This is a genomic window from Bombella pluederhausensis, assembly GCF_026385525.1.
GTDB lineage: Bacteria > Pseudomonadota > Alphaproteobacteria > Acetobacterales > Acetobacteraceae > Bombella > Bombella pluederhausensis.
On sequence record NZ_JANIDY010000001.1, the window covers coordinates 1 to 112,100 of the forward strand.

The following is a 112,100-nucleotide window of genomic DNA, read 5'->3' on the forward strand; positions in this document are numbered from 1 at the left end:
ACCCCATTACTGATATTGGTTGCACCAGTGTTGCTGTTATTGCCAGTGAGCGTTAGCGTACCCGTGCCAGTTTTGGTCAGGGAGCCTCCCTGACCGTTAGCCTGTCCACCATCTTTGATGGATGCAGAAAGGGTATCGTCTTTATTCAGGGCACCCAATGTCAGTTGTTTGCTGCCGAGGTCAACTTCACCGGAACCGGAGAGAGAACCGATGTTGATTCCATCCGCCTGTAGACCGGAAATATCGACCTTTGAACCATCTTTATTTGTGATGGTCGCATCTTTTGCGTCTGAATTGCCAGTGAACAGGATACTGCCAGCGTTGGTGGTTGATGACGTACCAGCAGAACTTGAATCATTGAAGGTGATTACGCCACGGGTCGTATTTTCGATACTTGCCTGGCCAGCTGTACTCTTTCCATTAAAGTTAATGGTCGCTGGTTTGGGGTCGTCAGGGTTTGCGTTTTTGATTGTTGCGCTGCCAGCCGAGCTGGTGCCATTGAAGTTGATAACAGAGTTATCATTGTTTGTAATGGCTGCGTGATCTGCTGAGCTGTTGTTGTTAAAGTTCAGGACAGAGAAGTTATAGATATCTGTCTGATGGTAGCCAAGTGTTGCACCTGCGTTTGGATCATTATTAGTGCTACCATTCATATTAACGGTAGCACCTTTGTCTAAAACGATCCTACCGCCATGTGCTTCAGAGCTTGAGTTACCAAAAGGCGTGGTACTATTGGCATTTACAATAAAGCTATCGGTACCTGTTGTAGGGTTGCCAGAAATACCTTTGATAACTGTATTGCCCGTATATGTATTGTCTTTGTTCAGGTTGAGAACAGATGTTGTACCAACGCCGGCACCAACACTGTTCATGGCTTTGGTCTGCTTCTGAATCAGGTCTTGAATTAAAGGATTCGGATTTTCGTCTGTGTAGCTTTTCTGAGAACTACTGACTACGAGTTGGCCGGGTCCTATAATGGAGCCGTTCAAAGTCCATGTATTACCGAACAGATCAATATTCTGATCGTTGTTGGTGTCTGTATAATTTGTGTTTTTTCCAAGAATAATAGAGCGATTTGATGTAGTGTCCTTGCCAATTTGCAGGGTGCCACCATCAATATTTAAGGCTGTTCCAGATGCTCCAAGACTTTTGTCGGAAACAATTTCAAGCGTACCGCTATTTATGACAGTACCGCCATTATAGTTATTGTCGCCTGAAAGGAGAAGTTTGCCTAAATCTGTCTTGACAAGTGTTGTAGGATTATTCGGATCATCCTTGATGTTGGTGCTGATGATGGCAAAAGTGCCAACACCCCACCCTGTGCCATTCCCAACACGGATGGTTGATATTTTGTTTGTCTTGTTGAAAATGTTGCCGGTTGATTGTTCATCAGTATTTTTGTTCGTAACAGACAGAAAAGACTCAGCTGAATCGTAATGATCATTACCATTCAGTGTAATGGAGCTGTTATTGTCACTTGGTTTTAGGATGAAAGGCTCACCGACATCGCCTCCTTCCAGCGTGCGGCTGAACTGCATCCCACCGACCTCAACATTGCCTTTTACGGTGATGTCGTTGACATAGCCTGTCTCGGAAGCGGAGCCATGCCATGGCTGTTCAAAAATGGCGAAGTCGCCGTGGTGCCATGCTGCATTATCTGTACCACTGGCTGTTGTCCAGTTTGTGGAACTACCATCTCCCTGTTGCCAGGTGCCGGTGCCACCATGAACCTGCCCATCGGACTTAGTATTACTGCCATCCCAGAAAGATAAGTGATCCCCATTATTAGCGGTTGCCAAAGCAACCATGTGGTTACTGGTCTGGAGATTGTCTAGATTACTCTGTGTTTTCCCATCAATAATCAGAGAGAGATCGTGGGAATCATATTTCCCTGCGTATATGTACAGAGACTGGACACCAGATCCCTGCTGTCCTGCAAGAGATGCTGTATTCAGTGTGCCGTTAAGGTTTAGATCGCCTTTAACAAGAATGATACCGTTGGCTTGTTTCCCAGAACCATTGATATCTGTTCCAGCAAAATCTGATACACCGTTAACGGTTAGGTTGCCAGAAATACCCAGTGTTGATGCATTATGATTAGGTAATCCAGGTGAAATAATCGCACCATCATCGATGGTTATGTTGGAGGTATGGTCATTGTTACCTATTGTTCCAACACCAGAAATTCTACCGCCTTTTTCAACGGTAACGTTATTTGTTCCAAGTACGTTTGTGTTGACATGAACGGTACTTCCATCCTTTACAGTCGTATTTCCTGTATAAGAGAAGTTTCCATCGTAGAGCTCAACTAGCCCGTTTGAAGTGGTTAGATTGGTATTACCTGTAATGGAACCGTTCAGAATTTCATGTGGACCTGCGATGCTGAGGGTGCCGCCATTGCCACTGACATTACCGCTGAATGTATCGTTGGCATTGGTTACGCTCAGGGTCTGCTTACCGAGGTTGATGGTGGCTGCACCATTGCCTCCGCCAAGCCTGTCAACAGCGATGATGTTGTTGGTATTGGAGATATCAAGTGCAGGAGTATTCCCATCGGTATTGTTGTTAAAGTTAAGATAGGTCGAGGGAGACAGGTTTGCATTACCCGTCAGAATGAGATGACCATTTTGATTGATATTTGTATCGCCGGTGTAACCCTGTGCCTGTGTCAGAGTTTCTGTACCGCCAGAGACAGTAAGGCCGCCCTTGCCGGAAAGGACGCCATTATAGGTATCTTTGGCGTTGTTCAGATTTAACGTGCCATCCAGTCCACCAGCGGCATTGCCAGAGAGAGAGCCAACTATGGAGCCTGCACTGGTTACATTGAAGCTGCCACCATTGGCAGCCAATGTACCCTTTATGGTGTTACCATCAAGTGTCAGGGTGCCATCATTTTGTGTAATATTGCCGGATACGGTATTTCCGCTTCCCAGTGTCATGGTGCTGCTGTTGGTGGCGGAGCTGATGGAGCCGCCTGTAGCGGTCAGGGTAGCGCCATTGGCATTCTTAACATCGCCAACATCGCTGTTCGTCAGAGAAGACTTGCCAGCATTATTATTTAGGCTATTTAATTTTCCACCCGTTGTATTGAGTGTGGCGTTATTTGTAACATCGCCTGTATTTGTGTTCTGTAATGTTGCTGTTCCAGAATTATTATCGAGCGCACCTAATGTGCTGTTGCTAGCATTAAGCGTGTTAGTGTTTGTTGTCTTCTGGGTAACGCTACCACCATTCTCAATGGTGGTGGTCCCTTGGTTGTTGAGTGCACTGGCAAGAGAGCCGCCGCTGAGATCAAGGGTTGCACCCTGGCTGACTGTGGTGTCGCCAGTGTAACTATTATTGCCGGTGAGTTTTTGCGAACCACTGGTAATATTCAGACCGCCTGTGCCTGAGATAGAACCAGCGTAATCGGAATAAGAACTATTTTGTAGGTTAAGTGTGTTGTTACCAAGTTTGATAAGTGCTCCTGATCCGTATGGTGCGGTATATCCCAGCCCAGCAATTGTAATGGAATGTGTAACACCAGAGAGGTCTAGAATAGGTGCTCCATTGAGCAGGTTAACAACGGTCTTATCAGATAGGTTGGCATCACCTGTAAGGGCCAGAGTAGCCCCGTTCTTGACTTCTGTATTACCTGTATAAGTTTGTGCCTTGGTGAGGGTTTCTGTGCCACCAGTAACTGTCAGTCCACCAGTGCCGGATAGTACACCGTCATAGGTAGTGTTCTGCGCGTTGGTCAGGTCTAATGTGCCGTTTAAAGTACCATCGAGGCCGCCCGTGAGGGAGCCAACCTTGGAACCAGAGCTGGTTACATTAAAGGAACCATTATTGGCGGCTAATGTGCCGTTGATTGTATTTCCATCTAATGTCAGCGTACCAGCCTGTTGGGTGACATCACCGGATACAGTGCTGCCGTTACCCAATGTCATGGTACCATTATTGGTAACAGAGGAGAGTGTGCCGCCTGTGGCAGTCATGGTACCATTATTGGTAACAGAGGAGAGCGTGCCGCCTGTGGCAGTCAGGGTACCTGTGTTTGTAGTCGTGCCCGCAATGGTAGCCTTGTCAGTGATGGTAGAAGTACCATGATTGATTAAGGCCCCAGCGAGAGAACCGCTGAGATTCAGGCCAGCATTCTGGCTGACTGTGGTATCGCCTGTATAGCTGTTAGTGCCAGAGAGAGCCTGTGATCCGCTGGTGATATTCAGGCCACCCGTGCCAGAGATAGCGCCAGAGTAGCTGTTATCATTGCCATCGTTCTGGATAGTGAGGGTATTGCTACCGAGTTTGACCAGGCCACCAGAACCCCAGCTTAGACCAGCAAGGGTGATAGAACGTGTTGCTCCAGAAATATCCAGTGTGGACGGGCTGTCAGGGCGACCATCAAGGAGGTTAACATGGGTCTTTTCAGAAAGACCTGCGTTATTGCCTGTGAGGGCCAACGTCCCTCCGCCAGTGACACCTGTGTATCCTGTGTAGGCCTGTTGATTGGTCAGTGTTTCCTTGCCGCCGCTGATGAGCAGCTGTCCTGTACCAGATAAAACACCATCATACTGGCCATTGGCATGATTCAGAGTGAGTATACCCTGCAAGCCGTCCTGCGCACTGTTGGCAGAACCGGTCAGGGAGCCGATGGTGGAGCCATTGCCGGTAACGGTGAACTGACCACCATTGGCAGCCAGCGTACCGCCGATGCTGTTGCCATCCAGTGTCAGGCTACCAGCACTCTGTGTAACATCGCCGGATACAGCGTTTCCGCCTTTCAGCGTCATGGTGCCGCTGTTGGTGGCGGAGCCGATGGAGCCACCTGTAGCGGTCAGGGTACCTGTGTTGGTAGCGGTACCGCTGACTTTGCCGCCATTGATGTTGGTTGTGCCATCGTTTGTAAGGTTGCCAGCAACTGCACCGCTGAGATTCAGGCCTGCATTCTGCTTGACGGTGGTGTCACCCGTGTAGCTGTTGGCGCCAGAAAGAGCCTGTGTACCACCAGAGACAGTCAGGCCACCTGTGCCGGAGATGGTGCCAGAATAGTCGTTGCTGGGGTCAGCATTGGTCAGTTCAAGTGTCTTGCCTGCGAGGACGACATCCCCGGCACCTGCAAGTGCTTTGATCGAAGGATCATTATTTGTTTGACTTACATCGAACTTTGAGTTTTTATTGACACTGACCACGCTGGAAGACGCAATGCTCCCAGCACCGGAGAGGGCAAGGGTACCCTGCTGGATGTCAGTCGAGCCCGTATATGTGTTCTGGGCTGAGAAAATAGTCGTGCCGGGGCCATCCTGAAGGACGGAGAGAGGGGTCGTCCCATCCTGCAGGGGGGTGGATACAGTTAGAGTCTGGTCGGCGGCTGGGGCATATGTCTGCTGGTTGTTGTTCTGCTGCTCAGTGGTCGTATCTTCAGCTCGTGCGGATGTAGACGTGATGGAGAGCGAGGAAACGCCTGCCAGCAGCATAGCGAGACTTGCTGAGAACTTAAGATACTTAGAGCGGCTCTGCTTTTTTCTTAGCTCGGTAATGTGGCTGAGGTCGTGGAAGGCAGCGGACAGGCCGGAATTAACCTGCATGGAAGATAAAACCGCATCATGAGATGTGCGTTTCTTTTTCACGGTTCGCGCCTTTCAGAGAGGAACTCTTGTTGAATGAATACGAAGATGTCAGGAGGCAGGCAGAGCGGTCGCAGACCATGGCCGCACAGCTACCTCAGTTTTTCAGCAAGTAAAAAAATATTAAGATAAGGTCAATGCATATTTAACAGGTGGTAAACGTATTGTGAGGCAGCTCTTTTTCCCCTGAAGACAGGGAGTTGCCTAATGACGTTTCATGACATTCTGGGAGCGTAGTGTGACAGTAACAGCATGGCCTGAAGGCTGTGCCCTCAGGTAAAGACCCGTCTCTATTGCAAATAGAGCAGTATTTGGTAAGAAGATCACATCATCTATAAATGACGTTTACCAATAAAGAAGCTGTTTTTTCTGTAATCTGCCTTTTAAATGCCGAAGGCGTTGGCGTCCCGTACGGGATTCGAACCCGTGTTGCCGCCGTGAGAGGGCGGTGTCCTAGGCCTCTAGACGAACGGGACTAAAGGCGTGAGCTCTCTCTAGAGGGATCAGCAGGAGAGCGCAAGGGGGGATAAAGCATATTTTTACAAAAAAGCCCCCATATGAAGGGGGCTTTCTCATAATGATGGATTGTTCCGTTTTAGGCTATGTCAGCCTTTCTGGGAGGAAAGGACTGGACCAAGGGGACGTCCACCGAGAAGATGAACGTGGAAATGGGGCACTTCCTGCCCGCTATCAGGGCCGGAATTGCTGACCATGCGGAAGCCGCTTGGGATAAGTGACTGCTCGGCAGAAATCTTGTCGACCAGCTTCCAGAAATCCAGAATCTCCTCATTGCTCGCACGGGAGATGAAGTCATGCAGGTCCGTGTACGCCCCACGGGGAATGACCAACACATGAATCGGTGCAAGAGGGGAAATATCGTAGAAGGCGAAAGCGTGCTTGCTGTCGCAGACACGTTCGGCAGGAATCTCCCCTCGCAGAATCTTGGCGAAGACGTTGTTGGGGTCGTAAGCGGGATTGGATGTCGGCATAAGATGGGCTCCTCCTCTTGCTTCCATGATTGGGGGGTGGGGTAGGGGGAAGTCAAGGGGAGGGACGGCAACCCATCCATGAGCTCCAAGATCAGACGGACGGCTTGGGGCGGGAGGCTTTTTCTTCAATGCCACTGGTGCCTTCACGGCGTTCCAGTTCTGCCCAGACATCTGCCGGGTCAATCCCGGCATCAACCCACATGACAATCAGATGATACAGAACGTCCGCACTCTCACTGATGAGCGCTTTGCGGTCTCCGTGAATGGCTTCAATGACACATTCAACCGCTTCCTCGCCGAATTTCTGGGCGATCTTGCTTCTGCCCCGTGCCATAAGGCGGGCTGAATGGCTGACGGAAGGGGATGCCCCCTTGCGGGCCGTGACGGTATGGTAGAGCCGTTCCAGAACAGGCTGGCAGCGTTCACGGGCTTTTGTGTTATCCTGTGGCATATCGTTCTTATCCTTGTTCATGCCGGTCATGAGGGGGCAACTAGCGTCCGAGCCGGACAGGTAGCTGGGCATCATGCAGGGCCTGTTTGACCTCGCTGATCTTGAACTGGCCAAAATGGAACACGCTAGCGGCCAGAAGCCCGCTGGCCCCGGCCTGTGCGCCTTCTACAAAGTGCTCCAGCTCACCAACGCCACCAGAGGCGATGACGGGAACAGGAACACGTTTGCAGACCGTCTTCAGTAGATCAAGGTCAAAACCTGACCGGGTGCCGTCACGGTCCATGCTGGTGAGCAGGATTTCTCCGGCGCCACGACTAGCCATCTGTTCAGCCCAGGCAACAGCATCCAGCCCGGTGGGTTCACGCCCTCCCTTGGCATAGACTTCCCATCCGCCACGGCCATTAGAGCGGGCATCTATGGCGACCACGATGCACTGGCTGCCGAAGCGCTCTGCGGCCTCGTTGATGAGCTCTGGCGTGCGGATGGCGGCGGAGTTGATAGCGCATTTGTCAGCACCGCTCAGCAGCAGCTTGCGGATGTCCGCACAGCTGCGCACACCACCACCTACGGTCAGGGGAAGGCAGATTTCTGCGGCTGTGCGTTCCACAACGTCAAAAATGGTTTCCCGATTGTCGGAGCTGGCCGTGATGTCCAGAAAGGTCAGCTCATCGGCACCGGCGGCGTCATAGAGGCGGGCCTGTTCCACCGGATCACCAGCATCCCGCAGCGAGACGAAATTGACGCCTTTGACGACCCGGCCGTCACAGACATCAAGGCACGGAATGACCCGTAATTTCAGCATGAGCCCCCCAGTACGTCCAGTGCTTCCGGCAGGCTGACCCGCCCGTCATACAGGGCACGGCCTACGATGACGCCCGTGATGCCGGGAGCTTCTTTTGCCGCTTCCCGCAGGGCACGGAGGTGATCCAGCGTACCAACGCCACCGCTGGCGATGATGGGTACGGAAACATGCTGGGCCAGAGCGACCGTCTGCTCAATATCCAGCCCTTCCAGCATACCGTCACGGGTGATTTCGGTGAAGATGATGCCTGCGACCCCGGCATCCTCCATGCGGCGGGCAAGGTCTGTCGTGGTGAGCTCGGACACTTCGGCCCAGCCTTCCGTGGCGACACGGCCCTGTCGGGCATCAATGCCAGCGATCACCTTGCCCGGCCATGCACGAGCGGCCTGACGGACAAGGTCCGGGTCCTTCACGGCGGCAGAGCCTAGAATGACACGGCTGACACCGGCTTCCAGCCAGCGCTCGATGGTTTTCATGTCCCGCAGGCCACCGCCAAGCTGCACGGGCAGGGACGTGTTGGCGATGATGCCTTCTACGGCTTTCACATTGGCGGAACGGCCTGCAAAGGCGCCATCAAGGTCCACGATGTGGAGGTGGCGGCACCCAGCTTCTTCAAACAGCTTTGCCTGAGCTGGCGGATTGTCGGAATAATGAGTGGCGTCATTCATTTCACCCTGACGTAGCCGTACACAGGCTCCGCCTTTGAGGTCGATGGCTGGATAAAGTGTCAGGGAGGGATGTGTGGTCATGGTCTGCTCAGGTTCGTGGTGGGACATGGTGACGGGCATATCGGCCGGTTGCCACTGCATGGCTCTGTCAGCCGGGACGAGAAGCTTGGAAAAGAACAGCCCGCGGACTGTTCTATCTCCGATTCGGGCGAAATAAGGGTGCGTACCCCAATGGGTGAAGCCAAAATTATGGAGAAGGGCAATGGCGTCATGCAGTGTTTCACGGACACGACAGTCCAACGCCTTGGCACCACGGGCCTGAGCACGCTCAATGAGGGCGCTTAGGAGCAGGTTCCCCACACCTTTTCCCTGTTCGTATGGTACAATGAAAAAGGCGGTGATGGAGGCGCTGGTACCGTAGATTTCGGAGCCATGTGCGGCGTGGGCTAGAATGGCGGCCCCGCATATGCTGCCATCTGGTGAGCGGGCAATGAACACGTCACGGTCGGGAACGAGTAGGAGTCCCTCAAAAAAACGCCGTAAAACGCCACTTTCTGGCGGTGTGTGCCAGTCAAACACGCCTTCTGAAAGAATGGCGGCGGTGGTGCTTTCTATGAGGCTCTCCAGGTCATCCTCGCTGATGGTATGACCTAGACGCTCTGTACGGTATCCTTCAGCAATCTGTGTCATGGCCGTGCCTGCATCAGTAGGGGCGCCATGTCAGGAAGTTGCCGAGAATTGTCAGTCCCACATCCTGGCTCTTTTCCACGTGAAACTGTGTGCCGCAGCGGTTGCCTTTGGCCACGATGGCCGGAACCTTCATGCCGTAATCGGCCGTGGCGATGGTTTCCTCCGGGCTGGCATCTTTCAGGGCATAGGAATGGACAAAATAGCCATGATTGCCCGGCTCCAGCCCTTCGGTCAGCGGGTGGGCGCCGGGGGTAAAGGCAAGCGTGTTCCAGCCCATATGGGGGAGGGGTAGCCCTTGTTGGGCGCTTTCTTCCATGGGGGCGATATGGCCTTCTATCCAGCCCATGCCTTCTGTGCGGCCATGCTCCAGCCCATAGTGCGCCATGAGCTGCATCCCGACACAGATGCCCAGAAAAGGCGTGCCTTCAAGGGTTGCTTTCTCCAGCAGGGGGCGGAGATTATCCGCATCAAGCCCTTTGGCGCAGTCGGCAAAGGCGCCCTGACCGGGAAGAATAAGGCGGTCCGCCGTCAGGATGTCATGTTCGTTACGGGAAATGACGATGTCGGCGTCCAGACCACGCAGGGCCGCTGCCCGCCGGGCTGCCTGTGCAGCAGAAGCCAGGTTGCCGCCATTGTAGTCGATTACGACAACACGCATAAACTCTCTCCATACTGCAAGGTGTCCGGTCCTGTTTCAGGCAGGAGTGGGAGATAAATCAAGGGAAAACCGTAAAAGGGGGCTTAAAGCACCCCTTTTGTGGAAGGAATCTGGCCTGCGCTGCGTGGGTCACGAGACAGAGCCATGCGCAGGGCACGGGCGAAGGACTTGAAGGCACTTTCAGCAATATGGTGGGCGTTGGTGCCGGCACGGTTATTCATGTGCACGGTGATGCGGGCGGACATGCAGAGCGCCCGGAAGAATTCTTCCACCATTTCCGTAGCCATGCTGCCGATCATCTCACGAGGGAATTCGATGTTCCATGCGAGAAAGGGGCGTCCTGAAATATCAACCACAGCTTCGCAGAGGGCTTCATCCAGTGGGACAAGGGCGAAGCCGAAGCGCTCGATGCCACGCTTGTCGCCAATGGCCCGGTAAAGAGCCTCACCGAGCGTGATTCCCACGTCTTCAATGGTATGGTGATCGTCAATATGCAGGTCGCCTTTCACCTGCACATCAAGGTCCAGTCCTCCATGACGGGCCAGAGCATCCAGCATATGGTCGAAGAAGCCGATGCCGGTCTTGATGTTGTTCTTGCCCTGTCCGTCCAGAGAGAGGGAGAGGGTGATGTCAGTCTCGCCTGTCTGGCGATTCAGGGTAGCGGTGCGGGGTGTCTGTGTTGTCATATCTTTCTGCTATACTAATCTGCGTCAGTTTCCAAACTTGCGCCTCAGGGGTGTGTAGGGAAGACTGGTTTTCATTCAGATTCACCACATGGTTGTGAGGAGATCCGCTATCATGACGCAGGCTTCATCTGTCCCGCCGCTTGACCTGCTGCTGGAGCGGTCATCAACGGGTGATCTTGTGGCGCCAGCCCCACAGGGGGACGTGCTGGTCCGTATCCTTTCGGCTGGCCTGAGAGCCCCGGATCACGGTCATCTCTGCCCGTGGCGGTATGTTGTGATTGCCGGGGATGCCCGTCCTGCCTTTGCCGAGCATGTAGTGGCCGCCATGGGGCGGCAGGAACCGGATGCGCCGGAGAAAAAACGTGAGAAACGGCGTAGACGTTTCTCTGAGACTCCCATGATTATCGCTTTGGGTATGCATTTGCGGCCGGAGCATAAGGTACCTGTTATGGAACAGGAAATGGCGGTGGCAGCCGGGGCCATGAACGTGCTCAATGCCTTGCATATGGAAGGTTTCGGTGGTGTGTGGGTCAGCGGCGGATTCTGTGAGGATCGGGCACTGCTCAGCCAGCTTGGGCTGGATGCGCCGCACCGTCTTGCAGGCTTCCTGCTGGTTGGTACGGCCGAAAAGCCGGAGCGTGCCCGTGAACGGCCTGAGACGGGCGATTACATGGCGTTCTGGACGGGCAGTGAGCCTGTCACATTCAGAGCGGATGAACGGCAGCGCTGAGGGGCGCTTCAGCTCGCTCCGGTATGGTCTGGTTGTCGGGGGGCGCTGGTTGGGTTAAAGCCATGGCCATGTGAGTGAGGGATGCGGAGTCAGCATGACGCAGCACGGTGATAGTCATCAGGCGGAACAGCCGCAGAACGATCTTCTGGGCAGTGATGTGGTGATTGCTGGTGGAGGGCCTGCCGGTCTGGCCGCTGCATTGTCCTTCGCACGAGAAGGCTGGCATGTGCATGTGGTGGAAAAAGCACCGTTGGATGTGCTTAAGGCACCATCTTTCGATGGGCGTGAAATTGCGCTGACGCATCATACTGTTCATTGGTTGAAACAGCATGGCGTGTGGGATGAGATTCCAGCCGAGGCGATTTGCCCTTTGGAAACAGCCAGAGTGGAAAGTGGCCGTCTGGGTGGCCCCCCGCTGATCTTTCATGCACCGGGTCAGTCAGCAGAGGCTGGCGAGGGAGCCGCTGGAGAGCCGCTGGGCTATTTGGTGGCAAACCATCTCATTCGCCGGGCTCTTTATCAGGTCGTCAGTCGGACAGAGGGTATTACCCTGTCTTGTCAGATAGGGGTAACGGGATATCGGGCAGGCCGTGATGATGTGCGTGTCCAGCTCTCTGATGGTAGGGCGGTGCAGGCCCGTTTGCTTGTAGGAGCAGATGGGCGCTTCTCCCAGATACGGGATATGGCCGGGATCGGGGCCATCGTGCATGATTTTGGTATGAGCATTCTTGTCTGCCGGATGCGTCATTTGACCCCTCATGACAACACGGCCCTGCAATGGTTTGATGAGAAGCAGACAATTGCCCTGCTTCCTGTCGCACCGGATGGGGGCATGGGCGATATTTCCTCTCTCGTGCTGACATTGCCACCCGATGAGATCGCCCGTTTGCGGGTTGCTGAAGCTGATGACTTCAATGCGGAAATTACCCGCCGTACGGATGAGCGGCTTGGTTTGCTGCGTGTTATGGGCAACCGCATCACATACCCGCTTAAGGCTGTGTACGCGCATCGTTTCCATGCTTCACGTGTAGCGCTGATTGGGGATGCGGCTGTCGGTATGCATCCGATTACAGCACATGGCTTCAATTTTGGGATACGGGGTCAGGAAACTCTGGTGCGGGAATTGAGTGCTGGTCCGGGTGATCCGGGAGATGCTGCATCCTTGTCCCGGTTCGAGTGGCGGCATAGACGGGCAACATTCCCGCTTTTCACGGCTACTAATGCCATTGCCGTGGCCTATACCCGTGACGATGGACCTTTTCCTCTTGCCCGCCGTGCTGGACTGATGCTGGCGGACCGTCTGGCTCCTTTCAAGAAGGCCGTTACACGGATGTTGATGGACCCTGTGTAACGGGGAAGGTTTATTTTTTATTACGTAAATTGCTTGCCTCTCATGGGGCTTCACGGTGATACTGCCCGTGAGAGTGCTTTCGACATGAGGGATGCATTTTCACGGGCTGGATGAGCAGGCCCAGATCTTACTGAGATGGTTTGTCATATCGTATTGTCAGGTCCTGGAGGCTGACCTTTACGGTGTGAGCTGAGCATAGGGTGCATTATGACGTATGATGTCGTTATCATTGGCGCAGGCTTTGCCGGGTTAACGCTGGCCTATCAGTTAAAGAAAAAGAATAAAGACCTTCATGTCGCCCTTGTTCATGATTCAGCCTTCCCGAATGACGATATATCAGAGAAGGTGGGTGAGTCTTTTAATGAAATAGCCGCAATTTATTTTGAGCAGATGTTGGGGCTCAGGGAGTTCATGGAGGCCCGTCATCCTCGTAAAATGGGGATGCGGTTTTTCCATGTTGGTGAGGACTCCTATAAGGAAATGGGGTTCAACAGTTATCCCCCTAATGCTGCGTTCCATTTTGAACGTGGAAAACTGGAAAATGACCTTTTTGAACTCGTCAGACATGACGTGGATGTTTATCTGAACCATAAGTTCATCGATTTTGAAGAAAAAGATGATGTAAAAGAGATTCAGGTTCTGAACCGGAATGATAATAGCAGGATCGTTCTAAAGGCGGCTTGGCTTGTTGATGCGGCCGGGATGAAGAAGCTGCTGGCCCGTAAGTTTGATATTACATACAAGCTGCCCATCAAGCACTCATCGGTCTGGTTCCGAGTGGGTGGTGGTGTCGATGTGGATGAGTTTCTGCCACGGACGGAAGATAACCCTTTTACGTCAGAGAGACGTTCATGGAGCTCCATCCATCTGGAGGGGGTAGGATATTGGATATGGATCCTGCGTCTTTCCGATAGGGCAACAAGTGTCGGCATCATCTTTGATGAGGATATGTACGACTTTCAGGATTTCGCCACATGGGAGAAAACCACGCTCTGGCTGAAACAGAATGTCAGACGGCTGATTGGCTATATTGAAGAAAAACAGTTCCCTATTCTGGACTTCAGGATATTAAGGCGCTTTGCAAGTCAGTGTGATTACTGGGTGAGTCATGAGCGCTGGGCTCTTGTGGGGGATTCCTACGGTATATGGGACCCGTATTATTCCAACGGGTTTGACGTGATCGGGATACAGAATACGATCCTGACAGAACTTATCCATGCAGAGCGTAGTGGGGAGAGCCTCAAGGAGCGTGTTCCTGCGGCAAACAAGTTTGTTGATGAATTGATGTATGGCTTTGGTCATACTTTTAAGGATTTCTATTCTCGAAAGGGAAGATGGTACTATATCTGTGCAAAATATAATCTGGATATAGCCATGTATTTGCCCATTATTGCAGCCGTCATGCACAATGCCCTCCAGTCCATGTTTATGGAGGAAAACAGGACGTTCCGGGATAAGGTATTTGGTCTTTTTAGTGATGCTGGTCAGGTCTATTTTGATACGGTTAAATTCTTGGCATCAGATGAGTTCAAGAACAATGGTATAGAGGGGTATGATTACATGCTTCTCAATTCAGAAGCCTATCATGCCTTTATCCCTGAAAAGAATATTCCTTTCGAGGAGAAGGAAAAGAGCCTGTTAATTCTCAGGAAGAATTATAACCTTCTTCGTTGTGTCCAGTATTATATCCAGTCAGGGCGTAACTATATGGATTTCATAAAGAGGGGAGCTTATTTCTCTATTACGGAACAGACTGATCCTGAACGGTACAAGGGTGATCCGGATCAGTTGGAGGCTGATCTGTTCCGTCCTGTGTAAAGTCTCAGGGGGAAGACGGCAGGGCGTGGGATTGGAGAAAAGCCTCCAGTTCTGCATGTTTTGCCGTAGCCTGTATGTGAAACAGATCGTTTTTCTGCTGTGATGGTTTTCCCGGCTCGTTCAGGCTGTATTGGATGGGGACATCCAGAGACCGAGCCAGTAAGTGGAGCCCATTCTTGTCCTGACGACCCCCGTAAAGTGTATCGCCAATGATAGGTGTTCCTAACACGGCACAATGGACACGGGCCTGATGCGTGCGCCCTGTATGAAGGGTTAGTTCCAGTAAGCTGGTGATTTCATTGGCAGCCAGCACACGCCATGAGGTCCGGGCGGGACGACTCTCTCGTGCGGATCGGCTGGATGATGCTGTGTCGTTCACGGAGGAGGATGTCATTTTCCATCCTTGCTGGGCAGAAGACACACGCCGTAATTCTGTTGTGAGGGTACCTGACATTTGTTTGGGGCGACCGGAGACCAGAGCCCAGTACTGTTTGATAGTCTTATGTTCTGAAAAGGCCCGTTGAGCGGCGATGAGTGCGGATTTACGGCGGGCGAGGAGCAGGCAGCCTGCTGTATCGGCATCCAGCCGGTGAACCAGCCATGGCCCGCCTCGCTTTTGCGGGACAAGACGGGTTTCGACACTGTCTTTTGTCTGAGGGCCGGGATGGGCGGCCAGTCCTGCCGGTTTGTTGATGACGACAAAATGCCGGTCTTCCCACAGGATGGGGAGGGCCAGCCCCGGCTGAAAGAATGGCGGCGGGGCCATGGGTCAGTCCTCGTCCTCGTTGCGGTCCAGCCCCAGAGAGGCTTTGGTAGCTAGAACATCCCGCTTGCCAACATGGTTGGCGGCACTGATGATGCCTTCACGTTCCATCTGGTCGATGATGTTGGCTGCCCGGTTATAGCCGATGCGGAGATGCCGCTGCACGAAGCTGGTGGAAGCTCTCTGTGCCCGGACGACCAGTTCCGTTGCCTGTTCATACAGGGCATTGTCCTGATCCTCATCCGTGCCACGGCCGCTGCTTTTGCCGCTATTGGAGGATGTGTCTTCTTCCTCCTGTTCATCAGCGAGTACTTCGGTGTTGTAAACTGGTGCCCCTTTGGAGCGCAGGTCGGCCACCACGGCTTCCACTTCTTCATCGCTGATGAAGGGACCATGCACACGGGTGATGCGGGCACCACCTTGCATGAAAAGCATGTCACCTCGGCCTAGAAGCTGCTCGGCACCCTGTTCGCCCAGAATGGTGCGGCTGTCATATTTATTAGTGACCTGAAAGGAAATGCGGGTCGGGAAGTTGGCCTTGATTGTCCCGGTAATCACATCAACGGATGGGCGCTGTGTTGCCATGATGACATGAACACCAGCGGCACGGGCTTTCTGAGCCAGACGAAGCACGGAGGCTTCAATTTCCTTGCCTGCTACCATCATCAGGTCAGCCATTTCGTCAATGACGATGACGATATAGGGCAGGTGCTCCAATGGCAGGCGATGCTCGTCAAAGACAGGGCGGCCTGTTTCTGGGTCATAGCCGGTCTGGATACGGCGTGTTGGTGTTTCACCAGAGGCCTTCAGATGGCGTATCCGGTCATTATAGCTGCTGATGTTCCGCACGCCATGATCGGCCATCAGGCGGTAGCGGCGGTCCATCTCCTGCACGGCCCATTTCAGGGCGCTGACAGCCTTGGGTGGTTCTGTCACCACCGGGGTCATCAGATGGGGGATACCATCATAGATGGAGAGTTCCAGAATCTTCGGGTCGATCATGATGAGTCGGCAGTCTTCCGGGCTGAGCCGGTAGAGCAGCGAAAGGATCATCGCATTGATTCCCACCGACTTACCGGACCCGGTCGTACCGGCCACGAGCAGGTGAGGCATTCTGGCAAGGTCGGCCATGATCGGCTCACCTGCAATATCCTTACCGAGAGCCAGCGGCAGCTTGCTGCGGTTTTCCTTCCATGCCGGTGAGAGCAGAAGCTCAGGGAAATAGACAGTTTCCCGTGTGCTGTTGGGGACTTCAATACCGATGACATTACGGCCCGGCACGGTGGCGATACGGACGCTCAGCACGGCGAGGGTGCGGGCGATATCGTCCGCAAGGCCGATGACACGGGAGGAACGAACACCGGGGGCAGGTTCCAGCTCATAGAGCGTGACAACCGGGCCTGCCCGGTAATCGGTGATGGTGCCCTGCACGCCATAATCATCCAGCACTTTTTCCAGCATCTGGGCATTGGCCTGAAGGGCTTCTTCAGAGGGGCCGGTCTCGTTCTGGTCCGGGAGAGGATTCAGAAGACTGATGGCAGGTGGCAGCCAGCTGGAGGCCGTGGCCATGCCGGGGAGAGGGGCATGAACCATGGAAGGCTGCGGTGGCATAGGCGGCGGTGGCACCGGAACATGCCCTCCATGTCCTGCATCAGCTCCTGCGGCGGGCGGGACTGCGTGGGGTGTTGCTGTCATGGGGGGCGAAACAGGTCCGCTGCCATCGGCCATAATAGTGGCATGCTGTGCGGGGACCGTATTAACGGCAGGGCTTTCAGCAGGCAGGAAACGTCTGAGGAAACCGGGCTGTTGGGCCGGGCCTGTAAGGGGCTGTGGCTGAACTGTCAGAGGGGTGCCAGCGACATGCTCGTAATCTTCTTCGGCATGGCGGCGTTGGACCGTGCTCGTCCGACCCGGATCGTGACGGATATGGGCGAGCATACGGGCATAAGGATTATCAGCCTCCTCCTCATGTGGGGGGATGGCGGGTTCTTCTTCTGGCTGAGGAGCGGGGTCTGTGGCCGGTGGCTGCGGGGGTTGGGCTGAGGGGGGCTTCTGCCATGGGGCGGCTCCCTGTGGCAGGGCAGACCACGGTGCCTGACCCGCCGGGCTTGCGGCGGCTCGTTCTGCCTGCCGGTTAAGATTCCGCATGATGAAGCCGGATGGAAGCGGGCCGTTTCCCTGTGCAGGGCGGCCATGCCGTATGGGCCCGCCTGCACCGGAGGGGTAGGCGGTATGGCGCTCCATTGCGGGCGTTGTGCCACGCTGGCGGCGCAGGGCACGGGCAGGCAGCCAGATAAGGGCGCTGAGCCCCCGGCCTACAGACATCCATTCCCGCCACTGAAGGCCCATGGCGAGAGGACAGAACAGCATCAGCAGGGCAATGCCGATCACGATGGCAAAGATGCCCCCCATGCTGCCCGCTTCCCCGGAAACGAGGTTCAGCAGCTTCCGGGCGAAGAATACGCCCGTTTCCCCACCGAGCCCGCTGCTTGTGGGCCATGCGACATCCAGACCGGGCAGGGTGAGCTGTAGCAGGCCGATCATCGTGGCAGCTGCCGGGAAAAAGCAGGCCGCTGCTATCAGACGGACGAAAGGCAGGCTCAGATAGTGATAGCGCAGGAGCTGCCATGTCCATGCCAGCAGGACAAGAACAGGCGTAACACAGGCCAGACCGAGCAGCTGGGTCAGCCCATCAGCAATGGTGGCTCCAAAGCGACCAAGCAGGTTGGTCGGTTCCGTGCCCGTAGCGGTGTTGAAGGAGGGGTCATGCGGATTGAAGCTGAACAGGGAGGCGGCAATAGCCACGGCCATGATGAGCAGGATGACACCCAGTACTTCCATCATGCGGGCAGAGAGAATGCGGGACAGGGCAGAATCATGCCATACGGGAATCTCTGTCTCGTCTGGCATGGCGTGTCCGTGTAAAGGCTCTGCCGTACCGTTGTGGCTGCGCTGTGAGGCGGGCAGAAGGGAGCGCAGCTTGGCGGGAATGCGGAAGCGGGAGAGCACAGGGCAGTCCTCTGGCTGGATCAGGAAAGCGTGGGTCGAGCGCAATATAGCCTGTTCCGGCTGATTCTGGAAAGCAGAACCACCCCGCTGGTTCGATCAGAGCGTGGGACGGCTCCCTTTGATGCTGTTATCCTGTCGCCAGACATGCAGTGTTGCGGCCCCAAAACTGCGCTGTGCCAGTAGGGGCGGCGGTGGTGCGGAGAGGCTGGGCAGCAGATGGGCGTGAAAAGGTTGGAAGGGTTCTTCCGGTTCTTGCCCTTCTGTTGGCAGGGGGGCGCTTTCCGTTTCTGCAACAATCAGGGCACCATCGGCGACCCAGCCGAGCCGCCACAGGGCACGGAGTCCCTTCTGCACCAGCCCCTTGTGATAGGGAGGGTCAAGAAAGATGAGCGTATGCGGCTGCGGTGCTTTGGGAGGGCGTGTTACGTCACAGTGGCGCAGGCGGGCCTTCTCTGTCATGCCACAGCTTCGCAGATTGGTCTGAAGGGCGGCAATCCCCGGGCGGCTGCCCTCCATGAAGGTGGCGAACTGCGCCCCACGAGACAGGGCTTCCAGCCCCAGAGCCCCCGTACCGGCGAAGGCATCCAGCACGATGGCCTGTTCCAGCTCCTCCCGCCCAAACCACGGGGCATGCATGAGCATGTCGAACAGGGTCTGACGGGCACGTTGGGCAGTCGGGCGGGTTGTCAGCCCCGCTGGAGCCTGAAGGCGGCGGTTGCGGGCGGTACCGGCAATGATTCTCATGAGATCAGGACCGTGCTTTGCCGGGTTTGCCGGATTTCAGGCCCGGAATCTGGTCCAGCAGGGTCTTGTGAGACACTTCCTCCAGCTCATGGGGCTTGAGATTGCCGAGGCTGAAGGGGCCATAGGACAAGCGGATGAGACGGCTGACATGCAGGTTCATACCCATCATCACCTTACGGATTTCCCGGTTCTTGCCTTCCCGCAGGCTGACAGTCAGCCATGAATTGTCACCCTTAGATGAGTCCAGAGTGGCCTCAATGGGGCCGTACTGCACGCCATCCAGAACGCAGCCCTTGGCGAGGGCCTTCAGTCGCTGTTCATCCACAAGGCCGAAGACACGCACACGGTAGCGGCGGATCCACTGGCGTGAAGGCAGTTCCAGCTCACGGGCCAGACTGCCATCATTGGTCAGGAGCAGAAGCCCTTCCGAATTGAGGTCCAGCCGCCCCACGCTGACAACACGAGGCATTGCTTTGGGAAGGGATTCAAAAACTGTGCGGCGTTCTTCCGGGTCATGATGGGTCGTGACCAGCCCGGCGGGTTTGTGATACCGCCAGAGGCGTGTCCTCTGCGGTGGGTCCACAGGCTTGCCATCCACGCAGACAACATCACCCGGCTGGATGAATGTGGCCGGATGGGTAACCGGGCTGCCGCCGAGGGTGATGCGGCCTTCCTCAATCATCCGTTCAATATCACGGCGGCTGGCGACCCCACGGCGGGCCAGAGCCTTGGCAATGCGTTCACCACGCTGTGTATCGGGAGAGGAGGAGGTAACATCTTTCATAACCTGCACGCATACAGTGTCCTGCCTTTCCTTGGCAATCCATTTACGGCTCTATAAGGCAGTCCGGGGCGGATTATGGTCCGTTTTTCTTTTCAGGGGGATGTGTGCATGTCTTTTCCCATGGTCATGACATCAGGGCAGGCCATGCAGCAGGCTCTTGCACTGGCGGATGAAGCTGCCTGTGCAGGGGAAGTGCCTGTTGGGGCTGTGGTGCTGGATGAGCAGGGTCATGTTCTGGCTATGGCCCGCAATCATGTGGAAGAACAGCATGATGCCAGCGCTCATGCAGAGCTTCTGGCCATGCGGCAGGCTGCCCGGCAGCGTGGGTCATCCCGGCTGGAGAGCTGCACGCTGGTCGTGACGCTGGAGCCGTGCCCGATGTGTGCAGCGGCCATCACGCATTTCCGCATTCGGCGTCTGATCTATGGGGCCTATGATCCCAAGGGGGGAGCGGTGGATCATGGTCCCCGGCTATTCCATCGTCCCACCTGCCTGCATCGACCAGAGGAAGTCATCAGCGGGGTGAGGGAGAGGGAGGCGAGTGAGCAGCTTCGGGTATTTTTCCGTGCGCTGAGACAGCGGGGCTGATTAGCCCAGAACGGCCCGCAGGATTCCTGTTGCAATGACCCCGCAGAGCATGGTGGGCAGGAGAGCAAAGCGTGTGGCTGCCAGAACAGTGACGGCCAGACCGAGCAGGTCTGCCGGACGGCCTGTTGCGAAGTCCGGGGCGATGACGGCCACCAGCACACAGCCGGGCACGAGGTCCATGATGGCCTGCATCCGGGGTGAGAGGTGGCGGCCAGCGAGCAGGAGATAGCCCCCGATGCGGGTCAGGTAGGTGACCAGAGCCATGGCGAGGATGGCCAGAAGGGCCGGGATATGAAGCATCATGCGCCCCTCACAGTCAGGAAGGCCGTGATGATGCCTGCCAGAGTGCCAGCAGGGACGTACCATGCGCCGGGGATGAAGTGATAAACCAGCACGGCCACACCGAGGCTGACACACCATGGTATGGCATTGCGGGCCCCTTTCCACATCCCTTTGAGCAGCATGATGAAAACGGCGGGGAAGGCCATGTCCACACCATAGCGGGTCAGGTCGCCCAGGAGGTTGCCCGTATAGCCTCCCATGAAGGTGAACAGAACCCACGACACATACAGGCAGACCGTGATCCCGGCATAGAAGCCAATGCTGAGGCGGCGGCCCGGTCTGTCATGTAGGTCTGTCAGCGTCAGAGCCCAGATTTCATCACACATGAAGAAAAGCAGCAGGAAGATTTTCCAGCGGGGCAGATGCCTCAGATGCGGGGCCAGCGTGGCGCTCATGAGGATATGGCGACTGTTGATGAGGAAAGTCACGCCTGCCAGCAGCATGATAGCCGGTGGAATGGACCATAATCCCACCGCTGCGAATTCAGACCCGCCAGCAAAGTTCAGGCCCGTCAGCAGGGGGACTTCCACGATGGAAAAGCCTTTCTGCACGGCCTGACTGCCTAGCAGCAGCCCAAAGGGGATGAAGGCGATGAGCAGAGGCAGGGATGTTTTCATGCCACGGAGGAACTCCGCCCAGAAACGCACCTGCCCGCATGGTGAGGATGTGGTCTGCATGGTGTTGTTGTAAAAGCCTGCCGTTCTGTCAGCAAGAGTCTGGGGGAAAGCAGCGGGAAAGACGGAGGCTGCCTTACATTTCTTTTAGGTGGTGGTTGCTTGCAGAGCAGACCATCCCACCCCTATCTTTAGGGCAGTTCTTATTGACAGGTTTTTAACAGATAACGTCAGGAAAAATCTGCGATGATGTCGCCTTCCCGTCTGTCTCTTGCATGTCTGGCCGTGCTGGGTCTGGCCAGTGCCCCTCTGCCTGCCATGGCTCAGACTGCTCCTATCCGTCCGCAGATGTCGGGTGGTCAGGGTATTCCTGATTTTGTGCAGATCGTGAAGCAGGTTAAGCCTGCCGTTGTGTCCATCACAGCCCGCATCCGTGAAGGAGCTGATGATGGCGGTGATGGGCCACCCGGTAGCAATGGTGGGCCGCAGGGTTTCCCGTTCCCATTCCCTTTTCCGTTTCAGATGATGCCGGGGATGCCGTCCAATCGTCTGGTGGAGGCCAGAGGGTCCGGCTTCATTATCTCGGCAGATGGTTACATTGTGACCAACAACCACGTCATCAATGGCGCTACGAAAGTCAGCGTGAAGCTTGATGATGGTACGACCATGCCTACCAAGGTCATTGGTCATGATGCCAAGACCGATATCGCCCTGCTGCGTGTGAAGGCCGATCATCTGCCTTATGTCGAGCTGGGTAATTCTGATGATGTCCAGCCGGGCCAGTGGGTCGTGGCTGTGGGTAACCCCTATGGTCTTGGTGGTACGGTGACAGCGGGCATCATTTCCGCTCTGGGGCGTGACCTTCATTCCGGTGCCTATAACGACTTCATTCAGGTGGATGCGCCCATCAATCATGGTAATTCCGGCGGCCCTCTGATTACGCTGGATGGCAAGGTGATTGGCGTCAACTCCATGATCATGTCGCCGAATGGTGGCGGGTCCATCGGGATCGGCTTTGCTATTCCATCTGCTACGGTGCGCTCGGTGGTGGATCAGTTGCGGACAACCGGCCATGTTGTGCGTGGCTTCATTGGTGTGGAAACGCAGGACATCACGCCGACAATGGCCCGTGCCCTTGGGCTGGTCAGTAATGACCATCCGGGGGCGCCGTCTCATGGGGCTCTGGTGGCCAATCTCATCAAGGGTGGCCCGGCAGACAAGGCAGGACTGAAAAGCGGGGATGTAGTCCTGTCTCTTGATGGACATGACGTGCGTAGTGCTCATGATCTCGCCGTGAAAGTCGTGTCCATGGCACCGGGGTCTAAGGGAACCTTTACGGTGCTGCGTGATGGCAAGACTCTTTCATTGCCTGTGACAATCGGCAATCAGGCCCGGAATGGGCAGGATGGCGGTACGGATGGCAGCACAGTCGATGCACCGTCTGGCAAGGTAGGGCTGGCTCTTGGCGTGCTGACGCCACGCACCCGGCAGGAGCTGGGGCTGGATGACAGCGTGCAGGGCTGTGTGGTGGCCGATGTGGCGCAGGGCAGTCCGGCGGAACATGCTGGCATCCGCCCCGGTGACATCATCGTGGCTGTGGGTAACCAGCTGACAGCGAATCCTCACGCCGTGGTGGCTCTGGTACAGAAGGCCCTCAAGCAGCATCAGCCGCCTTTGCTGCGTATCCTGCGGGATGGTCAGCAGCTTTTTGTTGCGGTCTCTCCTGACGGGTCGAATGATGGTGATGAGGATAGTGGTGAAGACGGCCAGTAAGTCACTGGCCCTGCTTCAGTGAGTTCCTAAAAGAAACCCCTGCCTCTCTGTTGCTGGAGAGGCAGGGGTTTTTTATGTGGGGTCATCTAGGTTGCCACGTTACAACCTGTCAGCTGCTGAGGCTCTCCAAAAGGGCATCCACATCTTCAGGGCGTGTGTAGAAGCTGGTGACAAACCGGGCCAGTCTGCCGGGTACACCCTGAGGCGTGGGATAGGTGTAGAATTGATAGCCTTCGCTGCGGAGCTGCTCCAGCTGTGCTTCTGGCAGAACAGCAAAAATCTCGTTGCTTTCCGTAGCGAAGGGCAGATTGACAGCAGGATGTTTGTACAACCCATGTCGTAGACGCTGGCACATGGCGTTAGCGTGGCGGCAATTTTCCAGCCAGAGATCATCTTTCAGCAGGGCAAGAAGCTGTGCTGTCATGAAGCGCTGCTTGGACCAGAGGTGCCCACCCCGCTTGATGCGGCGTGTCATGGTGTCCACCATCGGGCGGGTCCGGTCATTGAGGAAGAAGATGATGGCTTCTGCGGCCATGGCCCCGGCTTTCGTACCGCCAAAGCTGAGTACGTCAATGCCCGCCTTCCATGTGGTGTCAGCAGCGCTGCATTCCAGATGCGCAATGGCGTTGCCAAGGCGAGAGCCATCCATATGGACGGTCAGCCCATGTTCATGAGCAATGGCGGAGAGTTCAGCCACTGTCTCGCAGGGATAGGTCGTGCCCCATTCCGTAGCCTGCGTGATGGAGAGTGCTGTGAAGGGAGGTGCGAGGACACCTTTGCAGCGGTTCTGCTGAAGGGTGGGTGGCAGGCTTGCCGGGTCCATTCGTCCTTCCGGAGAAGGAATGCCGACCAGCTTGGCTCCCTGTGTAAAGAACTCCGGTGCCCCGCCTTCTTCATTATTGATATGGGCGCTCTGGTCGCACAGTACGCTCCCATAGGGCGGCACCATGGCGGAGAGGGCCAGAGAGTTAGCTGCCGTGCCCGTTGCAACCGGGAAGACGGCAACCTCCGTGCCGAAGACATTGCCAAAATGCTGGTTCAGGGACAGGGAGAGGTCATCATGACCATATGAAGGAACATTGCCGTTATTGGCGTCAGCGATGGCCTGCATGACAGCCGGGCAGGCAGGGGTCACGTTATCGCTGGCAAAATTCTTGCGTAGATCATCACGCACGGGGTGAGTTCCTTCGTCCTTGTCTGGAGGCTGTCCATTCATATGTTCCAGTCTCTAGCGGAAAGATCAGGTCTTGTCATGTCTTGTCCAATGGGCATAGAGAGGCGGGAAAACGGGTTTAGCGGAGAGTACATTCATGACAGCATCATCCACCGTACATGCAGGCGGTAAGGCAGAACTGATTGATGGCAAGGCCATGGCAGCCCAGATGACGGCTGACATTCGTGGTCAGGTGGAACAGCTGGTCGAGCAGGGGCATGAGCTGCCCGGTCTGGCTGTGGTGCTGGTCGGCAATGACCCCGCCTCGGAAGTGTATGTGAAGAACAAGGCGATCCAGACCCATCGTGCAGGGATGAAGTCCTTCATGCAGATGATGCCGGAGAGCACGTCACAGGATGAGCTGCTGGCCCTGATTGCGGAGCTGAATGCCAATCCCAAGGTGGATGGTATTCTGGTGCAGTTGCCTCTGCCGCCGCAGATTGATGCTGCCACTGTGACCAATGCCATCCATCCGGATAAGGATGTGGATGGGCTGGGCGAGGCCAATACGGGTCGTCTGGCGCTGGGTATGGAAAATGGCATCGTACCCTGCACGCCGCTGGGCTGCCTCAAGCTGTTGCAGTCCGTCCATGCGGACATGACGGGTATGAATGCCGTTGTCATCGGGGCGTCCAATCTGGTGGGCAAGCCGATGGCGCAGCTTCTGCTCAAGGCGAATTGCACCGTGACTGTGGCGCATATTCATACCCGCAATATTGAGGAACTGGCCCGTTCAGCCGATATTCTAGTCGTGGCCACGGGCAAGGCCGGACTGGTGAAGGGAAGCTGGATCAAGCCCGGTGCTACGGTCATTGATGTTGGCATCACCCGTGTGCAGACCCCGGAAGGCAAGAGCCGTCTGGTCGGGGATGTGGTGTTTGAGGAAGCCAGTCAGGTGGCAGGGCACATAACGCCAGTGCCGGGTGGTGTCGGGCCGATGACCATTGCGTGCCTTCTGCACAATACCTTCCAGGCAGCGAGTCGCCGCCGGGCCTCCAGCGAAGGCTGATACGAGGGGTTTTTCTGACCGGGCCGTTATGACCCTGCCATCGTGCAGGGGAGTGCGGCCCTGTTTCTTCATGGGCATGGCCATTCTGGAACAAGAGCTTGATTGTTCCATATGAATAGGATATCGCCTGTTTATACACAAAATGACCGACTGGTCATTTTTCTTTCCAGATCATTGTTGGTCCAGTCACAGCCATGCGGGCAGTAGCCGTCCTGACGGGGTGAAGGCCAGATAATTTCATGTTTTGAGGTGACCATGGCGCAGTCCGATACACAGTCTGACACTCATTCCATTGCACAGGATGGGCAGAAGCCAGCATCGGATGGGGCGGGAAGCAATACGGCAGGAAAGCCCTTCAAGGACCGTGGTGCACGCAAGCTTGTCCTGATCCTCATTCTGGTCATGGTTGTGCTGGGTGTTGGGCTATATCTTTTCTTCAATCGTAACAATGTTGAAACGGATGACGCCTATGTGACGGGGCGTAAGATCGCCATTGCCCCGCATGTCAGCGGTTATGTGGCCCGCCTTCTGGTGGATGATAACCAGTTTGTCCATAAAGGTGATCTTCTGGTGCAGATTGACGGGCGGGACTATCTGGCCCAGTTGCACCGGGCTGAGGCTGCCGTGGCGCAAGCCGAGGCTGACATGGTCTCCTATGACCTGTCCTATGCCGTAGCGCAGAAGAACTATCCCGGTCAGCTCATGGCAGCCCGTGGGGCACTGGCCGAGGCCAAGGCTCGTCTGTTCCGGGCTCAGACGGATTATGTCCGTCAGCATCGTGTGGAACGTGCCGCCACGACCCAGCAGAATATCGACTATGCCCGTGCGGCACTGGATGAAGCCACGGCGTCCGTTCTTCAGGCGCAGGGTCAGTTGACGCAGGCTGAGCCGGTGCAGGCCAATATTGGCAATGCCTATGCGCATTATACGCAGGCACAGGCCACACTGAAATCAGCACAGGCCGAGCTGGAACTGGCCCGCCAGAATGTGGACTGGATGGATATCCGGGCCCCGCGGGATGGCTGGGTCTCTCAGCGTACGGTGGAGCAGGGCAATTTTGTGCAGACCGGGCAGGAAATGTTTTCCATCGTGGCCAAGGAGGTCTGGATCGTAGCCAATTATAAGGAGACCCAGCTTTCCGACATGCGCCCGGGCCAGAAAGCCGAGATTGAGGTGGATGCCTATCCCCAGCTTCATCTGAAGGGTCATGTGGATACTATCCAGAAAGGGTCTGGTGAATCCTTCAGTGCTTTCCCGCCAGAGAATGCCACGGGGAACTTCGTGAAGACCGTGCAGCGTATTCCTGTGAAGATTCTGATTGATAGCGGGCTGGATGACAAGCTGCCCCTTTCGCTGGGCATGTCTGTCGAGCCAACCGTTCATGTGGGTGAGTGAGGCCGGGCATGGCTGACGCATCGACAGAGGATCATCATAACTGGAAGCCCCGTCATAATCCGTGGCTTGTGGCGGTTGTCGTGACGCTGGCTGCCTTTATGGAGGTGCTGGATACGACCATCGTCAACGTGGCCCTGCCGCATATCGCCGGGTCGCTTGGCAGCTCCTATGATGATGCGACATGGGCCCTGACGTCCTATCTCGTGGCCAACGGGATCGTTCTGACGATTTCCAGCTGGCTGGCCAAACGGTTTGGGCGGAAACGCTATTTCCTCATCTGCGTGGCGATGTTCACCCTGTCATCTTTCCTGTGCGGGCTGTCCACCTCGCTGCCGATGCTGGTGATCTTCCGCCTCATGCAGGGCTTCTTTGGCGGGGGGCTGCAACCTGTGCAGCAGGCCATCATTCTGGATATTTTCCCACCGGAAAAGCGTGGTGCTGCCTTCGGGCTGACGGCTCTGGCCATTGTGGTGGGGCCGGTTCTGGGGCCGCTTGTGGGTGGGTGGCTGACGGATACTTATTCGTGGCGCTGGATTTTCTACGTCAATGTGCCGTTCGGTATTTTGACGGTTATGGCTGTGATTGCTCTGGTGGAGGACCCGCCGTGGATCAAGGCTGTGAAGGAACGGGTGGATGTTGTCGGCATCAGCCTGATCTCGCTGGGGCTTGGCTGCCTTGAGATCATGGCCGATCGTGGTGAGGATGATGACTGGTTTGGTTCACCCTTCATCACGACCATGGCCATTATTGGCGGGCTCTGCACGTTGGGGGCCATCATCTGGTTGCTTAAGGCCAAGAATCCCCTTCTGCGGCTGAGTGTTTTGAAAGACCGCAATTTCGCCATTGGTACCTTCATGATCGGTGCTGTGGGGGTCCTGCTTTATGCGTCTGCTGTGATTGTGCCGCAGTTCGCCCAGCAGGTGCAGGGTTATACGGCGACCATTGCGGGGCAGCTCATGGCGCCGGGGGGTATGGCTGTGATGGTCCTGATTCCCTTTGTGGGAATGCTGATGAAATATGTGCAGGTTCGCTATCTCATCGGGTTGGGCTTCTTTTTTATGGCGATGTCCTGCTTCTTTGCGGCAACGCTCTATTCTGGTGTGGATTTCTGGTATCTGGTGCTCTGTCGTATGAGACAGACGGCCCCTCTGGCGTTCCTGTTCGTGCCTATCTCCACCATTGCCTATGCAACCCTGCCAAGAGAGCTGAATGGTGATGCATCAGCCCTGTTCAGCATGGTGCGGAACTACTTTGGGTCTCAGGCGATTTCACTGTCCACAGCAGCCCTGACGGAAATGCGGCAGGTGCAGCAGACGGATGTGTCTGCCCATGCCATTGCCTCAAGGCCGGAGTTTCGGGACTATATCTTTCGTGTCCAGCAGCTGGCGGAGGCGCATGGTCTGGCTCCGCTGCGTGCTCATGCCTTTGCCATTGCCCATATGTATCAGGAGTTCCTGCGGCAGGTGGCCATGCTGGCCTATAACCAGCTTTTCAATGTGCTGGGGATTATGGCGCTCTGTATCGTGCCGTTCTGTTTCCTGATGTCCCCGATGAAGGGTGGCGGCCATGGGGGAGGCGGGCATTGAGCGTAGAGAATGCCCGTCAGAGGGTTCCCTCAGGGGGCGTACATCCTGAGGAAGCTATCCGCCACCATGTCGGCAACGTCGTTTATGCTGGCGGGGCTGGTATCGACTGGCAGAGACAAGCGGGTCCGGTGGATGATGCGGGTCTGGCTCATCGTGAGGAATTGCTCGGCAGCGAGTTCAGTATCCTTGATGATAAGTTGACCTGCTGCATGTTTCTCGGCGAACCAGTCGGCAAGGCCGGTCAGTGTCCGGGAGACGCCATAATGCCAGAGCGTATCTGCCAGATTGGGGAACTCATTGGCCTCGGCTACAACGATGCGATAGAGGCCGATGGCTTCCGGGTCGATCATCAATCTGATGATGGTAGCGGCTGCCTGTTGAAGGGCCGTGCGCAGGTCTGGCTGCGGTGCTTGCGAAACAGATCTCAGCGTGTTGAGCCGCGTGCGGCTGCGTTCTTCAAAGAAGGCTGTGAACAGGTCCGCCTTGTTTTCGAAATGGTTATAGAGCGAGCCTTTGGAGACACCAGCCATGCGGGCGATCTGCGACATGGATGTCCGTTCATAGCCTTGCTGAAGGAAAAGCTGCCCCGCACTCTGGAGTATCTGCTCGCATTTACTGGATGTCCCTTTGCCGCTGCGGGGAGGGCGTTGGGCCGGTTGTTCGGTCTGGGTCATCGTTCTGTAAAGGGGTTGCTCCTGCGTAAGAGGGGGCATGATAGGCTGCCGGGGCGACAGGGTCCATATGGGTGCTCTGTTTCTTACCCGCTTTATGTTGATTATCACGCAGGAGCTTCACTGTGAAAGACGCTCATTTGTTCCGTTCTGTCCGTCATGGGGGTGGGGCCCTGTCTGTACGCCGTTTCAGCCGGCAGCTTCTGTGTGGGGTGGCCATGCTGGGGCTGGGGGGCTGCCTTATGGTTGGCCCGAAATATCATCAGCCGAAGGATTGGGCACCACCGCATTATGACCTTCATAATGGCAGCAACCAGCTTTCCGGGAAGGCGAAGAAGGGGCGTGGCCCTCACGGTGCCAACGCCGCCCCGGAGGATAAGACGGATGAAAAGGCCTCGCCTGCATCTGTCGTAACAGAGCTGCCTATGGCGGATGCGTGGTGGAAGACGTTCCATGACCCAGAGCTGACGTCTCTGGAAGACCGTGTAGCCACGCAGAACTTGTCCTTCCTGCTGGCTACGCAGAATCTGGCACAGAGCCGTGCCCAGATGATTATTGCCGGGGCTGAACGGTTCCCCAGCCTCTCGGCCTATGGCACTTATGTGCGGTCGCAGCATAGCTCCAAGCAGTTGCAGGAAATCTTCAAGCGGGTGGGCAAGGGTTTCCCGGACCTGCCGGAGCGGGAAGCCAATTTCATCCAGAGTTCCCAGCAGGCGCAGGTGCCGCTGCTGAACCAGTGGCAGGATAAGATCGATGCGACCTATGAGATCGATCTTTGGGGGCGTGTGGCGTATCAGTATCAGGCCGCCAAATATCTGATGAAAATGAGCGAGGAGGAACGGCGCAGCATTCTCATTGCCCGTCAGGCTGATATGGCCCGTGATTATCTCCAGCTGCGTGGTGACCAGAAGCGCCAGCGCATTTTGGCAGACAGTCATGCTACCGTGCAGAATCTGCTGTCTCTGGCGCAGAGCCGCTATAAGAGTGGTCTGGTGACAGAGCTGGATGTGGACAGCATGAAGGCCCGCCTGCATGGGATTGAGGCCCAGCAGGCCAATCTTGATGAAACCGTGGCCCGGGAGAAGAATGCCATTGCGCTGCTTCTGGGGATGCCGCCGCAGAGCATGAATGAAGAACTGGGGCGCACGGCCAATGTGCCGACCGTACCCCCGTTTGTTCCCGCCGGTCTGCCATCTGAATTGGCGCATCGCCGTCCGGATATTCGGGAGGCTGAGGAGCATTTACGGGAGACGGTGGCGGAAGTGGGAGAGGCTACGGCGGATTTCTATCCCAAGGTGACTGTGACGGCGGATTTCGGATTCCAGACCCTGTCCTTCCGTGACCTTGGATTCTGGAATGCCCGTGCATGGAATGTCGGCCCCAGCATTTCCCTGCCGATCTTTCAGGGGGGACGGCTTTATGGGCAGCTCCGGCTGAAGAAGGCGGCACAGCGTGCAGCGGCTGTGGAATACCGTCAGACGGTTCTTCAGGCGTGGAATGAGGTGGATAATGCCTTGCAGGCTTATCATGATGAACAGATTCATCATGAAGGGCTGGCCAAGACTGTGGATGACCAGAAGCGAGCTCTGACACTGGCGACAAGTCAGTACCGGGCCGGACTGGCGACCTATCTGTCTGTTCTTGAAGCACAGGAGAAATTGCAGGAGGCTGAGCTGGAGCTGGCAGCGAGTGACAGCACGTTTGCGACCGACCTTGCACGCCTTTACAACGCACTGGGTGGCGGCTGGTCCGATATTCTGCCTGATAATGACCAGACAGCGCAGGCGTCACAGGGGCAGTCCATCATTCGGAGGGCTGGCCAGTAAAAGGGAGGGTGTGAACAGTTCTCATCCGGTTTGATGGCGACTCCCCGGCATGGCTTGCGGGAATCGCTGTCAAGAGACCATCTTCATTACCCACAAACTTTTCCACAGGCATGAGAGCGCAGAAAACAGCCAGCTTCACGTTGTTCCAGAAGTGATTATCCACATAGTATCTGCAAGCTGAATTGTGGTGATTACTTGAGGAAGTGGGGCCTTCAGGCACAAAAAAACCGGCACGGAGGGTATTCCGTGCCGGTTTTCTGTTCACCTTTCTTCCCAAGAGGGAAGAAAGGTGCCGGAGCTTAGTGCTTCTTGGCAGCGGAGCTGTTGGTGGCTTCTGTCACGACATTCTCGGATACGAAAACGAGCGTGTTCAGGCCATCTGTCAGAGCCTGGTTGGCGGCATCCGTCTGGTTGTCCTGAGCAAAGGTCATGGCACGGTTCACGAAACCCTGAAGCTGAGCCAGTGGTGCCAGAGCGATGACGAAGTCGATGTCTTCACCAACAATCTTCAGTGTCTGGGCTGCCTGCTCGGTCTGGCCTGCCTTCAGCTGAGCATTGGCTGTTGCCACGGCGCTTTTCTTGCTGGGCTCCAGCACATCCGTAGCGATGACTTCACCACCAACCGGAATCCAGTCTGTCGGGCCGTTCTGTGCCGTGTGAGCGCTGGAGACAGGATGCTGGGGAGCGGGGTGGAGGTCAGCCTCGGCAGCGGTGAACTGTTCGCGGGCCTTGGCAGCAGCATCCAGATGAGAGCTGGCAGAGCGCAGAGCGTTGACGGCCTTGTTGTTCTGACCATTAGCGAGGAACTGCTGGGCATCCAGAATGTTTGCCATGGCCTTCTGACCATTTTCGGACAGATGATGGAACGCACGGTGTTCCTTCTTTGTCTCGTACTTCTCGTGCTTGGTGAGCGGTGCGCCATTCTGGTCGGTTGCAGCCGTGTCATCAGCCAGAGCCGGAACAGCGAGGGCACTCAGACCGAAAACGGAAAGGGCCAGACCTTTGTGCAGTGCGGTGAAGCGCATTGGGAATATCCTTCTCACTAGATGGGCTGATGACCCACCACATAGGCAGGACATCATACTCACCATAACAACCCAGAAATATTAAACACGCAATTGTTATGACCGGGGAGCTGATATGCTGAAAAAGATAATTCTTCTGTAAAAGAGGAGTTGACGGCCCTGTATTTACGCCAAAGAGACAGGGCCATCACCTTTATGAGGATGGTATATCTTAGAAGATTTCAATATGGCTCTTGAAGCCAAGCAGTGCAGCATCACGCAGATTGCCCTGACCATTGGGACGGAAGTAATATTCCATCAACGGTTGGAAGATGACACCTCGATAGACGTGGATGGCATAGTTAACTTCCAGCACGGCAGCGTGTCGCTGCACGCCTGTCGCATGGTCGGGCAGGCGGCGGAACTGCTGGGTGTCCAGCATCAGGCTTTCGGTGGCCTGCACGCCGGGAGCAATCTTCTCGTATGTGAAGGCAACACCGAATGTATCGAAGGGCCGGGAGCGGAAAATGCCGCGGTCGATGAGGGCCGCATAGGTCTGCCATTCTCGCAGGGCGATGCGCTTGTCGTTATAGAGAAACCCGCTGAGCAGGGTGATGCCCCGTTTGCTGCTGTGGTAATGGCTGAGAATGTGCTGGTCTGCCATGAACCATGCGCCATAGCCATCGTGGTGCGTGCGGGGTCTGCCATTTGTCAGCGCGTAGGGGCGTCCTGCTTCATCAAGATAGTTATCCGGGCTTGGGGCGGTCATCATGACGCCACCGATTTTATAGTGTCCCTGATGGCCTCTGCCGAAGATTGGTTCCCAGCCGGTTTCAAACGGCAGGCGGAAGCCGTTGATGTTCCCGCCATTGAATTTGAAGCCAGTACGGTGCTGCTCGTTTTTGTAGATGCCGTTTTCCCCGGCATAAAGGCCGGTCTGCACATAGAGGAAACGGATTGGACGGACACGGATACGTCCCCCCCATACGGCAGCGGGATAACCACTGACGAAACTGCTGTCTGTCGCCGCTTTGGGACGGCCGCAGATGCTGCCATTCTGGAAGTTGCAGAAAAGCGGGCTGTTCTGGAAGTCAGACATTTCGGCCATGCGACCGGCAGCGATGGAGAGACGCCCGCCATACAGGGTCTCCTCACCATAAGCCATGACAAGGTGGACAGCCACGTTACCGCCCCCGCCATAATCTTCCGAGGCATGGTTCAGCCAGTCGCCGAACATGCGGTTGGCTGTCGTACCATAACGGCCCACGACAATGGTGTGCGTGGAGAAGCCACGCAGCCCCGCCAGCTGTTCCCAGTTGATGTTAACGGAGGCCGCATACTGACCCGCATTACTGGCGCCCTGTTTGTAAGGGGCGAAGTGCTGGGAGTTCGGGTAGGACTTCGTGGGGGAGGTGATGGCCCCTGCAAATTCATTTGTGTTGTCGAGGAGGAAGGCAATGCCCCGTTTGCGCAGCCAGTCGGTCATACCGAACCCATGGGGGAATAGCGCTTCTGGCCTGTCGAATGGGGGAACGGAGGTTGTATAGCCCCCATGGGCGGGGAGAGGGGTATCCACCCTGTGTAGGGGCTCATTCCCAACGATTTCATCAAGTACCTGTGCCTGTGCGGCGGGTGCGAACAGGCAGAAAAAGACCAGCAAGAAAGCCGCTGCTGGCCATTTTGCAACTATAGCGGAAATATGGGAAAAATGACGGGATAATAGTGAGGAGAACAGGGGCGCTTTTTCTGGTATGGGGTGAAAAGAACGGACTGGCATGGTTTCCCCATTATCCTTAAAAAGAACTCTCTAGGTACGAATTGCTTTCGAGCAATTATGTTAAGATACCTAGCTGTTAAAGAAATTTAATGAAAATTTCAAAGCATATTTGCCTCTTACGAAGGCATTTTCGGTGTGGTCAGATTTTGTTCAAAAAGGTTGCGATAAAGTAACCTCTTTTCACATTCTGGGGAGTGTGGGAAAAGCGGGGCATGAGCACCCCTATGGAAACCCACACCATTCATCCCATTCCTCACACGCATCGCCACGGGCGTGTGGCAGACCTGTTTTCGGTCTGGTTCAGCGCCAATATGACCTTGCTGACGGTTGTTACGGGGGCTTTGGGGCCCGCTGTATTTGGGCTGTCGCTGTTCTGGTCTGTTCTGGCCGTGATTCTGGGGAATGTCATTGGTGCCGTGTTCATGGCCCTTCATGCCGCACAGGGTCCTCGGCTGGGTGTGCCGCAGATGGTGCAGAGCCGGGGCCAGTTCGGTATTTACGGTTCGGTGCCGATCATCATTCTGGTTGTGCTCATGTATATCGGGTTTGCGGCATCAAACTGTGTGGTGGGTGGGGAAGCGTTGGCTCATGTCCTGCCATTCTTTGAGGGAAGTCGGGGTGTGTGGCTGATTGCCATCTTGACGCTCCTCCCTTGCATGATGGGCTACAGGGCCATTCATGTCTGTTCCCGTGTGGCGAGCTGGGTGTCTATCGTGGCTGTCATCTATGCCATTGGCTGCGGTCTGGGCGGTTTCTCCCGCACGTTGCTGTCAGATATGCACGGTACGGTAGCTGGTTTTTTCGGAGCTCTCTCCGTTTCGGCACTCTGGCAGATCGCTTATGCGCCCTATGTGTCGGATTCATCCCGCTATCTGCCGGATGAGGCCGGTGCAGGTCGTCAGGCTTTCTGGGCAACCTATGGGGGGACGGTCATCGGGGCAGTGCTGCCTATGGTGCTGGGTAGTCTCTTGTCGCTTAGTTACCCCACGCTGCCACTGGCAGGCGCCCTGTCCCATACAGGCGGCCATATAGGGAATATTGTATTGCTCGTGCTGGCTCTGGCCATTCCGCTGGCTAATGCCATGAGTGTCTATTGTGGTGCCTTGTGCAGCCTGACGTTAGTGCAGACATTCCGCCCCGCATGGCGTGCCGGCCTAGGCGGCAGGCTTTTCATGACCGTTCTGCTGCTGGGGGCGGCCCTTGTGATGAGCCTTGGCATGGTCGGGGATTTTCTGAAAGCCTACACGTCCTTTTTGGATATTCTCATGGCTGTGCTCGTACCATGGACGGCGATCAATCTGTGCGACTATTACCTGCTCCGTCACGGTAATTATGATGTCATGGCCTTTTTTGAGGCGGATGGCGGGCCGTATGGGCGCTTTAACGCCCCGGTTGTGCTGATTTATGTCATCGGTGTTCTGGTGGAACTGCCCTTCATGAAGACTGGTCCTTATACAGGCCCGCTTGTTCCTGCTCTGCATGGTGTGGATATTTCATGGGTTGTCAGTCTTCTGGTGACGGGCGTGGTTTATTGTTTTTGGGCACGCCGTGATGCAGGGGCGAAGCAGTAAACAGATTATTGATGCCTGATGGCAGGATATTAATGACTATGGAAGAAGTACTCATAGAGTACACTTATATTTGTCATTAATGTGATCTGTTAATTAGAAACATCTCCCCCTATAGAGGAAAGAGCCGTCATTAAGTGGCTGCTCTATATGGGCAGTGACGTCATGTGACGCAGAACCTCTGACGGCGGGGTCTGCATCACGTCTGGCTCTGTGGGGAAGGTGCACTGCATGCTGTGCCTGAGGAGATTGAGAGTACGGGGCGTTTCTGTTCTGGGATTGCTGGTCTGCCTGCTGGCAACCTCCCCTGTACGGGCTTCGGACATCACCTTTGCGGTGATCGGACCGCACGAATATGACCTGCCGGTGGATTATAAGCCCTTCAATGTGTTTGTTCAGTATGGGGCTGGTAATGCGGCAGGGAATTATTATGACGGGCAGGGATCGCGCAGGCCGGAGAAAGGTAGCCATACATGGTCAGGGCTCAGCAAGTACGTTCATTTTTGGACATTTGATTCACTCCCTCATGTTGGTTTTGCCTATGAGGTCATCCAGTCGGAGAGCTACCGTCTGGCGAATGGGACGAATTATGGTGGGCTGGGGCCGACCATTACGGGGCCTGCCGTGTGGTTTAAACCTAACGATCACAGCACGTTCGGTATTCAAACCTTCATGCAGACACCGAGCGCTACCCGCAGGGCGTTGAACCCGCAATATTGGTCCAACCTCTCCAGTATCATGTTTGATTATGAGTGGAAGCACTTCAGCTTTGGCGGTGACCTTGGGGCTGTGGTGGCATCGACCATGCATAATAAAGGGGAGCATTCCTACCATCCGGGCACGGCCTTTCACAGCAATCTGCGTTTCAGCTGGAAGGCCAGCCGCATGTGGGAACCATTTTTCTCGATGGACTGGCAGAACAATGCAGGATGGCGTGATAACACGCTGGGCCGCTCCGTAGCAGACAGCAGCAGCCGTGAGGTGACGCTGGGTGTGGGGTTAATGTGGAAGATCAATCCCGTGCTGGACATCACGACCCGCTATGCCCATTCGGTAGATGGGCGCTATGTGCCAGAGACCAACGCTTATTACTTCAAGCTGGTCTATCGCTTTGATGGTGCGTTGTTCTCGCATTATTAGGGTACTCTTTTTCCTTTATGGCTATGGAAAGCCCTGTATGAGGGGTGGATCATAACGGTAGAGGAAAAAGCGGTAGATGATGGCAAGGCGCAAGCACTGGGTGTTCGTACCAGAGACGGGTGGACCGTGTCTGCTTCTTGTCATGGCGATTTTGGGGCTGATTGTGGCGAATTCGCCATTTCGTTCCTTCTATGCATGTCTGCATCAGCCTTTGCGGTCTATGTATCTGCCGAGCATAGCCGAGCTTGTGACCATTGGTCCGATGACGCTGTTCTTTCTCGTCATCACGCTGGAGCTGAAGAAGGAACTCGTCACAGGGCATCTTTCCAGCATTCGGCAGTGTCTGTTGCCCTGCATCTCTGCCCTGGGGGGTGTGGTGGTGCCAGCAGGTCTTTATGCGCTGATTGCTGCTCCTGATGCAGCATTAAAGCCGGGATGGGCGATTCCCGTTGCGACAGATGCTGCTTTTACCCTGCCTATTTTGCTCGCTCTGGGACGGCATGTTTCTGAAGGGGGCCGTGTCTGGCTGATGGCACTGGCTATTTTTGATGATGTGTTGGGGATTCTCATCATTGCTTTTTTCTATGGTGGAACCCTGCATCTTCTGCCTTTGATAGGGGGCGCTGCGCTGATGGTCCTGATGGCCTGTGCAGGATGGCAGAAGGTGAGATGCCTGTGGCTCTACGGAGTAGCAGGATGCCTGCTGTGGCTCTGTTTTCTGCAAGGGGGGCTTCACCCGACATTGGCGGGAGTTGTAGCTGGTCTTTGTTTGCCTACAGCCCGGCAGAACGGCGTGTCCCCCTTGGAGCAGGTAGAACAGAGCGTTTCATCATGGGTTACATGGCTGGTATTGCCTTTATTTGGCTTTGTGACAGTGGGCATCCCGCTATTGGATGTCCCAGTGTCATCTCTGAACATGCGTTTGATACTTGCCGTTGCTGTGGGGCTGGTGCTCGGTAAAACGAGTGGGATTTTCAGTGCGACATGGCTTGCTACAAAGCTGCATGTGGCGGCACTACCCACGGGCACATCATGGCAGATGCTGTTTGGTTTATGCCTGCTTTGTGGGCTGGGATTTACGGTCAGCCTTTTTATGGCATCGCTTGCTTTCTCTGCCTTTGGCCTTCTGGTCTCCAGCAAGATCGGTATTTTTGTTGGGTCTTTCATTGCTGCTGTGAGTGGCTGGCTCTGGCTGAGATATGTCGCAAAGGCAGTATGAAGATTGTATTATACGGTGAATGATACGCTGCTACTTGAGTAGTTGCTCGACAGGGTCGTGCTGCCTCTGTATGGCGGACGGACTGTCTGGCCTACTGGCCGGACCTGCTTTGATGATTGGACAGAGGAAAGCCTCATGAACCACGAGGGGACAGGCCCGCAGGGGGCCGTTCATGATCCAGCCTGTGAGGATGCACGGTGCGGGCAGCCTGAGCCGCAACATGGTCGGGAGCGGGGTTATGCCGCCCGGAAGAAACGTCGCCAAGCCACTCCTCTGACACCATCAGGTCGTCCTTTTCTGGAGCCACCGGGGGGAGAGAAGAAGGTGCTGCTTCATTCCTGCTGTGCCCCTTGCTCCGGTGAGGTGATGGAGGCGATGACGGAATCAGGCATCGACTACACCATCTTCTTCTACAACCCGAACATTCACCCGGAACGGGAATATCTTCTGCGTAAGGAAGAAAATGTCCGTTTTGCAGAGGCAAACAACATTCCGTTCGTGGATGCAGATTACGACAAGGATAACTGGTTCGAACGGGCCAAGGGTATGGAATGGGAGCCGGAGCGGGGCATACGGTGCACGATGTGCTTTGACATGCGTTTTGAGCGCACGGCCCTGTATGCTCATGAACATGGCTTCCCGGTTATGACGAGTTCTCTGGGTATTTCCCGGTGGAAGAATATGGCCCAGATCAATGATTGTGGTGCCCGTGCCGTAGCCCCTTATGAAGGGCTTGCCTATTGGGATTTCAACTGGCGCAAGGGTGGTGGCTCTGCCCGTATGATCGAGATCAGCAAGCGGGAGAGGTTCTACAAGCAGGAATATTGCGGCTGCGCTTACTCCCTGCGGGATACGAATAATTTCCGCCGCTCTAAAGGGCGTCCGGCCATTGTGCTGGGTGAGGAGTTCTACGGCGAGGAGGACTAGACGGTTCTGTCCTCTCCGGCCCATCATGTGGTGAATAGAGGCGGGAGGGTGGCATGAAAATTGCGATTGTATGTGATTCCTTCAAGGAAAGTCTGGCCCCGTTGGAGGTCGCAGCGGAAATAAAGGCGGGTTTTTCCCGTGTATTTCCTCATGCTGATTATCTCTGTCTGCCTATGGCGGATGGCGGGGAAGGCACGGTCGAGGCGCTCGTGCAGGGTACGGGCGGTGAGCTGGCGCATTGTTCTGTCACGGGGCCGCTGGGAACACCAGTTCAGGCATTTTTCGGTATTAATGGGGATGGAAGGACGGCCATCATCGAGATGGCTGCTGCTGCGGGGCTTCCTCTCCTGAATGTGGAGGAAAGAGACCCGTTGCGGACGACAACGTACGGGGTCGGCCAGCTCGTGCTGGCGGCTCTGGAAAGAGGCTGTCGTCATGTCATTCTGGGGCTGGGAGGAAGTGCCACTAATGACGGCGGGGCCGGGTTTGCGCAGGCTCTGGGGGCTCGTTTTCTGGATAGGGCTGGGCAGGAGCTGCCTCCCGGTGGTGCGGCTCTGGCACGGCTGGAACGGATTGATCTTTCAGGCATGGATGAACGTCTTTCCAGTCTTACACTGGAAGGTGCCTGCGATGTGACCAGCCCGCTGACAGGGCCACAGGGTGCTTCCTATGTCTTTGGCCCTCAGAAGGGGGCCAGTCAGGAAGATGTGGTTCGTCTTGATGAGGCTCTGACCCATTATGCGCATATTCTGTCGGAGCAGTGTGGGAAGGATATTGCCACTGTTCCCGGCGCTGGTGCGGCCGGTGGGCTGGGGGCGGGGCTATTGGCTTTCACAGGGGCGAGACTGCGGCCGGGCGTGGAGATTGTCTCAGACCAGCTCAGGCTGGCAGAGTGTTTTGCGGATGTGGACCTTGTCATTACGGGGGAAGGTCGGATGGACGGGCAGAGTGCGCAGGGCAAGGCCCCGATGGGCGTGGCTCAGATTGCCAAGGCTCAGGGGAAACCGGTCATTGCCATAGTGGGCTCTACGGGTGACGGGGTGGACCAGATGCATCAGGTGGGTATTGATGCGTTTTTTGACACGGTCCCCCGGCCAGAGGCACTTTCAGACGTACTGGCGCAGGCACGGGAGAATGTCCGCCGGACAGCCGCCAATGTCGCCGCCACGCTGAAGATGGGCATGACCATGGTGTGAGGGGCCCTCCAAAGGGCTAACCCAGCAAGCGTAGGAAAGCGGGGTGAGCAACCTTGAAAATAGGCATAAGCTTACCATATTCCTATGTCTTTATGACTCCGTAGGTAGTTCTCAGCCATCAGAATCAGGCAGGCTTTATGAAGCGTTATTCCGTTCGTCAGATCATGGGTGGCATGGGGGCCGGCCTGGGGCTGGTAGCCATGCTGGCCGGTCCGGTGCAGGCAGCCACCTCTGCGTCTTCGGAGGCTAAGGCCCCGGTGGCTGCTGCCGGTAGTGGGCAGGTTACCTCGCCGTCTCTGGTGATCGGGCAGCCAGAGGGTGATTTTGGCTGGGGTAATGTGGCCACCACGCTGAAAGCTCAGCTTGGGCAGGATCAGAATACATTACGGAGTGTCGGGGCAGCGCTGGGGAGCACCAAGGTTCTGCCTGCTGGTCGGGTTCTGGATGGGTATAACCAGCAGGTTCGCACGGTTCGTCAGCATGTGACGGATGGGCTGGCACAGATTCAGTCTTACGAGAGCTCTATCAATTCCCTTTTGCAGGTTCTGGGCAACAAGGCTGAGGATGGAGAAGATGCCTCCATCACGCGTCAGCGTGTCATTGCCCGCAAGACCTCCCTTGGCATTGCCGCTCTGCTGGTACGGATGCGTGTCTGTGATCTTCAGACACGTCAGCTGGAGAATCAGCTGGATGATTTGCGGCGTAAGGTGCAGCAGGGGGCGCTTGTTCGGCGTGTGAAGTCCCCTCTGAGTGTTGGTTTCTGGCAGAATGCTCTGACAGACGGTTATGCGACTTTCCGGGATATGGGGCGTGCAGAGCTGAATGTTCTGATTGGCGTTCTGGGCGTGGGCTGTCTCGTCTTCCTGTTCAGCTATCTGATGCGGCGTCTGGCGGTTTTTGCGCTTGATTCAGTACGGGCGCAAGCGAGCTGGGGCGCGGTGATTCGGACTCAAAGGGCACTGGGTAGTGTTCTGGCGGGTGTCCTTTGTGGTCTTCTGGCTGAACTGTTCTGGCAGGGATGGCAGATGATCGCTTTTGGTGGGGAGGGCGTCCCTGTCATGCAGGGGCTGTATCTGACGCAGGCATTGCCAGTATGCGGCTTTATTGTCGGGGCGGGCGTTTCGCTACGGCGCTGGTTTCTTGGAACAACCTGTCTTTCATGCAGTCTGACGCTGGGTGGAGCGATCCTGTTCTATGGGGCATTGAGGACGGCAGAGGTGAGCCGTGATATCGGCCCCGGGCTGGATGCTGTGCTGGAAGGTGTGTTCGCTCTGGCCTCGTCCATTTTCCTGTATTTGACATGCCGTGCCAATAGGCGGCATCAGGCGGCAGGCACGCCACTTCTCAGTGATATGGGGAGTGGTAGTAGTGGGCAGGATTTGGGGGCATTGCTGATCCAGCACCTACCGCTTCATGGTGCGTCTGCCCTATTGCTGGGGGTAACGGGCGGTGCCGTGCTGAGCGGCTATATTTCCTTCGCCTTCTTGCTGAATGACTGGGTGCTGACACTTCTGTACTCATTCGGCGTGGTCATGCTGCTCATGCAGGCATGGCGGGATTTTTCTCAGTTCTTCTTTTCTGCACAGAGCCGTCTGGGGCGCCTCTGGAACGAGCTGGAGTTGAGTGCCCGCCGTCTTGCCCAGCTGGAGGTCATCAGTACGGCTCTTGTTGGTATCTGTCTGGTCATGATGTTTGTGGCTATGCTTCAGGGCAGGAACGGGGTTTCCTTCATTGGGACATGGCAGCAGTTGCAGCATATCTTCAGTGGCGGGATCTTCTTTGGCGTGACCTTCTCGCCCAGAGCGGTGCTGGATTCTGCTCTGCTTCTTGTTGGGGTCTATTACGTCATTCGGTTCCTGCAGCAGTGGTTGCAGACCCGGCTGTTCCCCGTCACATCGCTGGATAATGGAGCGCAGACCTCCATCATCAGTATCATGACCTATACGTTGTGGATCGTTGCCGGGTTGAAGCTGCTGGCGATGATCGGCATTTCTGTCCAGAACCTGACATGGGTTGTCAGTGCTCTGTCGGTCGGTGTTGGTTTTGGCCTGCAATCCATTGTGAAGGATTTCATTTCTGGTCTGATCCTGCTGGCGGAACGCCCTGCACAGGCAGGGGATAAGATTACCATTAGCGGCAATACGGGGGTGATCCAGCGTGTGAATGTGCGGGCAACGGATATCCGCTTGCGTGATGGTACGATGTTGATCGTTCCCAACTCTCTGTTCATCACAGCCAATGTGCAGAATTACAGCGCCGGGCATAATCCGCTGAAGATCAATCTGGTTGTCTCTGTGCCGACAACTGTGAATTTGGATAAGGTTCAGGCGCTTCTCATGCTGGCGGTGGCAGATCAGCCTGACGTGCTGAAAGACCCTGCTCCTCAGAGTATGCTGGGAGATAAGGCGGGTGATACTGTGGATGCCACACTGTCGCTGTATATCGCCCGTGGTACGAATAGTGATGCGGTGCGGACGGCCGTCATGGGGGCCATTCTTCAGCGCTTCAGCAATGAGGGGATCTACCTCATCGTGCCTGAAATGTCTGCTGATACAAGCAGTGATTCTGACGCATCATGAAGGATGCAGTAACAGGATAAGAATACAGAAAAGGCCGGAGCAGATGATCTGCCCCGGCCTTTTCTAAAAGTTCCAGTTTAAAAGAAACCGGAGCCTGCTCTTACTTGCCGTCTACGGAACGTGCGATTTCGGCAACGAGCTTCAGCAGGTAAGCGCGGTCGATCTTTGTGTTCGGACCTTCGATGCGGACAACATCCTGCACCAGAGCGAAGATCAGGTCTTCACGGGACATATTGCGAGCGATAACATTTTCTTTCTGAGACATGAAAGCGGTCCTTTCAGAAGGGGTGATTACCTAGACATAGGCGGTAACTTATGAGCACTGCCTTGGCAAGATTCTAGCAGCTTTTTAAACGTCTGGTCACGTTTTCCTGATGAAAAAGATGCGTCTCCTGATGCGTGATGAGGGAGGCTCTTATTTTGGTTTTACTTCATAGGCTGTTTGTGGAAGGCTCCCCGTTCAGTCATCATATCTAATCAGCCTTTTCCTGTATCTTCGGACAGGCAGGGGCCAGTCTGTTTCAGGGCAGGTTTATGTTAACGCATCTGAAGTCTTTCTTCACTTCGGCAGAGGCGGCAGGTCGGGCGTCTGCCAGCCCGGTCCGCCCCTTGCTGACAGCTTTTGCTGTGGCGCTGCTTCTGGCAGCAGCCATATGGATCATTCATCCTTTTCTGCCGCCTATCCTGTGGGGCGCCACCATATCCGTCACGCTCTGGCCGTTGGTGTTGAAATTGCAGGATGTGCTGTTTGGGAGCCGCTCCGCCGCCGTGTTCTTCACTGTGCTGGCAGCAGTGGTCATCTTCTTCATGCCTGCGGCGTTAATTATCATCATCTTTGCCAGACATGTTGATGATGTCTCCCACTTCGTGACGGCCCTGCCTTCATGGCAGTTGCCTGCGGCTCCAGCATGGGTTGGGCGTCTCCCTTATGTGGGAGGGGAGGTCATACCGTTCTGGGATCATTTGCGTGAGAACAGCCTGCCTGCTCTTTTGAAGCATGTCGTCCCGTCTCCTGAGAGTCTCCTGCATGTATTTTTGTCCTCGGCGGGCAGTCTTGGGTCGCTTTTGCTGGAGTTTGCTCTAACGCTGATCGCCATGGTGCTGATTCTGACACAGGCGGAAAGCATCAGTAGCCTGTTGAAAAGAATTGCCACTATGCTGGGCGGGGAGATGGGCAGCTCCCTGTTGAAACAGGCAGAAATCACGACACGGGGTGTTGCTCTGGGTGTTACCCTGACGGCAATTCTGGAATCTCTGTTCGGCTGGGTTGGCCTGATGTTGGCAGGTATGCCAATGGGCAGCGTTGTGGCCGCCGTGATGTTCATTTCATGCGTTCTTCAGTTTGGTGGGGCATGGGTGCTGTTGGTCAGCACGGTGTGGCTGTATTTCACCAGTTCCCTTTTTCACGCCATCATCATGCTGGTCTTTGCGCTTGTTGTAGCGGCGGGGGATAATTTCCTTCAGCCCCTCATCATCCGTCGTTATGTGCGGATTTCAGTCATTGTTATCATGGTTGGTGCGTTTGGCGGGCTGTCCACTCTTGGTTTCGCCGGTGTCTTCATCGGGCCAACCCTGCTTTACCTGACGGAAAAGATGATCCGTTGCTGGACAGGTATGCCATCAGATGATGACAAGGAAGAACAGGACAGCACCAAGGTTGTGAAGACAGAGACATAAGTATCCACCCACCCCGCCAGTGTATCATTTTCTGGCGGGGTATTAAGGTCTAGGCTCTGGTGCAGGCGTTGCGGAAGGCGCCTCTCCAGAGGCAGAGAGCGGCGATGCTAAAAACTGCTGTCAGTATGAGAGATGAGGTATCTTGAGTGGCGCTGTGTCGTAGCGTCACTACGATGACGGCGGTAGACAGGGCAGCCGCCGAAAGGCCCGTCATCATGCTTCGGCAGAGGCGGCGGGAGAGTAGGCAGTACGCCACCATGCTGAAGGCAAGGCAGCCATAATAGGTCAGCCTGACCTGCTGGCAGCTCTGTGTCATGGCGGGCATGGAAGATGATGGCATGCCGGTTCCGTTCATCATGTCCTTGTTGACAGAATGCAGATGGCTCATCAGGGGGCTCAGGGCGATGATGCTGCATAGGCCCAGCAGGCAGCCAAGCAGGCTTCCTTCACTCAGGCGGCCAAGCCACAGAGTAGCTGGTGTGTCGGCTGGTCTGGCCTGTCCCGTTATCTTGAGACGGTGGGTATTGAGCCAGAGTTTGTTGGCTGTATGGAAGAAACCGACCCCACATAAACCCAATGCCGCATAGAGCCAGTGAACGAACTCTCCGCCGAAACTGCCAAAATGCAGGGCAAGGCACCATGTCAGGAAATGGCGTGCGGGACTTTGCTGGCCGGGCAGATTCTGGCTGTCCAGTATGGTTCCTGTCTGCGGGTCCATCAGGACGGAGCCTCGGTCACGGCCAATGAGTGCATTAAACGGGTCTGTCCCTACAGCCAGAAGGTAAGGTTGTTCCGACATTGGCAGGCTACACGACCCGTTTGCATTATAGAGCGGGGCCTGTAGGGAGATGCGTTCTGCCAGATTGTCTCCACCATGAGGGCCTGAAACATATTCAAGCGTAAGAGGATGAAAAGAGGGGGAGAGATTCCGCAGTTGCAACAGGGCAGCGGCTGGAGACAGAAGGGCCGTAGGGTACTGTTCCATAGCCATCATGCCAGCGGCTGGCTTCATGCTGGCCGGTGCGCCGAAAAAGACGGATAACAGCGGGAAGAAAGCGAAAAGCGCTGTTGTCAGGGCGATGACAAGCTGAAAGGGTAAGGTGCAGAGGCCCAGCAGGCTGTGTAGGTCGAGCCAGAGGCGGCGGGCATGGCCTTGCAACCGCACGGTCATGAGGCTGCGCCATATGCCGGGGAGCAGCAGGATAACGCCCGACAGCAGGGCCAGCCCATAAAAGAGGCATAATGTACCGACAAAGGGCATGACCCATCGTTCAGGCAGGGGAAGTCCCAGACGGCGATGTAGCCCACCAATGAAGTTGGGTACCGGTGATGGTGTCAGCCGATAGAAATGCAGTGTGTGCGGTGCAGGCTGGCTGATGATGATGGAGGGCGAGGGCACACCCAGCGGAATTTCCGGCTCAGTCGGGATGCTGATGCGTGCCGTGGAAGGGGAGGTGAGGGTCAACCTGTAATGCGTGCTGGCGGTGGCCGGCAATTGACCTATGAGAGCAGGAATCTCTGTGAGGGAAATGGCACTGAAGCGGGCATCCTGCGGCGGCAGGGGGGGTGTACTCCATTGCTGGAGAGGGGCGGCGAACAGAGTGAAAGTACCCGCCAGAAAGCCCATGGCAAGCAGGCTACCCGTCGTGATGCCGACCCAGCCGTGAATATTGCGGTATCGGGCTGCCAGTTGATGGATTTTCTGCCAGCGCCCTAGACCAATGCAGGCTGTCAGTCCTGTCATGGCGAGCAGGCAGGCACCGAGGGTCAACAGGGATGTGCCCGTTGCGCCATAGGTGCGGGCTACGCCGAATGTTCTATCTATCAGACAAGCCCCGGCAAGGCAGAGCAGCGCCACCACGCTTCCAGCAAAGAGGCGCCCTCGGAGCCGGGGCGGTGGTGGTGGTGCGGCACGTCTGCCCCGGTCTGATGATGTATCCATCAGGAGGTGTGAGGGGTTTGGGAGGAAGACAGGACAGCCCATATGACAGGCATGAAGCACAGCAGGGCCATGCCCCAGCCTCCCAAACAGAAGAAGGCTCCAACGGGTCCGAAAACAGGGGCCCATAACATCCATGCCAGCCCACCGGACAGGAACAGGCCAGCTATCCCGACTTGACGGCTCAGCCGTTCAGGGCGTGGAGTCTGGCCGGGTAACTGGAGCCACAGCAGAACCGCCCAGATGGCGCCCATCATCAGGCCACCCCAGAAGAATACAGGTTCCGTTCCCATTCCCAGCATGACGCTTTCTCCTGCATGTCTCCTTTTTCTGCATGGCCTGTCTCAAGAAACCGAGACAGGAATGCGGAAAAAAGACCTTTACCATGAAGGAAACTTTATGTGAGGCAGGTTGAGAGCGTCAAACATGTATTATTTATACAGGATATAAATACCCCTGATTGTTCCGTGGGTTAGAGGCGTGGAGAAGGTGCGCCTCATTGCATGCGGAAAGGCCGCCGCCAGCGAATGGCGCTGAGACGCCCTGCGGTTGCAAAGCCGAGAAGCAGCGATGCCGTAACGGTTAGTTGGAAAATGAAATGATAGGAGGACGACATGATTCTGTTCTCCATGGCGGATGGTGGGGGAAGCAGTCTGTGATACAGATAATTAATTTTCCGTAATAGAGGAACAACTTTTTCAGCGGAAATCAAAAATTTCCCGCTGAAATAGGATCACCTTAGTGGTGATGTGGTGTTTCTGGTGGGGAGTGTATGGGGCTGGTCTGGCAGGATGAAGTCTGGCAGGTCAGTTATGTCATATAAGGAAGGATTGGTTATGGATATTCGGCTGGCGCAGGATAGGGATATTGTCGCTATTACTGATATTTATAATCACGCTGTCAGTGAGACGACCGCCATATGGAACGAGCGTGTCGTGGATTGTGCCAATCGGGCAGAGTGGCTGAAGGCGCGTGAGGAGGCAGACCTGCCTGTTCTCGTTGCGGTAGATGAAAATGGGCAGGTTTCTGGCTATGCCACATTCGGGCCATGGCGTGCATGGGACGGCTATCGCCATACAGTGGAACATTCTGTCTATGTCCATAAGGACAGGCAGCGTGCTGGTATTGGACGCAAGCTGATGATGGTGCTTCTGGAAGAAGCGCGGAAACGTGGATATCACGTTATGATCGCCGGTATTGAATCAGGCAATCATGCGTCTATTCACCTGCATGAGAGACTGGGTTTTGAGATTGTAGGGCAGTGCCGTCAGGTTGGATGCAAGTTTGGCCGCTGGCTGGACCTGACATTCATGCAGATCATGCTGGATAATCGGCCTGATGTGGGGTGATGTCACCTTCCTGTGGGTCTGGGTATGGTAATATACGAGCGTGCCTTATATATTACGATAAGGAAATGAGTCTGGTCGCTATGGCTTCATGTCTGTTACGGATCATGAAGTGATATGCTGGGGGAGTTCAGGATGATGATGGGACGTTGTGGAGTTTCCGGCCTGCTGGGTGGCATGATGTCGCTGGCTGTGGGTGTGCTGGCCAGCACGACATTGGCGCAGGCCGAGGGGCTGGATCGTGTTTATGAGGTTCAGGCGCAGCTTTCTCCTACGCCCATGGTGGCAGGCAGTGCCAGCGCCGTGACGACCGACACGCTCAAAACGCAGCTTGGCCCGAATATCCGGCTCAAGCAGGAGCAGAAGGACGTGTCCATCGGGCAGCAGGCCTACCGGCTGGGGCAGTACCGGATGCGGGTGCGTCTTCATGCGGCACCCGGTGGCGGGTATGACAATGGGGTCATGAGCTACGTCATTTCCGCCAGCCTGAGCCGGAAAAGCAGCGATCATACAGCGTCTATCTTCACGAGAGTGAAGGGTGTGCTCAAGATGCATGACGGTCAGGCATCAGGTAAGTTGCCGGCCAACCGTTACTTTACGGGTATGATCCAGATCAATGCCATTGCAGCGCATCTGTTCTGATGACGATGCGGCGGGGATTATGGTGTCTGATGGTGGGGTTGTGCATGGCAGTGCCTGCTATAGGGGAAGCAGAGGAACCTGTTTTTCCGGCTTCGGGCGTCAAGGCTCCCTATAGTCCGCTGGCGATCCCGACCCGTCTCGCACCATTAAGCGAGTCTTTGGAAACACTCTTGAACCGGCAATATCGTATTGTCGCTGCTCATACAGCCAGTGGTGAGGAGATCGTGATTCTGGAGCGGGCCGGGAAAGGGGTCATGGCCGGCAGTACGGTTCTGTGCGCCCTGACACTGCCTGACCCGGCAAAGGATCAGAACGTCACGACATCTCGCTGTTGGGCCCTTAACCGCCCCGGCCGTGGGTGATATGCCCGTGGGGCAGAAAGCCGTTCTGAACTCTGCGGGGGCGTGCTACGTGTTGCGGGAAGATGTTTGTCTGCCATGGTCCGTCCTGCTTCTGCTGTGAGGATGGCCGTTAAAAGGGGAAGGTACCTGTATGGTTGATTCAGTTTACAGTCTGCTGGGGTATGAGGCAGAGGTGCGCCAGCTTGGCAAGAAGATCGGTCGTCTCTCCAAGCATGAGCTTTTTTCGCAGGACCTGACACCCTTTCCTAAGGATCATCCGAAGGTCCAGCCGAAGCATGATATTTTCTATCGTGAGATTGAGGCATCCCATCAGTTCTACAGGCAGATGGTCAGCTCCATGGAGCGGGAGTTTCATGAGCTGTGCGAGCGGTTTTCATCCGAGCGTTATTACGCTGTTGATGGTGATTTCAACCGTCTGATGGTGAACTTCAATGGTGATGCCGCCAATGATACGCTGGCTTCCATGCGTTTCATGAATCGCTTCATTATGTGCCTGAAGAAAGGCGCTCCTTTTGGTGAAGATGATGCGCATGTCCTGTTCGCCAATTATGGCCGCCTGATTACGAGCTGAACTGGAAGATATGGAAGGCTCCCAGTGGGGCAGCAGGGTGGCTCGGCATGACGTTTGATCTTTACACCACGCTATACATCATCGCCATTATCGCTGAGGCCATGACCGCAGCCCTGCTGGCGGGCAAGCTGGAGATGGATCTTGTGGGCGTGTTCCTGCTGGGGTGGATCACGGCTCTCGGCGGGGGATCCATCCGGGACGTGTTGCTGAATCACTATCCGCTCTCATGGGTGCGCCATCCCAGCTATCCGCTGATTACCGGCTTTGCGGCTCTGGCGACCATCATGGTGGCCCAGCACATGCATAGGCTGCGCAAGCTGTTCCTGTTGCTGGATGCGATCGGCTTGGTCGTCTTCACCGTGATGGGCTGTCAGGTGGCGATGACAGAACATCTTTCTGTGGTCTGTGTCATCATTTCAGGCATGATTACGGGCTGCATGGGGGGTGTGTTGAGGGATATTCTCTGCAACGATATTCCGCTGCTTTTTCGTTCGGAACTTTACGGGACGGTCTCCGTCAGTACGGGGATCGTGTTCCTGCTCTGTTCCCATCTGGTGGAGAACCGGAACATTGAGCTTATCATCGCTATGGTGTTCGGGATCAGTTTCCGCCTGCTGTCTATCCGTTATAACTGGACATTGCCCCGTTTCAGCTACAGGTCCTGAAATAGTCAGGTCTTCCCGTGTGGGCCAAGCAGGATGAGCATGGCCCCGGCCAGACATAGGGCTGCCCCGGCCATGTCCCATCTGTCGGGTGCCATGCCCTCTACAGCCCAGCCCCATATGAGGCTGATGACGATATAAATCCCCCCATAGAGGGCATAGGCCCGGCCTGCATGGTCTGAGGGGCTGAATGTCAGCAGGACGGCGAACAGGCCAAGACACAGGCTGCCGGGAATCAGCCAGAGGGGTGTTTTGCCCAGCCGGAGCCACGCCCATACCGAAAAACAGCCGGCAATTTCTGCGCAGGCTGCGAGGCTATAGAGCAGGCCGGATGTCAGAATGACGGGCATGGTGGTGGCTCCTCATGGTTTTACGGCGTGGAATGACCCGGTTTTAAATGATTTTTGGCCCATCCGATGTTGAGCGCAAGGGTGGAGATCAGCCGATAGGGCAGCACCCAGCGAGACCCTGCAGCGGGTGGCTTGATGCAGACTGTCACCAGATTACAGGCGATGATGACGAGGGCAGCATAGCCCTGCACGCTGTCAGGCAGGGCTGTGAGTAGAGTGGAGACATCCATGATTGATCCTACAGATATAAAAAAACCGCCCGAAGGCGGCAGGTAAAATCAGTCTTCGATGCGGGACGGCATCTGAGGCCATCGGCCATAGACAAGTCGGCTGTTGGCAAGCTGGTGCAGGGCTGTCAGATAGGCTTGCATGTGTGGGCCGCCCCGGTTCCGGTAATCCAGCAGTACGAGTTCCGGATAAAGGGCCAGTTCCCGCCGGGCATCTTCGCTGATTGAGACTAGGCCGCTGCGATATTTATCATCACAGTTTGCGGGATCGCCGATGTTGGTCTGGTCGCCTGGTGGTCCTACGAGGATGTCCGCCATCAGTTTGGTATCCCTTCCACGTTATAGATGATCCATTCCTGTCCGTTACCGGGCCACGGCCCGACATGCTGGAAGGTGAAGCCCGAACGGGATACGGACTGGATGACCAGATCGGATACTGTGGTGGTGGCGCCGTTGCCCCAGTCGTCAAACAGGATGATGTAGGTTTTCCCGGTGATAATCGGGGGATATTTGAAGGTCACGCCACCCGGATAGGCAACCGTGCTGCTGTTATAGGCGCCACCGTCATCCTGAATGGTCCCGAACAGACGCACGGGAGCTTTGTTGCTCCCATGCCATGTTGGCAGGCTGGTGATGGTCACCGGCCCTGATGATCCAGTTCCGGATGATGTGCCACTGGTGGGCAGTGCATCAATCCTTTGTCCCAGTCCGTCAATGCGTTGACCAAGAATCGTATCTGCCTGCTGTCGGGCTGTTGTCTCGGCCGCCAGATCGGCTTGTTGGGCCAGACCATCCGTAGAAGGGATATGTAGCCCGTTGATAGCGGCTTCAAGCTGCGCCCCCGAGACGAAAGAGGAGGCATCTGCCTTCTTCATGTAGCCTGAAAGGTCGGGCGTGCCGGGGATGGCGGCGCGTATGCCATCCAGTTTCTGGTTCAGGGTATCATCTGCTTTCTGGCGGATTTGTGCCTCATTCGAGAGGGCCGTGGTTGTGGCATAGCCTGATACGGGGCCTGTCCCGCCGCCAAGAGAGGAGAGAGGGAACAGCCCTGCCTTGCCGTTCTGGAGCCCTAGTACCGTATCGCCGGATTGAGGTGTGTTCAGGGATGGCAGGCTGCCAATGCTGATGCGGCTGCCTGTTGTTGCGACTGTCTGGCTGCTCATAGTGTGAGTATTCTCCCATCAGGCAGGGTGAGGGCGTCCGGCTGGACCTCAGCCCCATCAGGTGGTGTCAGGCTGGCCTGCACACCATCCACGGAACCGCTGTCAGCTAGCACAGCAATCTGCACGGTACGGACGTAGCGGCGCCCTAAGCTGGTCTCCAGCGTCAGGGTGATGGCCTGCTGGCCCACCGTGCCGCCTTGTAGCCCGATCGTGGCCCTGTCCGGGGTAAGGGCGGACCATAGAAGGGTCAGGCCAGTGCTGTCCGGTACGTCCACTGTCAGGCGGGTGACGGTTTCGCCCTGATCGCAACAGAAGGGTGCCAGATAGAGCGAGTAATCCAGCGCATCGCCCTGGTTCTTGGCAGGCCAGTTCTGGATGGTTGCCGTCTGTGCCGGATAGAGCGACCGGCTGGCGCAGGGCGTCATGCTGCGGCCCCACTGGTCGGAAGATCAGCTGCTACCTGAGCGATCAGCGAGCCGTAAGGGTTCTGGCCGTTTTCATATTCAATGATGGCCGCCATCATGTTCCCTATCAAGGTCGGGGTAGCAGGGCCCAGATCGACAGAGGCTTCCACACCAATTTTGCGGGCCACAAACTGGGCGTAGGCAGATGTGTTGTTTTCGTTGGGAGGTGCCCATTTCGCAATGATGGCATTCACGGTTTTGAGCCTGTCACGCCCCATGAACAGGCAGAGCTGGTTACGCAGCGCTTTCAGCCCCGCTTCTGGTGTGGGGAAAACGGCGAAGCGGCCATCTGGCCCCGGCTCTTTATGGGCTCCGGCCTGCCCGACATAATTCAGGTTACCCGGATTGTTGTTGCGGATGCCACGGGGGCGGCGATCGGGTGCCTGTGGCATGGTTAGCCTCCGAATAGATGGGGATAGATGAAGTGGATGAGCTGATAAAGGCCCACCGCTACGGCGCCCCCAACCGCACCGCCGCCTGTGATGGCAGCGGTGACAGTGCGGGCACGGGCGGAATTGGCGTCTGAAATCTGCTGCTGGATGGCATGGAGGCCCTCTCTCTGTTCACGAGCGAGGGCGGCGATCTGGTCATAAAGGCGCTGGATGGCCCCGCCCTGCTGGTCCTGTACCGCCTCGCTGGCGGCGACACGTTCACGGGTCTGGGCGTGGCGTTCATCAAGCTGCTCATGACGGGTGCGGAGTTGTTCAAACTCCTCACGGGTGATGTCAGACATTGACTGTTCTCAACATAAAAAAGCCCCGGCAGGATGGAGGCCGGGGCGGTGGGTTATAGGGGGTTTAGTGACCGCAGAGAGCGTGCAGTTCACGGCGTTCATTGGCGTAATCCAGAATGAAATGCTCTGTTGTTTTCATGTCAGGATGTGCGGCGAGTTCGGTCGCAAGGTCATGCTGTTCCTGTAGGCTATATGTAACAGCTGTGGGGCAGAGAGAGGCTGATGAAGGGGTGGTACAGCCGGCCAGGCAGGTCGCAAGACTGAAGGGCAGAAGAAGGCGTATGGCAGATGTCAAAAGCGCCCCCGTTTCAGGATGTCCATAAGCTGCGGTCTGGTGCGGATGGCGTTGGTGCGGGTATCCAGCATGGCCTGTGCGGTTCTGAGTGTGGCTTTCAGACTGTTGATAATCTGTTGGCTGGAACGGACGTTGGCGCTGTTCCGTCCGGCACGGTTACCAAAGGCCATCAGGCCCGTTAGAAAGGCCAGCAGGGTCAGAATGAACCCACCGGCGAAATAGGGATTCATGTCGTATCATCCTTTACTGTAACGGACTGGATGGCTGGGGCGGGAGGGCCGTGCTGGTGGTGTCCGTGCCGTCCAGAATGGCCTGAAGTTTCCGCACATGATTCTGCATTTCCGGCCCGAAGGTCTGGCCCATGGCGGTGCTCAGGGCTGCCTGATGATGGACCTGCTGTATGGCGGATGCTGCCTGTTCTTTCAGGGGAAGGGCAGGGCGCTCCCTCTGAATGACGGTGCCATTGCAGAGGGCCGGATTGACCGTAGGGCGGGCAGTCCATTCTTCATCCGTTATGGTGAGACGTATGGCCCTGCTGCCTGCTGGAAGATGGGGCTGGACCTTCAGGAGAAGTTCATCTTCGGTCAGGGGCAGTGACGTGGCCGGGTCTTCCGGTGTCTGGCTGTTCCGTACCAGAGGAATGGCGGACCAGCCCAGAATGGGGAGCGGCTCATCCTGCGTCTGGCCGTCAATAATGGCAAAATAGGCCATATTCTGCGTCATAGGGACAGTTCTCCAATAGCGATGACGGTGATCGTGTCAGCGGGGTCGATATTGGCACCGCCAAGCCCCACCCAGAACTTGCCCAGCGTGAAGCCGCTACGGTCCGGGGGTGTGGTGGATGAGGCCCCGCCGACAATCATGTTTGTTCCATTGTAAAAGGCCGGGACCATCACGGAGACGGTGTCACTGGTGAAGGACTGCGGAAACGTCACTCTGTCGCCATGTGCTGCCTTCACAGTGAAGACCTGCATCATGAGCGGTGTTCTGGCGGGGTTGAGGGTGTTCAGGAGTGTTCCGCCCATCGGGGGAGAAATGGCCCCGTTGGGAAGGAAGGAAAATTCCCGAAAAACTGTTCCGCTATTCAGCACGATATTGCCAGAGAGGGCGCCTGTGGACTGGTTCCGGGCTGTCTGAAGATAGATGCCAAGATCACTGGCAGCCGTACCAATCTGGCGGCTCAGGTCACGCCCGTCATAACTGTACTGGCCAGAGGCCACGATGTTGCTGTTGCGGGGCAGGTTATCAATCAGCCCGCCTTTTCCATCAGGCTGGCTGAGGAAGATGGTGTCTGTCTGCCACCCCATGTCCAGCAGGGAGCCCGCCAGTGCGCTGGTGGCCGTGTTGCCCCCTATGAGGGCATTGGGGCCAGCCGTGCCACCCAGCCCTGTCCGCATCGGTCCAGTCGCTCCAGTTGTGTTGGCGAAGGTGTTGTTGCGGATGATGGTGCCGTGGGGATTGTTGAGATAGATGGCGGTACCCGGATTGGTCGGGGAGCCGATATCTTCAAACAGGTTGCCGTCAATTTCGACCGTCTGGCAGCTGTCGGAAACATAGGCAGCATAGACGGGCTGGCCCGATGTGGTTCCAGACCCGTCCCGTGTAATCAGGTTGTTGCGGACCTGTACCCCATGTGCGGCTACCAGCCCGATTGATCCCCCACCATCACGGCCCCGCGTGTTGTTGTTGGAAAGAAGATTCCCTGTAATGAGAATATTCCGCTGGATCAGCCCGTCCGTACTTTTCTGATCGGCAGTTGTCACGCCGATGCCGCTATCGGCATTGTCATGAACGTGGTTGTTGGCGATCAGGATGGTGTCATTGGCAGGCTGATCGGAGCTGTCGCAATAGACGCCAATGCCGTCATGATTGCCGGAAACAGTATTGCCCGTGGCTCCGCAGCGGCGGCAGCCCATATAGAAGACGAAGCCGCCATCTGTATGGCCGGTCGAGATGCTGTCTTTGAACCAGCAGTTATCGGCTGACCAGATGAACTGGGGGCTGTTGCCACCATCCTTCAGCGTGACACCAGAGACCAGACTGTTGCTGATGAAACCCAGCGAGAGCGGCCAGTTGAAGGTGTTGCGGATCGTGATGCCGGAAATCAGCAGATTGTCGATCAGCGTGGGGGTGGAGGGTCTGTCTGGCGTGTTGCCGGTGTGGCTCAGCGTATTGGCGCATATCCCACCACTGACAGCACTCTGCCCACCTTGTTGACCCGCCCCGTTGCCATCAATGACACCCCGCCCGGTGATTGACAGACGTTCCAGCGTCTGGCCGGGGGCATAAATGTCCAGACAGTTCGTATTGCTGTCCGATGCGAGGGTGATGGTGCCATCCAGCACCAGATGCGTGTCCGGCTGTGTGATGCGGAGTGTCCCGAGCACAACGGAGAGTCCCGCAGGGTGGACAAGGCGGAAGGCTCCGGCGCAGTCATCAAGGGCAGCCTGATAGGCGGCGCTGTTGGCGGCGACATTCTGGCCAGACGGGTCATGGACAACGCCGTAGCTTGTGACCAGTTTTGCCGGAAAGCGGGCAAGAACATCCCGGACCTTTTCCCCAGCCAGCGTGCTGTCGCCATCTATGGCGAGGCTGGCGGCCTGCCCGTCCTGTGCATCAATCTTGCTGCCCAGTTCTCTGGCGACTTCGGGGGAGGAAACGATGTCTGTCGGATTGCCCGTGGCCGTGTAGGACCGCCATGCGGGGGTTCGGTTTAAAGGCTGAGTCATAGGGAGTCCTTACGCTGGGCCAATGGCCATAACGGATACATGCTGTGGGCGGTTGGCCGTATTGCTGGACCATGTGCTCATGGTGAAGCCGCTGGCTGTCCATGTGCCTTGGGCGGCAGCGCAGTCCCAGTCGGCTTCCAGAGCGTTGATGATGATGCTGACGGGCGGCCCGGAAAAACTGTTCGGGAAGGTGACGGGTTGGCCTTTGTCTGTCACGGTCGTGAAGGCTTCCATCCGCATGGGGCGGCCATTCTGTGAACCGATTTCCAGAAAGCTGTTGCCCCGTGCAGAGAGCAGATTGCCGCTCATGCTGTCGCCAGAACGGTTGATCTTGCCATCCAGATTTCCAGTAAGACTGTCCATCTTTCTGGTAAGATCGTTCAGCGTGTTTGTGAGCTCCCCGTTATTGCCGATGGCTCGCCAGAAGGTGCTGTTATGATCCGTTGAGGGGTCGGTCATGTTGTTATCCTGCTGACTGATGAGCAGGATTGTCGGGTCCGTGGCGGAACGCAGCACGGCCCCTAGCGGATAGCCGCCGACATCATGGGCGAAGGAGGGGTCGAATGTCAGCGTAATGCCTGCACACCATGACCGTGCCACGGCAGAAAGAGCGTACAGGATGCCATTCATGTCCCGTCCATCTGGTGGGGTACCGCCAGCACTGGTCGGCTGGAATGTCAGGGCTGGAAAACCCAGCATGAAGGAAGCGGCTCCGGTATCGCTGCTTTGCAGGGGAATATCACGCCGATAGGCCAGCCCTGCATTCTGAGCAAAAGGAACGGTGATTTTTGTGGGGAGGTCGGAGGCCTTCATAGAATGTCATTCCCGAAGTCATTTTTTGTAGGGGGTACGAACATGTAGCGGTACCGCACGCCAGAGGGGCGGGGCAGGACGCCGGAGGCGATGATGCCTACGTCAATAGGTGTGGGGCGGAAGGAAAAGACGAGCATCATGGTATGATCGTCCGTGTTGGCCAGATAACAGTGTCCCCGGTTTCCAAAGAGGATCATGAGAATACGGTTGATGTCGGCGATGGAGGCGGAGGAAATGTTTGCCGCCGCCTTGGCAAAAATCAGCTGCCGGTAGTCATTGTCTGGCAGGCGGTAATTGGACGTGGCCCCCTGACCTGAATACCAGATGCCTTCCCCGAAGGTTCTGGATGAAGGATAGCCCTGTGAAAAGCCCCAATATCCGGCGGTATCAATCTTCAGGATACGCCCGATGCCAACAATGCGCCCCCATACATCCAGCCCCCATCCTGTAGCGGTAGCGGGATTCCAGACCTCATGAAGGAATAGCTCAATCAGCCGTCTTGGATCTGCTGCTGCATTGAAGTGCTCAATAATGCTGGTGAGGGCCGGAGAGTTGGCATACTGGGCAAGGATGGTCTCCCGTATGTCGATCATGCCACCACCTGCACGCTGATCGTATCAGCCGTCACGGTGGGAAGCTGATTGATCGGCAATGTGAGGCGGTTCTGGCCTGCATTCCGGTCGGTGCCGATGGTCAGGGTTAGAACCTCCGCCCAGTCACCCAGCCCATCCACCACGGCAGAAAGGCGGGAGGCATAGACGGTTTTGCCAAGACGAATACGGTTTGCCCCGGTCGTCAGATAAGAGACGATGGCCTGCTGGATGAGCTGTGCCGCATTGGAAGGTACAGCATCCGAAGCTGCAATCTCCATCACCACATAGACGGCCACTGGTGTCGGCCTGTCATAATGGAAGCTGTAGGAAGGCTGGTTCCCCGCATAGACGGGGTTGGTGTCCTGAACCGTGACAATCTGTGTCCCCACGGTTGGGATGCCGGGTGGCTTCTTGTGCAGAATGGCCTGTCCGATGTCTTCCGGACTGCCGCCTTCCACCAGAATATATTGTGCCCCGGCGGGGATAGTTACGCCCTGCTGCACGTTGTCCGTCTGAGAGGGATTGTCTGTCACGAAAGCGTCCGTCACGCCGGGAAGTCCCAACAATGCCCCCATGAGGGACGCATTCTGCCCGATGCTGTTGGCGGCAACACTGGCCTGACGCCGGGCCTCAAAATCCGCGCGGTCTTCTGCATCGGCTCCCGTGGCTCCGGGGGCGGTATTGGAGAGTGAAGCCAGCCCCAGCCCCGCCTGATAGAGCGTCAGGCTGTTGGCAGGGCAGGTAATGGCCCCGGCTGCCTGACAGGCGAGGTCAAAGCTGGCCGTGCTGGACTGGGGAAGCGTGATGGCCTGCGGAGCCACATACAGGCTGCCATCACTGCCCTGCGCCACGACTGTCCCCGCCGTGATGGTCTGTCCGGGAGCGTTCACGCTGGCCTGCACCGTGACGGTTGTTGCCGTGGCCGGGCGCCGCTCAATGAAGTAGATGCGCCCGATGGCTTCCTGCATCCGGCCAGATGAAGAAGCCGGGTCCACGCCATTGAAGACGGAAATCATGGCCCCCAGAAAGTCGCCCAGAATGGCGGTTTCGGAGAGGGCGATCTGCCCCTGTGGTGTGGACAAGGCCGTGTTGGCACCACCACCAAGGGCAGCGTTCATGTCGGCCAGCACCCCGGCCAGAATGTCCTGCTCGGAAGGGGCGATGAAGCCTGCATCAGTCAGGGAAGGGGCCGGGACGTTGGTTGTGGCGTCAGAACTGGGCATAGTCCGTGCTCCCATCGCTGAAGGTTACGAGAATGATGCCGGTAAGCTGGCGGTCTTTGGTGGGGTTGGCGAGGTGGCAGGTTGCTGCTGCCACGCCGGGCACGGACATGGCCGCATCCTCGATCTCCGAGGCATAGAAGGAGAGGTCCACATCCGAGCGGAGAATGTCCGTGTCGTAGGGGATTCCCTGCCCGGTATCGTAAATGACCTCGCCCAGCCATGTACGGGCCGCAGAACATATGTCCTGAAGCATGGCGGCTTTGTCTGCCAGCACGACAAGGTTGCCCGTGCTGTCGAGAGAGAGGTCCCAGTCGTTTGTGAGAGCGAGGGTTTTCATGCGTCATCCTCTGGGGTAGCGTTCTGCGGAGTGGGGAGGGATGTGAGATGAAGAAACTGTTACTCATCACCGCCGCCGTTCTGGGGCTGGCGGGGACGGCTTGGGCGGATGATGCTTTGGAAGATATGGCCAAGCATGACTCGTCCATTGCGAAAATTATTAATGAAGAAAAAGCGGCCGGAACATATGGGCGTCCCAATCTTGTCCCGCAGGAAGATTTGGACCGGGCTGCTGAATACAATATGCGGCAGGATGAATTGCATTTAAGGAAGATGGGAATGTCGCCCGCAACAGCCAGAAAGGCTATTTGGGCGGCGTCTCATAAGCCAAATAGCGCATGTGCCTACTATGTCCGGCAGCTGACAGCTGATTATGATGGCGCAGATGATCGCAGAGATTATGATGATAATCTCATAATCTCCATCGAACACTCCGGCACCTGCGAGCGCAAGAACCTCCATTAAAGAAGACGCAGAGGTATTGCCGTCACGTTAGCCGCTTCGATTGAGAGCGCATGAAACCGGAAGGAGTCCGTTGAGCAAAAACGGGGTATTCGGCATGATGGTGAGAACGGTTTGTAACGAATGGACGGGGAACAACGTCATGAAATATCCGGTATTATGCGCTCTCATGGTGCTGGCGCTGCCTGGGGCGGCGCAGGCAGGGGCAAATTATGTGCGGAACGATCAGGGGTCTTTTGCCATCGATCCGCAGAAAGCAAACGAATTTCTTCATCATGCTTATTCGGATAAAAGAGTTGCTGATAATGCTTACGATGTTCTGATTAATAAAAGACGGGGCAACTGTTATGATGCCGTTGTGCATCTTTTCAGATATTACGATGATGGTGCTGGTAATGTAGAAAAATATTGCTACAAGCCGGACCTCGATAGTGATAACGCTGTTGCGCCGCCCCCTGCTGTAAACCATCCCTAAAGCGGGGCCATAAACAGGCACCGGACTGGTTGTCAGCCGGTATCAAACAAAATTGGAAGACGGGCAGCTATGCGCTATTCTTGCCCCGGAAACCAAACGCAGGAATCTCGTTCATGAAACACGCTTTTTTCGCTGTTATCGCGGTTGCTGCACTGGCCGGGGTGGCCCGTGCTGATATTTTGAGCCATCAGCCAGAACCCACGGGAACGCTGTCTCAGGCCCTTCGGAGTGAGAAGATACAGGAGCACCGTGGGCAGACCCATCGGGACCCGCAGCGTGATGAGGAAAATCTGCGGCGTCTGGGTCTTGCAGACGGGACAGCAAAAGCAGGAATGTGGGCGTTGGCACATCGACCACACTCGCAATGCGCCCAGTATATCCGTCAGTTGACGGCGGATGCTGATGGCAATTCCGCTGCCCTGTTGCAGAGTGATCAGAGGCTTGTCGTTTATCTGAATAATTCCGGGATCTGCGAACGCTGAAGCACATGCAGGCACTGGTCTTTCTGCAACGCTGTTGTGCAGTGCAGGAAGGGGCCATGGCTTGATCGACAGGCTCTCATGGTTCAGGGGTGGGGGTGGCCTTTCTTCTGAGGAAGGCGCCGGGATTTTGTGACGGAATGGGACGTATCGTGATGATGAGGAAGACAGGGAACAGGCTGGGGCTGTGCTTGTTGATGATGGTAGGCGGCCTTGTTGGTGGAACAGTCATGACACCGGCGGCATGGGCACAAGCCCCGCTGGAGGTAAAACCTGACGGGCAGGTGACGACCAGCGGTATGGCGGCACTGGATGTCTCTCCCAAAGGGGGGCAGCGTGTGGGGCAGACAGACAAATGGCAGATGCTGGAACTGGACCATACCTTGACAGCCCTGCTCGCCGAGGATGATGTCATGTTCTCCATCTCACCACGTCGTGGTGGGGATGTGTTCCTGATGTTCGTTCTGAAAAATCATGAGATCAATGCACCGGAACTGACTATCCATTTTTCCAACGGATATGAGGTTAAGAGCTTCCATTATACGGGGATCATCAACCGGGGCACGCAGTGGGGGTGCTATGTTGATGACGCCGCAGGTCGTGCTCTGTTTGATGCGTTGGCGTCCAGTGATTCAGTGACCATGGAATGGGCAGGCGGCAAGGCTCACATTGATTTCCAGCACGGTGATGATTTCGTGCGTGAATTGACGGAAACGGCTCAGCGTGGGGATATGCCTTTCCCGAAATGACCTGCATCAGGCGGGGAGGTCAGGGGGGACTGCTTCGCCCGGTACCCGCCTGAACCCCGCCGTGGGTATGCTGTTTCAGGGAGATTCCTCCGGCCCTGACGTCACCTGATGTCACGATGTCGCAATTAGCTGTGATTTCGGATGCTTCGATAGATACGGTGCCGGGTGTGACAATGCGCCAGCCTGCATCCGTAGCCTGTATGAACTGGTCCGGCCCGTTATTGAGAAATCCACCGACATAAACACAATCCTGCATGGAAAACTGTCGGAACGAGGCCGGAGGAGACGGCTTGCGGGTGGTGACGGCATGTGTGTGGTCTCGCCCAGATATGATGATGAAGCCAATATCGCCGGGCTTAGGGTCGATGATCAGGGCGGATGTGCCCCCCTGTAGGCGTAGATAGGGCACATTATGGATGAGATCATGCGGCCGGGCACGAGACAGTGCATCCTGCTGCTGGACCATGGGGCGAACGGTGACTTTGCCTGTAATGGAAGCGCCACCTGCTTCTACAGTTTCAACCTGCACCAGCATGGAAGGGCCAATCTGGTTGATATGGGTGGCAATGAGGGAATCAAAGGCTCCCTTCAGGCTGTTTTCTCCCGTATTGGGGCGCAGGTAGGGTGTCGCTGTCATGAGGGGTGTTTCCTGTAAGCCGTTATCGTCTGCCGAGTGTGGTGCGGATGCAGGTCATATGAGTGTGCCATGCTCCTTTCCCACTTTCGCTGCTGATCTCGTGCCAGACGAAGGTGGGCAGCCATAAACCGCTCCATGGTGCGTTTTCTGCCCGCTGGGAAGTGGCACTGTCATTATCTTCTGGAATCTGGGTGTCGTGCAGCATGAAGGGCCGCCAGAATGTGATGTCCGGGCGTAGCAGGCTCGTCAGGGAGAGACCAGCGCTGCTATATTCAGGGTATCCTGTCATTCCTGTTTCGAAAGAAATGATAGGCACATCCTGTGCCTCTCCCGTGGATGGTACGCCGGTGAAAGTTGGTCCCCATATTTCAAGAAGGCCTTTATAAGGTATGGCCTTTCCTGAGAGAGATGTATTTTCACCTTCTGAAGGAAGATAAGGTGAAAAACTGAAAACACCTTTTACAGCATGTAAAATCGCCTGTATCTGGTCAAGGGATGTTCCCCATCTGTAATGATTTGTCAGGGTCAGGTGACGATCCCACCCTCCATGATCCAATAACTGGAAACCGGCATCAGCACAGATGTCGGCCAGTAAGGCAGAGATGTCCTGTGGTCCGGCATACCCCCGTGCTTCTGTCAGGATGGCGGCAGGAACCGTGCTGGTCATGGCGTGGACATGAAAGGGCGTTTCCAGATCATTATAATCCGTATGAGCCCTGCTGACTGTCCCAATGAAAAGACTGGTCAGGGGGGTGTCTCTGTCGCCGGCCTGTATACTGACAAAGGTCTGCCCCGGCATGGTGGTATTGAGGTTATCCGGGCTGGGATGCTCAGGAACGATCATCAGGCTGTTCCTGTCCGTATGGGTCAGGCCGGTGATGGTGATGTTGGCTTCTGATCCGCTGGTCTGCCCTGCATGTTTGATGGTGGCCTGGACAGCATGATCCTGCCCGACTGTGAATTGCGTGAAAGACCCGTCAGCTTCCGGGATGACGAATGTGACGATGATCTGCTTGCGGGTGAAGCTGTGAGTACTGGTGGCATTTGTGGCCTGTGTGGCGATCATGACGTGTCATCTTCATAATGGAGCAGGAAGCGGGAGCCGAGATCAGGGAAGGAAGGATCGTCAGTGCCCTGTGTGTCAGTAAAATAGAGTGTTCCGGGCAGGGGGCTGGCAGGGTTGCGGATCAGGTCCGTTTTGTTCTGGCAGAGTATGCCACGCAGGAGAGGTATCTGGCCTGCTGTGAGGTCCATATAGAGGCCGGTGGAAAGTTGACGCAGCCAGATACGGCATTGCAGGCCAGCGATCGGGCAGGTCATGCTCTGGGAAGGGGTTGGTATGAGCGGAATAGTATAGATCATGCAGACATACCCGGTTGAAGTGTGACAGGGCCGCTATTCCGTGTCCGTGCGCCTTGAGGATGACGGCTGTTTGCCCAGAGGGATGTTCTGCTCTGGCGCACTTCCTGAATGGTTATGTTCGCTGTGATGATGTCCACGCCGTTGGTAGCTGTTCGGGTAAACTCATAGCCTGTGATGTTGGCATTGGCATAGATTCCTTCTGGTGTGGCAACGAAATACAGGTTCGTGTCTTTCACCAGCCGGGCGAGTGTCGCCAGAAAATCCTTCCGTACGGTATCTGCCCCTATGCCGATGGCGCTGCGGAGAAATCCCGGCAGAAGGGCTTCGCCAAGAGTGCCGGTTTCCGAACCATCACAGGTCATGCGGATTATGGCCCTGTAGGGGGAGAACACCTTGTTGTAGCTGGTAAAACTACCTTTTTCCTGCGGAGCGGAGCAGATTTCAGACTGTTCATCCAGCCGCAGGGATTCCACATGTGCGGCGGAGAGGACACGTCTGGGTTTCTGTTCCAGCGTGGGGCTGAAGGATGAGCCATATGGGCGGTCTGTCTGGCTCATATCGGGGCGGCGGAAAATCCCCCATTGGCGGGCAGCACGCTGCACGGCCCAGTTTTCCAGCATGGCCCCGCTAAAGGCGGAGGTTGTGGCCCGAAGGGATGTAAGGGCGGACATGGGGTAGCTCCTGTGGCGGTTTATCCTGTCTGGGCGAGTGTCTGGCGGGTAATGGCCCTGATGGTGCTGACTTCCACGGCTCGGGCAATATCCTGCGGCCTGTCGTGACGGGTCTCAACGGTGATGTTGATGGTCGGGCTGTGGGTTGTTGTCGTACTGTGGGGCGTCATGGGGTCTTGGCGGATCATGCCGCTCATCCTGTCGGCAAGGCGGGCCAGCGGTGGAGGCGACATGGCCGCAGGAAGTGTTCCAGATCGTGCCAGTGGTGTGCTGGTCAGTTTCTGGTTTAGCGTCCGGCTGGTTACCGTCATGGTACGGATGATGCGTTGCATCTGGTCATGCTGTGTCATGGCAGTATTCGTGTTTGTTCCACTGGGTGGGGGCACATGAGGGAACGCATCGTCTGCCCTGTCGGGAGATGACGGGAGGCTTGGAGTAGCCGGAATACTGGGGGTTATGGTGCCTGCATTCCACCCCATCCCGTTGGGAGCAGAAGGGGCATGTGCCGCCATGATGCTGCGGGCAGTCATCAGGGCGGAAAGGTTCTGAAGAAGGCTGGCCGGGTCTGATCCTGTCCGTTCCGGCGTGGCGTCATGGTTGGGAAGGCGGGTTAGAGCCTGTTCTGCATTCTGTAGGGTTGGTTCTACGTCACGCAGGGCCTGCCGTGTTACCGGGTCTGATCGTGCCAGAAGCGTGTTCCAGTCCTGTGTGGCCTGTACGGGGTCCGGCTGTGTCGTCTGGCTAGAGTGCGGTGGCACTTTCTGTTCCACAGGATAAGAAAGGACGTGCCCTTCCGGTACTGTCATTGAAGGGATGAAGGGCTGGTTTTCCGGCTGTAGATCGGCTAGCCATGCGGGCGGTGTGTTCTGGTCTGGCTGTGTAAGATTCCCGTTGAGGCCCGTAAGAGAACGCCCCCCTGTAAAAAGGGCCAGAGCTCCCATGACTTCCTGACGGAACGTGCGGGTGTTTCCGGCTTTCTGCGGGGGCGGTGTGGGAGCCGCTTTTTCAAGCTGGGTGATGAGGGTATCAAGAATTGCCATTCATGCGCTCCACGGCCGCAACTTCCCAGAGAAGCCACATATCTTCACTGTCATAGAGGGTTTTCAGCTCATGTAATGTGGCTAGTCCCGACCCGATGACGAATGCCATAGGGCCGGAAAGATTTACGCAGCGGGCGGAGGCGCGTCCGGCTGTGTGTCCCTCAATATGGCGATGAGGGGATAGATCTGGTAAATTGCGGCCTTGAAAAAATCCACGTTGAGCCGGAAGGCTTCGGCCCGTAGGGCAGGCAACGTGTTGGGGTCCGTAATATCGGCCTCGATGAGCGGGGCTGGGTCGATGGCCCTGTTCGTGGGGTCACGGCGGATCGTCACGCAGTCGAGAAGGCCAGTGAAGGCCCTGTCGCAGTCTTCGTCACTCATATGGCCGAATAACGCCATGCTCTGGCCGGAAAGACCGGCAATGCCACTCTGCAGGGCTTCCCGTGGGGTGTTGGCCCCCGCACGGGCAAGGGCACGGACAACATGCCGTGCCCAGCGGTCTGCCGTGAAGGCCGACATGCGGGAAATGACAAAGCATTTCCCGGCATCACTCCCTTCCTGCGGGCTCCATTCAGTCTGCTTCATGATGGGACTGCCTTACACACCGGCAGGGAGAACTGTCTCCCATGTGATGTTGACGGTCCGGTCGCCCAGCGTGGTGTCACCGGCGGGCACGGGGTCATAGTCCGTCAGGCAGCCATTGGTGAAGGTGAAGCGCTGGCCGAGCCCCTTCAGCAGCAGTTCGCCATTCAGTTCATAGACAGTCCTTGCCTGTCGTGAGGCTGTGGCAATGGCATCAAACACCGGCAGGGAGCGGGAGCCGGCAGAAAAATGCAGAGACATCTGATAGGCGGAAGGGACGAAGCCTTTATTGAGCTTGCCATCAATGGAGAGGCTGGTGGTGGCGAGTTTCAGCTTCTGTGAACTGCCCCAGCCGTGATTGGTAGCCCAGTTCTCCAGCGTGATGGGGGCATTGAAAAGCGTCTTGACCGTGAGGGTGAACACGGCATCAGCAGATGTGACCAATGTGGACATGGTTACTGAACCTCAATGGATGTGAGGGAGATGGACTGGACAGACTGGCCATCCGTGTACCAGAAGCGGCAGGGTGGGCTTTTACGGGCTGTCCTGATGCTGGCCGCCGCCGTGGAAGCATTGGGCTGGAAGTACCAGCCCCGTGTCTGCACCGTGTCGCTGATGGTTGTGCCAGCGCTGCGGTCGATCTGCTGTTTCTGGAGGGATGTAAGCTGGATGCCGGGCCTGATGGCGCCAAAGCGCAGGGCCTGATTGATGACATCCTGCACGGCAGCGGAGATCATGCCATCGCCGATGGTGTCATAGGGAATCTGCCCGGACTGGAGAAGCAGCGTGGTCAGGGCTGACTGGAAGGCGGCATTCAGCCATATCTGGTTGATGTAGCTGTCCGCCCAGAGAAATGCCCCGGACACATGGCCATCTTCCAGCCACTGGAACCGTCCCAGACCATTCGCATAGGCACCATAGAAATTATAGCCATTGCTGCGGAGTGTGGCTGCTGTGACGGCATCGGTGACGCTGGGGGTCAGCAGTCCGCTGCGGCGGAAGCAGAGATTCGTGCGGCCATTCGTGGCGTCAAAGTCGATGGAAGCCATCCAGCCAAGGCAGAAAGCGGCCGCCAGAGGGTCGTGATAAAGCAGTGTCGTGCCATCAATGGCCTGTGCCTGTAACCATGTGCCGAAGCTTGTGCTGTTCTGGGCGGCAAGGGCCTGTTCATCTGTATCCCATGCTACATACCAGTAGCGGTCCGACTGGCCGGCCACCCATGTGGCGAAGGCCTGTTTCTGTGCCAGCGTGGGCTCCCAGACTGTAGTGAAACCAGCAAAGTTCTGGCTCTGGCTGGTGATGAGCTCCATGAGGCCCGCTGGGTCTGCCTGATGGGTAGGGTCCGCCATGTAGATGAGCAGTGTGGCCGGTGTTTGTGCCGCATCTTCGTGGCTGCCGAAATAGACGGCTGCCATGCGGGCCTCGATGCCGTTGGTGGGGAAGTCCCTCGTGACATCGGAGAGTGAACCATACTGCTTCAGCGTTCCGGTGCTGAGTGCGGCGGAATCAGACGGCCCCGTGATGAGGAGGCCGTTCATGAAGGGGACGCCGCCTTCCGTGCCCAGTGTGGCCGGATTGATGCTGACAGTCTGTGAGAGGGGGATGGTGCCTGTCATGGAGGCCATAGAGGTGTCCTTGTCTGCAAGACGTAAGGGAGAGGTCTGCCCGGTGGGAAGGGTCAGTTATGGTCGGTCAGGTCTGCTTCCGTGATGGAAGACATGGCGAGGGCTGTGGCTGTTTCGACCGGGCGGCAGAGGCGTGTTTCCACGACCAGAGTCAGGGTAAGAGTGGCTGAATCGTCATAACGCTGCTCTGCACTGATGAATCCGTGCTGCGAGAGAGGCCCTGTCCCAAGGGGCGCCATGTCATTCCGTCTTTGCTGGAACCAGCTGACAGCTCCAGCATCACGCCAGAGTGTACTGATGCTGCCGAATACGGTGAGTGCTGCTGCCCCATAGGCCGTAAGCTGGATGGAGAGCTCTATCGGCTGGGTGATGGTGACGGATGTCGGGCTGTATTCATGATGGTTGGTGGCCAGCGGGCGGCGTGAGACAGCCTGCATGACCATGAAATCCGCCCGTGGTGGCGGGAGACGGTTCTGCTGGCCCTGAAAGAGCGCCCAGTCAGATGGCAGGGCCGTGGCCTTCAGCCAGTCTCCGACCATCTGCATGATGGTGCTTTCTGAAGGGCTTAGTTGGCTGTCTGCTGGGTCTGACGTGTGACGATCAGGCGACACCATGTATTGGTTCCCCATTGTTCAAGGATTTTCGTGACAAGCCATTCCGAGCCTTCGAAAAGGACGCTGTCCCCGCCAGTCTGTAGGGGGCGGCTTAGTGTATGGGCGCTACCTTTCAGGTAGATGGTGCGGCTTTCGCCTTGCTGGGCGATGTCCCCGATAAGTTGGAGGATGTTGCCGGGAGCTGGCTGGACATCAATCATGACCGGAACGTCTTCATAGAGCGGTCTGGTGCTGTAATCGGCAGCCAGTTCTGTTCCTGTCATGCGGCGGAGCAGGGCCGGGGTAAGAGGGTTGATGACGGAGGTCATGCTGCTGGCAAGCGAGAAAAGATTCATGGATATCGGGTCATGGCCGGGGGAAAGGCATGTTGAAGGACTCCCATAGCGGAAGGGCAGTGTGGTAATGAGGGGAGTAAATTGGCGGGTTGTTGCGTCTGCGCCACGGTTTGGCCGGTTCTGGCTGACTTGAGGGGTATCTCCAGCCCGTGAGACAGGAGTGAACGTATATGTATGGTGCTGTAACCGGAAAGGTTGCGCTGTTTGCCGTGGTGCTGATCCTGTGTCTGCTGTCTCTGACACGGACATTCTTCCTGATGAACCGGGCTGGTGATGGGGAGCGTTTCACATTTGGTACGGTGACCCGTATCGTGACGCCGTTCCTGTTCGCCTATGTCGTCTGGTGGTTGCTCTGGCATTGAGGGTAAAGCGCCCCGTGAAGGATGGCTCTCTGATCCTGAGAGCCTGATGACCGGCCCGTTCCGTCTGGAGCGGGCCGTTTCTGTATCAGGGCCAGAGGCGGGCCGGATGGGACTGACCGGGCAGAAAACGCATCTGGCGGAGGGAGGCCGTAGCCTGCCAGAACATCAGCCCATATTGTGTCTGGCTGAACCACCCAGCCTGACGGGGTAGAGCGCTGCCATCCAGCGTAATGGAGACAGCCCCTTGCGTAGCGGAGGAAATCCGCCCGACAGGCGGTGCCGCAGGTGACCCGGTGGCGGGATCACTGGCTGAGGCGGTGGCATCAGACGCAAAAAGCTGTGCCTGATGTGCTACCAGCAGCCAGAGTAGTGTTCTGCGCTTCTTCATGTTCCGGACAGGGGAGCTGCCTGTATTATTGAGGATGAGTTCAGCCAGCTGGAAGAACCCTTCCGCCTGCCCGGCACTGACACGGCCTGCAAAGGCCGGATAAGCCGCCAGCCAGTCCTGATAGGAGAATGAGACCTGCCCTGAAGGCGGAGTAGAGTCTGTCATGAGGGGGCATTGTCTCCCGGTTGGTGGACCCGTGCCGTTCCGGCAGATGCCGTGTGGCACGGGTCAGCAATCATGCTGTCATCTGCATGGGGGTAACCCCTTCCGTCAGGGTGGTGGGGTCGGCGCCTTCCAGCCCTGTGCGTTCTTTGGCCAGTTCAGCCATGGCGTTCTCAGCACGGGCGGGCGTGTTCTCGGCAAAGATAATCTTCCGGGTGATGAGATCACTCTGCCTGTTCTGCTCCAGCCATGCTTTCCAGAAGTCCGTTGGCACGGTGGTACGTCCGGCCCGGCCAAGCAGGCGGTTTTCCGCTGGGTGGTAGAGCGGGTCCTGCCGGATGCCGTTCAGCAGAATGGAGGATCGGGCCTGTGGCGGGGCCATGATGGGCGCCGTGGCCTGTGTCCGTTCGCTCAGGCTGGTGATGTCGTGCAGGTCGAGCCGAATGCCAGAGGGCAGGCGGCAGAGGACGGTAACGGTATCGGCCATGTGTCAGATTCCTGTCATGGTGACGCAGGCGACCGGGTAGAACCAGATGGTCCCCCATGTGCCCTGAGATTTCTTCTGGCGGATGTAGGAGCTGTAACGCTCAACAGCATGGGCCCGCAGCTTCTCGGTGAAGGCGGTCGTCACACTTTCCTGCCCATCCACTTCCCGCAGGAAAAGCTGCATCTGCGTGACCTTGCTGAGACCGCCAGAAAGCGTACTGCCTGCTTCCGGCAGGGTTTCGATTTTCAGATTGGGCAGGTTCTCCCGCAGCAGGTCCCGCAGGGAGGTGCGGAACTGGTTGGTATAGAGCAGGCACTGCTGTCGCTCTGTTGGAATGACGAGAGTCAGCGGGCTTTCCAGCGTGACGTTGCCGCCCATCTGTTCGGAAAGTTGCTGGAAGGCCTTGAGAATATCAGCATAGACCTGCACCGGGTCGGTGACGCTCAGCCAGTCATTGCTACCCGTTGCCGCACCGGAAGGCGCAATCTTGGGTGTGGGCTGGATGGCTGGTGGCAGGGCCGTGTCATTGAGGGCACCCCGCAGCTGAAGCCCTTCCATCCCGAACAGGCTGATGCGGTTGCTGGTTTTGTTAAGGATGGAGATGGAGGCTTCGTTTTTGCGGGAAACCCAGTCCAGACGGGCGGCTCCCATACGTTCGGCTTCCCGCTCTCCCCAGCGTGTCCATGTCTGAAAGTGGAAGGACTGGCGCTGCACCCAGTTGGCGTTGACGTCACTGTCGCCAGAGCTGTCATAATCGCCATAGGACGCTGTCTGGCCGGAGAGTTCGACAAAGGGGAACTGTGCCGTATCTGTCAGCCAGTCACCTTTCTGGCCCTGACCATAGATGGCCTCTGCCCGGATGGGCGTAATGAGGGCCTTGATGGTCCGGGGGTCGGTATAGGTGGAGAAAATGGACGGAATGCCAGAATTGGGAGCCGTCACGGCACTGTCAAACGCCATGGCGTGGTCAAGCACGCCATGAATGCCGAAGTCACGTTTCAGCATGGCGGAAGAAATGGAATGGGGCATGATGGATACCTTATGGATGGTCTGGGGCAGAGAAGGGCATGGCCTGTAATAGGGCGTGCATCAGGCCGCCATGGGGTGCATGGGGCCGGAAATGATGATCGGTTCTCCCGCATTGCCACCACGGGCAACGGTCCAGCCGGTAGCGACTGTTCCCTGTGGGGCATTGCCTGCCGGTGCTGTCTGAAGGCTGCCATCTTCTGTTGAGGCATAGACGGCCTGACCCGTGCTGGCTGCTGTGGAGGCAATGGCCCAGAAGTCACCACCTTCTGCAATGCTGGCCATGAAGCCCTGTGGCAGGGTCATGGTGGCGGACTGAAGATACTGTGTCGTCAGCCCCTGCTGTGTGCGGTAGAGGAACCCCGCCGGAGTGGTGGAGCCCGTATTGCTCAGGCTCAGCCCATCCTCATTGCGCCAGACGAAGTGGGCAATGGTCAGGCCATTCGCACCGGCAATGAAGCCTCCTTCTGGGGCGATGGCCGTGCGGATGGGGTTGGCACTGGCCGGGGCACCGGGAAAGCCCTGCGGCCATGTGTAGGAAACGCTCTGCTGAAAATCGGACATGGAGATGCTTTCTGTAAGGCTGGAACCGTGATGGAAGGGTCAGTAGCGGCGTGGGGCCGTGTATCCGGTGCTGGCGCTGTCGGTCGCCAGCATGTGCGGGGCCGGTGATGTCATGGAGGTCAGACGGGTCTGGACAAGTGCCCGCAGCCCGGCCTGATTGATGTCGGCAAGACTGTCTGCGGCCATGCCAGACTGCTGGAGCGCATAGCGATAGACGGCATCAGCACTGTCCATACCGTGAACATCTCCGACCAGAGGCCGGACAAGACGGCGGGCTTCGTCCACGGCATGGCGCAGGGCACGGTCGGCGGATAGGGCTTTCTGAATGGCGTCATTCAGAGCGGCTTCTGCGTCTTCATGGTTGGGAGTTTTGGATGTGGGGGCTTCGGCTGTCTGTGTCATGGTAGTGGATGTCCTGTTATCTGTGGAAGAATCATGGACCAGCACGTCAGGGCCAGCCCGTCCTTTTGTTACGAGAGCAATATGGTTGCCCCGGATATTGACCATGCGCCCGTCATAGGGCTGGCCTTCATAAGTGCCGGGGGTCATGTCGGCCTCGTAGGCATAGCTGCAGGACAGTTCTTTCTGGTCGCCGGACTGGATGCGGCTGATGGCGGGACCATCGAAAATGACCATGCCGACCGTCAGATAGGGGCTTTCAAAACGGGCATTATCCATGGTGGAGCCAACCGTCAGTTCCCGTGGGTGGGCATCGGCACTGGTGGGGACGTGTTCTTCCAGAATGGGAAGGGAGTTGAACGTGTCTGCTGCCTTTTCCAGCTCCTTCGGGTCACGGAGGAGGCGGTAGGGCTGGTCTGGCTTCAGGCCGAGCCGGACATGGTCCGGGATTTCCCGGCCCTGATAGATGCAGATATTCGCCTTGCTGATGGGCGTCCGCTCCACACGGAGTCGCCCGTTATCATCAAAACTGCGGACGGAGCCGGTGCGGTCATAGGCAAGAAGGGTCATGAGGCCTCGGAGGACTGTGGTGGTGTGGTCTGCTGCCAGAGGGGATTGAAGGTGATCTCCAGCGCAGGGTCGGTTGCGCCCCAGAGATTGAGCTGGATCAGGGTGAGCAGGCGGTTCAGGACGGGCCGCATATGGGCTTCCTGAAACGCCGCAATTTCATCGTAGAACACTCGTATTTCCCCGGCGGATGAGGCGTTCAGCCCGTTTGGTGTGATGCCGAACAGCTTGACCAATGGAATACCGGGAATGGAGGCCATTGCCTCCATGGACTGCGCCTGAAGGTCGGCAAGCCCCGTCAGGGGGGTCGCCACGATGGACACATCTTCATTCTGTCGGTCGGCCACGATGATGTCCTGACCTTCAGAGATTTTCTGCATGAAGGAAGCCCGGCCCGTGATGGAGGTGGTCGGGTCCGCCTCCTCGCCGGTGCCGGTGGCCATGAGACCGCCCATGTCGGTCTTCAGAACAAGCTTGGAGAAGTTAGCCGTAATGTTGCTGATGCTGTTGCGTGTCCGCAGAAAGTTGTGAACATAAGGCCGCAGCTGTTGTGTCAGGCTCATGCCGCCGAAATTGAATGACGGCTTAAACAGGTCGGACACGCCATAGGGTACCATGCTGATGAGCCTGTCCCGATGGACGAGACAGCCCTGTACCCACCAGTTGCGGGGCCGGTAATAATCATCCTGCAAGGGAGAATCCGCATTATAGGCGTTGGGTGTGGTCCAGACGGGTTCAATGGTTTTCAGCCCGGCCAGTGTTCCCTTACGGACCCCGTTGGAGGTAAGGGGCAGTGGAAGTGTCTGCCCGTAGGTCGTGCGGGGTGTGTCCGCCATGTTGAGCCAGATATGGCCAATGCCGTAGAGCAGGCTGTCCAGAATCTGCTGGTGGAGCAGCTCCCGGATGTTCAGCCGTTTCATCTCGACTTCCAACGCATGGAGGCGGGCTGTGGGGTCTGAGGGAATGGCGGGGGCAGTATGGTCGGCAGGGTTATGGGTGCTGAGGCTGATCCATTCCCGTGTGGCTTCCCGTGCGATGACATCACAGGGTTTACGGAATTCTGCCCGCTGGGCCATCTGGGCAAGGGTCGGGTAGCCCAGAAAACCCAGTCCATCTGCCATCCATGAAGGCTGGGAAGCTGTCTGTGCCATGGCCCAGCCGGAAATGTCCGTCATGTTGGGGACTGCGGAATCCGTACCGAGTGGGGTGGGGCATTCATAGCCTTCTGGTACGACACCCGGCGGGGGCTGGTACGGGGTGAACGCTGTGACTGTTCTGGAATCAGACGTCAGCAGGCTATGAGAAGCACGCCGCAGGCGGGTCAGCCAGTGGGGGCTTGTCTTCTTCTCTGAAGTGGTGTGACGTGGAGGGGCGGGTTCCTGCCGTGGACGTGCCGTGGTGGTGGGCTGTCCTTCAAACAGGCGTGTGAGGGAGAAACCGGACATGGGAAGGGCCTATCTGTAACGGAAGGGAAACATGCCATGAGATGGATCGACTGGAACGCATCACCGCGGCGTATTGCAGGGCAGATACTTGTTCTGGCCTTGCTGGGTGGGGCTGTATTGGGTGGGATTATCGGATTCTGGCTGCGCTGGGCCATCAGCCATTGATGATGGTGGATTTTGTCAGGCAGATGGAGCGAAGCGTGAGAAATCCGGTAAAGAAGACCGGTTGGTAATGAGGCCATCCAGCGCATAGCGCAGGGCATCAATGTAATGATTATTGGCGTCTTCTATCTGCGGGAGAACATCGCCCGTCAGCGGGTCGGACCTGTAGCGGTACAGGCGGAACTCACGGGCTGTTTCCGTACAGCGTGGATGAATGCGGATGGTGCGGAATGAGCGGAGCCTTTCGATGCCATCTTCTACGCTTCCGGGCCATTTGCGTGCAGCGCTGATGCGAAAATGATGGTGGGTTTTGAGGTAATTGATGGTTTCGGGGCGGGCACTGTCTGCCCGGATAGGCCAGCGGCGGATGGCGGGTATCCTGTCGAACAGGTCGGGAAGTTGGTCCAGCGGGATATGGGTGCCTCCGGCTTCGTGATCGATATGAAGGATATCATCCTGAATGAAGCAGCGGATGAGGGCCGTGGGGTCTCGTGAGAATCCCCAGTCCACACCGAAATAGAAGCGACAGTCTTCCGGCGCTGAAAAATCTTCAACCGTGATGCGATTACGGAAGATGAGCGCTTCATGGTGCTGCTGGTAGCCGCCTTCCCATATATGTTCATAATCCTGCGGGCGCAGGGTCTGGTCCCGTTTCCGTTCCTGATTCAGAACGTCTGGAAACCATGGATTATCTGACCAGTTGGCGCAGATGGTCATGATGGAGGGATCATCTTCAGCGGCAGGAGCGCGCATGAAGGCATCAACAGGGTCGGAAGGATGGTTGGGGTTCCAGCTGAACCATATCTCGGAGTGAGGTTTGCGGATGGTCGGGCGCAGCAGTTTCAGGGATGTTGCTGAAAGGGACTGCGCTTCTTCCACCCAGGCGATGTCCATACCCTCCAGGGATTTGATGGTCTCGGCATTATAGGACTGCATTCCCTGAAACAGGATGACACCCCCGCCAGGCGTACGGATTTCCTTATCCAGCACCGTGAAAAGAGAAGACAGGTTCAGGCGGGTGATGGTGTCCCGGAGGAGTTGATGGACAGAGACGGTCAGGGATTTCTGAATTTCCCGGATGCAGACGGCTCGTAGGCCGGGGCGCAGCGTAGCCTGTTCGATCAGCAGCCCGGCAAAGAAATGGGACTTCCCAGAACCACGCCCGCCCCATAGGCCCTTGTAACGGACTGGCTGAAGAAGGGGCGCAAAGGCACGGGGTGTCATGATGGTCAGCCTGTTTCCTGTCATGACGTACCTGTATTCTGTTATTGTGGTCGTGTGTCTGGGGCGGCAGGGTCTATGATGAGCCGCCGGATGGTATGGATGGGGCCACCATCCTGCCCGGTATGTTCTACGGTCTGTCGCTCGCCGTAGCGTTTTGGGGCACGGCGGGCCATGACCCAGCGCAGCATGTCAAACCGCAGCTTGTGGAGATTGACCGTTGCCGTATCGGCAGCCTCCGGCATGGCCATGATGTGGGACAGGATGGTGCTTTCCAGACTGTCCGCCGATAGGTCTCGTGCCTGACGGTAACAGGGAAGCAGTGCGGGGTTTTTATGCAGCCAGCGATAGAAGCTGCGTAATGTGGGGCGCTGTGTGCCAGAGCATATCTCATGCAAGGGGCGGCCCAGCATGAGGTCTTCCATCATCTCATCGAACAGTTTCTGCGAGAAGGTGATGGGTCTTTTGCGGTCTGTTTCACGAGGCATAGCTGTGATGGGGGTGGTTGTCAGTGTGGCGACCGGAGAAGAAAGGCAAGCGTGAACTCTCCAGCGCATTGATCTGCAATTCCCGATGTGTGCGGAGGCGGAGCTGGGTGAGTGTCAGGGTGGAGAGGCGTGCCTGCTGGGGCGTGACGGCTCGCCGCTGCTTGAGGAAAGGAATGGCTCTGACAACGGCATTCTGTTTCAGTCCCAGAATGAGTTCATCCCGCCAGCTCAGAGGAATGTCGGCCCTGTGTGTCAGGTCAGGGGCTTCGTAGATGGGGCAGAGAACAAGGCGTTCTCCATCCTCGGCAAGAATGGTGCAGAGGCCTCGTTTTGTCATGACGATGCGACCACGGCCGAGCGGCTGCCCGGAAGTGGGAAAAGAATGTGCCACGGTAAGATATCCGTTATTTCTACGAAATGATAAGGGAGCGCTGGAGATGTGCCATTTTGCCTCTCAGGCAGGGCACGAATGCAGCGCAGGAAGATTGACCAGTGCGGAGATGATCGCCTGCGGGTCAGTCAGATTGTGAGGGAGGGCTGAAGCTGTCCTGTCAAAGAAGGAGGAGCAGCCAAATAAAAAGCCGTGAACCCTCTCAGGCACACGGCTCGTGATGATGAATTTCTTATAGGGTAAAGCGGGTGCCCTGTCAATGAGAAAATGGCAGGACGGACAGAACTGTCAGGGACGCAGCTCTATGGCTGTCAGCTTGCGGGGCCTGTCGAGGATATGTTCGCCATGCTTGATGATCTTCTCAAGACCTTTAGGAGCAATGGCATATTTCTGTGTCAGAGTGGCCATGTCCAGACCTTTCCGATGCTGCTGGGCGATGAGTACAGCCTGTCGGGCTTTTTTCTGTCTCTGTTCCTGCCAGAAGGATGCCAGCATCTCCAGCGTGGCAGCGCAGTCATCTGCGGCCTTCTTGCGGGCATTGTCCGGGTGAAGGTTGGGATAGAGTTTGGACCCTAAAGATGTGAAAGACCAGCCCAGTCCCAGCATGTTGACCAGTAGCTGATGGCGTGCCCGCCCTGCATGACGGCGAAAGGCATTCAGTCGCCCCCAAGCCTTGCCCTGCAGCGCATTGAAGGTGAAGACATTGCCAGCCAGTGCCGGGGCCCCGCCATTCTTCATAATGTCGAGATAACCATGCTCGGCCAGCATCCAGTCCTTTACCCATTGTTCCGCTTCAGAAATAACCTCGGCTCTCAGACGTGATGACAGGGCGCCAAGCGTATTGGCACGGCGCCGCTTGCGGCCAATACCCTCATAGTCGGCCTTGCGTGTGCGTTCCCGTGTGGGAGTGGTGGTGATGTGAGCAATGCGAGACAAAAGGAATCTCCCTAAAAAACTGCGTAATGGTCGTGATGGGGCACAGCCCCTTGCGAGCGTCTTCATGAGAGGATGAAACAGTGAGGGTATTCTTCCTTGGCAGATGAGTGTCGGAGAGCCTTCTGCGGGAATTGAATTAAAAATGCGGGTATATCCCCTCAAATGTCAAGCAAATTAACGTAACTCCAAGAAAACGCACCTCTGGACAATTCATTCACGGAAGGGATAATCCCCGTATGTCCATTGAATCCTTACTGTCCCGTCTTGATTCCCTTCTGGCTGCGCAGGGCTTGTCTGATAGAAAAGCCTGCCTGAAGGCGCATGAGATCAATCCCGCCGTTGGGGTCGATTTTCTGCGGGATATGCGCAGGCGTAAGCATCTTCCACGCACGGACAAGCTGGCAGCTCTGGCGCAGGTGCTGGATGTCCCGGTCGCCACATTGGTGAGTGAGATCAGTCATCCGGGGGAGCGTGGCGTAACTGATGCAGCAGAATCCGAAGGCTCTCCGGCTTTACCTGTCTCGCAGGTGCAAGTCTGTGGTGAGGTGCAGGCGGGTGTCTGGAAAGAGGCGCAGGAATGGCCCGCATCGGACTGGTACGGCATTACCGTTCCTCATGACGCCACCTATGCCAGCCTGAAGCGTTATGGGTTGGTTGTTAAGGGCCAGTCGATGAACAGGGTGTTTCAGGATGGTTCGGTCGTCATCGTGGTCAATTTTGCTGAGCTGGGGCGCAGACCACGGAATGGTGATTACGTCATCGCCATGCAGCGCTCTGCTATGTCGGATGCTTTTGAAGCCACTATCAAGGCAGTTCAGATCAAGGATAGTGGGCAGATGGTGCTATGGCCTCAGAGTACCGAGCCGGAGTTTCAATCACCAATCATCCTTCCTGCCCCGGAGGAGACAGTCTGTCATAGTGAGGCAGAAAGCCCGGATGTGACGATTTTGGCGCTGGTTGTTGGCAGCTACATGCCCATGCCGAGGGCTTCTTTCTAGCAGAAGGTCCGGCCAGCTTTTGAAGGAAAAAGTCCATACACAACCGGGACATGAGACCATCCGGCGTATCCTTCATGTGGATATGGATGCGTTCTATGCATCCATCGAGCAGCGGGACAATCCTGCCCTGAAAGGACGGCCCGTGGCTGTGGGGCGGGGCAGTGGCCGGGGTGTCGTGGCGGCTGCCAGCTACGAGGCCCGTAAGTTTGGTGTGCGGTCGGCTCTGCCATCCCACATGGCGCTGGAACGCTGCCCGGAATTGATCTTCGTGCCACCTCGTTTTGATGTCTATCGAGCTGTTTCGGCGCAGATTCACGCCATTTTTCGGCATTATACATCTGTCATTCAACCTCTAGCACTGGATGAAGCCTATCTGGATGTGACGGAGCAGTGGCATTCCTACGGGTCTGCAACGGCCCTTGCCGAATCCATCCGGCGGGATATCCAGCAACAGACTGGCCTGACGGCTTCGGCTGGTGTGTCTTATAATCGGTTTCTGGCCAAGCTGGCCTCCGGGCAGCGGAAACCGGATGGGCTTTTCGTCATCCCACCACGACAGGGGGAAGGCTTCGTGGCGGAGCTGCCCGTGGAGAAGTTCCATGGTGTGGGGCCTGCCACGACAAGGCGGATGCATGGTCTGGGAATTTACACGGGGGCTGACCTGAAAACCTGGACAGTCCAGGAGTTGAAGCGACATTTTGGCAGTTCAGCGCAATTCTATCATGATATTGCAAGAGGAATCGATCACCGTCCTGTAGAGGCGAATCGGCCTAGAAAATCATTGGGAACAGAAACGACCTTCGCCCATGACGTTGCCGACTGGGACAGGTTGGCCGCTGTGTTGCAGGAGATTGTCCGTAAACTGGCCGCAGGCTGCGTGCAGAAGCGTATCGCCGGGAAGACGGTGACGCTTAAGCTCCGTTATGCTGGATTTCAGACCGTGACACGGGCCCGTTCTGCGCCCTTTCCAACAGTGGAAGAAGCTGTGCTGCAACGGATGGCGCATGATCTGCTGCACAGTTTTTTCCCGCTGGAGCGCCCTGTCAGACTTCTGGGCCTGACCATTTCATCACTGGTTCCTTATGACGAAAGCGCTTTACCTGTGCAGATGGGTTTATTCGAGCAGTAGCTAGGATGTTATCGAGGTATTGAGTCGATATGCTTGTCTGCATTCTGTAAAAGAGAGATGATGATGACGGTCACTTTGACCATGGAGCGATATTTTCCCTGATATGGAGGGGGTTATGAGCGGTTTTCCCAAAAATGCGGCTGATCGTGTGCAGCTGAATGATGGCCAGACCATGCCATGGATTGGGCTGGGCGTGTGGGAAACACCGCCCGATGAGACAGCGCAGGTTGTCAGAACGGCCATTGAGCTTGGCTACAAGGCTGTTGATACGGCCCGGCTTTATCGCAATGAAGCAGGTGTTGGAGAGGGATTGCGGGATCATCCCGATATGTTCGTCACCACAAAGGTTTGGAATGATGAGCAGGGGTACGATGCCACTTTGAAGGCCTTTGATGAAAGTGCCCGTCTGTTACAGCGTGACGTTGTGGACCTTTATCTGATTCATTGGGCTATGCCCCAGCAGGGCCTGTATGTGGAAACATGGAAGGCCCTGATTGAGCTGAAAAAGCAGGGGCGTGTCCGCTCCATCGGTGTTTCCAACTTCGAGAAGGATCACCTGAAGAAGATCATTGATGAGACGGGGGTTGTCCCAGCAGTCAACCAGATCGAGATTCATCCGTTCTTTCAGCAGGAGGAGCTACGGGCATTCCATAAGAGTGTCGGTATCCAGACAGAAGCATGGCGGCCTCTGGGTAAAGGGACTGTTCTGAAGAATGAGCTGATTGCCGACATTGCCAGGCGGCACGGTAAAAGCCCGGCTCAGGTGATTCTGCGCTGGCATTTACAGAATGAAGTGGTGGTGATTCCCAAATCCGTGCATCGGGAGCGTATGGCCGAGAATCTGGACTTGTTCGATTTTGTGCTGCCAGAGAAGGAAATGGCCGAGATTGCAACCCTTCATCGTAAAGATGGTCGTATGGGTGCGAATCCAGCGAATCCTGTCTTCGACTGACAAAAAAGGCTGTATCCCGAATATAGGGATACAGCCTTCCCGGTTCATACTTGGGCGTTGTCAGATATCAAGCAGCTCGACAGAGCGAGCCTGTTCCTGAATGAACTGGAAGCGCAGCTCCGGCTTGCGGCCCATGAGGCTTTCAATCCGTTTCCGTGTCAGCAGGTTTTCTTCGGCAGGTACGGTCACACGCAGGAGCGTCCGGCGAGCGGGGGACATGGTGGTTTCCTTGAGGTCGGAAACAGGCATTTCTCCCAGCCCTTTAAAGCGTGAAATCTCGACCTTGGCATTGGGCTTGAAGTCCGTCTTCAGGCGGCGGTCACGGTTGAGATCATCCATGGCATAGACGGTCTTGCTGCCATGTGTGAGGCGGTAGAGCGGTGGTTGAGCCAGATAGAGGTGGCCCTGCCGCACGAGGTCCGGCATCTCCCGGAAGAAGAAGGTCATCAGCAGGGAAGCAATATGAGCACCATCTACGTCAGCATCTGTCATGATGATGACCCGCCCATAGCGTAACTTGCTCAGGTCCAGCGTCTTGCCGAATCCGCAGCCCAGAGCTTCGATCAGGTCTCGCAGCTCGGTATTGGCCCGCAGCTTTTCCTGTGTGGCAGAGGCCACATTGAGAATCTTGCCACGCAGGGGAAGAACGGCCTGCGTTTCCCTGTCACGAGCCTGACGGGCAGAGCCACCAGCTGATTCGCCTTCCACAAGAAACAGTTCTGTTTCATGGGCATTGCTGCGGGAACAATCCGTCAGCTTGCCGGGCAGACGCAGGCGGCGGGTGGCCGTCTTGCGGGTTGTTTCACGGGCTTCACGGCGGCGGAGGCGTTCTTCTGCCCGCTCGACAATATAGCCGACAAGGCTGTCAGCCTGTTGAGGGTTGCCGCCCAGCCAGTGGTCGATACGGTCTCGCAGGGCACCTTCTACGAGGCGGCTGGCTTCTTGCGTGGTCAGCCTGTCTTTTGTCTGTCCCTGAAACTGGGGATTGCGAATGAAGACGGACAGGCGGGCATTGATGGTGCCGAGTACGTCTTCTGCCGTGATGGCATTGGCACGGCGAATCTTGCGCTGCTCACCCCAGTTACGGAAACCCTTTACGAGTGCTGCACGAAGGCCATTTTCATGCGTACCACCCTGCGGCGTGGGAATGGTGTTACAGTAAGAGATGAGAGAGCTGTTGCCCTGATCCAGAAAGGCAACGGCCCATTCCACCCGGCCACCGGGCTGACCATCTGCGGCAAGGGGGAGTTCTGCATCGCCAGCCCAGAGGGGGGTGAGCAGAGCCGGTGAGGGACCAAGATCAGCCGTCAGGGCGTCTTCCAGCCCGTTAGGATAGGCAATGACCGTCTCGGCAGGGGGAGCATTCTCGCCCTTCAGCAGTTCCGGTGCACATGACCATGCAATGCTGACACCTCGGAATAGAGCCGCTTTGACCTGACACTGACGATAGAGACGGGCCGGTGAGAAATGCAGGCTGCTGCCGAAGATGTCACTGTCCGGCGTGAAGCGTACCATCGTGCCCCGTTTGATGGCCGGTTTTGTACTTTCCAGAGTGCTGGTTGGCAGCCCACGGGAGAAGGTCTGCCGCCAGCCTTTGCGACCACGATAGACCTCGACCTCCAGCCGTGAGGCCAGCGCATTCACTACAGAGCTACCCACACCATGCAGACCGCCAGAGGTAGCGTAGGATTTCCCGGAAAACTTTCCCCCTGCGTGAAGGGTCGTGAAGATGACCTCAAGAGCTGATTTTTCAGGAAAACGGGGATGAGGATCAGTTGGAATACCACGCCCGTTATCACGCACCATGAGGGTGTGGGCATCTTCCAGATGGACTTCAATGGTCGTGGCGTGACCTGCCACGGCTTCATCCATGGCGTTGTCGATGATCTCGGAGGCAAGATGATGGTATGCCGTGTCGTCCGTGCCGCCAATATACATGCCGGGACGGCGGCGGACAGGCTCCAGCCCTTCAAGAACCTCAATAGCCCCGGCATCATAATTCTCAGCTGGCTGGGAACGGGAGGAATCCTGCTCGAACATGTCGGCCATTCTGTAATCCTGTCTGTCGGGGCGTGAAGGGGAGAGGAGAAAAGGCCTCAGCCCCGGCGTTTGCGGTGCGCAGCACGGTGCGGAGGGAGTGGAGCAGAGCAGCTTTCGTAAGAAGACGGCTGAACGATGTCTTTGGCCTCTGCATAATGGGCAAGATCGCTCTTGGAATCATCCAGTGCTTCAATCTCGTCATACATGGGGACACGCTGGGCGCAGAAAGCCGTACCGGATTTCAGCCCGCCAAGTGACTGCACATCAGCCAGCTGGGTGATGTAATCGTCATGCTTCTTCTGAGCCTGATGGCCGAATGTTCGGTGAAAGTAGGAGTCCAGCTGCTTCTCGGAGGCTGTGAGAATGGGACGGAACCTGTTGATGAACTGGTTGTAGCGGTCCTGTGTCTGGCAGGAGAGGGCCGTAACCATGAGTTCCGATTTCAGCCCGGCAAGATTGAAGGCTGAATGGTCTTCCTCTGAGGAATGACACGCAGCCGCCATAGAGGCAGGGGCGAAGGCAAAGAAGGCCGCAGTGGCAAGTGCCAGTCCAGTTCTGGAAAAGGACAGGCTGCGAAACAGAAGAGACATGTGAAAACTCCCGCTGACAGGTTTTCTGCCTATATCATGGCCGTTGGGGAAAGTCTGCCCTGAGAGGGCAATTCTTTGGAGGGGTATGGCCGCCCAATAATGAAAGAAGTGTTAAGTATGGGTGGGCTGATAAAGAAATGTGGAAGACTGCATTCTCATCGCTGCGTGGACAGCGTATCGTGCGCACGTGAGATAGGCGGAGCAGAGCAGAGGCTCTGACTGCGTCTTTATATCTGGTTCTTTAGTTTTCTCTGGAGTTGACTGTGCAGCAGAGCAGTTTTCTAGTACGGGCTGGGGTTGTAAGTGCGACTCTTCTGGCTCTTGGCGGGTGTGTCGGACAGCAGGCGAGAGGGCCTGCCGCAAATATTCCGCCTAATCCTTTCGCCAATGAGAAGCGGGCAGCGCATTGTGATGTTTCCTCCTTGCAGACAGATGCTGCCGGGCGGATGAGCATAGAAATGACAGTCATGGCGGGTGATGGTGGGGTTTGCCCGTTCTCTGTCAGCAAGGGCGGCGGGGGCAGCTATGTGTCCTTCGGTGTCGTACCTCCGCCTGAGCATGGCCGGGCGTTCCTCTATAACTACGACAACCGTACTTATGTGGAATACACCCCTGCCGCAGAATATAAGGGTGAAGATTCCTTTTCTGTGGAGCTGATCCCGGCACATGCACAGCCACGCCGTCAGCTGCATGTACAGGTGCGTGTGGAACAGCCTGCCAGTGCTGTGGCAGCTTCGCCTGTGGCAGAGAAGAAATCATCTGTAGCAGAAGCAGCAGAGCAGAAAGGCAAAAAGCCTGTTCATACTGTTCACCATGCAGCAACCCATGCGGGTCATGCTGCCAGCAAACATACAGGCACAGCAGCCAAGTAAGACGGGTCCAGCAGGGTTAGCCATTCATGAAGGATGGTAACCCTGCATCATCTCTGTTTCAGGGTGCTGGATAGAAAAGAGGCCGGACAAGAAAATGTCCGGCCTCTTTCTGTTAGAATGCGGTGCCCAGATTACTGGAAGTCGATTTCCACACGGCGATTCTGAGGTTCAGCAGTGCCGGGGCGTGTGGAGACGAGCGGCTGCGTATCCCCAAAGCCATGAACATCAATCACACCAGCCGGAACACCATCACGGATCAGCTCAGCCTTGATGTTCTGTGCACGGCGCAAGGACAAGGCCATGTTATAGGCCTGCGCTTTCTTGCTACCCGGATGAACAGCTGAGGAATCCGCATGGCCATTGACCTGAATGCGGGTGAACTGGGCGGATGTGGAATTACGGGCAGCCGTTTCCACGATAGCCCGTGCCCGGTCGGAAAGACCATCACGATCCCAGTCGAAGAAGACAAGATAGGTACGGACAGGTGCTGGAGCCGGAGCGGAGAGGGTCTGTGTCGGTGCCGGTGGCGGTGGAGCAGGGTTGAACTCGTACCGCAGCCCCAGCATCAGGGAATGGTTGAAGTCGGTCCGGCTGCCACGCTTCCCACTGACAGGGCCGCTATCAGGGTTGGCGATGTTATAAGTAGCTGTCGTGAAGTGCCTGTGGCGCCCCGTGATGGTATAAAAACGGTATTCCATCGTGGTGGAAAGGCCTACGACCCAAGGCACAGGCAGGGAAAGACCAAAAATACCCTGATAAGCAAACCCGCCAGCACTGTCGCGGGTGCGCTGCCTATAGCCCTTGTCTACGCCTGTCCCCCGGATAGCCGTGTTGGTAAACTGGCTGCCATAGCCAATACCGGCACCGAAATAGGGGTAAATCCAGTTCTGCCCGATATCCATGTCGAACAGGGCATTCGCCATGCCACCATATTTCTGCTGATGGCCATGTGCTGAGCTGCCGAAACCGGGGGAGTGGAAGCGGGACAGACGGTTATTGCGGTAATTACCCTCAAGCTCCACACGGAAGCCATTGCCCAGCCCCCAACCAACGCTTCCCAGGCCGGTGATGCCTGTTGCAAAATCATCCCGCCCACGGGGGAACAGCTTGGTATGCGGGTTGACCGTCTGAGACTGGTTGAAGCTCGCTCCAGCGGCGCCAGCAACATAAAGGCCGCGGACGGGCTGTGCTTTTGCCGCACCAAACGTCATGACTGACAGGCAGGCGGCACAGGCGCTGCGGGCCAGCAGTGATGCAATGGAGGTGCGTGCGATCATTTAATTACTCTCCAACCAGACGGGTGGCTACTCTTTTCACTGAAAGCGCCGGTAAACGCAATGGATTTACCGGAAATACCTGCATCTGTTTTGATTGGACAAGGTGAGATGTGTCCTATCGGTTACAGGTTTGTGAATCCTTATGAGAGAAACAGCCCGTTCCGGTCTTGTTGATGAGGGGGCTTTGTCCGGGCAGGTTAGTCCAGATGACTGAAGCGGCGTGTACCGAGTTCGGTCTCCAGCGGTGCCGTACTGTCGGGGACATCAATTTCGATGATCCAGAGGTCAGGATCGTAACGTTTCTGGCGCTCCATGTAGTCGGTAGCGTGCATGGCGGCACTTGCCGTCTCGGTATCTTCAAAGGACTGTCGGTGCCATGTGTCGCCTTGTTCTCGTAGAATGGCGATTCGGTTTTGTCTGTCTGTCAGTATGATGAAAATGCTTCCGGCATCTTCATCTCCCTTCTGCGCCACGACAGCCATGAGGCCTTCCTGATTGAGGCGGCGGAGAGTGGCACGCACCCAGAATCCTGCTTTGAGACCGTACATCATGAAAAGACATTCTCCTTGAGATAAGTCCCGACTGTGGATGCCTGTCCGGAGCGTTCAGTGGGATGGATCGGGGGATGGGGCGTCTGCGGTTGCCGGTGGGGGCTGTTGGAGCAGTGCCGTATGATAAGCATGAGGTATGATGAAAAGCGCCAGAGCGGCGGACATGTCGGAGGGGCTGGGAGGAGATGGCGGGCAGACATTGCGCAGGGCAAGACGTGCGCTTTCCGGGCTATCCTCGTGAATGAGGCGGGATTTCTGCAGCGTTGCGGTCATGAGAGACTGACCATCTCTCAGGGCTGTTAGCTGAGCACGGAGAGGGAATTGGCCACGGGGTGTCGTGCAGAGTTGCGGCACAACACCGAGTCCCTGTATGGCCCAACCTTGGGGGGCGGTGATATGGGCCCATGTCAGGGAGAGATGGCCGCCATTGGGCATGATGGCGGAAATCTGGACCATTCCTTTGCCAAAGCTGCTGCTGCCTGTCACGACAGCGCGCTGCTGGTCTGCCAGTGCTGCGGCGAGAACCTCTGCGGCGCTTCCTGTATCTTTGTCCACCAGTAGGGCAAGAGGAGTGTTGTTTGTGAGATCTCCTCCCTGAATGCTCCAAACATGGTTGGATTCAGGCGCTCGTCCCTCGGTCGTGGCAATGACGCCATGGTCCAGAAAGAGAGCCGCTGTCATGACGGCTTGCTGCAATATACCACCATGATTGCCACGAAGGTCTAGCACGAGCCCTGGTAGGGTGGCTGGTGGGGTTTTGGGGAGATGGGTGATGTCGGCGTCTGGTGGTGTGTCAGGCAGAAGGGTGGATAGATATTGACTGACTTCCTCCGCTGTATGTGTGGAGAAATGAGTGACCCTCAGGATGGGGTATGGACCAGCATGATCGGGGAAGACGCTTTCCTCTAGCATCTGTGACCGGATGAAAGGGCGGACAATATGGCGGCCATCCTGTGTACGGAATTCCAGCCGGACAGTGCTGCCTGCAGGGCCTGCGAGCATATCCTGTAATGTTTCGAGAGGAATGCGGCGGGTACTGTGGTCATCCAGGCTGATGAGGCTGTCACCCGGTGTGATCCCTGCATCCCAGAGCGGGCTGTTGAGATTCAGGGCCGCTACGAGGGGAAAACGGGCGTGAGTCCGTCTGAGTGTCAGCCCAACGCTGATACCGGGTATCTGCACATTCTGTGCTGTGGGTGGAGGAGCTGTATCGGAATGGGAGGGGGGCGGAGGTGGGGGCTGATACCGGGAATAGGGGTCCAGCCGAGCCAGCATGCCATTGATGAAATGACTCAGGAGAGCATCATTGCTTATGATCTGAAAGCGGGGAACATCCTGATGAAGCAGGGCAATGAGGCGTGTGCTGAGGAGGCTCCATCCGGCAATGTCATCCTTGTCGGGGGCCCGCTCGGAGAGCAATGTCTGCCCCCCATAGAGGACGGTAAGATGAGCAGGGCTGAACAGCGAATTCGGATGAAATGTAAAGGTAAAGCCCGTTTGAGGTGAGGCTGTGGCGTGTTTCTGGCCGAGGGGAGAGGCGGCTGTTTCAAGCAGGGCCTGCATTCCCCACAGGCAGAGTTCCTGAGGTGTGTGGGGTGTTAGCAGACGGGGCATCATAAAGGTGAGTGCCGTGGAGAGGGTAAGCTCTGTCTGTTTGTCTTCTGTGGAGAGTGTAGAGACGGGGGGCAGAGGCGCTGCGGCCGGGTTGCTGTCCGGCTGAGGAGGCTGGTTATTCGTCTGTGCTGCTGGGATGTCTGAAACTGTTCCAGGCTGTCCTGGTGTTACGGTGTGGCTCGTGCTTCCTGCTGTGGTGGAAGTGACCGGCGTTAGTGATGCGCCCTCATGCTTGCTGGCAAAACGGTGAAGGAACTTATGCCAGAAGGGAGGCGTCTGCATGGTCTGGGCAGCTGTGGACCCCGCCGCAATGATGCCGCATAGGGCGAGCGGGGTAAGAACTATACAGACAGGGCGCAGATGACGGACTGGCATCATGAACGTGATGAACCGGGATGAGGAAGGGGAGGGGAAACGAAAAGGCCGGAACACTGTCATTTTGCTTTCTTTGCGGACAGGACCGGATGGGGCGGAACGTGCCTCTGTTGGGCTGAAGCATGGCCTCCGAAAAAGGCCACGCTTCCCCATTATGCCGTATTGATGAAAGAAGGGGAATTAGAAAGGAAGATCATCCTCGCTTAGGGGAGCCTTTGGTGCTTCTTTCTTGCTTGCTGTGCTTTTTGTGGTCTTGGCTGCGGTCTTCCTTTTGGTCGTGCTGGCCGCCTTGGTCTTCGTGGCCGTTGTTTTCTTGGTGGTGGCTTTTTTGGTTGTGGTCTTTTTCGTAGCTGTTTTCTTGGTAGTCGTTTTGCGTCCACCCTTCAGCGATTTGCCTTTTTCTTCCAGCAGGGTGAGGGCGTCTTCCAGCGTTACATCATCCATTGAGTCTCCCTTGGGGAGGGTGGCAACGGTCTGGCCGTGCTGCACATAGGGGCCAAAGCGTCCCTTACGGACCATGACAGCCTCGCCATCCTTGGGGTGTGTCCCCAGCGTACGGATGGAGGCGAGTTTCTTGGCCAGAGCATCCACAGCTCGGTTCAGCCCGATGGTCAGGACATCATCGTCCTTGCTGAGCGTGCCATAGATGCTGCCCATTTTGACGAACGGACCGAAGCGGCCGAGGCCAGCGGTAATCATCTCGCCCGTTTCCGGATGAGGACCGACTTCACGGGGGAGAGAGAGCAGACCTATAGCCTCCTCAAGGGTCAGTTCTTCACCATTGCGATCTTTGGGAATGGTGGCCCGTTTCGGCTTGGCTTTTTTATCTTCGGGGTCCGGTTCGCCACGCTGGACATACAACCCATAAGGCCCACGGCGGAGGGTGATGTCTTCCCCCGTGGCAGGGTCATGGCCCAGAAGGCGCATTCCATCAGGCAGGGCGGAGTCTTCACCGTTATCAACGGTCAGGGGCCGGGTAACACGGCATTCCGGGTAGTTGGAACAGCCAAGGAAGGCCCCATGCCGCCCCAGCTTGAGGCCCAGACGTCCATCAGAGCAGGACGGGCAGTGGCGGGGGTCGCTGCCATCTGGCCGTGGTGGGAAGAAATGATTACCGAGGTCCTGATCCAGCGCATCAATGACATCGGAAATTTTCAGGTCTTTTGTTTTGGCAACCGTGGCGGAGAAGTCATGCCAGAAGGCGGACATGACATCATGCCAGTCAGCCCGACCGTCAGAAATATCATCCAGCTGCGTCTCCAGCGAGGCGGTGAAGCCTGTATCCACATAACGCTGGAAGAAGGAGGTCAGGAAGGCTGTGACCAGCCGTCCTCTGTCTTCCGGGACAAAGCGGCGGGCGTCAAGACGCACATAATTGCGGTCCCGCAGAACGCTGAGAATGGAAGCATAGGTGGAAGGCCGCCCGATGCCGATTTCTTCCATCTTCTTGACCAGTGACGCCTCGGAATAGCGGGGCGGCGGCTGGGTGAAGTGCTGTTCGGCTTTTACATCTTTCGTGCCCAGACGGTCGCCTTCTTCCATGGCAGGCAGGAGGCGGTTCTGGTCGTCATCGCCGCCTTTTTCCTTGTCATCATGCCCTTCGATATAGAGCTTCAGGAAGCCATCGAAAGCAATGATGGAGCCGGTAGCCCGCAGCAGGGTCTGTTCCTTGTCATCTCCGATGGTAATGGCAGTCTGGTCCAGTGCCGCGGACTGCATCTGAGAGGCCACGGCCCGTTTCCAGATCAGTTCATAGAGGCGTTTTTGATCGGCTGTAAGGACAGAGGAGACCGCCGCAGGGGTACGGGATACATCAGTCGGGCGGATGGCTTCATGGGCCTCCTGTGCGTTCTTGGCTTTTGTAGCGTAGGAACGTGGTTTGTCCGGGCAGTAATCGTTCCCGAAAGTAGAATTGATATGGGAACGGATGGCCTGCACGGCTTCTGAAGCCATTGTGACGCCATCTGTACGCATATAGGTAATGAGACCGACCGTCTCACCATTCAGGTCTACACCTTCATAGAGCTGCTGAGCGGTGCGCATGGTGGTCTGTGCGCTCATGCCCAGCTTGCGGGAGGCTTCCTGCTGGAGTGTGGAGGTGGTGAAAGGCGGTGCCGGGTTACGGCGTGTCCGTTTGCGCTCGATCTTCCGCACGCTGAGCGCAGAGGAGCGGACCAGATCACGGGCCTTATGGGCCGTTTCTTCATTGGGGAGGGCAAACTGGTCGAGCTTCTTACCCTCAAGGTGGGTCAGCTTTGCCGTAAAGTCCGCTTTGGCAGGAGTCGTGAAAAGACCCTCCACACTCCAATATTCTCTGGGCTTGAAGACCTCAATTTCTGCTTCCCGCTCACAGATCAGGCGCAGGGCAACGGACTGGACACGCCCTGCACTGCGGCTGCCGGGCAGCTTGCGCCAGAGAACGGGAGACAGGGTAAAGCCGACCAGATAATCCAGCGCACGGCGGGCCAGATAGGCGTCAATCAGAGGACGGTCCAGCGTGCGAGGGGCTTTCATAGCCGCAGCGATGGCGTTCTTGGTGATCTCGTTGAAGGTGACCCGTTCGACCTCAATGTCCTTGAGAAGCTTCTTCTCCTCAAGGGCACTGCGGACATGCCACGAGATTGCTTCGCCTTCTCTGTCCGGGTCGGTGGCGAGAATCAGTTTGCTGGCACCTTTGAGCGCCTTGGCAATGGTGGCGATCTGCTTGGAGCCACGTTCATCGGTCTGCCATGACATGGCAAAGTTCTCATCAGGGCGAACACTGCCGTCTTTGGGGGGAAGGTCCCGCACATGACCGAAAGAGGCGATGACGGTATAATCGCTGCCGAGATAACGGTTGATGGTCTTTGCCTTGGCAGGGCTTTCGACAACCACAACATTCTTCACTGCCATGAGTTCTTCCCGGTCTCTGGTGTCCTGACGATAAGGCTGCTTATGGCCGATGCCCGCTAGCTGAGAAGTGTGACCTGTCCATCCTCATGGCGTTGGACAGCCCCGTTTATTTCCAGCTCGATGAGTATTGCCGCAACTGCTGAGATGGACAACTGACAGCGTGATGCAATCTCGTCAACAGTGGAGGGGGTATGCGCAAGGAGTGACAGGACATTTTTTTCGTCAGGACTCTGCGTGTTTTGCCCCGTCATGGGCGTTTTTTCGGCAGCAGGCAGGGCTGATATGCTGGGGGCCTGTTCTGGTTCCTGAGGGGTGGGAGGGTCTTCCACCATGGTGAAAAGGGAAGGTTGCAGCGAGGGCGGCCTCCCCCAAGGGGCGAGTATCCGGTCGGGCGGGGTGGTGTCTTTCAAGGCGGTGAGAATGTCCTGAAACTGCTCGACCAGGATGGCTTTGTTCTGTTTCAGCAGATCATTGCCGCCACTAGACCGTGGATCGCCGGGAAAGCCGGGAACAGCAAAAAGAAGCCGCTGGAAGGTCAGTGCGAGTCGGGCCGTGATGAGTGTGCCGGACCGTCTCGCCGCTTCCACCAGAAGGCAGCCTTGGGAGAGACCGGCAATGAGGTGGTTGCGCCGTGGGAAATGGCGGGCATTGGCCGGCATGCCAGGGGGATATTCCGTAATCAGGCACCCTTGCCGGGCTATGTCTGCCTGTAATTGGGCATGTTCGGGCGGATAGGTGATGTCCAACCCACCGGGTAGGGCCGCAACAGTTCGGCCAAAGAGCAAGGCACCACGATGGGCCGCACCATCAATGCCACGGGCAAGACCGGATATGATAGTCAGGCCAGCTTCAGCCAGACCGGCCGCAAAATCTTCTGTTAGATTCAGGGCTGGATTGGACGCTTTGCGGGCGCCGACAATGGCTAGAGAGGGTGCTGAAAGCAGGGCGGTATTCCCCTGTGCAAACAGAAGAATGGGCGCATTAGGCAAGGCTGCGAGACGGTGCGGATAAGCTGCATCAGAGCGCAGAAGGTGGCAGCCCCCCTGTTTGTCCAGCCAAGCTATTTCATCTTCCATCTGGGTAATGGAGGGAATAGCTGGTGTTGGTCGGTCTGAAAGGCGGGCGCGAACAGGCAAGGCGGCAATAGCCTGTTCTGCCGTACCATAGAGACCCATCAGCTTGCTGAAGGTTGCCGTGCCAATCCCTTTGGTACGGGCCAGCCGGAGCTGGGCCAGACGTTCCGTGATGGTTAGCCCTGCTTCCGGTGAGGAAGCAGGATTATTTCTGCCCGACACGGGGTTCCGTCCCGCTACAGAGACGGGTGATGTTGCCATAATGGCGCAGGAGAATCAGCAGGGTAATCAGCGCTGCTGCAATGGGACGGGCGGACATGATGGGCGCCAGAGAAAACGCTACCATCAGGAAGGGAGCCGCCAGAAAGGCCAGCAGTGCCCCGACCGAGGAAATCTTGCTCAGCCGGACACCGGCCAGCCACAGCAGGGTACAGAGCAGCCCGACCGGCCAGCACATACCCCAGAAGACGCCGATTCCGGTTGCAACCCCTTTGCCACCCCGAAAGCCCAGCCATATGGGAAAGCAGTGCCCCAGCACGGCCGCACAGCCCGCAACGGAGAGGCACAGGGCCGTGTTATGTGGGGAGAGGGCCTGCGCCAGCAGGACGGCGAGCAGCCCCTTGAAGGCATCCAGCAGCAGGGTCGCTGCGGCGAGTCCTTTACGGCCTGTCCGCAGCACATTGGTGGCCCCGATATTGCCGGAGCCGATACGCCGTATGTCCCCTTGCCCACTCAGAGCTGTGAGCAGCAGCCCGAACGGGATGCTGCCCATTCCATAGGCGGCCAGAGCAATGACGGGAAGGCTGGGGGGCATGAGGGTCCATGTCAGGATACCACTCATGAAGGGAGGCCTTCGGCGGTATAGACTTCTCTGCCATGGTGGAAGGTGCGCAGGACACGCCCCTTGAGGGTCCGGCCATCAAAGGGGGTGTTCTGGGCCCGACCGGGCAGGCTGCCTGCCGTGACGGTCCACTCTTCTTCCGGGTCGAACAGGCAGAGGTCCGCTGCTGCGCCGATGCTGAGCGTACCAGCTTCCAGCCCCAGCAGGCGGGCGGGGGCTACGGTAAGCAGGCGCAGGGCGTCCAGCAGAGGCAGGCCAGCCTGAAGCGTGACACCCAGCAGGGTGACGAGGCCGGTTCCGCCCGCACGGGCCTGTGCGAAGGGGAGACGCTTGTCATCGGCATCAGCCGGACTGTGATCGGAGGCGATGGCATCAATGGTGCCATCAGCCAGACCAGCCAGAACGGCCTGACGGTCAGCTTCCAGCCGCAGCGGCGGGGACAGCTTGGCGTAGGTACGGAAATCGCCAATATCCGCTTCTGTCATGGCGAAATAGGGCGGGGCTGTATCACAGGTGACCCGGATTCCCCGCTTCTTGGCATCAGCAATCAGGCTGAGAGCCTCACCTGTGGAGATATGTCCGAAATGAATGCGTGCCCCGGTCAGTTCGGCAAGGCGGAGGTCACGGGCGACCATCATGGCCTCGGCACAGGCGGGAATCTGCGGCAGACCCATTTTCACGGCCTGCGGGCTGGCTGTGGCACAACCGCCGCTGGCAAGTGAAGGGTCTTCCGGGTGCAGCACGATGACCGTATCCAGAAAACCGGAATAGGCCAGCAGATTCCGCATCTGCTTGGTGTCGGCAATGGCACGGGCACCATCGGTGAAGCCGACTGCACCAGCCTTTTTCAGCAGACCGATTTCGGCCATATCCTTACCGGCACAGCCTTTTGTCAGCGCCCCGTAGGGATGGATGGAGACAAGGCCAGTCTCCTCGCCACGGCGGCGGATGTAATGAACAAGGGCTGGGTTATCAATGGCCGGGTCGGTATCGGGTAGCAGGGCAAGGGAGGTGATGCCTCCTGCCACGGCAGCCTGAATGCCGGAATCGATGCTTTCCCGATATTCTGCGCCCGGTTCGCCAAAGCTGGCCCGCATGTCCACGAGGCCGGGGCAGAGGACGGCGCCCTTGCCATCCACGATGCGGGCGGCCTTGGGTGTCTCCTTGGGGTCGATGGCAGCGATGCGGCCTTTTTCGACAAGCAGGCTCCCTTTGCTATCCTGCCCGGAGGCAGGATCAATCAACCGGACATTTTTAAAAAGGATACTGCTCATGCGGGATTCTTCATGCGGGAGAGACGGTCAAGCACGGCCATGCGGACGGCAACACCCATCTCGACCTGTTCAGAAATGACACTCTGGGGGGAGTCGGCGACATCGGAGGCAATTTCCACCCCCCGGTTCATCGGGCCGGGATGCATGACAAGAGCCCCCGGCTTGGCCAGAGCGAGACGGCGGCGGTCCAGCCCGAAAAGGGAGAAATATTCCCGGGCACTGGGCACAAGCCCGCTGCCCATGCGCTCCCGCTGGACACGGAGGCACATGGCAACGTCTGCATCCTTCAGGGCTTCATCAATGTCATGATGCAGGGTGACGCCGTCCAGTGTACCGAGCGCACCGGGGAGCAGGGTGGGCGGGCCTGCCAGATGGATGTCATTCCCCATCGCCCGCAGGAGATGGATATCCGAGCGGGCTACACGGCTATGGGCGATGTCCCCGCAGATGGCGATTTTCAGTCCGCTGAGGCGGCCGAAATGCCGCCGGATGGTCAGGCCATCCAGCAGGGCCTGTGTGGGGTGTTCGTGCATCCCGTCACCGGCATTGACGACACTGGCTTCAACCTTCTGCGAGAGCAGGGCCGGGGCGCCACTCTGGGCATGGCGGACGACCAGCAGGTCGCAATGCATGGCATTGAGGGTTGATGCCGTGTCCAGCAGGGTTTCCCCTTTATTGACCGAGCTTGTGGCCACGGTCATGTTCACCACATCGGCACCCAGCCTTTTGGCGGCCAGCTCGAAGCTGGTGCGTGTGCGTGTGCTGTCCTCAAAAAAGAGATTGATGACGGTACGGCCCTGCAGCACGTCCCGCGGTGCATTGCGGGAGCGGCTGAGCAGGGCATAGCTCTCGGCAAGGTCTAGAAAAGGCGTGATGTCCTTTTCCGTCATGCCTTCAATGCCAAGAAGGTGGGGCGTGTGGTGTGCGGAGCTCATGCGGACAGAACACTCCGGATGCGGGCGAGGACTTCATCACGCCCCAGTGCGGCGAGTGTGAGGTCGATGCCGGGGGAGGTTGTTGTGCCTGTCATGGCGGCACGGAGTGGCTGGGCAACGGCCCCCAGTTTCAGCTCATGCTCGGCAGCGAAAGCACGCAGTGTGCTGTCGATTCCTTCAGCCGTGAAGGGCTCCAGCGCAGCGAGTTTTTCTTCCAGCCCTGCCAGAACCTTCTTGCCATCCTCGCCAAGATGTTTCTCGGCTTTGGGTGTGATGGTCAGCGGCAGGCGCAGACCTGTGAAAGAGGCATTGTCGGCCAGTTCCACGACTGTCTTGGCACGTTCCTTCAGCCCCGGCATGAGGGCGAGGACACGGGCACGGACTGTCTCGTCATGGTCCAGATCGTCACGCTGTTCCAGACGCTGCATGACCAGAGCGGTCAGCCGTTCATCATCGGCACGGCGCATCCAGATGCCATTGAGGTGGCTGAGCTTGACGTAATCCATGCGGGACGGAGAACGGCCAATGCCATCCATGTCAAACAACTTGATCTGTTCTTCACGGTCCAGCACTTCCGCATCGCCGTGTCCCCAGCCGAGGCGCAGCAGATAGTTGCAGAGGGCTTCCGGCAGGATGCCTTCTTCACGGAAGTCCACGACAGACTGGGCACCGTGACGCTTGGAAAGCTTGGCTCCATCCGGCCCATGAATGAGCGGCAGATGGGCGAATTCCGGCAGGTCCCAGCCCATGGCCCGGTAGATCATGGCCTGACGGAAGGTGTTTGTCAGATGGTCGTCACCCCGCATGACATGGGTGATGCCCATATCATGGTCATCCACCACCACGGCGAGCAGATAGGTCGGTGTTCCATCGGAGCGGAGCAGGATGAGGTCATCCATTTCCGCATTGGCGACACGGACTTCCCCCTGCACGAGGTCCTTGATGATGGTCTCACCTTCCTTCGGGGCCTTGAGGCGGATGGCATAAGGGACGCCTTCCGGTGCCTCGGAAGGGTCACGGTCACGCCATGTGCCATCATAGCGGGGCGGGCGTTTTTCGGCACGGGCCTTTTCCCGCATGGCGGTCAGTTCTTCAGGCGTGCAATAGCAGCGATAGGCCATGCCCTTTTCCATCAGCTGCGCCACGACTTCCGCATGACGGTCCTGCCGTGTGGCCTGAAAGACCGGCTCCTCGTCCCAGTCCAGCCCCATCCATTTCAGACCGTCAAAGATGACGTCCACGGCCTGTTGGGTGGAGCGCTCCCGGTCTGTATCCTCAATGCGGAGGACAAACTCTCCGCCGTGATGGCGGGCAAAGAGATAGTTGAACAGGGCAGCACGGGCATTGCCGATATGGAGCAGCCCGGTGGGCGAGGGAGCAAAACGGGTACGGATCTTCATGAGCAGGCCTTATAACATGCTGGGTTGGGGCGGGCTATCCACTTCAATGTGTCATCATGGGTTTTAGCATAGAGTGCGGCCCTTGTGGACCGGCCTGCCGTTCAGGAAGCTGTGTCAGAAATGGGGCATGGGGCGTGTGATGGTCAGGATGATGATGTCGGGGCTGGCCCGGCAGGGCCGCCGCCTGACCTGCTGGTTGCCCGTGGGCATGGCTCTGGGCATTGCGGGTTATTTCGCCTTGCCGACTGAACCTTCATGGGAACTCTACCTGCTGATAGCGCTTATGCTGGGGGCAGGTCTTGCCCTGCTGGTCTGGAGCGGGCGGGTGGAGGCGGTGACGGAACGGGCAGCGCATGGTCAGCTTCTGGGGTGTGTTCTGGGTGGTGGGCTGCTGATGGTAGGGTTGGGCTTTCTGCTGGCTTACGGGCAGGCTCATCGTCAGCCGCTCATGCCGCTTTTGCCTTTGGAAGCTGTCTGGGTGAAAGGCCATCTGGCAGAGCTGGAGCCTGTGGCAGCGCAGCATGAGGGGCAGAAGGCGGGCTGGCGTATCGGGCTGGATGATGCCGTGTTTGAATCCCCCTGGTGGGTGGGGATGACTCCCTTGCGGCGGCGTGTGATCGTCACCTTTCGGCCCAAGGCCGGACAGGAGGATGCTTTGGATGGGCTGGTGATGGGGCAGTCTGTCAGGCTGCGTGCTCTCCTGCGATCACCGTCTGTTCCGCTCTGGCCGGGAGGACGTGACGGGCAGAGAGCGGCATGGTTTGACGGACGGGCGGGGGCCGGTATGGCACTGTCGCCCCCGCAGCGCCTTCATGAAGATGGAGGCGGGCATGGGATGTCCGTCTGGACGACCCGCCTGCGTCAAACTGTCGCCATAAGCATTGAAAAGGCTCTGCCGGGGCAGGAAGGGGCCGTGGCGGCGGCCATATTATGTGGGGAAACGGGCCGTCTTTCTGCCGGGGCAAGGCAAAATTATGCGGCATCTGGTCTGGCGCATCTTCTGGCTGTGGCGGGGCTGCATCTGGGGTTCGTCATGGGGATGGTCTTTACCGTGACACGGCGCTGCCTGAGTCTGTCCCAACGGCTTTCTGCCTACTGGCCTTGTCGTGAAGTCGCCCTGTTTGTGTCTTTATGTGCAGGAGCGGGTTATGTGGTGCTGACAGGGCTGCATGTGCCGGGTTTGCGTGCTCTGGGTCTGGCGGGATTGAGTGTTCTGGCGTTGCTGCTGGGGCGGCGGGCGGTCTCCATGCGGGGACTGGCTCTTATCTGTCTGGCGCTGGAAGTCATGTCTCCCGTTCTGGTGCTGGATGTATCATTTCAGATGTCCTTTGCCGCCGTGATGGCCCTGATGGCCGGTTACGAAACCCTGCGGAATTTGTCGTTCAGCAGGGAGAGATATGAGAGACAGGGAAGGACGATATGGCAGCGGGGAGGGACATTTCTGGCGTCCCTGACCATGACCTCCCTGCTGGCAGGTCTGGCGACCTTGCCGCTCAGCATGGCGTATTTTGGAGCGTTTCAGCCGTGGTTTGTGGTGGCCAATATTGTGGCTGTACCGCTGATGGGGGTTTGGGTGATGCCCGCCGGGCTGGTGGCTCTGTTGTTGATGCCGTTTGGCCTGTCGGTTCTGCCGTTGCATGTGATGGGATGGGGTATCCGGTTGATTGGCTGGCTGGCGGCACATGTTGCAGCAGCTCCTCTGGCGTCATGGCCTGTCCCGTCTTTTCCGGCATGGGTTGTGGGGCTGTACATGCTGGGCCTGACGATATTGTGCCTGTGGCGAGGCTGGGGACGGTCTGCCGGTATGGTGCTGATAGTGGGGGCCTTGGTGGCGGTCTGGCTCATCGACCGGCCCGTGATGCTTCTGGTGGAGCAGGGACATATTCTGGCCCTTCGACAGGCCGGAGGAATGCGGGTGATGGAGGGGCGGCCCGGTAACGGGTTGGTCCGGCAGGAAATGCAGCGTGCCTTTGGCTGGAAGGCGCAGGGCGTTGGCACGCCGGTCTGCGAAGCGGGTATCTGCCGGTTTTCGCTGAGGGCAGGGCAGACCATTCTGTGGCGTGGTGCAGAGGGACCGGATGACGTGCAGGACGTGCCATGCCGAAATGTTGTTCTGGAAATACGCATGGGGGCCCAGCATCCGTTATGTCCCTCTGTCCGACAGTTGGGGGCTACCGACATGCGGCGGGAAGGGAGCTGGGCAGTCTATGATGAAGGCCGGAACGGAATCAGGCTGCTGTCGGACAGGATGATGCAGGGAAAGCGTTTCTGGACAGAGGATGAGGGATTCCAGAGCGTGGCGCCGTTCCCGCTGGCGAAAGAGGAGTGAGAGGCTGCGTCAGCTGCTGCACAGGGTGCGGATCAGGGGCGGGGTGATGCGGCTGAGGCGCTTTTCCAGCGTGGCTGAGAGCCGCTGATAGTGGCTGGCACCGGGCAGTGTGGTGTCCTCCCATGGCTTTGCCCCTTCAGGAAACTGGAGGATGCAGCGTTTCACCCGTTCCTTTTCCCGGCGTTTTTTCCAGTGGTCTGGAAGGTGGAGACAGAGATTTTCTGTCAGTTTTCCCGTCATGAAGTTCCAGCGTTCTGGCAGGATATGGACATGGTCGTGAAAGACCTGATTGAGAATGTCCGTGCCGGGGCAGAGATAGGGCCGTGTGGCGAGAGTGAAACAGCGGTTGATCTGGGTGGGTGAGATCAGGCGGGGCCGGATCAGGAGCATGTTGCTGTTAAAATAATCTTCTGGCCGGGAGAGGCAGAGATGGTGACGGGTATAATGGGGCAGGGTGGTGTCTGGCAGCCCTGTGGCAGGAGCATCACCCAGCAATGTGTGGATGGGCACCTTGTGCTGGCGGAGTATCTGGGCAACGGGATCGGCAACGGCCCCTAGCCCGGTTGTTTGTGGAAAGCGATTCAGCAAGGGAGCGAGTGACCCGGTGACCAGCAGGGCATTGTTCAGCCAGAGAATATAGGGATTGTCCCGAAAGAGGACGGGAAGGTAGCAGCGATAGAAACAGTCTGTTCGCCATCTCTGATGGGTATGCAGGCGCAGGGCGCTGACCTTCTGGCTGACATCATGAAAGGTCAGATTGCTGTGGTCTGTCTGGAACAGGTCGCTGAGGATGAGCTGAAGGGCAGGCTGGATGCTGGTGTGGAGTATGTGGAAATTCAGCCTTGCATGGGGGTTGTGATCCATGACGGACTGGATGGCGCAGAGCGTGGCCCAGAGGTCTGTACCATCCGTGCCGAAAACGATGGCTGTCTCGTCCAGTGCAGGCGATGTCATGGTTTATCTCATGGTTAAAACATCGATTTGGGAATATTTAAGTCTTTTATAGAGTTTTGTGGTAAAATAAAGGCCTTCATTGTGAAGGCCTTTTTCTGGGTGTCGCTGATGGTGTTGCGCTTAGCGTTTGGGCGGTATCTTGTTCTTCTCTTTATAGAGGCACCATTCCGTGACAGGGCAGCGCCAGCATTCTGGCGTGCGGGCCTTGCAGACATAACGGCCATGAAGGATGAGCCAGTGATGGGCCGGGCGGAGCATTTCCTTGGGGATGCGGCGGACCAGCTCATCCTCCACGGCACGGACCGTTTTGCCGGGAGCAAGGCCCGTACGGTTGCCGAGACGGAAAATATGGGTATCTACAGCCATGGTTGGCTGGTCGAAGGCGATGTTGAGCACAACATTGGCCGTTTTCCGGCCTACGCCGGGCAGGGCTTCCAGCGCTTCACGGGTGTCGGGAACCTGTCCGCCATGCTTTTCCAGAAGCTGCTGGCAGAGCAGGGCGACATTATGGGCTTTGGAGCGCCAGAGCCCTATGGTGCGGATATGCTGGGCAATGCCGTCCTCGCCCAGTGCGGCCATGCTGGCGGGGTCGGGGGCTTCTTCATACAGGGCACGGGTGGCCTTGTTGACAGAGACATCCGTTGCCTGTGCAGAAAGCACGACACTGACGAGCAGCTCGAACGTGTTGTGATAGATCAGTTCGCTGCGGGCATCCGGGTGGGCCTTGTCCAGTGCGGTCAGGAAAGCCCGGACGGCTTTCAGGCTCATGCGGGGCTGGGTCTTGGTCGTGCGTGTACGGGGCGTGCTGGAAGAAGCCATGAGTGATGGATGGTCCGGCCGTTATGGGGAAAATGCTTGCCTGTTCCTAGGGCGAGTTGGTGTTTTCTTCAAGCAGGGCGGTCAGGTACGGACTGGTCCTGTCGGGACTGATGAAGGGAATGGATGAACGTGGCAGAGGGTAAAGACAGGCAGGACAGGGTGAAAAAACTTTCCTTTGGCGAGGTGCTGCGGTTTGTGGCTGTGCGCTGGGTGGAGCATCCGGCCATGTTGGCCCGGACTCTGGGGGGCGTGGCACTGGCAACGGTGGCGGATATCTGCACGCCGCTGCTGGCGGGGCGTCTGGTCGGTGATGTGTCCACTGCTCCAGTAGAGGGGGAGCGGGGCGCTCTGTTGCATGATGCCACGCTGATGGTCAGCGGACTGCTGGTTCTGGGGCTGGTGGGGGTTATGGGGCGGCGTTCTTCCTATCTGGGGATCAGTCGGCTCAGTCTTGCCGTCATGCGCCGGGTGCTGGATGATGCTTTTGCCCGCGTGCAACGCTTCTCATCCGACTGGCACGCCAATAATTTTGCTGGGTCCACCGTGCGGCGTGTCACCCGTGGTATCTGGGCGATTGATACGCTGGATGACACGCTTCTCCTGCTGATTGCCCCGGAAGTTCTGGTCCTTTTAGGAACGACACTGGTGCTTCTGGTGCGGGCGCCGCTCATGGGGCTGGTGCTGGCCGTGATGGTTGGCCTGTTTGCCTGTATCTCCATCTGGCTGGCGCTCCGCTATGTGGCACCCACGGCCCGGGTCTCTAATGAATGGGATTCCAGAATGGGGGCCGTGCTGGGTGATGCCGTTACCTGCAATGCCGTTGTGAAAAGTTTTGGCGCAGAGGAACGGGAAGAAGATCATCTCCATTCCGTAGCCCGGACATGGGCGGAGAAGACCTATTATAGCTGGTACCGGGGCACGAACAGCGCCAATTTTCAGGCTTCCTATACGCTGCTGATGCGTGTGGTGATGATCGGTCTGGCGGTGCTGCTCTGGTGGCGTGGTGTGGCCGGGCCGGGGGACGTGGCCTATGTGCTGACGATGATGTTCCTCATTCAGGGCTATCTGCGGGACCTTGGGCAGCAGGTGAGTCAGGTTCAGCGTTCCGTCAATGAGATGGAAGAACTTGTCGGGCTGTTCTCGACCGAACCGGCTATTCAGGATGTGCCCGATGCGGCGGTGCTTGAAGTGAAGGCTGGGGCGATTGACCTGACGGGCGTGACATTCCGCTATCCGTCTCAGGAGAAGCCGATTTATCAGAATTTGTCCCTGAAGATTGCGGCGGGGAGCCGTGTGGCACTGGTCGGGGCGTCCGGTTCGGGCAAAACGACACTGACGAGGCTTCTTCAGCGTTTGTATGATGTGAATGAGGGCAGCATCTTGATTGATGGGCAGGATATCGCCCATGTCACGCAGCAGAGTTTACGGCGGCAGATTGCGCTTGTTCCGCAGGAGCCCATGCTGTTCCATCGGACATTGGCAGAGAATATCGCCTATGGGCGGCCGGATGCCTCTCGTGAGGAGATTATGGAAGCGGCCCGCATGGCGAATGCGGATGCGTTCATCGCTCGTCTGCCAGAGGGGTATGATACGCTGGTCGGAGAGCGTGGCGTGAAGCTCTCCGGTGGTGAGCGTCAGCGTGTAGCGATTGCCCGGGCCTTTCTGGTCGATGCGCCCATTGTGATTTTTGATGAGGCAACCGCAAGCCTCGATTCAGAGTCGGAAATGCTGGTTCAGGAGGCCATGGCCCGCCTGATGGAACATCGCACCGTGCTGGTCGTGGCGCATCGCCTTGCCACCGTGCGGGATCTGGATCGGATTCTGGTGTTCGAGCAGGGGCGAATCATTGAGGACGGCACGCATGAAGGGCTGATGGCCCGCCCGGATGGGGCCTATCACCGTCTGGTTGCGTTGCAGTCTCTTGAAGGCACGGAGGCCTGAAAGGGGGAAGCTGGCCCGAGTTTCAGGATCAATCGGGCCAGCTTTTTGCTCTAAGGGTCAGATATAATGTTCGTCCAGTGGCGGGAAGCCGTTGAAGCCGGTGGAACAGTAAGTGGAAACGTAAGCTCCGGTGGCCAGAATGTTGATCCTGTCCCCAGCCTTCAGTTCTTCCGGCAGGGTGATGAGGTTCTTCTCATAGAGCACATCCATGCTGTCGCAGCTTGGTCCTGCCAGAATGCAGGGTGATGTGCCTGTTGTGGTGTCATCATGGGGAGTCTGAAAGGCGTAGCGGATGGATTCACCTTCTGTTTCCGCAAGGCCGCCAAAACGCCCGATATCCAGATAAATCCAGCGGGGGTCTGTCTCGCTACCGCCCCGTTTGCTGGCCAGCACGACCTCGGTATGTACGACTCCGGCACTGCCGACCATGTAACGGCCCGGCTCCAGCAGGATGCGGGGGGCACCATCGGGGAAATGGGCCTTCATGGCCTTTGAGATGGACTGCCCGAACTGGTCGATGCTGGGGATGGGGCTGTTATAATAGGTCGGGAATCCACCGCCCATATTAATGAACTCCAGCGTAATGCCCTGTTTCTGGAGTCGGTGATAGACATCGGCAGCCTGAGCGATGGCATCACCATAGGCTTCTGTATTGGTCTGCTGGCTGCCGACATGGAAGGAAAGACCAACCGGCTTCAGGCCCAGCTCACGGGCTTTCTGCAGCAGGGTGAAGGCGCTCTCCGGTGTGGTGCCGAACTTGCGGGAGAGGGGCCATTGTGCGCCGGTATTGACGACACCAAGGCGGCAGAAGACCTCACAGCCGGGGGCATGTTCTGCCAGTTTTTCCAGCTCCTCAATGCAGTCGAAGGCATAGAGTGTCAGGCCCTTCTGGTGGGCGTAGGCAATGGACCGCACGTTTTTGACGGTATGGCCGAAGGACATTTTCTGCGCCGGGATGCCTGCCTTCATGCAGATATCAATCTCACCGGGGGAGGCAATATCAAAGAACGAGCCAAGAGCGTGCAGTTCTTTGAGGATGGCCGGTGCCGGATTGGCCTTCACGGCATAATGGATTCGGGATGAGGGAAGGGCACCATGCAGGGCGTGGTACTGCGTGCGTACGCAGGCGAGGTCCACGACAAGGCAGGGGGTAGCCGGTTTCTGTTCGGCGAGGAACTGGGCGATTTTTGGGGTCATGAGACTCACGTTCCCTGAAAGTCTTCCCTGTCCTGTTTGCAGGGAAGATGTTGCGAAACGGTCGAACGGACCGGCGAAGTTCCGCCTGCCCCTGAGGGGGACGTACGGAAGCCAGAACGCTTGACGTCGTTGCGTAACCGCATGAAGGGCCAGTGGCACGTGCGTTGCTGCGTGAAGTGCGTGAAAGAACCCATATTGCCCTGAAATGCAAGGAAAATCTGAAGGCCGTCTCTGGGGCGCAGTAGAGTGATTACCGAAAGACGGCTGGTTTGTACGGTATTTCTCTGACTGATGACTGCGTGGTGCCTATCATGGGGTAGAGCGTGATTTTTGCGCTCACAAAATGTCTGGCGGTGTCAAGGTAATATGCCGTGGCCTAGCTATGAGGCTATGAGCGGCCCTGCCTGTTTTCATCCCTAAAAATATTTTGGTAACAGATAAATGATTCGCAAAGATTGGGTTAATCTGTTGTTCGGGAGTTTGATGGCATATGAGCGCGGGTTGTAAGGAAAAAAAGAAACGGCCCCTTTTGGTACGGGTAGGAAAGGCGCTACGTCCTTGGTTTAATGACCTGATTGCCAAGGGGTCTTTGGTTCCCAATACGTCTCTGCTGGATAACAGGCTGTTTCCATGGGTTGCCGCATTGGAGAAAGCCGCTCCTCTCATACAGAAAGAGTTTCAGGCCATTATGGCAGAGCGTAATGCTGTGCCGCCTCTGCGGGAGCTTTCGCCTGATCATGAACGGATTGCGCCGGATAATCGGTGGAAGTCCTTCTTCTTGTATGGCTATGGCATTCGTGTACCGGAAAATTGCGCCAAAGCTCCTATAACGGCTCAGCTTGTGGCGGGTATTCCCGGCCTTTGTTCGGCGCTGTTCTCTGTTCTGGAGCCCGGTGGTGAGATTCCGCCTCATAATGGGGTTACCAAAGGGATGTTGAACGCACATCTGGGGTTGGGCGTTCCGAAAGATCGTGATAATTGCTGGATCAAAGTTGCAGACGACACGCTGCACTGGGATGAGGGCAGGTTGTTCATTTTTGATGACACCTATCGTCATACCGTGCAGAACAATACTGATGAGGTGCGCGGCATTCTGTTCATTCAGTTTGAGCGCCCTACCCGTGGTCTGGGACGGCTGATGCAGCGTATCTTCCTCGGCGGAGTGAAAAAATCTGCTTTCGTCAAGGATGCTCAGGGTAATATTGAACGCTGGAATCGGATTCAGGCCGAACTGGAGAAAGTATAATCATCAGGCCGTGACCATGTCGCGGCAGGACAGGGAGAGGAATAGCGCACCCCGTGCCCGAAATGACCGAGATGCCACAGGATGCTCCCCCGCCGCCCACCGGCTGGATAGCGGCGATACGTCAGATTCTGACAAATAGCGGAGACAGCCAGACATCCCTTAGTGCTGCGGGCTGTGCATTCTATGCAACGCTCTCGCTCTTTCCTGCCCTTACGGCTTTGATTTCTGTCTATGGTCTGGCCTTTGACGTGCAGACGGCGGAAGGCCAACTGCACGTCATCAAGCATATTCTGCCGCCAGCTGCCTATGACATGATCTTTGACCGGATACATACTTTGGTCACCCAGCCCCATTCCTCTCTAACCTTGGGGCTGGTTTTCTCCGTTCTGGTTGCTCTTTGGTCGGTAACGGCAAGTAGCAAGTCCATTCTATCCGCCCTGAATATTGTCTATCATGCTAAGGAGACGAGGGGCTTCTTCCATTTTCAATGTCTGGCATTTGGCACGACCCTGATGGCCGTCATCGGGGCCTGTCTGACGCTGGCTCTTATGGTGGCTGCGCCTGCTATTGTCGATTATCTGCCCCATTATTTGAGCTATGTGGGGGTGACCATGAGCAGCATCCCGCCATCCCTCCATTTTCTGGTGGAACAGGGGACGCCCGTGCTGGTGCATTGGCTGGCCCCGGCTATCATGCTGTGTTTTGTCTTCACGGCGCTTATCGTGCTGTACCGTATCGCCCCATGTCGAGACCGGCTGACCTGCTGGCGCTGGATTTTCCCCGGTGCACTTGTGGCGACTTTGCTCTGGGTTGGGGTGTCCATAGGTTTTTCATGGTATGTGGCCCATTTCGCCAGCTATGGGACAACATATGGCCCGTTAGGGGCTGTAGCAGCCGTTATGATGTGGCTGTTCGTCAGCGCTTATGTTGTGCTGTTCGGCGCTGTAGTGAATGCGGAGCTGGAGGAGCGGGGATACCGCCGCACTGTCCGTAAGGAAATGGGACTGCCCGTGAAGAAGACGGCATCCTGAGTCGAAAAAGTCCAGTAGTTTGTCATTTCTGACAAGAAGCAGCGCTTCAGTTCTGGCGGGCTATGGTTTCCGTTTTCGGGCGGGCGCTTCGGGCGAGCGTTTCTAAATCAGACGCCCGATGCAGCCCATTACGGGGCAGAACCCTGACAGTAATCTGGCTGACCCCGCGCCGGATGATTCCCAGGCTGACGGCAGCCCCTTTGGAGAGGTCGAGGATTCTGTTGCTGCCAAAAGGACCACGATCATTGACCCGCACAATGATGGACCGCCCTGTCGAGGGGGCCTGAATAAGCAGCTTCGTGCCCAGAGGTAGGTAAGGGTGGGCGGCGGTCAGGTCATCGGGGTGGAAGCGCTCACCGCTGGCAGTGCGCCGACCGGCCAGTTTTTTATCACCGTACCAGCTTGCAAGGCCTTTTTCTGTGACGGGAGGAAGGGAAGATGAGACCTGTGCAATATCGGATGAGCGATGAGCAATAGCAGGCTGGGCCAGAAAAGGAGATGATAGAAGACTCAGGGAAATTAGATGGATAAAGGTAAATGAAATCTTCCGGAGTGATGAAGTGAAAGGCGCCATTCCATGCTGTCCCACGAGGGGAAGGTTTCTTTGAGGGGCAGCGGGGTGGGGCCTGGTTTTCATGCTATCCACGTCTATACTGTTGATGATAGGGGGATTGTGTCACAATTTCGCCAATTGGACTAGACTGGACATGCCAGCCTCATGGTAAAGCATTGGCTAACAGTGGGGAGGACATGGTCTTTACCTCAAAAGAGTGGCTTTACCTGGGGAATATGAAGGTGCTATCAGCCGTCCGGATGAAGCGACCTCTTATTGCTGTCCTGAATGGACCGAACCTGAACATGCTGGGGCTGAGGCAGCCTGAGATCTACGGTGAAGCGACACTCGATGATGTGGAGCAGCTGTGCCTTCAGGCAGCGGAACGGCTTGATGTGACGATCGACTTCCGCCAGACCAATGGCGAGGGGGAGCTTGTGTCATGGGTACAGGAGTGCCGGGGCCGTGCAAGCGGTATCGTCATCAACCCTGCGGCTTATGGTCACACATCAATTGCTTTGCTTGATGCGCTGCTGGCTGTTGAGTTGCCGGTGATTGAGGTGCATATGTCTAACATTCATCGCCGGGAAGCATTTCGTCACCATACGTATGTTTCACAGGCGGCCCGTGGGGTCATCTGCGGGTTGGGGATACGGGGTTATGCCCATGCCCTGCAGGCGGTGGCAGATATGATTGAGGATGAAGGATGAGCCGTATGCTCGTGGACAAGGAGGCCATTCGGGCGTTGGCCGATATCCTGACGGATACAGGCCTGACCGAAATTGAAGTTTCCGAAGGCGACAGCCGCCTTCGTGTTGCCCGTAATGTGACCGTGCAGGCTGCTGCTTCGGCTGCCGCTCCCGTTCAGGCGGTGGCGTCTGCCCCCGTGGCGGAGGAGGCCGTGGCACCGGCAGATCCATCTTCTCATCCCGGTGCTGTTCCCAGCCCGATGGTGGGTGTGGCTTATCTGACGCCTGATCCGTCCTCTCCGCCGTTCGTGCAGGAAGGTGCTCAGGTGGCAGCTGGTCAGACCATTATGCTCATCGAGGCGATGAAGACCTTCAACCAGATCAAGGCTCCCCGTGCGGGTAAGCTGGTCCGCTATTGCGTGGCCTCTGGTGATCCGGTTGAGTTCGGGGCAACATTGGCGATTATCGAGTAATGTTTTCCAAGATACTGATTGCCAATCGTGGCGAGATCGCTCTGCGGGTGCTGCGCGCCTGCCGTGAGATGGGTATCAAGACGGTGGCCGTGCATTCCACGGCAGATGCTGATGCCATGCATGTGCGTCTGGCGGATGAGGCTGTCTGTATCGGGCCGCCAAGCTCCCGTGATTCGTACCTGAATGTGGCCGCTATTCTGTCTGCCGCAACCATCACCGGGGCGGAGGCAATCCATCCCGGTTATGGCTTCCTCTCCGAGAATGCGGAGTTTGCCGAGACGGTAGAGGAACACGGCATCGCCTTTATCGGTCCCACGGCGGAACATATCCGCATGATGGGCGACAAGATTACGGCCAAGACCACCATGGAGGCTCTTGGCGTGCCGCTGGTTCCCGGTTCTGACGGGGCGCTGCGGAATCTTGAGGAAGCCCGTGAGGTTGCCGAGCGTGTCGGTTATCCTGTGCTCATCAAGGCGGCTGCCGGTGGTGGTGGCCGTGGTATGAAGGTGGCTCAGACCGCCGATGAGCTGGAAGAAGCGTGGAGCGTAGCCCGTACCGAGGCTCGTGCTGCTTTTGGTAATGATGAGGTCTATCTGGAGAAATATCTCGATAAGCCCCGTCATATCGAGCTTCAGATTATGGGTGATACGCACGGCAATGTCGTGCATTTCGGGGAACGTGATTGCTCCCTTCAGCGCCGTCATCAGAAGTTGCTGGAAGAAGCCGGGTCTCCTGTCATCACGCCAGAACAGCGTAATGAGATCGGTAAGACCGTTACGGATGCCCTGTCACGCATGGGCTACCGTAATGCCGGGACGCTGGAGTTCCTCTATCAGGATGGTCAGTTCTGCTTCATCGAGATGAATACCCGCCTTCAGGTGGAACATCCGGTGACGGAAATGGTCTGCGATGTGGACCTCGTGCGGGAGCAGATTCGTGTTGCTGCGGGTGAGAAGCTAAGCTACCGGCAGGAAGACATTGTGATGTCTGGTCATTCTATTGAATGCCGCATTAATGCTGAAGACTCGGAAACATTTGCGCCTAACCCCGGTCAGGTCAAAGTGTTCCATGCCCCGGGTGGGTTGGGTGTTCGTATGGATAGTGCGCTGTTCGCTGGGTATAAGGTTCCGCCTTATTATGACAGCATGATCGCCAAGCTGATCGTCCATGCACCGACCCGAGCACAGGCCATTACCCGTATGCAGCGGGCCCTGACAGAATGTGTGGTAGAGGGTGTGAAGACCGTTATTCCTCTGCATCAGAAAATTCTGGCAGACCCGGAGTTCCAGAAAGGTGAATATACCATTCACTGGCTGGAAAATTTCGTGGCGAAGCTGAACGGCGAAGGCTGAGTTTTCTTTGTGCCGTTGCTGTATGAGAGCCGTCCCTTCTTCAGAAGGGGCGGCTTTTTTCGTTTCAGGACCGGGCATCTCTCAGGCTGGCCCCGGCGAGAAGGGGGCAACCCGGCAAAGCCAGAAGGAAGATGGCAGCCAGTAGGCTGAGATTGGCTGTGCAGGTTGGTCCTACGGGTGTCGTGCAGGCTAGCGTGCCGAAAATGAGGCTGGGCGTCATGAGAGGTAGTGTCAGGAGAGGGAGCAACAGGTTACTGCGCCTTGCGCCTAGCGTGATGGCTGCCGTCATGCCGCCGATGAAGGCTAGTGTCAGACTCCCCAGTGTGAGGCTACCGAGCAGAACAGGCAGAGCCGCAAGCGGTAGCTGGAAGAATATGGCAAGCAGGGGGGTTGCCAGAATGATGGGTAGTCCGCTGGTCAGCCAGTGGATCAGGATTTTTCCCAGAGCGATGAGTGCAGGATGTAGGGTGATTTGGAGAATATCCAGCGATCCATCATCAGCATCAGCATTATAGAGGCGTTCCAGAGGCAATAGGCACGCTAGCAGGGTGCAGACCCACAGAATACCCGGTCCTGCTTGTTGGAGCAGTGCCGGTGTCGGTCCAAGGGCAAGCGGAAACAGGATACCGCATAAGATGAGAAAGAGCAGACCCGTCAGATTGTCTGTCCTGTTTCGGAAGGCAAGATAGAGTTCACGGCGGAGATGGCTCATGAAGGGGGATGACCTGCGTTGTATCGCCGCAGGCCTCCAGCGGGGCGTTGGATTATCCCTGTCCGGGGAAGGGTTATATGAAGGAGCTCTCCCAAAGATGAGATGATGGCTGCCGGGAATATCTAGAGAGGTATGAGAGGCCATGACGAGCGCCCCGCCTCGGGCCCGATGGTCTCTGCATATGCCTTCCAGCAGGGTGGAGCTGGCGGTATCCAGCGCATTGGCGGGCTCATCCAGAAGCCATAGAGGGGCATCTGACAGGAGAAGGCGGCTCAGTGCTACACGGCGTTTCTGTCCTAGCGAGAGCAGACGAACGGGGCAGTCCAGAAGATGCGTCAGGCCCAGTTGGTTCAGAGCGGTATGAATGGCTTCCGTGTCATGGGGGGTAAAGAGGCGAAGATTCTGTTCAACCGTGAGGGTTGGCTTCAGGGCGTCATCCGGCCCTAGCCATGCCACGTCTGCCTTACGGGTGAGTGTTCCGGCGCTTAAGGGAGAGAGTCCTGCCAGAAGGCGGAGAAAGGACGATTTTCCTGTCCCGTTAGGGCCTGTCAGAATAAGGGCCTCGCCAGAGGTCAATGTCAGGGAAATGTCAGGCAGCAGGCAGCGACCGGCTCGTTCCAGCTTTACATGGTCCAGTGTCAGAAAGGGGAAAGACGTGCCGGGAGGAACAGGGGCCATGAGTGTGTTTCATGTGGAGCAGTATGGCCCAGAGCGGGACATGGGATGTTTCGGGGATAAAATATGCGTTGCTGAAGGGAAAATACATAAAAGGATGTTTTGCTTAAAGGGCGGTTATGTTTAGAAAGCGCAATGGTGAATGACTGCAGGGTGACAAATGTTACGCTGTAGCGTGCGGGAGGATGTTCGGAACTGACTGACTGGGTGCTGAGGGCGACCGATATCGCCAAGTCCTTCGGTGGAAATGAGATTCTGCGGGGGATTTCTCTGGATGTAGAGCGGGGAGAGCTGATTTCCATCATCGGGCCATCTGGCTGTGGGAAATCCACTTTTCTGCGCTGTCTTAACTTTCTGGAACATCCTGATGCTGGTGAAGTGCGGGTGGAAGATGTCACCGTGACCAGTACAGGCCAGTGGAATCGTACCGATGAGGCTAGAGCACACCGCCTGAGGGGGCATGTGGGCATGGTCTTCCAGTCATTCAATCTGTTTCCGCATCGTACGGTGCTGGAAAATGTCATGCTGGCCCCCATGCAGGTGAAACGCATGGATGAAGGTCGTGCGCATAAGATTGCGTCCGAACTTTTGGAGAAGGTGGGCCTCGTGGCGGTGAAGAACCGTTATCCGGATCGCCTTTCTGGTGGGCAGCAGCAGCGTGCAGCGATTGCCCGTGCTTTGGCGATGAAACCCTCCGTCATGCTGTATGATGAACCGACCTCCGCACTGGACCCTGAGCTGTCGGAAGAAGTGCTGTCCGTCATGCGGGCGCTGGATGCCGAAGGGATGACCCAGCTTGTTGTGACCCATGACATGCGCTTTGCACGGGCCGCATCGGATAGGGTTCTGTTTATGGAAGCCGGGCAGATTGTCGAAAGCGGCGATCCTGACGTGATGTTTGCAAATCCGCGTGAGCCGGGGACACGGCGCTTCCTGCGGACACTTCTTTGATGATGGGGGCACGGTGATGAAGCGTGTGGTTTTGGCGCTGGTTCTGGCCCTGTGTGGTTTTTTGAATGTCACGGGGCTGGATGGTCGTGCACTGGCAGAAGATATGGTGGCGGAGCAGGCGAAAGCGCCTGCGGCCCCCGTAGCGCCTCTCAGGGTTCCCGGTGCAACGGATGATAGGGACCTTCCATGGGCTTCGGATGGTGAAGCCAACGTCCCGTATGTCTTTCATGACCCGGCTCATGAAGGACGGATGACCGGCTTTGAGTATGACCTGATGCAGGCCATCAGTGCCCGCATGGGGCGTCATGGACGGTTCGTGCAGAATGGCTGGGATGGTCTCATTCCCGGCCTCTCACGGGACCTTTATGCTCTGGTGATTGATGGCATCGAGATGACGCCGGAGCATAAGGCCGCCGTGCTCTTTTCCCGGCCTTATTATGTGACGGTGGACCGGATTGTTCTGCGGAAGAATGAAACGGGGTTGGATACGCTGGAGGCTCTGAAGGGCCATGTGGTCGGCACCATCAAGAGCACCGCTGCCGAACGTCTGCTTCTGGATCATGATCCTACGAATGTCCGTTCCTACGATGAGGAAACGAATCTTTTTTCTGATCTGAAAAACGGGCGTCTGGATGCCATCCTGATTGATGAGCCGATTGCTCTTTATTATCTCGCTGATGATCTGAAGCTGGTTGGCCCTCCTATCGGGCGTGTGGCCTACGGAATTGCCTTTCCAAAGAATAATCCTGGTTTGCGTGATGCAGTGGATTCCGTTCTCGGCGATCTCATGAATGATGGGACGCTCCATCAGATTCTAGCCCGCTGGAATCTTTGGACGCCACAGATGGCAGATTACACGGGCGACCAGACCTTATTGGACATCAAGCCGACTGCATGGGCGGATTACCGCCAGACGATGGAACGGATGTCTGGCAGCAGCGTGAAGGCGATGGTGCATCGTTATGTCAGCTTCCTACCTCTGGTGCTCAGCGGTGCTCTGATGACGTTGGGTGTGTCGGCTCTGGCTATGGTTCTGGCTGTGGCTGTCGGGCTGATTCTGGCTCTGGCACGGGCTTACGGCATGGCCCCGCTGCGTTGGCTGGCCGGTCTTTATGTGGAGGTCGTGCGGGGAACCCCATTGTTGATTCAGGTGCTGTTTATTTTCTACGGCCTGCCTGCTTTTGGTCTGAGACTGTCTCCTTTTGCAGCGGGTGTCCTGTCACTGGGGCTGAATTATGCGGCCTATGAGGCGGAGAATTATCGGGCGGGGCTCATGTCCGTTCCTCGTGGCCAGATGGAAGCTGCCATTGCCCTGAACATGACCCACATGCAGGCCCTCCGTCTGGTGATCGTGCCGCAGGCTTTCCGTACGGTAGTGCCTGTGATGACGAACGACTTCATTGCGTTATTGAAGGATAGTTCTCTCGTATCGGTCATCACGCTGACGGAGCTGAGCCAGACCTATATTCGGCTTTCCTCAACTTACTATGATTATATTGGTACGGGCCTGATGATTGGTCTGGCTTATCTTCTGGTTGGCCTGCCTTTCGTGCGCCTCGCCCGCATGGCGGAGAAACGCATGGGGCGTGTCGTAGCCAAGGGGCATCATTAATCCCTTAGGGAGCCAACGGGTCCCGTGGAATGGAATGGCCCTGTAGCTGGTTGTCAAAACCCAGTTGCAGGGCCTTTTGCCATTCCAGTGCCCAGCTCCGCATCTGGTTCAGGAAATTTCTAGCTTCTGCATAGGGGGTAGGGGTGCCTTTGGCCCATGCAGGGATGGGAGCAAGAAGTTGGTGTGTCTGTTGGTCCAGCGGTGGAATTAGTGTGTCCATGAGGCCAACCTGAGCCTGACCTCCTGGTGTGGCGGCAACATGGCGCCACTGTATGGCGAGAAACAGGGGCGGAATGGGTGTCACCCCAAGGGCCTGAAGGCGTGCGATGGACTGGTTGATGAGTGGATTCGTACTGACGTCATTGCCCTGTATCACAACGGTGCCAGAGCCTATGCAGTCTTCTCCTGCGGGAGAAACGGGTAGGCTGTGATTGAGGAAGTTACGGTCATCGTGACAGATGCTGGTGACATTGCCCGCTTGATCCAAAGAGATGGGCTGCTGAGTTGCCTGTGCGATGATAAGTCCAGTGATGGCCCCCTGATGTGTGCGGACCAGTGCCAGAAAAGAGAGTGGAGAATCGTTACTGATCTGGGCGGAAAGGATGGGATGCCACTCGCCTCTAGGCAGTGGCATCGTGTGGCCGCCTAGAGTAACGTGGTCTTTCACGATTTCAGACATGCTCGGATATTGCAGATGGATAGGCATCTGTCCGGCAGGACCTCTGTCGGGCCCTCCTTGAGCATCCATGTCGGAATCGTGGCTCCCCGCATGAGGTGTTTTGCCTGTGTGTGGGGCCTCTCCCGGTAGCCATGGCATTTTGTG

The 112,100-nt window shown here is 56.9% G+C and carries 112 protein-coding genes, 1 tRNA gene and 1 pseudogene (1 of these 114 running past the window's edge); 40 read left to right on the plus strand and 74 right to left on the minus strand.

From position 1 onward, the window contains the following. The 8 genes from NQF86_RS00005 to hisB form a co-directional block, all read right to left on the minus strand. Positions 1-5,609, minus strand: a 5,609-nt coding sequence (locus tag NQF86_RS00005; RefSeq protein ID WP_266115581.1) for a beta strand repeat-containing protein, incomplete at its 3' end; no start/stop codon positions are given. A gap of 397 nt (positions 5,610-6,006) precedes the next feature. After that, positions 6,007-6,082, minus strand: a tRNA-Glu gene (locus NQF86_RS00010). A gap of 129 nt (positions 6,083-6,211) precedes the next feature. Then, positions 6,212-6,595: an HIT domain-containing protein gene (locus tag NQF86_RS00015; protein ID WP_266115582.1), complete on the minus strand. Its 384-nt coding sequence runs from the start codon at positions 6,593-6,595 to the stop codon at positions 6,212-6,214. Between the two features lie 91 nt (positions 6,596-6,686). After that, positions 6,687-7,046, minus strand: coding sequence for a phosphoribosyl-ATP diphosphatase (locus NQF86_RS00020; RefSeq protein ID WP_266115583.1), 360 nt, complete (start codon positions 7,044-7,046; stop codon positions 6,687-6,689). Positions 7,047-7,086: 40 nt separating this feature from the next. After that, positions 7,087-7,848, minus strand: coding sequence for an imidazole glycerol phosphate synthase subunit HisF (hisF, locus tag NQF86_RS00025; RefSeq protein ID WP_266115584.1), 762 nt, complete (start codon positions 7,846-7,848; stop codon positions 7,087-7,089). Then, a complete protein-coding gene (gene hisA, locus NQF86_RS00030) occupies positions 7,842-9,206 on the minus strand; it encodes a 1-(5-phosphoribosyl)-5-[(5-phosphoribosylamino)methylideneamino]imidazole-4-carboxamide isomerase (protein ID WP_266115585.1) in 1,365 nt (454 codons plus the stop codon). Before hisA ends, hisF begins: the two co-directional genes overlap by 7 nt. A 13-nt stretch (positions 9,207-9,219) precedes the next feature. Further along, positions 9,220-9,864 carry an imidazole glycerol phosphate synthase subunit HisH gene (hisH, locus tag NQF86_RS00035; protein ID WP_266115586.1) on the minus strand — a complete coding sequence of 215 codons (645 nt, stop codon included), beginning with the start codon at positions 9,862-9,864 and terminating at the stop codon, positions 9,220-9,222. An 83-nt stretch (positions 9,865-9,947) separates the two neighbouring features. Next, on the minus strand, positions 9,948-10,550 hold the full coding sequence (gene hisB / locus NQF86_RS00040; RefSeq protein ID WP_266115587.1) for an imidazoleglycerol-phosphate dehydratase HisB: 603 nt from the start codon (positions 10,548-10,550) through the stop codon (positions 9,948-9,950). A gap of 112 nt (positions 10,551-10,662) precedes the next feature. Between hisB and NQF86_RS00045 the strand changes: the two genes are divergently transcribed. The 3 genes from NQF86_RS00045 (at position 10,663) to NQF86_RS00055 (ending at position 14,449) form a co-directional block, all read left to right on the plus strand. Then, positions 10,663-11,280, plus strand: a complete 618-nt coding sequence (locus NQF86_RS00045; protein ID WP_266115588.1) for a nitroreductase family protein — start codon at positions 10,663-10,665, stop codon at positions 11,278-11,280. A 145-nt stretch (positions 11,281-11,425) separates the two neighbouring features. Further along, positions 11,426-12,631, plus strand: a complete 1,206-nt coding sequence (gene ubiM, locus NQF86_RS00050) for a 5-demethoxyubiquinol-8 5-hydroxylase UbiM (RefSeq protein ID WP_266116397.1) — start codon at positions 11,426-11,428, stop codon at positions 12,629-12,631. A 207-nt stretch (positions 12,632-12,838) separates the two neighbouring features. Then, positions 12,839-14,449: a tryptophan 7-halogenase gene (locus NQF86_RS00055; RefSeq protein ID WP_266115589.1), complete on the plus strand. Its 1,611-nt coding sequence runs from the start codon at positions 12,839-12,841 to the stop codon at positions 14,447-14,449. A 4-nt stretch (positions 14,450-14,453) separates the two neighbouring features. Here NQF86_RS00055 and NQF86_RS00060 read toward each other — a convergent pair whose 3' ends face one another. Genes NQF86_RS00060 through NQF86_RS00075 form a run of 4 tightly spaced genes read right to left on the minus strand, consistent with a single transcriptional unit; the run spans position 14,454 to position 19,749 of the window. Beyond that, on the minus strand, positions 14,454-15,215 hold the full coding sequence (locus tag NQF86_RS00060; protein ID WP_266115590.1) for an RluA family pseudouridine synthase: 762 nt from the start codon (positions 15,213-15,215) through the stop codon (positions 14,454-14,456). Between the two features lie 3 nt (positions 15,216-15,218). Beyond that, the gene (locus tag NQF86_RS00065; RefSeq protein ID WP_407652822.1) at positions 15,219-18,266 is read right to left on the minus strand and encodes a DNA translocase FtsK; all 3,048 of its coding nucleotides are present in this window, start codon (positions 18,264-18,266) and stop codon (positions 15,219-15,221) included. A 51-nt stretch (positions 18,267-18,317) separates the two neighbouring features. Continuing rightward, entirely contained in the window at positions 18,318-18,965 is a 648-nt protein-coding gene (locus NQF86_RS00070) for an RsmD family RNA methyltransferase (protein ID WP_266115591.1), read from the minus strand. Positions 18,966-18,969: 4 nt separating this feature from the next. Continuing rightward, positions 18,970-19,749, minus strand: a complete 780-nt coding sequence (locus NQF86_RS00075; RefSeq protein ID WP_266115592.1) for a pseudouridine synthase — start codon at positions 19,747-19,749, stop codon at positions 18,970-18,972. Positions 19,750-19,875: 126 nt separating this feature from the next. Between NQF86_RS00075 and NQF86_RS00080 the strand changes: the two genes are divergently transcribed. Next, the gene (locus tag NQF86_RS00080; protein ID WP_407652855.1) at positions 19,876-20,337 is read left to right on the plus strand and encodes a nucleoside deaminase; all 462 of its coding nucleotides are present in this window, start codon (positions 19,876-19,878) and stop codon (positions 20,335-20,337) included. Here the strand turns inward: NQF86_RS00080 and NQF86_RS00085 are convergent, their stop codons facing one another. Together NQF86_RS00085 and NQF86_RS00090 are read right to left on the minus strand one after the other, a co-directional pair. Beyond that, a complete protein-coding gene (locus NQF86_RS00085; protein ID WP_266115594.1) occupies positions 20,338-20,640 on the minus strand; it encodes an AzlD family protein in 303 nt (100 codons plus the stop codon). After that, positions 20,637-21,356 carry an AzlC family ABC transporter permease gene (locus tag NQF86_RS00090; RefSeq protein ID WP_266115595.1) on the minus strand — a complete coding sequence of 240 codons (720 nt, stop codon included), beginning with the start codon at positions 21,354-21,356 and terminating at the stop codon, positions 20,637-20,639. The genes NQF86_RS00085 and NQF86_RS00090 overlap by 4 nt, the downstream gene beginning before the upstream one ends. Positions 21,357-21,539: 183 nt before the next feature. Between NQF86_RS00090 and NQF86_RS00095 the strand changes: the two genes are divergently transcribed. Next, positions 21,540-23,066 (plus strand): Do family serine endopeptidase, encoded by a 1,527-nt coding sequence (locus tag NQF86_RS00095; RefSeq protein WP_266115597.1) that lies wholly within the window; start codon positions 21,540-21,542, stop codon positions 23,064-23,066. A 109-nt stretch (positions 23,067-23,175) separates the two neighbouring features. Here NQF86_RS00095 and NQF86_RS00100 read toward each other — a convergent pair whose 3' ends face one another. Then, positions 23,176-24,282 (minus strand): threonine aldolase family protein, encoded by a 1,107-nt coding sequence (locus NQF86_RS00100; protein ID WP_266115598.1) that lies wholly within the window; start codon positions 24,280-24,282, stop codon positions 23,176-23,178. 94 nt (positions 24,283-24,376) lie between these two features. Between NQF86_RS00100 and folD the strand changes: the two genes are divergently transcribed. The 3 genes from folD (at position 24,377) to NQF86_RS00115 (ending at position 28,269) form a co-directional block, all read left to right on the plus strand. Continuing rightward, on the plus strand, positions 24,377-25,288 hold the full coding sequence (gene folD, locus NQF86_RS00105) for a bifunctional methylenetetrahydrofolate dehydrogenase/methenyltetrahydrofolate cyclohydrolase FolD (protein ID WP_266115599.1): 912 nt from the start codon (positions 24,377-24,379) through the stop codon (positions 25,286-25,288). Between the two features lie 291 nt (positions 25,289-25,579). Further along, the gene (locus NQF86_RS00110) at positions 25,580-26,683 is read left to right on the plus strand and encodes an HlyD family secretion protein (RefSeq protein WP_407652856.1); all 1,104 of its coding nucleotides are present in this window, start codon (positions 25,580-25,582) and stop codon (positions 26,681-26,683) included. 8 nt (positions 26,684-26,691) lie between these two features. After that, positions 26,692-28,269 carry a DHA2 family efflux MFS transporter permease subunit gene (locus NQF86_RS00115; RefSeq protein ID WP_266115601.1) on the plus strand — a complete coding sequence of 526 codons (1,578 nt, stop codon included), beginning with the start codon at positions 26,692-26,694 and terminating at the stop codon, positions 28,267-28,269. 29 nt (positions 28,270-28,298) lie between these two features. Here the strand turns inward: NQF86_RS00115 and NQF86_RS00120 are convergent, their stop codons facing one another. Then, positions 28,299-28,982, minus strand: coding sequence for a TetR/AcrR family transcriptional regulator C-terminal domain-containing protein (locus NQF86_RS00120; protein ID WP_266115602.1), 684 nt, complete (start codon positions 28,980-28,982; stop codon positions 28,299-28,301). Between the two features lie 131 nt (positions 28,983-29,113). Here NQF86_RS00120 and NQF86_RS00125 point away from each other — a divergent pair, with 131 nt between their 5' ends. Beyond that, positions 29,114-30,766 carry an efflux transporter outer membrane subunit gene (locus NQF86_RS00125; protein WP_407652857.1) on the plus strand — a complete coding sequence of 551 codons (1,653 nt, stop codon included), beginning with the start codon at positions 29,114-29,116 and terminating at the stop codon, positions 30,764-30,766. A 299-nt stretch (positions 30,767-31,065) separates the two neighbouring features. On the opposite strand, the gene NQF86_RS00130 is transcribed toward NQF86_RS00125, so the two are convergent. Next, positions 31,066-31,791 (minus strand): YfdX family protein, encoded by a 726-nt coding sequence (locus NQF86_RS00130; protein ID WP_266115604.1) that lies wholly within the window; start codon positions 31,789-31,791, stop codon positions 31,066-31,068. A gap of 211 nt (positions 31,792-32,002) precedes the next feature. Further along, positions 32,003-33,547 carry a carbohydrate porin gene (locus NQF86_RS00135; RefSeq protein ID WP_266115605.1) on the minus strand — a complete coding sequence of 515 codons (1,545 nt, stop codon included), beginning with the start codon at positions 33,545-33,547 and terminating at the stop codon, positions 32,003-32,005. A 212-nt stretch (positions 33,548-33,759) separates the two neighbouring features. On the opposite strand from NQF86_RS00135, the gene NQF86_RS00140 reads away from it, so the two are divergent. The 6 genes from NQF86_RS00140 (at position 33,760) to NQF86_RS00165 (ending at position 42,176) form a co-directional block, all read left to right on the plus strand. Beyond that, entirely contained in the window at positions 33,760-35,118 is a 1,359-nt protein-coding gene (locus tag NQF86_RS00140; RefSeq protein ID WP_266115606.1) for a purine-cytosine permease family protein, read from the plus strand. 228 nt (positions 35,119-35,346) lie between these two features. Then, the gene (locus NQF86_RS00145) at positions 35,347-36,255 is read left to right on the plus strand and encodes a transporter (protein WP_266115607.1); all 909 of its coding nucleotides are present in this window, start codon (positions 35,347-35,349) and stop codon (positions 36,253-36,255) included. Positions 36,256-36,331: 76 nt separating this feature from the next. Next, positions 36,332-37,474 (plus strand): Na+/H+ antiporter NhaA, encoded by a 1,143-nt coding sequence (gene nhaA, locus NQF86_RS00150; RefSeq protein WP_266115608.1) that lies wholly within the window; start codon positions 36,332-36,334, stop codon positions 37,472-37,474. A 57-nt stretch (positions 37,475-37,531) separates the two neighbouring features. Next, positions 37,532-38,401: an epoxyqueuosine reductase QueH gene (locus tag NQF86_RS00155; protein ID WP_266115609.1), complete on the plus strand. Its 870-nt coding sequence runs from the start codon at positions 37,532-37,534 to the stop codon at positions 38,399-38,401. Positions 38,402-38,454: 53 nt separating this feature from the next. Further along, entirely contained in the window at positions 38,455-39,597 is a 1,143-nt protein-coding gene (locus NQF86_RS00160) for a glycerate kinase (RefSeq protein ID WP_266115610.1), read from the plus strand. 137 nt (positions 39,598-39,734) lie between these two features. Then, on the plus strand, positions 39,735-42,176 hold the full coding sequence (locus NQF86_RS00165; RefSeq protein ID WP_266115611.1) for a DUF3772 domain-containing protein: 2,442 nt from the start codon (positions 39,735-39,737) through the stop codon (positions 42,174-42,176). Between the two features lie 100 nt (positions 42,177-42,276). On the opposite strand, the gene NQF86_RS00170 is transcribed toward NQF86_RS00165, so the two are convergent. After that, positions 42,277-42,441: a hypothetical protein gene (locus tag NQF86_RS00170; protein WP_266115612.1), complete on the minus strand. Its 165-nt coding sequence runs from the start codon at positions 42,439-42,441 to the stop codon at positions 42,277-42,279. A gap of 269 nt (positions 42,442-42,710) precedes the next feature. Here NQF86_RS00170 and NQF86_RS00175 point away from each other — a divergent pair, with 269 nt between their 5' ends. Next, complete coding sequence (locus tag NQF86_RS00175) at positions 42,711-43,853, plus strand: AI-2E family transporter (protein ID WP_266115613.1); 1,143 nt, start codon at positions 42,711-42,713, stop codon at positions 43,851-43,853. A 49-nt stretch (positions 43,854-43,902) separates the two neighbouring features. On the opposite strand, the gene NQF86_RS00180 is transcribed toward NQF86_RS00175, so the two are convergent. Together NQF86_RS00180 and NQF86_RS00185 are read right to left on the minus strand one after the other, a co-directional pair. Next, the gene (locus tag NQF86_RS00180; protein ID WP_266115614.1) at positions 43,903-45,795 is read right to left on the minus strand and encodes a PepSY-associated TM helix domain-containing protein; all 1,893 of its coding nucleotides are present in this window, start codon (positions 45,793-45,795) and stop codon (positions 43,903-43,905) included. Further along, positions 45,795-46,094, minus strand: a complete 300-nt coding sequence (locus tag NQF86_RS00185; RefSeq protein WP_266115615.1) for a hypothetical protein — start codon at positions 46,092-46,094, stop codon at positions 45,795-45,797. The genes NQF86_RS00180 and NQF86_RS00185 overlap by 1 nt, the downstream gene beginning before the upstream one ends. Before the next feature lie 510 nt (positions 46,095-46,604). On the opposite strand from NQF86_RS00185, the gene NQF86_RS00190 reads away from it, so the two are divergent. The 5 genes from NQF86_RS00190 (at position 46,605) to NQF86_RS00210 (ending at position 49,378) form a co-directional block, all read left to right on the plus strand. Then, entirely contained in the window at positions 46,605-47,141 is a 537-nt protein-coding gene (locus NQF86_RS00190) for a GNAT family N-acetyltransferase (protein WP_323670738.1), read from the plus strand. A 132-nt stretch (positions 47,142-47,273) separates the two neighbouring features. Beyond that, positions 47,274-47,780, plus strand: coding sequence for a hypothetical protein (locus NQF86_RS00195; protein ID WP_266115616.1), 507 nt, complete (start codon positions 47,274-47,276; stop codon positions 47,778-47,780). Positions 47,781-47,824: 44 nt separating this feature from the next. Continuing rightward, on the plus strand, positions 47,825-48,142 hold the full coding sequence (locus NQF86_RS00200; RefSeq protein WP_266115617.1) for a hypothetical protein: 318 nt from the start codon (positions 47,825-47,827) through the stop codon (positions 48,140-48,142). Between the two features lie 130 nt (positions 48,143-48,272). After that, positions 48,273-48,713 carry a hypothetical protein gene (locus NQF86_RS00205; RefSeq protein ID WP_266115618.1) on the plus strand — a complete coding sequence of 147 codons (441 nt, stop codon included), beginning with the start codon at positions 48,273-48,275 and terminating at the stop codon, positions 48,711-48,713. A 47-nt stretch (positions 48,714-48,760) separates the two neighbouring features. Further along, complete coding sequence (locus NQF86_RS00210; protein ID WP_266115619.1) at positions 48,761-49,378, plus strand: trimeric intracellular cation channel family protein; 618 nt, start codon at positions 48,761-48,763, stop codon at positions 49,376-49,378. Positions 49,379-49,383: 5 nt separating this feature from the next. On the opposite strand, the gene NQF86_RS00215 is transcribed toward NQF86_RS00210, so the two are convergent. The 15 genes from NQF86_RS00215 to NQF86_RS00285 all read right to left on the minus strand — a co-directional run bounded on the left by NQF86_RS00215 (position 49,384) and on the right by NQF86_RS00285 (position 58,302). Further along, positions 49,384-49,725: a YnfA family protein gene (locus NQF86_RS00215; RefSeq protein ID WP_266115620.1), complete on the minus strand. Its 342-nt coding sequence runs from the start codon at positions 49,723-49,725 to the stop codon at positions 49,384-49,386. 20 nt (positions 49,726-49,745) lie between these two features. Further along, positions 49,746-49,955 (minus strand): hypothetical protein, encoded by a 210-nt coding sequence (locus tag NQF86_RS00220; RefSeq protein WP_266115621.1) that lies wholly within the window; start codon positions 49,953-49,955, stop codon positions 49,746-49,748. 48 nt (positions 49,956-50,003) lie between these two features. After that, the gene (locus tag NQF86_RS00225; RefSeq protein ID WP_266115622.1) at positions 50,004-50,270 is read right to left on the minus strand and encodes a hypothetical protein; all 267 of its coding nucleotides are present in this window, start codon (positions 50,268-50,270) and stop codon (positions 50,004-50,006) included. Beyond that, the gene (locus NQF86_RS00230) at positions 50,270-51,115 is read right to left on the minus strand and encodes a hypothetical protein (RefSeq protein ID WP_266115623.1); all 846 of its coding nucleotides are present in this window, start codon (positions 51,113-51,115) and stop codon (positions 50,270-50,272) included. The genes NQF86_RS00225 and NQF86_RS00230 overlap by 1 nt, the downstream gene beginning before the upstream one ends. After that, positions 51,112-51,540 (minus strand): phage fiber-tail adaptor protein, encoded by a 429-nt coding sequence (locus NQF86_RS00235; protein WP_266115624.1) that lies wholly within the window; start codon positions 51,538-51,540, stop codon positions 51,112-51,114. Before NQF86_RS00235 ends, NQF86_RS00230 begins: the two co-directional genes overlap by 4 nt. Continuing rightward, positions 51,537-51,971 (minus strand): structural protein P5, encoded by a 435-nt coding sequence (locus NQF86_RS00240; RefSeq protein ID WP_266115625.1) that lies wholly within the window; start codon positions 51,969-51,971, stop codon positions 51,537-51,539. Before NQF86_RS00240 ends, NQF86_RS00235 begins: the two co-directional genes overlap by 4 nt. Positions 51,972-51,973: 2 nt before the next feature. Continuing rightward, positions 51,974-52,312, minus strand: a complete 339-nt coding sequence (locus tag NQF86_RS00245; protein ID WP_266115626.1) for a hypothetical protein — start codon at positions 52,310-52,312, stop codon at positions 51,974-51,976. Positions 52,313-52,376: 64 nt separating this feature from the next. Continuing rightward, a complete protein-coding gene (locus NQF86_RS00250; RefSeq protein ID WP_266115627.1) occupies positions 52,377-52,607 on the minus strand; it encodes a hypothetical protein in 231 nt (76 codons plus the stop codon). Beyond that, positions 52,604-52,837 (minus strand): hypothetical protein, encoded by a 234-nt coding sequence (locus NQF86_RS00255; protein WP_266115628.1) that lies wholly within the window; start codon positions 52,835-52,837, stop codon positions 52,604-52,606. Before NQF86_RS00255 ends, NQF86_RS00250 begins: the two co-directional genes overlap by 4 nt. A 13-nt stretch (positions 52,838-52,850) precedes the next feature. Next, entirely contained in the window at positions 52,851-53,330 is a 480-nt protein-coding gene (locus NQF86_RS00260) for a hypothetical protein (protein WP_266115629.1), read from the minus strand. Next, positions 53,327-55,336: a right-handed parallel beta-helix repeat-containing protein gene (locus NQF86_RS00265; protein WP_266115630.1), complete on the minus strand. Its 2,010-nt coding sequence runs from the start codon at positions 55,334-55,336 to the stop codon at positions 53,327-53,329. Before NQF86_RS00265 ends, NQF86_RS00260 begins: the two co-directional genes overlap by 4 nt. Positions 55,337-55,345: 9 nt before the next feature. Next, the gene (locus NQF86_RS00270; protein WP_266115631.1) at positions 55,346-56,149 is read right to left on the minus strand and encodes a hypothetical protein; all 804 of its coding nucleotides are present in this window, start codon (positions 56,147-56,149) and stop codon (positions 55,346-55,348) included. Then, positions 56,146-56,742, minus strand: a complete 597-nt coding sequence (locus NQF86_RS00275; protein ID WP_266115632.1) for a DUF2612 domain-containing protein — start codon at positions 56,740-56,742, stop codon at positions 56,146-56,148. The genes NQF86_RS00270 and NQF86_RS00275 overlap by 4 nt, the downstream gene beginning before the upstream one ends. After that, positions 56,739-57,965 (minus strand): baseplate J/gp47 family protein, encoded by a 1,227-nt coding sequence (locus tag NQF86_RS00280; RefSeq protein WP_266115633.1) that lies wholly within the window; start codon positions 57,963-57,965, stop codon positions 56,739-56,741. Before NQF86_RS00280 ends, NQF86_RS00275 begins: the two co-directional genes overlap by 4 nt. Then, positions 57,952-58,302, minus strand: a complete 351-nt coding sequence (locus tag NQF86_RS00285) for a hypothetical protein (protein ID WP_266115634.1) — start codon at positions 58,300-58,302, stop codon at positions 57,952-57,954. The genes NQF86_RS00280 and NQF86_RS00285 overlap by 14 nt, the downstream gene beginning before the upstream one ends. Positions 58,303-58,349: 47 nt before the next feature. Here NQF86_RS00285 and NQF86_RS00290 point away from each other — a divergent pair, with 47 nt between their 5' ends. From NQF86_RS00290 to NQF86_RS00305, 4 genes are all read left to right on the plus strand, one after another. Further along, positions 58,350-58,766, plus strand: coding sequence for a hypothetical protein (locus NQF86_RS00290; RefSeq protein WP_266115635.1), 417 nt, complete (start codon positions 58,350-58,352; stop codon positions 58,764-58,766). A 70-nt stretch (positions 58,767-58,836) separates the two neighbouring features. Then, positions 58,837-59,238: a hypothetical protein gene (locus NQF86_RS00295; RefSeq protein ID WP_266115636.1), complete on the plus strand. Its 402-nt coding sequence runs from the start codon at positions 58,837-58,839 to the stop codon at positions 59,236-59,238. Positions 59,239-59,351: 113 nt separating this feature from the next. Next, positions 59,352-59,720 carry a hypothetical protein gene (locus NQF86_RS00300; RefSeq protein ID WP_266115637.1) on the plus strand — a complete coding sequence of 123 codons (369 nt, stop codon included), beginning with the start codon at positions 59,352-59,354 and terminating at the stop codon, positions 59,718-59,720. 152 nt (positions 59,721-59,872) lie between these two features. Further along, positions 59,873-60,466, plus strand: coding sequence for a hypothetical protein (locus NQF86_RS00305; RefSeq protein WP_266115638.1), 594 nt, complete (start codon positions 59,873-59,875; stop codon positions 60,464-60,466). Between the two features lie 19 nt (positions 60,467-60,485). Here the strand turns inward: NQF86_RS00305 and NQF86_RS00310 are convergent, their stop codons facing one another. The 10 genes from NQF86_RS00310 to NQF86_RS00355 form a co-directional block, all read right to left on the minus strand. Beyond that, positions 60,486-61,103 carry a Gp138 family membrane-puncturing spike protein gene (locus NQF86_RS00310; RefSeq protein WP_266115639.1) on the minus strand — a complete coding sequence of 206 codons (618 nt, stop codon included), beginning with the start codon at positions 61,101-61,103 and terminating at the stop codon, positions 60,486-60,488. Positions 61,104-61,125: 22 nt separating this feature from the next. Next, a complete protein-coding gene (locus tag NQF86_RS00315; RefSeq protein ID WP_266115640.1) occupies positions 61,126-62,169 on the minus strand; it encodes a hypothetical protein in 1,044 nt (347 codons plus the stop codon). After that, positions 62,166-62,465, minus strand: a complete 300-nt coding sequence (locus NQF86_RS00320; RefSeq protein ID WP_266115641.1) for a phage baseplate plug family protein — start codon at positions 62,463-62,465, stop codon at positions 62,166-62,168. The genes NQF86_RS00315 and NQF86_RS00320 overlap by 4 nt, the downstream gene beginning before the upstream one ends. Beyond that, positions 62,462-63,136, minus strand: a complete 675-nt coding sequence (locus tag NQF86_RS00325) for a hypothetical protein (RefSeq protein WP_266115642.1) — start codon at positions 63,134-63,136, stop codon at positions 62,462-62,464. Before NQF86_RS00325 ends, NQF86_RS00320 begins: the two co-directional genes overlap by 4 nt. A gap of 20 nt (positions 63,137-63,156) precedes the next feature. Then, a complete protein-coding gene (locus NQF86_RS00330; protein ID WP_266115643.1) occupies positions 63,157-64,176 on the minus strand; it encodes a hypothetical protein in 1,020 nt (339 codons plus the stop codon). 123 nt (positions 64,177-64,299) lie between these two features. Continuing rightward, entirely contained in the window at positions 64,300-64,761 is a 462-nt protein-coding gene (locus NQF86_RS00335; RefSeq protein ID WP_266115644.1) for a phage tail assembly chaperone, read from the minus strand. Positions 64,762-64,773: 12 nt separating this feature from the next. Beyond that, positions 64,774-65,211: a phage tail fiber protein gene (locus NQF86_RS00340; RefSeq protein WP_266115645.1), complete on the minus strand. Its 438-nt coding sequence runs from the start codon at positions 65,209-65,211 to the stop codon at positions 64,774-64,776. A 2-nt stretch (positions 65,212-65,213) separates the two neighbouring features. Beyond that, complete coding sequence (locus NQF86_RS00345; protein ID WP_266115646.1) at positions 65,214-66,383, minus strand: DUF3383 family protein; 1,170 nt, start codon at positions 66,381-66,383, stop codon at positions 65,214-65,216. A 53-nt stretch (positions 66,384-66,436) separates the two neighbouring features. Continuing rightward, the gene (locus NQF86_RS00350; RefSeq protein ID WP_266115647.1) at positions 66,437-66,997 is read right to left on the minus strand and encodes a phage neck terminator protein; all 561 of its coding nucleotides are present in this window, start codon (positions 66,995-66,997) and stop codon (positions 66,437-66,439) included. Beyond that, a complete protein-coding gene (locus tag NQF86_RS00355) occupies positions 66,949-67,332 on the minus strand; it encodes a hypothetical protein (RefSeq protein WP_266115649.1) in 384 nt (127 codons plus the stop codon). Before NQF86_RS00355 ends, NQF86_RS00350 begins: the two co-directional genes overlap by 49 nt. 170 nt (positions 67,333-67,502) lie before the next feature. Here NQF86_RS00355 and NQF86_RS00360 point away from each other — a divergent pair, with 170 nt between their 5' ends. After that, entirely contained in the window at positions 67,503-67,694 is a 192-nt protein-coding gene (locus tag NQF86_RS00360) for a hypothetical protein (protein WP_266115650.1), read from the plus strand. A gap of 85 nt (positions 67,695-67,779) precedes the next feature. On the opposite strand, the gene NQF86_RS00365 is transcribed toward NQF86_RS00360, so the two are convergent. The 6 genes from NQF86_RS00365 to NQF86_RS00390 form a co-directional block, all read right to left on the minus strand. After that, positions 67,780-68,247, minus strand: coding sequence for a DUF4054 domain-containing protein (locus NQF86_RS00365; protein ID WP_266115651.1), 468 nt, complete (start codon positions 68,245-68,247; stop codon positions 67,780-67,782). Positions 68,248-68,317: 70 nt separating this feature from the next. Then, the gene (locus tag NQF86_RS00370) at positions 68,318-68,731 is read right to left on the minus strand and encodes a hypothetical protein (protein WP_266115652.1); all 414 of its coding nucleotides are present in this window, start codon (positions 68,729-68,731) and stop codon (positions 68,318-68,320) included. Between the two features lie 3 nt (positions 68,732-68,734). Beyond that, positions 68,735-69,760, minus strand: a complete 1,026-nt coding sequence (locus NQF86_RS00375; protein WP_266115653.1) for a DUF2184 domain-containing protein — start codon at positions 69,758-69,760, stop codon at positions 68,735-68,737. A 60-nt stretch (positions 69,761-69,820) separates the two neighbouring features. Beyond that, positions 69,821-70,321: a structural cement protein Gp24 gene (locus NQF86_RS00380; RefSeq protein ID WP_266115654.1), complete on the minus strand. Its 501-nt coding sequence runs from the start codon at positions 70,319-70,321 to the stop codon at positions 69,821-69,823. Positions 70,322-70,360: 39 nt separating this feature from the next. Next, positions 70,361-71,290 carry a DUF2213 domain-containing protein gene (locus tag NQF86_RS00385; protein ID WP_266115655.1) on the minus strand — a complete coding sequence of 310 codons (930 nt, stop codon included), beginning with the start codon at positions 71,288-71,290 and terminating at the stop codon, positions 70,361-70,363. Next, positions 71,287-72,732: a phage portal protein gene (locus NQF86_RS00390; protein WP_266115656.1), complete on the minus strand. Its 1,446-nt coding sequence runs from the start codon at positions 72,730-72,732 to the stop codon at positions 71,287-71,289. Before NQF86_RS00390 ends, NQF86_RS00385 begins: the two co-directional genes overlap by 4 nt. A 36-nt stretch (positions 72,733-72,768) precedes the next feature. On the opposite strand from NQF86_RS00390, the gene NQF86_RS00395 reads away from it, so the two are divergent. After that, the gene (locus tag NQF86_RS00395; RefSeq protein WP_266115657.1) at positions 72,769-72,897 is read left to right on the plus strand and encodes a hypothetical protein; all 129 of its coding nucleotides are present in this window, start codon (positions 72,769-72,771) and stop codon (positions 72,895-72,897) included. A 15-nt stretch (positions 72,898-72,912) separates the two neighbouring features. Here the strand turns inward: NQF86_RS00395 and NQF86_RS00400 are convergent, their stop codons facing one another. The 4 genes from NQF86_RS00400 to NQF86_RS00415 form a co-directional block, all read right to left on the minus strand. Then, positions 72,913-74,142 (minus strand): PBSX family phage terminase large subunit, encoded by a 1,230-nt coding sequence (locus NQF86_RS00400; RefSeq protein ID WP_266115658.1) that lies wholly within the window; start codon positions 74,140-74,142, stop codon positions 72,913-72,915. A gap of 17 nt (positions 74,143-74,159) precedes the next feature. Further along, the gene (locus NQF86_RS00405; protein ID WP_266115659.1) at positions 74,160-74,672 is read right to left on the minus strand and encodes a terminase small subunit-like protein; all 513 of its coding nucleotides are present in this window, start codon (positions 74,670-74,672) and stop codon (positions 74,160-74,162) included. Beyond that, positions 74,593-74,994: a hypothetical protein gene (locus NQF86_RS00410; protein ID WP_266115660.1), complete on the minus strand. Its 402-nt coding sequence runs from the start codon at positions 74,992-74,994 to the stop codon at positions 74,593-74,595. The genes NQF86_RS00405 and NQF86_RS00410 overlap by 80 nt, the downstream gene beginning before the upstream one ends. A 288-nt stretch (positions 74,995-75,282) precedes the next feature. After that, positions 75,283-75,930 carry a hypothetical protein gene (locus NQF86_RS00415; RefSeq protein ID WP_266115661.1) on the minus strand — a complete coding sequence of 216 codons (648 nt, stop codon included), beginning with the start codon at positions 75,928-75,930 and terminating at the stop codon, positions 75,283-75,285. A gap of 236 nt (positions 75,931-76,166) precedes the next feature. Between NQF86_RS00415 and NQF86_RS00420 the strand changes: the two genes are divergently transcribed. The 3 genes from NQF86_RS00420 to NQF86_RS00430 all read left to right on the plus strand — a co-directional run bounded on the left by NQF86_RS00420 (position 76,167) and on the right by NQF86_RS00430 (position 79,009). After that, complete coding sequence (locus NQF86_RS00420; protein ID WP_266115662.1) at positions 76,167-76,928, plus strand: LexA family protein; 762 nt, start codon at positions 76,167-76,169, stop codon at positions 76,926-76,928. Between the two features lie 19 nt (positions 76,929-76,947). After that, on the plus strand, positions 76,948-78,057 hold the full coding sequence (dinB, locus tag NQF86_RS00425; RefSeq protein WP_407652823.1) for a DNA polymerase IV: 1,110 nt from the start codon (positions 76,948-76,950) through the stop codon (positions 78,055-78,057). A gap of 115 nt (positions 78,058-78,172) precedes the next feature. Next, positions 78,173-79,009 carry an aldo/keto reductase gene (locus NQF86_RS00430; RefSeq protein WP_266115663.1) on the plus strand — a complete coding sequence of 279 codons (837 nt, stop codon included), beginning with the start codon at positions 78,173-78,175 and terminating at the stop codon, positions 79,007-79,009. Positions 79,010-79,069: 60 nt separating this feature from the next. On the opposite strand, the gene NQF86_RS00435 is transcribed toward NQF86_RS00430, so the two are convergent. Next, complete coding sequence (locus NQF86_RS00435; RefSeq protein ID WP_407652824.1) at positions 79,070-81,058, minus strand: DNA topoisomerase IV subunit B; 1,989 nt, start codon at positions 81,056-81,058, stop codon at positions 79,070-79,072. Between the two features lie 47 nt (positions 81,059-81,105). Beyond that, entirely contained in the window at positions 81,106-81,639 is a 534-nt protein-coding gene (locus NQF86_RS00440) for a hypothetical protein (protein WP_266115664.1), read from the minus strand. A gap of 263 nt (positions 81,640-81,902) precedes the next feature. Here NQF86_RS00440 and NQF86_RS00445 point away from each other — a divergent pair, with 263 nt between their 5' ends. Further along, the gene (locus NQF86_RS00445) at positions 81,903-82,511 is read left to right on the plus strand and encodes an Ig-like domain-containing protein (RefSeq protein ID WP_266115665.1); all 609 of its coding nucleotides are present in this window, start codon (positions 81,903-81,905) and stop codon (positions 82,509-82,511) included. 131 nt (positions 82,512-82,642) lie between these two features. Here the strand turns inward: NQF86_RS00445 and NQF86_RS00450 are convergent, their stop codons facing one another. The 9 genes from NQF86_RS00450 to gltX form a co-directional block, all read right to left on the minus strand. After that, positions 82,643-83,788: an OmpA family protein gene (locus tag NQF86_RS00450; protein ID WP_266115666.1), complete on the minus strand. Its 1,146-nt coding sequence runs from the start codon at positions 83,786-83,788 to the stop codon at positions 82,643-82,645. 197 nt (positions 83,789-83,985) lie between these two features. Next, positions 83,986-84,339: a DUF1491 family protein gene (locus NQF86_RS00455; protein ID WP_266115667.1), complete on the minus strand. Its 354-nt coding sequence runs from the start codon at positions 84,337-84,339 to the stop codon at positions 83,986-83,988. A gap of 54 nt (positions 84,340-84,393) precedes the next feature. Then, positions 84,394-86,391 carry a S41 family peptidase gene (locus NQF86_RS00460; protein WP_266115668.1) on the minus strand — a complete coding sequence of 666 codons (1,998 nt, stop codon included), beginning with the start codon at positions 86,389-86,391 and terminating at the stop codon, positions 84,394-84,396. Positions 86,392-86,508: 117 nt separating this feature from the next. After that, entirely contained in the window at positions 86,509-89,214 is a 2,706-nt protein-coding gene (topA, locus tag NQF86_RS00465; RefSeq protein ID WP_266116403.1) for a type I DNA topoisomerase, read from the minus strand. Positions 89,215-89,276: 62 nt separating this feature from the next. Then, on the minus strand, positions 89,277-90,515 hold the full coding sequence (dprA, locus tag NQF86_RS00470; RefSeq protein ID WP_266115669.1) for a DNA-processing protein DprA: 1,239 nt from the start codon (positions 90,513-90,515) through the stop codon (positions 89,277-89,279). Further along, positions 90,499-91,134 carry a glycerol-3-phosphate 1-O-acyltransferase PlsY gene (plsY, locus tag NQF86_RS00475; protein ID WP_266115670.1) on the minus strand — a complete coding sequence of 212 codons (636 nt, stop codon included), beginning with the start codon at positions 91,132-91,134 and terminating at the stop codon, positions 90,499-90,501. The genes dprA and plsY overlap by 17 nt, the downstream gene beginning before the upstream one ends. Next, on the minus strand, positions 91,131-92,408 hold the full coding sequence (locus NQF86_RS00480; protein WP_266115671.1) for a dihydroorotase: 1,278 nt from the start codon (positions 92,406-92,408) through the stop codon (positions 91,131-91,133). The genes plsY and NQF86_RS00480 overlap by 4 nt, the downstream gene beginning before the upstream one ends. Beyond that, positions 92,405-93,343 carry an aspartate carbamoyltransferase catalytic subunit gene (locus NQF86_RS00485; protein ID WP_266115672.1) on the minus strand — a complete coding sequence of 313 codons (939 nt, stop codon included), beginning with the start codon at positions 93,341-93,343 and terminating at the stop codon, positions 92,405-92,407. Before NQF86_RS00485 ends, NQF86_RS00480 begins: the two co-directional genes overlap by 4 nt. Further along, positions 93,340-94,743, minus strand: a complete 1,404-nt coding sequence (gltX, locus tag NQF86_RS00490; protein ID WP_266115673.1) for a glutamate--tRNA ligase — start codon at positions 94,741-94,743, stop codon at positions 93,340-93,342. Before gltX ends, NQF86_RS00485 begins: the two co-directional genes overlap by 4 nt. A 127-nt stretch (positions 94,744-94,870) precedes the next feature. On the opposite strand from gltX, the gene NQF86_RS00495 reads away from it, so the two are divergent. Beyond that, positions 94,871-97,072 (plus strand): ComEC/Rec2 family competence protein, encoded by a 2,202-nt coding sequence (locus NQF86_RS00495; RefSeq protein WP_266115674.1) that lies wholly within the window; start codon positions 94,871-94,873, stop codon positions 97,070-97,072. A gap of 9 nt (positions 97,073-97,081) precedes the next feature. Here NQF86_RS00495 and NQF86_RS00500 read toward each other — a convergent pair whose 3' ends face one another. Continuing rightward, entirely contained in the window at positions 97,082-98,026 is a 945-nt protein-coding gene (locus tag NQF86_RS00500; RefSeq protein ID WP_266115675.1) for a glycosyltransferase, read from the minus strand. 120 nt (positions 98,027-98,146) lie between these two features. Then, the gene (gene nth, locus NQF86_RS00505) at positions 98,147-98,845 is read right to left on the minus strand and encodes an endonuclease III (protein ID WP_407652826.1); all 699 of its coding nucleotides are present in this window, start codon (positions 98,843-98,845) and stop codon (positions 98,147-98,149) included. A gap of 123 nt (positions 98,846-98,968) precedes the next feature. On the opposite strand from nth, the gene NQF86_RS00510 reads away from it, so the two are divergent. Beyond that, positions 98,969-100,786 carry an ABC transporter ATP-binding protein gene (locus NQF86_RS00510; protein ID WP_266115676.1) on the plus strand — a complete coding sequence of 606 codons (1,818 nt, stop codon included), beginning with the start codon at positions 98,969-98,971 and terminating at the stop codon, positions 100,784-100,786. 57 nt (positions 100,787-100,843) lie between these two features. On the opposite strand, the gene NQF86_RS00515 is transcribed toward NQF86_RS00510, so the two are convergent. Further along, positions 100,844-101,983: a type III PLP-dependent enzyme gene (locus NQF86_RS00515; RefSeq protein ID WP_323670744.1), complete on the minus strand. Its 1,140-nt coding sequence runs from the start codon at positions 101,981-101,983 to the stop codon at positions 100,844-100,846. Between the two features lie 490 nt (positions 101,984-102,473). Here NQF86_RS00515 and NQF86_RS00520 point away from each other — a divergent pair, with 490 nt between their 5' ends. Continuing rightward, on the plus strand, positions 102,474-103,229 hold the full coding sequence (locus tag NQF86_RS00520) for an aspartyl/asparaginyl beta-hydroxylase domain-containing protein (protein WP_266115678.1): 756 nt from the start codon (positions 102,474-102,476) through the stop codon (positions 103,227-103,229). Between the two features lie 62 nt (positions 103,230-103,291). After that, complete coding sequence (locus NQF86_RS00525) at positions 103,292-104,260, plus strand: YihY/virulence factor BrkB family protein (protein WP_266116405.1); 969 nt, start codon at positions 103,292-103,294, stop codon at positions 104,258-104,260. Between the two features lie 46 nt (positions 104,261-104,306). Here NQF86_RS00525 and NQF86_RS00530 read toward each other — a convergent pair whose 3' ends face one another. Further along, a complete protein-coding gene (locus tag NQF86_RS00530) occupies positions 104,307-104,834 on the minus strand; it encodes a septal ring lytic transglycosylase RlpA family protein (RefSeq protein WP_266115679.1) in 528 nt (175 codons plus the stop codon). 239 nt (positions 104,835-105,073) lie between these two features. On the opposite strand from NQF86_RS00530, the gene aroQ reads away from it, so the two are divergent. The 3 genes from aroQ to accC are packed head-to-tail and all read left to right on the plus strand — an operon-like array spanning position 105,074 to position 107,327. Further along, positions 105,074-105,523, plus strand: a complete 450-nt coding sequence (aroQ, locus tag NQF86_RS00535) for a type II 3-dehydroquinate dehydratase (protein WP_266115680.1) — start codon at positions 105,074-105,076, stop codon at positions 105,521-105,523. Continuing rightward, on the plus strand, positions 105,520-105,975 hold the full coding sequence (locus NQF86_RS00540) for an acetyl-CoA carboxylase biotin carboxyl carrier protein (protein ID WP_266115681.1): 456 nt from the start codon (positions 105,520-105,522) through the stop codon (positions 105,973-105,975). Before aroQ ends, NQF86_RS00540 begins: the two co-directional genes overlap by 4 nt. Next, the gene (gene accC / locus NQF86_RS00545; RefSeq protein ID WP_266115682.1) at positions 105,975-107,327 is read left to right on the plus strand and encodes an acetyl-CoA carboxylase biotin carboxylase subunit; all 1,353 of its coding nucleotides are present in this window, start codon (positions 105,975-105,977) and stop codon (positions 107,325-107,327) included. The genes NQF86_RS00540 and accC overlap by 1 nt, the downstream gene beginning before the upstream one ends. A gap of 64 nt (positions 107,328-107,391) precedes the next feature. On the opposite strand, the gene ccmB is transcribed toward accC, so the two are convergent. Together ccmB and ccmA are read right to left on the minus strand one after the other, a co-directional pair. Beyond that, a complete protein-coding gene (ccmB, locus tag NQF86_RS00550) occupies positions 107,392-108,039 on the minus strand; it encodes a heme exporter protein CcmB (RefSeq protein WP_266116406.1) in 648 nt (215 codons plus the stop codon). 126 nt (positions 108,040-108,165) lie between these two features. After that, positions 108,166-108,717, minus strand: a pseudogene (gene ccmA / locus NQF86_RS00555) (heme ABC exporter ATP-binding protein CcmA); the annotation flags it as partial. 204 nt (positions 108,718-108,921) lie between these two features. Between ccmA and NQF86_RS00560 the strand changes: the two are divergent. Both NQF86_RS00560 and NQF86_RS00565 read left to right on the plus strand, forming a co-directional pair. Continuing rightward, complete coding sequence (locus NQF86_RS00560) at positions 108,922-109,665, plus strand: amino acid ABC transporter ATP-binding protein (protein WP_266115683.1); 744 nt, start codon at positions 108,922-108,924, stop codon at positions 109,663-109,665. A 103-nt stretch (positions 109,666-109,768) separates the two neighbouring features. Further along, positions 109,769-111,277: an ABC transporter substrate-binding protein/permease gene (locus NQF86_RS00565; protein ID WP_266116407.1), complete on the plus strand. Its 1,509-nt coding sequence runs from the start codon at positions 109,769-109,771 to the stop codon at positions 111,275-111,277. Positions 111,278-111,281: 4 nt separating this feature from the next. On the opposite strand, the gene NQF86_RS00570 is transcribed toward NQF86_RS00565, so the two are convergent. Next, a protein-coding gene (locus NQF86_RS00570; protein ID WP_266115684.1) for a hypothetical protein crosses the window boundary here: on the minus strand, positions 111,282-112,100 show its 3' portion. It continues 123 nt past the right edge of the window; the window shows 819 of its 942 coding nt (coding positions 124-942); the start codon falls outside the window, past its right edge — the gene reads right to left on this strand; its stop codon occupies positions 111,282-111,284.

Excerpts from the sequence above, each read along its gene's own strand:
- NQF86_RS00015 (WP_266115582.1), bottom strand. The coding sequence starts at position 6,595 with ATGCCGACATCCAATCCCGCTTACGACCCCAACAACGTCTTCGCCAAG.
- NQF86_RS00020 (WP_266115583.1), bottom strand. The coding sequence starts at position 7,046 with ATGCCACAGGATAACACAAAAGCCCGTGAACGCTGCCAGCCTGTTCTG.
- hisF (WP_266115584.1), bottom strand. The coding sequence starts at position 7,848 with ATGCTGAAATTACGGGTCATTCCGTGCCTTGATGTCTGTGACGGCCGG.
- hisA (WP_266115585.1), bottom strand. The coding sequence starts at position 9,206 with ATGACACAGATTGCTGAAGGATACCGTACAGAGCGTCTAGGTCATACC.
- hisH (WP_266115586.1), bottom strand. The coding sequence starts at position 9,864 with ATGCGTGTTGTCGTAATCGACTACAATGGCGGCAACCTGGCTTCTGCT.
- hisB (WP_266115587.1), bottom strand. The coding sequence starts at position 10,550 with ATGACAACACAGACACCCCGCACCGCTACCCTGAATCGCCAGACAGGC.
- NQF86_RS00045 (WP_266115588.1), top strand. The coding sequence starts at position 10,663 with ATGACGCAGGCTTCATCTGTCCCGCCGCTTGACCTGCTGCTGGAGCGG.
- NQF86_RS00055 (WP_266115589.1), top strand. The coding sequence starts at position 12,839 with ATGACGTATGATGTCGTTATCATTGGCGCAGGCTTTGCCGGGTTAACG.
- NQF86_RS00060 (WP_266115590.1), bottom strand. The coding sequence starts at position 15,215 with ATGGCCCCGCCGCCATTCTTTCAGCCGGGGCTGGCCCTCCCCATCCTG.
- NQF86_RS00070 (WP_266115591.1), bottom strand. The coding sequence starts at position 18,965 with ATGAGAATCATTGCCGGTACCGCCCGCAACCGCCGCCTTCAGGCTCCA.
- NQF86_RS00075 (WP_266115592.1), bottom strand. The coding sequence starts at position 19,749 with ATGAAAGATGTTACCTCCTCCTCTCCCGATACACAGCGTGGTGAACGC.
- NQF86_RS00080 (WP_407652855.1), top strand. The coding sequence starts at position 19,876 with ATGACATCAGGGCAGGCCATGCAGCAGGCTCTTGCACTGGCGGATGAA.
- NQF86_RS00085 (WP_266115594.1), bottom strand. The coding sequence starts at position 20,640 with ATGATGCTTCATATCCCGGCCCTTCTGGCCATCCTCGCCATGGCTCTG.
- NQF86_RS00090 (WP_266115595.1), bottom strand. The coding sequence starts at position 21,356 with ATGCAGACCACATCCTCACCATGCGGGCAGGTGCGTTTCTGGGCGGAG.
- NQF86_RS00095 (WP_266115597.1), top strand. The coding sequence starts at position 21,540 with ATGATGTCGCCTTCCCGTCTGTCTCTTGCATGTCTGGCCGTGCTGGGT.
- NQF86_RS00100 (WP_266115598.1), bottom strand. The coding sequence starts at position 24,282 with ATGAATGGACAGCCTCCAGACAAGGACGAAGGAACTCACCCCGTGCGT.
- folD (WP_266115599.1), top strand. The coding sequence starts at position 24,377 with ATGACAGCATCATCCACCGTACATGCAGGCGGTAAGGCAGAACTGATT.
- NQF86_RS00115 (WP_266115601.1), top strand. The coding sequence starts at position 26,692 with ATGGCTGACGCATCGACAGAGGATCATCATAACTGGAAGCCCCGTCAT.
- NQF86_RS00120 (WP_266115602.1), bottom strand. The coding sequence starts at position 28,982 with ATGCCCCCTCTTACGCAGGAGCAACCCCTTTACAGAACGATGACCCAG.
- NQF86_RS00130 (WP_266115604.1), bottom strand. The coding sequence starts at position 31,791 with ATGCGCTTCACCGCACTGCACAAAGGTCTGGCCCTTTCCGTTTTCGGT.
- NQF86_RS00135 (WP_266115605.1), bottom strand. The coding sequence starts at position 33,547 with ATGCCAGTCCGTTCTTTTCACCCCATACCAGAAAAAGCGCCCCTGTTC.
- NQF86_RS00140 (WP_266115606.1), top strand. The coding sequence starts at position 33,760 with ATGAGCACCCCTATGGAAACCCACACCATTCATCCCATTCCTCACACG.
- NQF86_RS00145 (WP_266115607.1), top strand. The coding sequence starts at position 35,347 with ATGCTGTGCCTGAGGAGATTGAGAGTACGGGGCGTTTCTGTTCTGGGA.
- nhaA (WP_266115608.1), top strand. The coding sequence starts at position 36,332 with ATGATGGCAAGGCGCAAGCACTGGGTGTTCGTACCAGAGACGGGTGGA.
- NQF86_RS00160 (WP_266115610.1), top strand. The coding sequence starts at position 38,455 with ATGAAAATTGCGATTGTATGTGATTCCTTCAAGGAAAGTCTGGCCCCG.
- NQF86_RS00165 (WP_266115611.1), top strand. The coding sequence starts at position 39,735 with ATGAAGCGTTATTCCGTTCGTCAGATCATGGGTGGCATGGGGGCCGGC.
- NQF86_RS00170 (WP_266115612.1), bottom strand. The coding sequence starts at position 42,441 with ATGTCTCAGAAAGAAAATGTTATCGCTCGCAATATGTCCCGTGAAGAC.
- NQF86_RS00175 (WP_266115613.1), top strand. The coding sequence starts at position 42,711 with ATGTTAACGCATCTGAAGTCTTTCTTCACTTCGGCAGAGGCGGCAGGT.
- NQF86_RS00180 (WP_266115614.1), bottom strand. The coding sequence starts at position 45,795 with ATGGATACATCATCAGACCGGGGCAGACGTGCCGCACCACCACCACCG.
- NQF86_RS00185 (WP_266115615.1), bottom strand. The coding sequence starts at position 46,094 with ATGCTGGGAATGGGAACGGAACCTGTATTCTTCTGGGGTGGCCTGATG.
- NQF86_RS00190 (WP_323670738.1), top strand. The coding sequence starts at position 46,605 with ATGTCATATAAGGAAGGATTGGTTATGGATATTCGGCTGGCGCAGGAT.
- NQF86_RS00195 (WP_266115616.1), top strand. The coding sequence starts at position 47,274 with ATGATGATGGGACGTTGTGGAGTTTCCGGCCTGCTGGGTGGCATGATG.
- NQF86_RS00200 (WP_266115617.1), top strand. The coding sequence starts at position 47,825 with ATGGCAGTGCCTGCTATAGGGGAAGCAGAGGAACCTGTTTTTCCGGCT.
- NQF86_RS00205 (WP_266115618.1), top strand. The coding sequence starts at position 48,273 with ATGGTTGATTCAGTTTACAGTCTGCTGGGGTATGAGGCAGAGGTGCGC.
- NQF86_RS00210 (WP_266115619.1), top strand. The coding sequence starts at position 48,761 with ATGACGTTTGATCTTTACACCACGCTATACATCATCGCCATTATCGCT.
- NQF86_RS00215 (WP_266115620.1), bottom strand. The coding sequence starts at position 49,725 with ATGCCCGTCATTCTGACATCCGGCCTGCTCTATAGCCTCGCAGCCTGC.
- NQF86_RS00220 (WP_266115621.1), bottom strand. The coding sequence starts at position 49,955 with ATGGATGTCTCCACTCTACTCACAGCCCTGCCTGACAGCGTGCAGGGC.
- NQF86_RS00225 (WP_266115622.1), bottom strand. The coding sequence starts at position 50,270 with ATGGCGGACATCCTCGTAGGACCACCAGGCGACCAGACCAACATCGGC.
- NQF86_RS00230 (WP_266115623.1), bottom strand. The coding sequence starts at position 51,115 with ATGAGCAGCCAGACAGTCGCAACAACAGGCAGCCGCATCAGCATTGGC.
- NQF86_RS00235 (WP_266115624.1), bottom strand. The coding sequence starts at position 51,540 with ATGACGCCCTGCGCCAGCCGGTCGCTCTATCCGGCACAGACGGCAACC.
- NQF86_RS00240 (WP_266115625.1), bottom strand. The coding sequence starts at position 51,971 with ATGCCACAGGCACCCGATCGCCGCCCCCGTGGCATCCGCAACAACAAT.
- NQF86_RS00245 (WP_266115626.1), bottom strand. The coding sequence starts at position 52,312 with ATGTCTGACATCACCCGTGAGGAGTTTGAACAACTCCGCACCCGTCAT.
- NQF86_RS00255 (WP_266115628.1), bottom strand. The coding sequence starts at position 52,837 with ATGAATCCCTATTTCGCCGGTGGGTTCATTCTGACCCTGCTGGCCTTT.
- NQF86_RS00260 (WP_266115629.1), bottom strand. The coding sequence starts at position 53,330 with ATGACGCAGAATATGGCCTATTTTGCCATTATTGACGGCCAGACGCAG.
- NQF86_RS00265 (WP_266115630.1), bottom strand. The coding sequence starts at position 55,336 with ATGACTCAGCCTTTAAACCGAACCCCCGCATGGCGGTCCTACACGGCC.
- NQF86_RS00270 (WP_266115631.1), bottom strand. The coding sequence starts at position 56,149 with ATGAAGGCCTCCGACCTCCCCACAAAAATCACCGTTCCTTTTGCTCAG.
- NQF86_RS00275 (WP_266115632.1), bottom strand. The coding sequence starts at position 56,742 with ATGATCGACATACGGGAGACCATCCTTGCCCAGTATGCCAACTCTCCG.
- NQF86_RS00280 (WP_266115633.1), bottom strand. The coding sequence starts at position 57,965 with ATGCCCAGTTCTGACGCCACAACCAACGTCCCGGCCCCTTCCCTGACT.
- NQF86_RS00285 (WP_266115634.1), bottom strand. The coding sequence starts at position 58,302 with ATGAAAACCCTCGCTCTCACAAACGACTGGGACCTCTCTCTCGACAGC.
- NQF86_RS00290 (WP_266115635.1), top strand. The coding sequence starts at position 58,350 with ATGAAGAAACTGTTACTCATCACCGCCGCCGTTCTGGGGCTGGCGGGG.
- NQF86_RS00300 (WP_266115637.1), top strand. The coding sequence starts at position 59,352 with ATGAAACACGCTTTTTTCGCTGTTATCGCGGTTGCTGCACTGGCCGGG.
- NQF86_RS00305 (WP_266115638.1), top strand. The coding sequence starts at position 59,873 with ATGATGAGGAAGACAGGGAACAGGCTGGGGCTGTGCTTGTTGATGATG.
- NQF86_RS00310 (WP_266115639.1), bottom strand. The coding sequence starts at position 61,103 with ATGACAGCGACACCCTACCTGCGCCCCAATACGGGAGAAAACAGCCTG.
- NQF86_RS00315 (WP_266115640.1), bottom strand. The coding sequence starts at position 62,169 with ATGATCGCCACACAGGCCACAAATGCCACCAGTACTCACAGCTTCACC.
- NQF86_RS00320 (WP_266115641.1), bottom strand. The coding sequence starts at position 62,465 with ATGATCTATACTATTCCGCTCATACCAACCCCTTCCCAGAGCATGACC.
- NQF86_RS00325 (WP_266115642.1), bottom strand. The coding sequence starts at position 63,136 with ATGTCCGCCCTTACATCCCTTCGGGCCACAACCTCCGCCTTTAGCGGG.
- NQF86_RS00330 (WP_266115643.1), bottom strand. The coding sequence starts at position 64,176 with ATGGCAATTCTTGATACCCTCATCACCCAGCTTGAAAAAGCGGCTCCC.
- NQF86_RS00335 (WP_266115644.1), bottom strand. The coding sequence starts at position 64,761 with ATGAAGCAGACTGAATGGAGCCCGCAGGAAGGGAGTGATGCCGGGAAA.
- NQF86_RS00340 (WP_266115645.1), bottom strand. The coding sequence starts at position 65,211 with ATGTCCACATTGGTCACATCTGCTGATGCCGTGTTCACCCTCACGGTC.
- NQF86_RS00345 (WP_266115646.1), bottom strand. The coding sequence starts at position 66,383 with ATGGCCTCCATGACAGGCACCATCCCCCTCTCACAGACTGTCAGCATC.
- NQF86_RS00350 (WP_266115647.1), bottom strand. The coding sequence starts at position 66,997 with ATGGTGTCGCCTGATCGTCACACGTCAGACCCAGCAGACAGCCAACTA.
- NQF86_RS00355 (WP_266115649.1), bottom strand. The coding sequence starts at position 67,332 with ATGAATCTTTTCTCGCTTGCCAGCAGCATGACCTCCGTCATCAACCCT.
- NQF86_RS00360 (WP_266115650.1), top strand. The coding sequence starts at position 67,503 with ATGTATGGTGCTGTAACCGGAAAGGTTGCGCTGTTTGCCGTGGTGCTG.
- NQF86_RS00365 (WP_266115651.1), bottom strand. The coding sequence starts at position 68,247 with ATGACAGACTCTACTCCGCCTTCAGGGCAGGTCTCATTCTCCTATCAG.
- NQF86_RS00370 (WP_266115652.1), bottom strand. The coding sequence starts at position 68,731 with ATGGCCGATACCGTTACCGTCCTCTGCCGCCTGCCCTCTGGCATTCGG.
- NQF86_RS00375 (WP_266115653.1), bottom strand. The coding sequence starts at position 69,760 with ATGCCCCATTCCATTTCTTCCGCCATGCTGAAACGTGACTTCGGCATT.
- NQF86_RS00380 (WP_266115654.1), bottom strand. The coding sequence starts at position 70,321 with ATGTCCGATTTTCAGCAGAGCGTTTCCTACACATGGCCGCAGGGCTTT.
- NQF86_RS00385 (WP_266115655.1), bottom strand. The coding sequence starts at position 71,290 with ATGACCCTTCTTGCCTATGACCGCACCGGCTCCGTCCGCAGTTTTGAT.
- NQF86_RS00390 (WP_266115656.1), bottom strand. The coding sequence starts at position 72,732 with ATGTCCGGTTTCTCCCTCACACGCCTGTTTGAAGGACAGCCCACCACC.
- NQF86_RS00395 (WP_266115657.1), top strand. The coding sequence starts at position 72,769 with ATGAGATGGATCGACTGGAACGCATCACCGCGGCGTATTGCAGGGCAG.
- NQF86_RS00400 (WP_266115658.1), bottom strand. The coding sequence starts at position 74,142 with ATGACAGGAAACAGGCTGACCATCATGACACCCCGTGCCTTTGCGCCC.
- NQF86_RS00405 (WP_266115659.1), bottom strand. The coding sequence starts at position 74,672 with ATGCGCTGGAGAGTTCACGCTTGCCTTTCTTCTCCGGTCGCCACACTG.
- NQF86_RS00420 (WP_266115662.1), top strand. The coding sequence starts at position 76,167 with ATGTCCATTGAATCCTTACTGTCCCGTCTTGATTCCCTTCTGGCTGCG.
- NQF86_RS00430 (WP_266115663.1), top strand. The coding sequence starts at position 78,173 with ATGAGCGGTTTTCCCAAAAATGCGGCTGATCGTGTGCAGCTGAATGAT.
- NQF86_RS00435 (WP_407652824.1), bottom strand. The coding sequence starts at position 81,058 with ATGGCCGACATGTTCGAGCAGGATTCCTCCCGTTCCCAGCCAGCTGAG.
- NQF86_RS00440 (WP_266115664.1), bottom strand. The coding sequence starts at position 81,639 with ATGTCTCTTCTGTTTCGCAGCCTGTCCTTTTCCAGAACTGGACTGGCA.
- NQF86_RS00450 (WP_266115666.1), bottom strand. The coding sequence starts at position 83,788 with ATGATCGCACGCACCTCCATTGCATCACTGCTGGCCCGCAGCGCCTGT.
- NQF86_RS00455 (WP_266115667.1), bottom strand. The coding sequence starts at position 84,339 with ATGATGTACGGTCTCAAAGCAGGATTCTGGGTGCGTGCCACTCTCCGC.
- NQF86_RS00460 (WP_266115668.1), bottom strand. The coding sequence starts at position 86,391 with ATGACAGTGTTCCGGCCTTTTCGTTTCCCCTCCCCTTCCTCATCCCGG.
- plsY (WP_266115670.1), bottom strand. The coding sequence starts at position 91,134 with ATGAGTGGTATCCTGACATGGACCCTCATGCCCCCCAGCCTTCCCGTC.
- NQF86_RS00480 (WP_266115671.1), bottom strand. The coding sequence starts at position 92,408 with ATGAGCAGTATCCTTTTTAAAAATGTCCGGTTGATTGATCCTGCCTCC.
- NQF86_RS00485 (WP_266115672.1), bottom strand. The coding sequence starts at position 93,343 with ATGAGCTCCGCACACCACACGCCCCACCTTCTTGGCATTGAAGGCATG.
- gltX (WP_266115673.1), bottom strand. The coding sequence starts at position 94,743 with ATGAAGATCCGTACCCGTTTTGCTCCCTCGCCCACCGGGCTGCTCCAT.
- NQF86_RS00495 (WP_266115674.1), top strand. The coding sequence starts at position 94,871 with ATGGGGCGTGTGATGGTCAGGATGATGATGTCGGGGCTGGCCCGGCAG.
- NQF86_RS00500 (WP_266115675.1), bottom strand. The coding sequence starts at position 98,026 with ATGACATCGCCTGCACTGGACGAGACAGCCATCGTTTTCGGCACGGAT.
- nth (WP_407652826.1), bottom strand. The coding sequence starts at position 98,845 with ATGGCTTCTTCCAGCACGCCCCGTACACGCACGACCAAGACCCAGCCC.
- NQF86_RS00510 (WP_266115676.1), top strand. The coding sequence starts at position 98,969 with ATGAACGTGGCAGAGGGTAAAGACAGGCAGGACAGGGTGAAAAAACTT.
- NQF86_RS00515 (WP_323670744.1), bottom strand. The coding sequence starts at position 101,983 with ATGACCCCAAAAATCGCCCAGTTCCTCGCCGAACAGAAACCGGCTACC.
- NQF86_RS00520 (WP_266115678.1), top strand. The coding sequence starts at position 102,474 with ATGAGCGCGGGTTGTAAGGAAAAAAAGAAACGGCCCCTTTTGGTACGG.
- NQF86_RS00525 (WP_266116405.1), top strand. The coding sequence starts at position 103,292 with ATGACCGAGATGCCACAGGATGCTCCCCCGCCGCCCACCGGCTGGATA.
- NQF86_RS00530 (WP_266115679.1), bottom strand. The coding sequence starts at position 104,834 with ATGGCGCCTTTCACTTCATCACTCCGGAAGATTTCATTTACCTTTATC.
- aroQ (WP_266115680.1), top strand. The coding sequence starts at position 105,074 with ATGAAGCGACCTCTTATTGCTGTCCTGAATGGACCGAACCTGAACATG.
- NQF86_RS00540 (WP_266115681.1), top strand. The coding sequence starts at position 105,520 with ATGAGCCGTATGCTCGTGGACAAGGAGGCCATTCGGGCGTTGGCCGAT.
- accC (WP_266115682.1), top strand. The coding sequence starts at position 105,975 with ATGTTTTCCAAGATACTGATTGCCAATCGTGGCGAGATCGCTCTGCGG.
- ccmB (WP_266116406.1), bottom strand. The coding sequence starts at position 108,039 with ATGAGCCATCTCCGCCGTGAACTCTATCTTGCCTTCCGAAACAGGACA.
- NQF86_RS00565 (WP_266116407.1), top strand. The coding sequence starts at position 109,769 with ATGGTGGCGGAGCAGGCGAAAGCGCCTGCGGCCCCCGTAGCGCCTCTC.